Annotated in this window: 103 protein-coding genes and 1 pseudogene (2 of these 104 only partly in view); 67 read left to right on the top strand and 37 right to left on the bottom strand. The window is 64.4% G+C overall.

Annotated elements, in window-relative coordinates; genetic code table 11:
- The 5 genes from ACVW16_RS29095 to ACVW16_RS29115 all read left to right on the top strand — a co-directional run.
- Positions 1-615, top strand: partial view of a lipase family alpha/beta hydrolase gene (locus ACVW16_RS29095; protein WP_456705216.1) — the 3' portion only. 186 nt of this gene lie to the left of the window's left edge; only the last 615 of its 801 coding nucleotides appear in the window; the start codon falls outside the window, past its left edge; the stop codon is at positions 613-615.
- A gap of 47 nt (positions 616-662) precedes the next feature.
- Entirely contained in the window at positions 663-2,213 is a 1,551-nt protein-coding gene (locus ACVW16_RS29100; RefSeq protein ID WP_456738067.1) for a WS/DGAT/MGAT family O-acyltransferase, read from the top strand.
- Between the two features lie 22 nt (positions 2,214-2,235).
- On the top strand, positions 2,236-3,231 hold the full coding sequence (locus ACVW16_RS29105; RefSeq protein ID WP_456702449.1) for an alpha/beta fold hydrolase: 996 nt from the start codon (positions 2,236-2,238) through the stop codon (positions 3,229-3,231).
- 112 nt (positions 3,232-3,343) lie between these two features.
- Entirely contained in the window at positions 3,344-6,580 is a 3,237-nt protein-coding gene (locus ACVW16_RS29110; RefSeq protein ID WP_456802531.1) for a bifunctional cytochrome P450/NADPH--P450 reductase, read from the top strand.
- Positions 6,581-6,610: 30 nt separating this feature from the next.
- Positions 6,611-7,285: a spermidine synthase gene (locus ACVW16_RS29115; protein ID WP_456738068.1), complete on the top strand. Its 675-nt coding sequence runs from the start codon at positions 6,611-6,613 to the stop codon at positions 7,283-7,285.
- Here ACVW16_RS29115 and ACVW16_RS29120 read toward each other — a convergent pair.
- Both ACVW16_RS29120 and ACVW16_RS29125 read right to left on the bottom strand, forming a co-directional pair.
- On the bottom strand, positions 7,282-7,746 hold the full coding sequence (locus ACVW16_RS29120) for a nuclear transport factor 2 family protein (protein WP_456738069.1): 465 nt from the start codon (positions 7,744-7,746) through the stop codon (positions 7,282-7,284). The two genes, ACVW16_RS29115 and ACVW16_RS29120, sit on opposite strands and share 4 nt — an antisense overlap.
- A gap of 116 nt (positions 7,747-7,862) precedes the next feature.
- Positions 7,863-8,783 (bottom strand): alpha/beta fold hydrolase, encoded by a 921-nt coding sequence (locus ACVW16_RS29125; protein WP_456702453.1) that lies wholly within the window; start codon positions 8,781-8,783, stop codon positions 7,863-7,865.
- 171 nt (positions 8,784-8,954) lie between these two features.
- Between ACVW16_RS29125 and ACVW16_RS29130 the strand changes: the two genes are divergently transcribed.
- The 16 genes from ACVW16_RS29130 to ACVW16_RS29205 all read left to right on the top strand — a co-directional run bounded on the left by ACVW16_RS29130 (position 8,955) and on the right by ACVW16_RS29205 (position 23,039).
- The gene (locus tag ACVW16_RS29130) at positions 8,955-9,335 is read left to right on the top strand and encodes a hypothetical protein (RefSeq protein WP_456738070.1); all 381 of its coding nucleotides are present in this window, start codon (positions 8,955-8,957) and stop codon (positions 9,333-9,335) included.
- Positions 9,332-10,414, top strand: coding sequence for a PHA/PHB synthase family protein (locus ACVW16_RS29135; RefSeq protein ID WP_456738071.1), 1,083 nt, complete (start codon positions 9,332-9,334; stop codon positions 10,412-10,414). The genes ACVW16_RS29130 and ACVW16_RS29135 overlap by 4 nt, the downstream gene beginning before the upstream one ends.
- Positions 10,411-11,004, top strand: a complete 594-nt coding sequence (locus ACVW16_RS29140; protein WP_456738072.1) for an N-acetyltransferase family protein — start codon at positions 10,411-10,413, stop codon at positions 11,002-11,004. Before ACVW16_RS29135 ends, ACVW16_RS29140 begins: the two co-directional genes overlap by 4 nt.
- A 214-nt stretch (positions 11,005-11,218) precedes the next feature.
- On the top strand, positions 11,219-11,671 hold the full coding sequence (locus tag ACVW16_RS29145) for a phasin (RefSeq protein ID WP_456702457.1): 453 nt from the start codon (positions 11,219-11,221) through the stop codon (positions 11,669-11,671).
- Positions 11,672-11,836: 165 nt separating this feature from the next.
- Positions 11,837-13,123: a DUF445 domain-containing protein gene (locus ACVW16_RS29150; RefSeq protein ID WP_456738073.1), complete on the top strand. Its 1,287-nt coding sequence runs from the start codon at positions 11,837-11,839 to the stop codon at positions 13,121-13,123.
- Between the two features lie 187 nt (positions 13,124-13,310).
- Positions 13,311-14,081, top strand: a complete 771-nt coding sequence (locus tag ACVW16_RS29155) for an esterase/lipase family protein (RefSeq protein WP_456702459.1) — start codon at positions 13,311-13,313, stop codon at positions 14,079-14,081.
- A 222-nt stretch (positions 14,082-14,303) separates the two neighbouring features.
- Positions 14,304-15,170, top strand: a complete 867-nt coding sequence (gene paaX / locus ACVW16_RS29160) for a phenylacetic acid degradation operon negative regulatory protein PaaX (protein WP_456702460.1) — start codon at positions 14,304-14,306, stop codon at positions 15,168-15,170.
- A gap of 77 nt (positions 15,171-15,247) precedes the next feature.
- Positions 15,248-16,240 carry a 1,2-phenylacetyl-CoA epoxidase subunit PaaA gene (gene paaA, locus ACVW16_RS29165; RefSeq protein ID WP_456705217.1) on the top strand — a complete coding sequence of 331 codons (993 nt, stop codon included), beginning with the start codon at positions 15,248-15,250 and terminating at the stop codon, positions 16,238-16,240.
- 10 nt (positions 16,241-16,250) lie between these two features.
- Positions 16,251-16,538, top strand: a complete 288-nt coding sequence (paaB, locus tag ACVW16_RS29170) for a 1,2-phenylacetyl-CoA epoxidase subunit PaaB (RefSeq protein ID WP_008136594.1) — start codon at positions 16,251-16,253, stop codon at positions 16,536-16,538.
- Positions 16,538-17,314, top strand: coding sequence for a 1,2-phenylacetyl-CoA epoxidase subunit PaaC (gene paaC / locus ACVW16_RS29175; protein WP_456702461.1), 777 nt, complete (start codon positions 16,538-16,540; stop codon positions 17,312-17,314). Before paaB ends, paaC begins: the two co-directional genes overlap by 1 nt.
- Complete coding sequence (paaD, locus tag ACVW16_RS29180) at positions 17,308-17,811, top strand: 1,2-phenylacetyl-CoA epoxidase subunit PaaD (RefSeq protein WP_456702462.1); 504 nt, start codon at positions 17,308-17,310, stop codon at positions 17,809-17,811. The genes paaC and paaD overlap by 7 nt, the downstream gene beginning before the upstream one ends.
- Before the next feature lie 59 nt (positions 17,812-17,870).
- Positions 17,871-18,953, top strand: coding sequence for a 1,2-phenylacetyl-CoA epoxidase subunit PaaE (paaE, locus tag ACVW16_RS29185; protein WP_456738074.1), 1,083 nt, complete (start codon positions 17,871-17,873; stop codon positions 18,951-18,953).
- A gap of 55 nt (positions 18,954-19,008) precedes the next feature.
- Entirely contained in the window at positions 19,009-19,458 is a 450-nt protein-coding gene (gene paaI, locus ACVW16_RS29190) for a hydroxyphenylacetyl-CoA thioesterase PaaI (RefSeq protein ID WP_456702464.1), read from the top strand.
- Positions 19,459-19,486: 28 nt separating this feature from the next.
- Positions 19,487-20,818, top strand: coding sequence for a phenylacetate--CoA ligase PaaK (gene paaK / locus ACVW16_RS29195; protein WP_456738075.1), 1,332 nt, complete (start codon positions 19,487-19,489; stop codon positions 20,816-20,818).
- A 104-nt stretch (positions 20,819-20,922) separates the two neighbouring features.
- Positions 20,923-21,927, top strand: a complete 1,005-nt coding sequence (locus ACVW16_RS29200; RefSeq protein ID WP_456702466.1) for a quinone oxidoreductase family protein — start codon at positions 20,923-20,925, stop codon at positions 21,925-21,927.
- Between the two features lie 56 nt (positions 21,928-21,983).
- Positions 21,984-23,039 (top strand): YeeE/YedE family protein, encoded by a 1,056-nt coding sequence (locus tag ACVW16_RS29205; RefSeq protein WP_456738076.1) that lies wholly within the window; start codon positions 21,984-21,986, stop codon positions 23,037-23,039.
- Here the strand turns inward: ACVW16_RS29205 and ACVW16_RS29210 are convergent.
- The gene (locus ACVW16_RS29210) at positions 23,018-23,935 is read right to left on the bottom strand and encodes a DMT family transporter (RefSeq protein WP_456738077.1); all 918 of its coding nucleotides are present in this window, start codon (positions 23,933-23,935) and stop codon (positions 23,018-23,020) included. The two genes, ACVW16_RS29205 and ACVW16_RS29210, sit on opposite strands and share 22 nt — an antisense overlap.
- A 76-nt stretch (positions 23,936-24,011) precedes the next feature.
- On the opposite strand from ACVW16_RS29210, the gene pdxR reads away from it, so the two are divergent.
- Positions 24,012-25,466, top strand: a complete 1,455-nt coding sequence (gene pdxR / locus ACVW16_RS29215; protein ID WP_456738078.1) for a MocR-like pyridoxine biosynthesis transcription factor PdxR — start codon at positions 24,012-24,014, stop codon at positions 25,464-25,466.
- A gap of 4 nt (positions 25,467-25,470) precedes the next feature.
- Here the strand turns inward: pdxR and ACVW16_RS29220 are convergent, their stop codons facing one another.
- The 5 genes and pseudogenes from ACVW16_RS29220 to ACVW16_RS29240 all read right to left on the bottom strand — a co-directional run bounded on the left by ACVW16_RS29220 (position 25,471) and on the right by ACVW16_RS29240 (position 30,269).
- Positions 25,471-26,694 carry a bifunctional alpha/beta hydrolase/OsmC family protein gene (locus ACVW16_RS29220; RefSeq protein ID WP_456738079.1) on the bottom strand — a complete coding sequence of 408 codons (1,224 nt, stop codon included), beginning with the start codon at positions 26,692-26,694 and terminating at the stop codon, positions 25,471-25,473.
- A gap of 25 nt (positions 26,695-26,719) precedes the next feature.
- The gene (locus tag ACVW16_RS29225; RefSeq protein WP_456738080.1) at positions 26,720-27,379 is read right to left on the bottom strand and encodes a sulfite oxidase-like oxidoreductase; all 660 of its coding nucleotides are present in this window, start codon (positions 27,377-27,379) and stop codon (positions 26,720-26,722) included.
- 33 nt (positions 27,380-27,412) lie between these two features.
- On the bottom strand, positions 27,413-28,735 hold the full coding sequence (locus ACVW16_RS29230) for an MFS transporter (RefSeq protein WP_456702471.1): 1,323 nt from the start codon (positions 28,733-28,735) through the stop codon (positions 27,413-27,415).
- Between the two features lie 43 nt (positions 28,736-28,778).
- A pseudogene (locus ACVW16_RS29235) lies at positions 28,779-29,990 on the bottom strand (cytochrome P450); the annotation flags it as partial.
- Positions 29,991-30,059: 69 nt separating this feature from the next.
- Entirely contained in the window at positions 30,060-30,269 is a 210-nt protein-coding gene (locus tag ACVW16_RS29240; RefSeq protein WP_260375419.1) for a ferredoxin, read from the bottom strand.
- A 146-nt stretch (positions 30,270-30,415) separates the two neighbouring features.
- Between ACVW16_RS29240 and ACVW16_RS29245 the strand changes: the two genes are divergently transcribed.
- The gene (locus ACVW16_RS29245; protein ID WP_456702473.1) at positions 30,416-31,063 is read left to right on the top strand and encodes a TetR/AcrR family transcriptional regulator; all 648 of its coding nucleotides are present in this window, start codon (positions 30,416-30,418) and stop codon (positions 31,061-31,063) included.
- Here ACVW16_RS29245 and ACVW16_RS29250 read toward each other — a convergent pair.
- From ACVW16_RS29250 to ACVW16_RS29265, 4 genes are all read right to left on the bottom strand, one after another.
- Positions 31,060-31,710 (bottom strand): aspartate/glutamate racemase family protein, encoded by a 651-nt coding sequence (locus tag ACVW16_RS29250; RefSeq protein WP_456702474.1) that lies wholly within the window; start codon positions 31,708-31,710, stop codon positions 31,060-31,062. The two genes, ACVW16_RS29245 and ACVW16_RS29250, sit on opposite strands and share 4 nt — an antisense overlap.
- Before the next feature lie 126 nt (positions 31,711-31,836).
- Complete coding sequence (locus tag ACVW16_RS29255) at positions 31,837-32,850, bottom strand: amino acid ABC transporter substrate-binding protein (protein ID WP_456802532.1); 1,014 nt, start codon at positions 32,848-32,850, stop codon at positions 31,837-31,839.
- A 12-nt stretch (positions 32,851-32,862) separates the two neighbouring features.
- Complete coding sequence (locus ACVW16_RS29260; RefSeq protein ID WP_456738083.1) at positions 32,863-34,212, bottom strand: aspartate aminotransferase family protein; 1,350 nt, start codon at positions 34,210-34,212, stop codon at positions 32,863-32,865.
- 3 nt (positions 34,213-34,215) lie between these two features.
- Positions 34,216-35,088 carry a MurR/RpiR family transcriptional regulator gene (locus ACVW16_RS29265; RefSeq protein ID WP_456702477.1) on the bottom strand — a complete coding sequence of 291 codons (873 nt, stop codon included), beginning with the start codon at positions 35,086-35,088 and terminating at the stop codon, positions 34,216-34,218.
- Between the two features lie 85 nt (positions 35,089-35,173).
- Here ACVW16_RS29265 and ACVW16_RS29270 point away from each other — a divergent pair, with 85 nt between their 5' ends.
- Both ACVW16_RS29270 and ACVW16_RS29275 read left to right on the top strand, forming a co-directional pair.
- Positions 35,174-36,361: an amino acid ABC transporter permease gene (locus ACVW16_RS29270; RefSeq protein WP_456702478.1), complete on the top strand. Its 1,188-nt coding sequence runs from the start codon at positions 35,174-35,176 to the stop codon at positions 36,359-36,361.
- Between the two features lie 2 nt (positions 36,362-36,363).
- Entirely contained in the window at positions 36,364-37,470 is a 1,107-nt protein-coding gene (locus tag ACVW16_RS29275) for an amino acid ABC transporter permease (RefSeq protein WP_456738084.1), read from the top strand.
- A 26-nt stretch (positions 37,471-37,496) separates the two neighbouring features.
- On the opposite strand, the gene ACVW16_RS29280 is transcribed toward ACVW16_RS29275, so the two are convergent.
- Entirely contained in the window at positions 37,497-38,915 is a 1,419-nt protein-coding gene (locus tag ACVW16_RS29280; RefSeq protein ID WP_456738085.1) for an amidase, read from the bottom strand.
- Between the two features lie 42 nt (positions 38,916-38,957).
- Positions 38,958-39,734: an SDR family oxidoreductase gene (locus ACVW16_RS29285; protein ID WP_456738086.1), complete on the bottom strand. Its 777-nt coding sequence runs from the start codon at positions 39,732-39,734 to the stop codon at positions 38,958-38,960.
- A gap of 155 nt (positions 39,735-39,889) precedes the next feature.
- On the opposite strand from ACVW16_RS29285, the gene ACVW16_RS29290 reads away from it, so the two are divergent.
- Positions 39,890-40,963: a tartrate dehydrogenase gene (locus tag ACVW16_RS29290; RefSeq protein ID WP_456738484.1), complete on the top strand. Its 1,074-nt coding sequence runs from the start codon at positions 39,890-39,892 to the stop codon at positions 40,961-40,963.
- Between the two features lie 198 nt (positions 40,964-41,161).
- Here the strand turns inward: ACVW16_RS29290 and ACVW16_RS29295 are convergent, their stop codons facing one another.
- The 4 genes from ACVW16_RS29295 to ACVW16_RS29310 form a co-directional block, all read right to left on the bottom strand.
- Positions 41,162-42,235, bottom strand: coding sequence for a malate/lactate/ureidoglycolate dehydrogenase (locus tag ACVW16_RS29295; RefSeq protein WP_456738087.1), 1,074 nt, complete (start codon positions 42,233-42,235; stop codon positions 41,162-41,164).
- A 111-nt stretch (positions 42,236-42,346) separates the two neighbouring features.
- On the bottom strand, positions 42,347-43,258 hold the full coding sequence (locus tag ACVW16_RS29300) for an NAD(P)-dependent oxidoreductase (protein WP_456738088.1): 912 nt from the start codon (positions 43,256-43,258) through the stop codon (positions 42,347-42,349).
- A gap of 12 nt (positions 43,259-43,270) precedes the next feature.
- Positions 43,271-44,521 (bottom strand): allantoate amidohydrolase, encoded by a 1,251-nt coding sequence (locus ACVW16_RS29305; RefSeq protein ID WP_456738089.1) that lies wholly within the window; start codon positions 44,519-44,521, stop codon positions 43,271-43,273.
- A 32-nt stretch (positions 44,522-44,553) separates the two neighbouring features.
- The gene (locus tag ACVW16_RS29310; protein WP_456738090.1) at positions 44,554-45,471 is read right to left on the bottom strand and encodes a LysR family transcriptional regulator; all 918 of its coding nucleotides are present in this window, start codon (positions 45,469-45,471) and stop codon (positions 44,554-44,556) included.
- 119 nt (positions 45,472-45,590) lie between these two features.
- On the opposite strand from ACVW16_RS29310, the gene ACVW16_RS29315 reads away from it, so the two are divergent.
- The 6 genes from ACVW16_RS29315 to ACVW16_RS29340 all read left to right on the top strand — a co-directional run bounded on the left by ACVW16_RS29315 (position 45,591) and on the right by ACVW16_RS29340 (position 51,202).
- On the top strand, positions 45,591-46,406 hold the full coding sequence (locus ACVW16_RS29315) for a putative hydro-lyase (protein ID WP_456738485.1): 816 nt from the start codon (positions 45,591-45,593) through the stop codon (positions 46,404-46,406).
- Positions 46,407-46,495: 89 nt separating this feature from the next.
- The gene (locus ACVW16_RS29320) at positions 46,496-47,740 is read left to right on the top strand and encodes an ABC transporter substrate-binding protein (RefSeq protein ID WP_456738092.1); all 1,245 of its coding nucleotides are present in this window, start codon (positions 46,496-46,498) and stop codon (positions 47,738-47,740) included.
- Between the two features lie 184 nt (positions 47,741-47,924).
- Positions 47,925-48,803 carry a branched-chain amino acid ABC transporter permease gene (locus ACVW16_RS29325; protein WP_456702489.1) on the top strand — a complete coding sequence of 293 codons (879 nt, stop codon included), beginning with the start codon at positions 47,925-47,927 and terminating at the stop codon, positions 48,801-48,803.
- On the top strand, positions 48,803-49,786 hold the full coding sequence (locus ACVW16_RS29330; protein WP_456702490.1) for a branched-chain amino acid ABC transporter permease: 984 nt from the start codon (positions 48,803-48,805) through the stop codon (positions 49,784-49,786). Before ACVW16_RS29325 ends, ACVW16_RS29330 begins: the two co-directional genes overlap by 1 nt.
- Positions 49,783-50,514, top strand: coding sequence for an ABC transporter ATP-binding protein (locus tag ACVW16_RS29335; RefSeq protein ID WP_092229688.1), 732 nt, complete (start codon positions 49,783-49,785; stop codon positions 50,512-50,514). Before ACVW16_RS29330 ends, ACVW16_RS29335 begins: the two co-directional genes overlap by 4 nt.
- Positions 50,498-51,202, top strand: a complete 705-nt coding sequence (locus tag ACVW16_RS29340) for an ABC transporter ATP-binding protein (protein WP_456738093.1) — start codon at positions 50,498-50,500, stop codon at positions 51,200-51,202. Before ACVW16_RS29335 ends, ACVW16_RS29340 begins: the two co-directional genes overlap by 17 nt.
- A gap of 59 nt (positions 51,203-51,261) precedes the next feature.
- Here ACVW16_RS29340 and otnC read toward each other — a convergent pair whose 3' ends face one another.
- Complete coding sequence (gene otnC, locus ACVW16_RS29345) at positions 51,262-51,948, bottom strand: 3-oxo-tetronate 4-phosphate decarboxylase (RefSeq protein WP_456702492.1); 687 nt, start codon at positions 51,946-51,948, stop codon at positions 51,262-51,264.
- A gap of 105 nt (positions 51,949-52,053) precedes the next feature.
- On the opposite strand from otnC, the gene ltnD reads away from it, so the two are divergent.
- From ltnD to ACVW16_RS29370, 5 genes are all read left to right on the top strand, one after another.
- Positions 52,054-52,971, top strand: a complete 918-nt coding sequence (gene ltnD, locus ACVW16_RS29350; RefSeq protein ID WP_456702493.1) for an L-threonate dehydrogenase — start codon at positions 52,054-52,056, stop codon at positions 52,969-52,971.
- A gap of 12 nt (positions 52,972-52,983) precedes the next feature.
- Positions 52,984-53,766, top strand: coding sequence for a 2-oxo-tetronate isomerase (gene otnI / locus ACVW16_RS29355; RefSeq protein WP_456702494.1), 783 nt, complete (start codon positions 52,984-52,986; stop codon positions 53,764-53,766).
- Positions 53,763-55,040, top strand: a complete 1,278-nt coding sequence (otnK, locus tag ACVW16_RS29360) for a 3-oxo-tetronate kinase (RefSeq protein ID WP_456738094.1) — start codon at positions 53,763-53,765, stop codon at positions 55,038-55,040. Before otnI ends, otnK begins: the two co-directional genes overlap by 4 nt.
- Before the next feature lie 222 nt (positions 55,041-55,262).
- Positions 55,263-58,442, top strand: coding sequence for an efflux RND transporter permease subunit (locus ACVW16_RS29365; protein WP_456738095.1), 3,180 nt, complete (start codon positions 55,263-55,265; stop codon positions 58,440-58,442).
- Entirely contained in the window at positions 58,429-59,625 is a 1,197-nt protein-coding gene (locus ACVW16_RS29370) for an efflux RND transporter periplasmic adaptor subunit (RefSeq protein ID WP_456702497.1), read from the top strand. Before ACVW16_RS29365 ends, ACVW16_RS29370 begins: the two co-directional genes overlap by 14 nt.
- Before the next feature lie 146 nt (positions 59,626-59,771).
- On the opposite strand, the gene ACVW16_RS29375 is transcribed toward ACVW16_RS29370, so the two are convergent.
- A complete protein-coding gene (locus ACVW16_RS29375; RefSeq protein ID WP_456738487.1) occupies positions 59,772-61,289 on the bottom strand; it encodes an acetyl-CoA acetyltransferase in 1,518 nt (505 codons plus the stop codon).
- 107 nt (positions 61,290-61,396) lie between these two features.
- Positions 61,397-62,530 (bottom strand): nitronate monooxygenase, encoded by a 1,134-nt coding sequence (locus tag ACVW16_RS29380; protein WP_456738096.1) that lies wholly within the window; start codon positions 62,528-62,530, stop codon positions 61,397-61,399.
- Between the two features lie 292 nt (positions 62,531-62,822).
- Here ACVW16_RS29380 and yghU point away from each other — a divergent pair, with 292 nt between their 5' ends.
- Positions 62,823-63,695 (top strand): glutathione-dependent disulfide-bond oxidoreductase, encoded by an 873-nt coding sequence (gene yghU / locus ACVW16_RS29385; protein WP_456738097.1) that lies wholly within the window; start codon positions 62,823-62,825, stop codon positions 63,693-63,695.
- Positions 63,696-63,760: 65 nt separating this feature from the next.
- Here yghU and ACVW16_RS29390 read toward each other — a convergent pair whose 3' ends face one another.
- The 3 genes from ACVW16_RS29390 to ACVW16_RS29400 form a co-directional block, all read right to left on the bottom strand.
- Positions 63,761-65,038, bottom strand: coding sequence for an acyl-CoA dehydrogenase family protein (locus ACVW16_RS29390; protein WP_456738098.1), 1,278 nt, complete (start codon positions 65,036-65,038; stop codon positions 63,761-63,763).
- A gap of 293 nt (positions 65,039-65,331) precedes the next feature.
- The gene (locus tag ACVW16_RS29395; RefSeq protein WP_456702502.1) at positions 65,332-65,712 is read right to left on the bottom strand and encodes a VOC family protein; all 381 of its coding nucleotides are present in this window, start codon (positions 65,710-65,712) and stop codon (positions 65,332-65,334) included.
- 32 nt (positions 65,713-65,744) lie between these two features.
- Entirely contained in the window at positions 65,745-66,524 is a 780-nt protein-coding gene (locus tag ACVW16_RS29400) for an SDR family NAD(P)-dependent oxidoreductase (protein ID WP_456738099.1), read from the bottom strand.
- A 180-nt stretch (positions 66,525-66,704) separates the two neighbouring features.
- Between ACVW16_RS29400 and ACVW16_RS29405 the strand changes: the two genes are divergently transcribed.
- Genes ACVW16_RS29405 through ACVW16_RS29415 form a run of 3 tightly spaced genes read left to right on the top strand, consistent with a single transcriptional unit; the run spans position 66,705 to position 68,856 of the window.
- A complete protein-coding gene (locus ACVW16_RS29405) occupies positions 66,705-67,493 on the top strand; it encodes an enoyl-CoA hydratase/isomerase (RefSeq protein ID WP_456738100.1) in 789 nt (262 codons plus the stop codon).
- On the top strand, positions 67,490-68,476 hold the full coding sequence (locus ACVW16_RS29410; RefSeq protein WP_456738101.1) for a phosphotransferase family protein: 987 nt from the start codon (positions 67,490-67,492) through the stop codon (positions 68,474-68,476). The genes ACVW16_RS29405 and ACVW16_RS29410 overlap by 4 nt, the downstream gene beginning before the upstream one ends.
- Positions 68,477-68,478: 2 nt before the next feature.
- Positions 68,479-68,856: a DUF6285 domain-containing protein gene (locus ACVW16_RS29415; RefSeq protein WP_456738102.1), complete on the top strand. Its 378-nt coding sequence runs from the start codon at positions 68,479-68,481 to the stop codon at positions 68,854-68,856.
- 107 nt (positions 68,857-68,963) lie between these two features.
- Here the strand turns inward: ACVW16_RS29415 and ACVW16_RS29420 are convergent, their stop codons facing one another.
- The gene (locus tag ACVW16_RS29420) at positions 68,964-69,743 is read right to left on the bottom strand and encodes an enoyl-CoA hydratase-related protein (RefSeq protein ID WP_456802533.1); all 780 of its coding nucleotides are present in this window, start codon (positions 69,741-69,743) and stop codon (positions 68,964-68,966) included.
- A 214-nt stretch (positions 69,744-69,957) separates the two neighbouring features.
- On the opposite strand from ACVW16_RS29420, the gene ACVW16_RS29425 reads away from it, so the two are divergent.
- Positions 69,958-71,232 (top strand): acyl-CoA dehydrogenase family protein, encoded by a 1,275-nt coding sequence (locus tag ACVW16_RS29425; protein WP_456738104.1) that lies wholly within the window; start codon positions 69,958-69,960, stop codon positions 71,230-71,232.
- A gap of 118 nt (positions 71,233-71,350) precedes the next feature.
- Here the strand turns inward: ACVW16_RS29425 and ACVW16_RS29430 are convergent, their stop codons facing one another.
- Entirely contained in the window at positions 71,351-72,931 is a 1,581-nt protein-coding gene (locus tag ACVW16_RS29430) for a fatty acid--CoA ligase (protein ID WP_456738105.1), read from the bottom strand.
- Between the two features lie 113 nt (positions 72,932-73,044).
- Entirely contained in the window at positions 73,045-73,917 is an 873-nt protein-coding gene (locus ACVW16_RS29435) for an SDR family oxidoreductase (protein WP_456702510.1), read from the bottom strand.
- A 105-nt stretch (positions 73,918-74,022) separates the two neighbouring features.
- On the opposite strand from ACVW16_RS29435, the gene ACVW16_RS29440 reads away from it, so the two are divergent.
- The 3 genes from ACVW16_RS29440 (at position 74,023) to ACVW16_RS29450 (ending at position 77,005) form a co-directional block, all read left to right on the top strand.
- Positions 74,023-74,832 carry a crotonase/enoyl-CoA hydratase family protein gene (locus tag ACVW16_RS29440; RefSeq protein WP_456702511.1) on the top strand — a complete coding sequence of 270 codons (810 nt, stop codon included), beginning with the start codon at positions 74,023-74,025 and terminating at the stop codon, positions 74,830-74,832.
- A gap of 152 nt (positions 74,833-74,984) precedes the next feature.
- Positions 74,985-76,529 (top strand): acyl-CoA synthetase, encoded by a 1,545-nt coding sequence (locus ACVW16_RS29445; RefSeq protein WP_456738106.1) that lies wholly within the window; start codon positions 74,985-74,987, stop codon positions 76,527-76,529.
- 71 nt (positions 76,530-76,600) lie between these two features.
- Positions 76,601-77,005 (top strand): YccF domain-containing protein, encoded by a 405-nt coding sequence (locus ACVW16_RS29450; protein ID WP_456738107.1) that lies wholly within the window; start codon positions 76,601-76,603, stop codon positions 77,003-77,005.
- A 163-nt stretch (positions 77,006-77,168) separates the two neighbouring features.
- Here ACVW16_RS29450 and ACVW16_RS29455 read toward each other — a convergent pair whose 3' ends face one another.
- Positions 77,169-77,693: a Spy/CpxP family protein refolding chaperone gene (locus ACVW16_RS29455; RefSeq protein ID WP_456702514.1), complete on the bottom strand. Its 525-nt coding sequence runs from the start codon at positions 77,691-77,693 to the stop codon at positions 77,169-77,171.
- A 778-nt stretch (positions 77,694-78,471) separates the two neighbouring features.
- Here ACVW16_RS29455 and ppc point away from each other — a divergent pair.
- On the top strand, positions 78,472-81,264 hold the full coding sequence (gene ppc / locus ACVW16_RS29460) for a phosphoenolpyruvate carboxylase (protein WP_456738108.1): 2,793 nt from the start codon (positions 78,472-78,474) through the stop codon (positions 81,262-81,264).
- Between the two features lie 72 nt (positions 81,265-81,336).
- Here the strand turns inward: ppc and ACVW16_RS29465 are convergent, their stop codons facing one another.
- The 3 genes from ACVW16_RS29465 to ACVW16_RS29475 are packed head-to-tail and all read right to left on the bottom strand — an operon-like array spanning position 81,337 to position 83,814.
- Positions 81,337-82,251 (bottom strand): SDR family oxidoreductase, encoded by a 915-nt coding sequence (locus ACVW16_RS29465; protein WP_456702516.1) that lies wholly within the window; start codon positions 82,249-82,251, stop codon positions 81,337-81,339.
- A 6-nt stretch (positions 82,252-82,257) separates the two neighbouring features.
- A complete protein-coding gene (locus tag ACVW16_RS29470; protein WP_456738109.1) occupies positions 82,258-83,397 on the bottom strand; it encodes a thiolase C-terminal domain-containing protein in 1,140 nt (379 codons plus the stop codon).
- A 3-nt stretch (positions 83,398-83,400) separates the two neighbouring features.
- On the bottom strand, positions 83,401-83,814 hold the full coding sequence (locus tag ACVW16_RS29475) for a Zn-ribbon domain-containing OB-fold protein (RefSeq protein ID WP_456702518.1): 414 nt from the start codon (positions 83,812-83,814) through the stop codon (positions 83,401-83,403).
- A 207-nt stretch (positions 83,815-84,021) separates the two neighbouring features.
- Between ACVW16_RS29475 and ACVW16_RS29480 the strand changes: the two genes are divergently transcribed.
- The 9 genes from ACVW16_RS29480 to alkB all read left to right on the top strand — a co-directional run bounded on the left by ACVW16_RS29480 (position 84,022) and on the right by alkB (position 92,236).
- The gene (locus ACVW16_RS29480) at positions 84,022-85,269 is read left to right on the top strand and encodes an amino acid ABC transporter substrate-binding protein (RefSeq protein ID WP_456738110.1); all 1,248 of its coding nucleotides are present in this window, start codon (positions 84,022-84,024) and stop codon (positions 85,267-85,269) included.
- A 40-nt stretch (positions 85,270-85,309) separates the two neighbouring features.
- On the top strand, positions 85,310-86,236 hold the full coding sequence (locus tag ACVW16_RS29485) for a branched-chain amino acid ABC transporter permease (protein ID WP_456738111.1): 927 nt from the start codon (positions 85,310-85,312) through the stop codon (positions 86,234-86,236).
- Entirely contained in the window at positions 86,229-87,149 is a 921-nt protein-coding gene (locus ACVW16_RS29490) for a branched-chain amino acid ABC transporter permease (RefSeq protein WP_456702521.1), read from the top strand. The genes ACVW16_RS29485 and ACVW16_RS29490 overlap by 8 nt, the downstream gene beginning before the upstream one ends.
- A complete protein-coding gene (locus tag ACVW16_RS29495; RefSeq protein ID WP_456702522.1) occupies positions 87,139-87,870 on the top strand; it encodes an ABC transporter ATP-binding protein in 732 nt (243 codons plus the stop codon). The genes ACVW16_RS29490 and ACVW16_RS29495 overlap by 11 nt, the downstream gene beginning before the upstream one ends.
- Positions 87,860-88,579 (top strand): ABC transporter ATP-binding protein, encoded by a 720-nt coding sequence (locus ACVW16_RS29500; protein ID WP_456738112.1) that lies wholly within the window; start codon positions 87,860-87,862, stop codon positions 88,577-88,579. Before ACVW16_RS29495 ends, ACVW16_RS29500 begins: the two co-directional genes overlap by 11 nt.
- 42 nt (positions 88,580-88,621) lie before the next feature.
- A complete protein-coding gene (locus tag ACVW16_RS29505; RefSeq protein ID WP_456738113.1) occupies positions 88,622-89,971 on the top strand; it encodes an amidase in 1,350 nt (449 codons plus the stop codon).
- Positions 89,964-90,650, top strand: coding sequence for a DUF2848 domain-containing protein (locus tag ACVW16_RS29510; RefSeq protein ID WP_456738114.1), 687 nt, complete (start codon positions 89,964-89,966; stop codon positions 90,648-90,650). Before ACVW16_RS29505 ends, ACVW16_RS29510 begins: the two co-directional genes overlap by 8 nt.
- A 176-nt stretch (positions 90,651-90,826) precedes the next feature.
- Positions 90,827-91,573 carry a 2OG-Fe(II) oxygenase gene (locus tag ACVW16_RS29515; RefSeq protein ID WP_456738488.1) on the top strand — a complete coding sequence of 249 codons (747 nt, stop codon included), beginning with the start codon at positions 90,827-90,829 and terminating at the stop codon, positions 91,571-91,573.
- A gap of 9 nt (positions 91,574-91,582) precedes the next feature.
- Entirely contained in the window at positions 91,583-92,236 is a 654-nt protein-coding gene (gene alkB, locus ACVW16_RS29520) for a DNA oxidative demethylase AlkB (protein WP_456738116.1), read from the top strand.
- Between the two features lie 54 nt (positions 92,237-92,290).
- Here alkB and ACVW16_RS29525 read toward each other — a convergent pair whose 3' ends face one another.
- Genes ACVW16_RS29525 through hpaH form a run of 6 tightly spaced genes read right to left on the bottom strand, consistent with a single transcriptional unit; the run spans position 92,291 to position 98,590 of the window.
- Complete coding sequence (locus tag ACVW16_RS29525) at positions 92,291-93,916, bottom strand: thiamine pyrophosphate-dependent enzyme (protein ID WP_456702528.1); 1,626 nt, start codon at positions 93,914-93,916, stop codon at positions 92,291-92,293.
- Between the two features lie 19 nt (positions 93,917-93,935).
- Positions 93,936-94,805 (bottom strand): fumarylacetoacetate hydrolase family protein, encoded by an 870-nt coding sequence (locus ACVW16_RS29530; protein WP_456738117.1) that lies wholly within the window; start codon positions 94,803-94,805, stop codon positions 93,936-93,938.
- 3 nt (positions 94,806-94,808) lie between these two features.
- Positions 94,809-95,792, bottom strand: coding sequence for a 3,4-dihydroxyphenylacetate 2,3-dioxygenase (hpaD, locus tag ACVW16_RS29535; RefSeq protein WP_456738118.1), 984 nt, complete (start codon positions 95,790-95,792; stop codon positions 94,809-94,811).
- A 27-nt stretch (positions 95,793-95,819) separates the two neighbouring features.
- Positions 95,820-97,358, bottom strand: a complete 1,539-nt coding sequence (gene hpaE / locus ACVW16_RS29540; RefSeq protein WP_456738119.1) for a 5-carboxymethyl-2-hydroxymuconate semialdehyde dehydrogenase — start codon at positions 97,356-97,358, stop codon at positions 95,820-95,822.
- Positions 97,351-97,749, bottom strand: coding sequence for a 5-carboxymethyl-2-hydroxymuconate isomerase (locus ACVW16_RS29545; protein ID WP_456702532.1), 399 nt, complete (start codon positions 97,747-97,749; stop codon positions 97,351-97,353). Before ACVW16_RS29545 ends, hpaE begins: the two co-directional genes overlap by 8 nt.
- A 34-nt stretch (positions 97,750-97,783) precedes the next feature.
- The gene (gene hpaH / locus ACVW16_RS29550) at positions 97,784-98,590 is read right to left on the bottom strand and encodes a 2-oxo-hept-4-ene-1,7-dioate hydratase (protein ID WP_456702533.1); all 807 of its coding nucleotides are present in this window, start codon (positions 98,588-98,590) and stop codon (positions 97,784-97,786) included.
- Between the two features lie 113 nt (positions 98,591-98,703).
- Here hpaH and hpaR point away from each other — a divergent pair, with 113 nt between their 5' ends.
- The 12 genes from hpaR to ACVW16_RS29610 all read left to right on the top strand — a co-directional run.
- Positions 98,704-99,219 (top strand): homoprotocatechuate degradation operon regulator HpaR, encoded by a 516-nt coding sequence (gene hpaR / locus ACVW16_RS29555; protein WP_456702534.1) that lies wholly within the window; start codon positions 98,704-98,706, stop codon positions 99,217-99,219.
- A gap of 340 nt (positions 99,220-99,559) precedes the next feature.
- The gene (locus ACVW16_RS29560; protein WP_456702535.1) at positions 99,560-100,336 is read left to right on the top strand and encodes an HpcH/HpaI aldolase family protein; all 777 of its coding nucleotides are present in this window, start codon (positions 99,560-99,562) and stop codon (positions 100,334-100,336) included.
- Between the two features lie 94 nt (positions 100,337-100,430).
- A complete protein-coding gene (locus ACVW16_RS29565) occupies positions 100,431-101,954 on the top strand; it encodes a UxaA family hydrolase (RefSeq protein WP_456702536.1) in 1,524 nt (507 codons plus the stop codon).
- A 168-nt stretch (positions 101,955-102,122) separates the two neighbouring features.
- Positions 102,123-105,392, top strand: a complete 3,270-nt coding sequence (locus tag ACVW16_RS29570; RefSeq protein ID WP_456738120.1) for a transglutaminase family protein — start codon at positions 102,123-102,125, stop codon at positions 105,390-105,392.
- A gap of 27 nt (positions 105,393-105,419) precedes the next feature.
- Complete coding sequence (locus tag ACVW16_RS29575; RefSeq protein ID WP_456738121.1) at positions 105,420-107,942, top strand: circularly permuted type 2 ATP-grasp protein; 2,523 nt, start codon at positions 105,420-105,422, stop codon at positions 107,940-107,942.
- Positions 107,939-108,817 carry a transglutaminase family protein gene (locus ACVW16_RS29580; RefSeq protein WP_456738122.1) on the top strand — a complete coding sequence of 293 codons (879 nt, stop codon included), beginning with the start codon at positions 107,939-107,941 and terminating at the stop codon, positions 108,815-108,817. The genes ACVW16_RS29575 and ACVW16_RS29580 overlap by 4 nt, the downstream gene beginning before the upstream one ends.
- Before the next feature lie 160 nt (positions 108,818-108,977).
- Positions 108,978-109,304: a hypothetical protein gene (locus ACVW16_RS29585; protein WP_456738123.1), complete on the top strand. Its 327-nt coding sequence runs from the start codon at positions 108,978-108,980 to the stop codon at positions 109,302-109,304.
- 30 nt (positions 109,305-109,334) lie between these two features.
- Positions 109,335-109,652 carry a hypothetical protein gene (locus tag ACVW16_RS29590; protein ID WP_456738124.1) on the top strand — a complete coding sequence of 106 codons (318 nt, stop codon included), beginning with the start codon at positions 109,335-109,337 and terminating at the stop codon, positions 109,650-109,652.
- Positions 109,649-111,283: a tetratricopeptide repeat protein gene (locus tag ACVW16_RS29595; protein ID WP_456738125.1), complete on the top strand. Its 1,635-nt coding sequence runs from the start codon at positions 109,649-109,651 to the stop codon at positions 111,281-111,283. The genes ACVW16_RS29590 and ACVW16_RS29595 overlap by 4 nt, the downstream gene beginning before the upstream one ends.
- Before the next feature lie 308 nt (positions 111,284-111,591).
- Positions 111,592-112,419: an HD domain-containing protein gene (locus ACVW16_RS29600; protein WP_456702542.1), complete on the top strand. Its 828-nt coding sequence runs from the start codon at positions 111,592-111,594 to the stop codon at positions 112,417-112,419.
- Positions 112,420-112,458: 39 nt separating this feature from the next.
- A complete protein-coding gene (locus ACVW16_RS29605) occupies positions 112,459-113,355 on the top strand; it encodes an alpha/beta fold hydrolase (RefSeq protein ID WP_456702543.1) in 897 nt (298 codons plus the stop codon).
- A 79-nt stretch (positions 113,356-113,434) separates the two neighbouring features.
- On the top strand, positions 113,435-113,794 hold the 5' portion of the coding sequence (locus tag ACVW16_RS29610) for an FAD-dependent oxidoreductase (RefSeq protein WP_456738126.1). 1,158 nt of this gene lie beyond the right edge of the window; 360 of the gene's 1,518 nt are visible here — the first part of the coding sequence; it begins with the start codon at positions 113,435-113,437; its stop codon lies beyond the right edge, outside the window.

Here is a 113,794-nt window from a genome sequence, read left to right on the forward strand (position 1 = left end):
GATCTCTCGATGGCGCCGATGCGGCGCTATCTCGGCGAACTCGGCTATGAGCCCCACGCCTGGCGGATGGGCCGCAATCTCGGCGGATTGGCGCGGATGCGGGACGTCCTTCGCGCCCGCCTCGTCGAAATCCACGCGGCCAGTGGAAGGAAAGTCAGCCTGGTCGGATGGAGTCTCGGCGGCGTCTATGCCCGTGACCTCGCGCTCCATGCGCCGGACATGGTCCGGTCCGTGATCACGCTTGGCAGCCCCTTCGCCAATGACGTGCGGGCGACCAACGCGACCGCGCTCTACGAGGCATTGTCAGGCGAGCGGGTCGAGGATTTCGCCGAGCAGCGCGCAGCGATTGCCGGCGATCTCAACGTGCCCGCGACCTCGATCTATTCGCGCACGGACGGCGTCGTGAATTGGCGTACCTGCCTTCTGCACGCCTCCGATCGGGCCGAGAACATCGAGGTGCATTTGGCGAGCCATGTCGGGCTCGGGGTGAACCCGGCTGCGTTGTGGGCCGTTGCAGATCGCCTGGCTCAACCGGAGGGAGAGTTCTGGCCATTCGACCGGGCAGGGCCGTTTGCCATTGCATATGCCCCGCCAGAGCGGGCAGTATCGGCCTGACGAGAAGCGCCAGCAAAGGCGCCAGTCACACACAAGCGGAGGGAACTATGGCTGACGGTAAGAAGCTTTCGTCGCTGGATGCGTCGTTTCTCTATCTGGAAACGCCAGAGATGCCGATGCATGTCGGTAGCATGGCGATCTTTCGTCTGCCTGACGACTACAAGGGCGACTTCTTCGAAGACTTCAAGGCGATGATCGTCTCGCGGCTGCACATCGCGCCGATCCTGAAAGCGCGCCTCGAGAAGGCGCCGCTGGATATCGATCATCCGACCTGGGTCGAGGACGACCAGTTCGACATCGACCGTCACATCTTCCGCGCCAGCCTGCCGGCGCCGCGTGACCGCGCCACGCTCGAGCGCATCGTCGGCTGGATGCATGCCAAGCTCCTGAACCGCGCCCGCCCGCTCTGGGAGTTCTACGTGTTCGAGGGCATGAAGGACAATGAGGTCGGGCTCTATTCCAAGATGCATCATGCGGCCATCGATGGTGGCGCCGGTGTGGCCCTGACCAACATGATTTACGACATCTCGCCGATTCCGCGGAAGGTCGAGCCGCCGACCGGCGGATCGAAGCCGGGGCAGGAGCCGCGCGACATCGCCGCCAATCTGCTCGATTCCTATGCGCAGCTGTTCAACCAGCCACTCGATGCCGGCAAGGCCGCCCAGAACCTGCGACTGCCGCGCACCGGCAAGAGCGACATCGGTTCGATCCTGTTCGACAACGCGATGTATCAGATCGAAAGCGCGGTGCGCTTCGCCGGCAACATTCCGACCGTGGTCAAGAGCGTCTCCGACGTGCTCGGCAAGATCTCCGACCCGAAGTCGCGCGAGAGCCTAGCCAGCATGGTGTCGCCGCCGACCATGCTCAACAAGGCGATTTCGTCGGAGCGCAGCTTTGCCGGCGTGTCGATCTCGCTGTCGCGATCCAAGGCGCTGGCCAAGGCGGCGGGCGGCAAGCTCAATGACGTCGTGCTGGCGCTCGCCTCCGGCGTGGTCCGGCGCTATCTCCTGCAATACGGCACGCTGCCGGCGAAGTCGCTGACCGCCGCTGTGCCGATCTCGCTGCGCGAGGAGGGCAATACCGAAGCCAACAACCAGGTGTTCGGCATGATCTGTTCGATCGCGACCAATATCGAGGATCCCAAGGCGCGGCTCGAGGCCATCATCGCGCAGTCAACCAAGTCCAAGGAGATGTCGCATCCGCTGCGAGCCTTGATGCCGCAGGTCTCCAACATCTCGATGCTGGGCGCGCCGATCATCGTCCAGATCCTGGCACTGCTCTACAGCCGTTCGGACCTGTCGGACGTGCTGCCGCCTGCGGCCAACATCACCGTGTCCAACGTGCCGGGGCCAAGGCAGACGCTCTACGCCGCTGGCGCCGAGCTGCTGCACATTTTCCCGGTTTCGATCTCGACGCACGGACAGGCGCTCAACATCACCGTGCAGAGCTACCGCGACCAGCTCGATTTCGGCTTCATCGTAGGTGCCAACATCATTCCGCATGTGCAGGTGATGTGCGACATGCTGCCGGAGGAGTTTGCCGCGCTCGAAGCGGCCTACGCGCCGCCTGCGGCCGACATCAAGGGCGCAGCCGAATAAGTCGTTTGTCAGGAAGTTCGCAATGATTGAAATGCCGCCGCTGAGGTTCGCGCAGACGAACGGAATCCGCATGGGCTATTACGAGGCGGGTCCCGTCACCGACAAGCCGCCGGTGGTGCTGTGCCATGGCTGGCCGGAGCTCGCCTTCTCCTGGCGCCACCAGATCAAGGCGCTGAGCGAGGCCGGCATCCGTGTGATCGCGCCGGACCAGCGCGGCTACGGGGCGACCGATCGGCCCGAGCCGGTCGAGGCCTATGACATGGAGCACCTGACCGGCGATCTGGTCGGCCTGCTGGATCATCTCAGCATCGACAAGGCGATCTTCGTTGGCCACGATTGGGGTGGCTTCGTCGTCTGGCAGATGCCGCTGCGGCACCCCAACCGCGCGGCCGGCGTCGTCGGTGTCAACACGCCGCATTGGGACCGTTCGCCGATGGATCCGATCGCGCTGTTCCGCCAGCGCTTCGGCGACCAGATGTACATCGTCCAGTTCCAGGATCCCGCGCGCGAACCGGACAGGATTTTCGGCAGCCGTGTCGAGCAGACGTTCGACGCCTTCATGCGCAAGCCGCTGCCGCGGCCGGCAGAGAAATCAGGAGAGCCGCCGATCGCAGGCGTCGGCGCCTCGTCAAGGACCAATCTGGCGTTTCCCCAGATGATCGCGGCCTACGATGCCAAGGTCGATCCGCGGACGCCGATCCTGACGGCGGAGGAGAAGCAGGTGTTCGTCGACACGTTCACGAAAACCGGCTTCACCGGCGGCATCAATTGGTACCGCAATTTCACCCGCAACTGGGAGCGCTCGCAAGGGCTCGACCACCACATCACCGTGCCGTCGCTGATGATCATGGCCGAGAACGACGCGGTGCTGCCGCCGTCGGCGGCCGACGGCATGGAGGGGCTGGTGGCGGACCTCGAAAGATACCTGGTGAAGGATAGCGGCCATTGGACGCAGCAGGAGAAGCCGGAAGAAGTCAGCGCCGTCTTGATCGAATGGCGTAGAAGGCGGTTTGGCTAGTTGCGAGGAGCGAAGCGACGGATCAATCCAGGAAAGTGTCCACGGACGGATTTCTGGATTGCTTCGCTTCCCTCGCAAGGCGTTGAAGACCGAGGCAGGGGAAGCACTTTTAATGTCATCCAAGAACCGTCTGGATCCGATTCCGCAGCCGCCGACCAAGCCGGTGATCGGAAACATGCTGTCGCTGGATTCGGCCGCGCCTGTCCAGCATCTGACGAGGCTGGCCAAGGAGCTCGGGCCGATCTTCTGGCTCGACATGATGGGCTCACCGATCGTGGTCGTGTCCGGCCACGATCTCGTCGACGAGCTCTCCGACGAAAAGCGCTTCGACAAGACGGTGCGCGGGGCGCTGCGGCGTGTGCGTGCGGTCGGCGGCGATGGCCTGTTCACGGCGGACACCAAGGAGCCGAACTGGAGCAAGGCGCATAACATCCTGCTGCAGCCGTTCGGCAACCGCGCCATGCAGTCCTACCATCCGAGCATGGTCGACATCGCCGAGCAGCTCGTCCACAAATGGGAGCGGCTGAACGCCGACGACGAGATCGACGTCGTCCACGACATGACCGCGCTGACGCTGGACACGATCGGCCTCTGCGGCTTCGACTACCGCTTCAACTCGTTCTACCGGCGCGACTACCACCCCTTCGTCGAGTCACTGGTGCGTTCGCTCGAAACCATCATGATGACGCGCGGCCTGCCGTTCGAGCAGCTCTGGATGCAGAAGCGGCGTAAGACACTGGGCGAGGACGTCAACTTCATGAACAGGATGGTCGACGAGATCATCGCCGAGCGCCGCAAGAGCGCCGAAGCCATCGATCACAAGAAGGACATGCTGGCCGCGATGATGACCGGCGTCGACCGCTCGACCGGCGAGCAGCTGGACGATGTCAACATCCGTTACCAGATCAACACGTTCCTGATCGCGGGCCACGAGACCACCAGCGGCCTCCTATCCTGCACGCTCTATGCGTTGCTGAAGCACCCGGACATTCTCAAAAAGGCCTATGACGAGGTCGATCGCGTCTTGGGCCCCGACGTCAATGCGAAGCCGACCTACCAGCAGGTGACCGAGCTCACCTATGTCACGCAGATCCTGAAAGAGGCGCTGCGGCTGTGGCCACCTGCGCCGGCCTACGGCATCTCGCCGTTGAATGACGAAACCATCGGTGGCGGCAAGTACAGGCTCAGGAAGGGCACGTTCACCACGATCCTGGTAACCGCGCTGCATCGCGACCCCACCGTCTGGGGACCCAATCCCGATGCTTTCGATCCCGAGAACTTCAGCAAGGAAGCGGAGGCCAAGCGGCCGATCAACGCGTGGAAGCCATTCGGCAACGGCCAGCGCGCCTGCATCGGCCGCGGTTTCGCCATGCACGAAGCGGCGCTTGCACTCGGCATGATCCTCCAGCGCTTCAAGCTGATCGACCATCGGCGCTATCAGATGCACCTGAAGGAAACGCTGACGATGAAGCCGGAAGGCTTCAAGATCAAGGTGCGGCCGCGGGCGGATCGCGAGCGCGGCGCCTATGGCGGGCCTGTCGCGGCCGTGGCTGTTGCGCCGCGGGCGCCGCGTCGGCCGACCACGCGTCCCGGCCATAACACGCCGATGCTCGTCCTTTACGGCTCCAATCTGGGCACGGCCGAGGAACTCGCGACGCGCATGGCTGATCTTGCCGAGATCAACGGCTTTGCCGTGCATCTCGGACCGCTCGACGATTTCGTCGGCAAGCTGCCGCAGCAGGGCGGCGTGTTGATCATCTGCGCCTCCTACAATGGCGCGCCGCCTGACAATGCGACGCAATTCGTCAAGTGGCTCGGTGAAGATCTGCCGCAAGATGCCTTTGTCAATGTGCGCTACGCCGTGTTCGGCTGCGGCAACAGTGACTGGGCCGCGACCTATCAATCGGTGCCGCGCTTCATCGACGAGCAACTATCGAAGCGCGGCGCACGCGCGGTCTATCCGCGCGGTGAGGGCGATGCGCGCAGCGATCTCGACGGCCAGTTCCAGAAGTGGTTCCCGGCGGCGGCCCAGGTCGCGACCAGGGAATTCGGCATCGACTGGAACTTCACCCGCACCGCCGAAGACGATCCGCTCTACGCGATCGAGCCTGTCGCGGTCACTGCCGTCAATACCATCGTGGCCCAGGGCGGCGCTGTCGCGATGAAAGTGCTGGTCAATGACGAGCTTCAGAACAAGTCAGGCCCCAATCCATCGGAGCGCTCCACACGCCATATCGAGGTGCGGCTGCCGCTCAATATCAGCTACCGCGTCGGTGATCACTTGAGCGTCGTCCCGCGCAACGATCCGACACTGGTGGATTCCGTCGCCCGCCGCTTCGGCTTCCTGCCGGCCGATCAGATCAAGCTTCAGGTCGCCGAGGGCCGCCGCGCGCAATTGCCGGTCGGCGAAGCCGTGTCGGTCGGCAGGCTGCTCAGCGAGTTCGTCGAGCTGCAGCAGGTGGCGACGCGGAAGCAGATCCAGATCATGGCTGAGCACACCCGCTGCCCGGTCACCAAGCCGAAGCTGCTGGCTTTCGTTGGCGAAGAGCCTGAAATGCTCGAACGGTACCGTAGTGAGATCCTGGGCAAACGCAAATCGGTGTTCGACTTGCTGCTCGAGTATCCGGCCTGCGAATTGCCGTTCCACATCTATCTGGAAATGCTCTCGCTGCTGGCACCGCGCTACTATTCGATATCGTCTTCGCCGTCGGTCGACCCGGCACGTTGCAGCGTTACGGTTGGCGTGGTCGAGGGACCCGCCGCTTCCGGGTGCGGCGTCTATAAAGGCATCTGCTCGAATTACATCGCCAGCCGGCGCCCCGGCGATACGATGTACGCCACGGTGCGCGAGACCAAGGCCGGTTTCCGGCTGCCCGACGATTTATCAGTACCGATCATCATGATCGGCCCGGGCACGGGACTTGCGCCGTTCCGCGGCTTCCTCCAGGAGCGCGCCGCGCGCAAGGCGATGGGTGCCGGCCTTGGGCCGGCCATGCTGTTCTTCGGCTGCCGCCATCCCGACCAGGATTTTCTCTACGCGGACGAATTGAAGGCGCTCGCCGCAAGCGGCATCGCCGAGCTCTTCACCGCGTTCTCCCGCGCCGATGGGCCGAAGACCTATGTCCAGCACGTCCTCGCGGCCCAGAAGGACAAGGTCTGGCTGCTGATCGAGCAGGGCGCGATCATCTATGTCTGCGGCGACGGCGGCAAGATGGAGCCCGATGTGAAGGCGGCGCTGGTTGCGATCCATCGCGAAAAGAACGGCAGCGATGCGGCCGCAGCCACGCGCTGGATCGAGGAGATGGGCGCGAACAACCGCTATGTGCTGGACGTCTGGGCGGGAGGGTGACTGTTCTTCCGATCGTGCTAAAGCACTCCCATGATTCCCTGGGAAAAGATCGACACCGCCAAAATCCCCGGCTCCGACGAAGAGCTCCGCTTGATGCGGCGCGGCAAGGAGTTTTCGATCAAGCTCGGCACCAACGAGCTGATGAACAACCGTCTGTCGGGCTCCGAGGCCGCGCTTGCAACGCTGGCTGCGAAACAGATCGAGAAGGTCGCAAAACCGGCTGTCCTCATCGGCGGTCTCGGCATGGGTTTTACGCTGCGCGCGGCGCTTGCCGTGCTCGGAAGCAAAGCCCAGATCGTAGTCTCCGAGCTGGTGCCCGCGGTCGTCACCTGGGCGCGAGGCCCGATGGCGGAAGTTTTCGGCGACAGTCTCGATGACGCCAGGGTGAGCATCCGCGAGACCGACGTCGGCGAAGTGATCCGGGCCAAGAGCTCGGCGTTTGACGCCATCCTGCTCGATGTCGACAACGGGCCGGAAGGGCTGACCCGCAAGGGAAATGATGCGCTCTACAGTGCGAGCGGTTTGACGGCCGCGAAGGCGGCGCTGCGAGCCGGCGGCGTTCTTGCTGTCTGGTCGTCGGGACCCAACTCCGCCTTCACCAAGCGTCTTGGCCGTGCCGGCTTCGACGTCAACGAGGTCAATGTGCGCGCCACCGGCAGAGGCGGCGGCGCGCGCCACGTGATCTGGATCGCGAAGAAAAGCTAGAACATCGTGTTGTTGTTCGCCGGATTGTCCGGGATCGGCTGAACCACGTCCCAGTGCTCGACGATCTTGCCGTTCTCCAGCTTGAAGATGTCGACGATCGCATTGCCCTTGGTGCCGGGCTCGCGAACCGCGTTGACGTGCAGGATGACGTAGTCGCCGTCGACGAAAGAGCGCTTGATCTCGCTGTGCGAGTTCGGAAACTTTTCGCGCAGGAAGCCGATGAATTTTCGGAAACCCTCCGGTCCATCGGCCGCGTTCGGATTGTGCTGGACGTAACGGTCGCCGACATAGGCGAGGGCTGCGTCGACGTCTTTCTGATTGAGACCCTTCTCGTAGAAGGCCAGCACGGCGTTGCGATTGGCTTCCTCTTGCGCGCTACCCGCAAAAGCGGTGCCGCCGGCGAGGCAAAGCGTGAGGACCGAAACGGCGGCCATTGCGACCGACCGAGCGATGAGATGCATGGGAACTCCGAGAGGCATCGTAATCGAGGGAAGCCTCTATAGCTCCTGCATCGGCTCGCGTTAAGAGAGTAACCGGCAGTTCACATGGTCACCATGAGGAGACCGGCTGCGCCGATCTAGGCCGCCTTTGCAGCCGCTCCATGCGCGTGCTTGTCGATGGCGCCGATGATCTCGGGCCAGAACCGCATCGGCAGCGCGTGGCCCATGCCCTCGATCATCAGCAGCTTTGCGCCCGGAATCGACTCCGCTGTGTCCTTGCCGCCTTCGGGACGCACCAGCGGGTCGACAGTGCCGTGAATGACCAGTGTCGGCGTCGTCACGTGGTGCAGCCTTTCCTTGCGGCTGCCGGAGGCGAGCACGGCGCGGAGCTGGCGGCCGACGCCGGCCGGATTGAGCCCACGGGCGAAGACGCGTTCGGCACGATCAGGATCGAGCGCCTCTTCCTCCGGAAAGGAGCCGCCGCGCAGGATTTTCCAGGTTTGGCCGAAGCGGGTGATGAATTCTTCCTTGCTGCGCGGCGGCGGCGCCATCAGCATGGCGGCAGCCTCGCGCGTCGGTGGCGGCACGCGCGGATTGCCCGTGGTCGACATGATGGAGGTCAGCGAGCGCACGCGCTCGGGAAATGACAGCGTCACCTCCTGCGCGATCATGCCGCCCATGGACGCCCCGACGAGATGCGCCGACTTGATGCCGAGCGCATCCATCAGGCCGACCGTGTCCCTGGCCATGTCGATCAGCTTGTAGGGCGCGGCGACGGGAATCCTGAGCAAGCGCAGCTTCAGCAGCTCGAGCGGCGTCAGCCGCCTGCCGCCCGTGAGATGGCTCGACTTGCCGATATCGCGGTTGTCGAAACGGATCACGCGAAAGCCGTGCGTTGCAAGCTGCTCGCAGAACCCATCGTCCCAGTGGATCATCTGCGCCCCGAGCCCCATGATCAGCAGCAGCGGCTCGGCATTGTCGTTGCCGAAAATCTCATAGCAGATGTCGATGCCGTTGGCGCGGACGGTCTGTGGCGGCTGATGGGCGGAGGCGTTCACCGGCGTGCTCCCTTGGCTTCCAGGCGGGAATTGTATTGCATGGTTTGCCGCCGCAAAGAAGCCATGCGTGCGACATCGACCTGTCGCTTAGCCGTTGACCGGCCCGTCGCAACGGTGTGGTATGGAGACAAAAGAGGGGCGCAAGAAGCCCTCGTGACCTGGAGGACGCCGATGACCGACAAGATCACCGACCCCGTCGCCTTGTGGCAGAAGATGGTCGGCGAGATGGAGAAGGGGTTCAACTCGTTTGCCACCAAGGCGATGGAGACGCCCGAATTCTCGCAGGCCATGAATCGGGCTGGCGGCGCGGCTGCAGGTGCGCAGAAGCAATTCGGCGATCTCATGGAGAAGTATTTGCTCTCGATGAATCTGCCGAGCCGCGAGCAAATGACCGGCATCGCCGAGCGGCTTCAGTCGATCGAGGCGCAGCTCGGCGAGATCAGCTCGATGCTGAGCAAGATGTCGGCCAATTCCACGGGGTCGCCGAGCGATGCCGTGCCGCGGCCGCCGCGCACAAAGCGCCCGCCGTCCGAAAGCGGAGGGCCAAAATGAACGCGCCGACGGGAGTTGATTTCGCAGCAATCCCGGAGCGCATCCAGGCCGAGGTGCAGCGCGCCATCCAGCGCAGCATCAAGGGCGTCGAATATTTCTCGACCTCCGGCCCGACGCTCGGATCGACCCCAAAGGACGTGCTGCATTCGCGCGGCACGATGAGCCTCTATCACTACCGGCCAATGACGGACGAGATCTACCGGGTGCCCGTGCTGGTCGTGATGGCGACCACCAATCGCGGCTACATTCTCGATCTCGTGCCCGGCCAGAGCTTCATCGAGTTCCTCTTGAAGCGCGGCTACGACGTCTACATGCTGGACTGGAGCGCACCGCGGCCGGAGGAGAAGAGCCTGCGTATGGAGGACTACGTCCTCGACTTCATCCCGGATTGCGTCCGCCGCGTGCAGGCCGATTCCGGCGAGCAGGACGTCTCCCTCATCGGCTATTGCTTTGGCGGGGTGCTGTCGCTGCTCTACGGCTCGATCTTCCCGGAGGGGCCGATGAAAAATTTGATCTGCTTCACCACGCCGATCGACTTCCGCGAGATGAAGCTGTTCTCGAATTTCTCCGACCGCCGCTATTTCGACGTCGACCGCCTCGTCGACAGCGTCGGCAACGTGCCGCCGGAGATGATCCTGTCCTCGTTCGAGATGCTGCGTCCGGCGTCGCGCACGGTCAGCCAGATCCAGCTCTGGGAAAACATCTGGAACGACGAGTTCGTGAAGTCGTACCGGATGTTCGACCGCTGGGCGACCGACACGCTGCCGCTGGCGGGCGAGTATTTCCGCACCATCACCAAGGACCTGATGTGGGACAACAAGCTCTACAACGACACCATGTCGGTCGGTGGCCGTACGGCGAAGCTTGAGAACATCAAGGTGCCGATCCTGCATGCGGTCGCCGAGCACGATCACATCGTGCCCTATGACGCGGCAAAGCATCTGATCGCGAAGATCGGCTCCGCGGACAAGGAAGAGGTGATGCTGAAAGGCGGTCACGTCTCGCTGGTCGCAGGCGCCAACGCGGTCAAGCGGCTGTGGCCGAAACTGGATTCCTGGCTGGGGACAAGATCGACATGAGTGAGCAGCGTTCCTATCCACGCCACGTCAGAACCGACGCGGGCGACATCGAGATCCGCCTGATGTCGCCTATGGACGAAACTGCGGTGCTCGCCTTCGGCAAGGGCCTGCCGACCCATGATCTGTTGTTCCTGCCGCGCAACATCAGCGAGCCGAAGGTGCTGTCCGCCTGGGTCAAGGAGATCGAGCGCGGTGCGATTCAGAGTCTGCTTGCGGTGAAAGATGGCAGGGTGGTCGGCTGCGGCACCCTGGTGCGCGATCCTCACTCCTGGTCGCCCCATGTCGGCGAGATCCGCATGGTGGTCTCGCAGGACGTGCGCGGGAAGGGGGTGGGGAAGGCGCTGTCGCAGGAAACCTTTGCGCTCGCCCTCCGGGCGGGGCTGGAGAAGCTTTCGGTGCAGATGACGGTCGACCAGCAGGTGGCGATCGCACTGTTCGAGAGCCTCGGCTTCAAGGCCGAGGCCCTGTTGCGGGACCATGTCCGGGATGTCGGCGGCAAGACCCACGACATCGTCGTGCTCGGCCACAACATCGCGCAGGTCCAGGCCCAGATGGAGGCCTATGGGCTGCCAGACGCCGTCCAGCGCTAGGGGCCGATCGAAACCGGAAATCAACCCCATGCACAGAAGGCAGCGGACCAGGACGTCGGCAGATTGCCCCCAAATAAGGCTTTCACGATTTCGTGATATCGCGGTGCAGCATGAATATTGCATCGCACAATCAACTGTGCCATATAAGTTGTGCCCCGGGCCATTGAGGACGGGGTGAGCCCATAGCTCAACCCCTGAGGATGGAGAGAACCCCATGACCACCGAGACCAACTCCGCTTTCGACGGCTTCAAAGACGCTTTCAAGAACATCCAGAACCTGGAAGTTCCCGAGGCGGCCCGCGAATTCGTCAAGAAGACCGCCAACACCGCCAAGGACCGCGCCGCTGAAGTGTTCGCTGGCTCCGAGCGCGTGACCGCCGCCGTCGAGAACGCGGTGACGGAGTCCGTCACTGAAGCCGGCAAAATCAGCCGCAACATCCAGCAGGCGATCTACGAAGACGCCGAGGCCTTCTTCTCGGGCATCGACAAGCTCGCCTCCGCCAAGTCGGTCAGCGAAGCCGTCGAGATCCAGTCGAGCCTGCTCCGCACCCGCGGCGAAGTGTTCGTCTCGCGTGCCAAGGCGACCGCCGACTATCTCGGCAAGCTTGCTGCCAACGGTGCGAAGTCCGCTCAGGACAATTTTGCCAAGGTCTACAAGACCGCCTGATCTGGCAATCCGAGAGCAAACTGAAATTCGAGGCCCGCTTCGGCGGGCCTTTTGTTTTGCGCCGCCGCCGTCATTGCGAGCGAAGCGAACCAATCCAGTCTGTCTCCTTGGAGAGACTCTGGATTGCTTCGCTTCGCTCGCAATGACGAGTACTGTGATCGCGTGATGACTCCACCGGCCACCTTCTCCTTCGACACCCCTGGCGATGCCGAACGGGCGGCTGAGCTGCGCCGCGTGAAAGCGCTGGCGACGCTGGTGCTGGCCTCGACCTTGACGCTGTTCGTCGCCGCGAAATGGCTGCTGCCGGTGCATCCCGTGTTCGGCTTCATCGCGGCCTTCGCAGAGGCCGCCACGATCGGCGGCCTCGCCGACTGGTATGCCGTGGTCGCGCTGTTCAGGCGGCCGCTCGGCCTGCCGATCCCGCATACCGCGATCATCCAGAGCAACCAGGCCCGGATCGCCGACAAGCTCGGCGAATTCATCCAGGTCCATTTCCTCGAGGCAGGGCCGGTGGAGGCCAAGCTGAAGGAGATCGATTTCGGCTCTTTCGTCGCCGACTGGCTGCGCGACCGCAAGCGCAGCGACGACCTCGCGCGCTTTGTGCTGCGCCTGCTGCCGGAAGCGGTGTCCGCGACCGAAAGCTCCGGCCTGATGACCTTCATCATCCGCCGCATGTCCTCGCAGCTTCAGGCGATCGACCTCGCGCCGCTCGCCGCCGGCACGCTGCGCGGGTTTGTTGCCGAGGGGAGGCACCAGATCCTGTTCGACGATCTCCTGCGCGTGATGCACGAGACGTTGAATCAGAAAGAGACGATGGCGATGATCCGCGAGAAGGTGCGCGCGGAGTTGCCGACCCTGCTCAATCTCTACCGCGCCGACAAGTTTCTGGTGAACAAGATCGTCTCGTCCGCCACCGCCTTCTTCAATGAGGTGCGCAGCGATCCCCAGCATCCGTTCCGCGCCGAGTTCGACCGCATGGTGTTGAGCTTCGTCGACCGGCTCGGCACCGACCAGGCCTATGTCGACCGCATCGACGGCTTGAAGCGCGACCTGCTGGCGCGGCCCGAGCTTGCCGATCTCGCCCGGACCGTCTGGGCCAATACGCGCTCTTTCATCGAGCGCAGCGCGAGCGGCGAGACGCAGGTGCTGCAGCATCACCTCGCCGGCATGTTCGTTTCGGCGGGCGAAGCGCTCGCCGGCGATGCCGAGCTGCGCGGCGAGATCAACATGGGCCTGGTGACGGTGCTGCGCAGGTTCGTGGCCGACCAGAAGAGCGGCGTCTCGACCTTCATCTCCGACCAGGTGAAGGCGTGGGACATGGCGCAGCTGATTTCGCTGATCGAGATCAACATCGGGCGCGACCTGCAATACATCCGCTTCAACGGTTCGCTGATCGGCGGGCTGGCTGGTCTTGCGCTCTACTCCATCGAATTCCTGCTGCGATTGTTGTGACTTTTGCGTCACGGCCGTTAGCATTAACGCGCGGGCCTATTGTCGCTTCGCCTCTCGCGCGCTTGAATGTGTGGAACCGGCCGCCTAGCTGATTCATGTTGCGCTGCGGAACGATCAAGACGCCGGCGTGTTGGAGTTCATGCCCATTGCCGGCATCGCGGCCGGCGCCTGTTCAGGGGAACCATTGATGACCGCTACAGCCCAGACGCTGCGTCCGCCGTCCCGGACTCTGATGCTTCTCGAAGGACGTGCGATCCACGAGTTCGGCGCATTCCTCGGCGCGCTACCGCTGCTGAGCCTGGCGCCGCGTGGCGACGGGCATCCGGTGCTGGTGCTGCCTGGCCTCGTCGCCTCCGACGGATCCACGCGCGCGCTGCGAACCTTTCTGACCAGCAAGGGCTATGCGGTCAGCGGCTGGCGCCAGGGACGCAACTACGGCCTCCGCGAGGGCGTGCAGCATGCCATGGTCGATCTTGTCGAGGAGCTCAACGACAAGCATGGCCGCAAGATCAGCCTGGTAGGCTGGAGCCTCGGTGGCCTCTATGCGCGCCAGCTCGCCAAGATGATGCCCGAGCGCGTCCGCCAGGTGATCACGCTCGGCAGCCCCTTCGCAGGCAATCCCCATTCGACCAATGCCTGGCGCGTCTATGAATGGGTGAGCGGGCGGAAGTCCGACGAGGTCGATCCGCGCTTCGGCGGCGAGCTCGCCGCCCCGCCGCCGGTGCCGACCACGGCCATCTTCAGCCGCACCGACGGCGTCTGCGCCTGGCAGGGCTGCATGGAGAAGACCGGCGCACAGACCGAGAGCATCGAGGTCGAGAGCAGCCATTGCGGCATGGGTCATCACCCCGCCGTCGTCTACGCCGTAGCCGACCGCCTCGCGCAGAAGGAAGGCCAGTGGCGCCCGTTCGATCGCAGCGGCTGGCGCAGCCTGGTGTATCCCGATCCGCATCGGTGATCTCTCTTCTTCGCCTCTCCCGCTTGCGGGAGAGGCCGACACGCTCGCAGAGCGTGGCGGGTGAGGGTTGTTTCCTGTTGGGGATTGTCCCGTTGCGGAGACACCCTCCCAACCCTCTCCCGCAAGCGGGAGAGAGAGCCCAGTGCCGATGCCGCCGCATCGTGAGAGGCACCCGCCGCTCCCTCATTGTGGCGGCCGCACCAAACGCGCTATGCCTCGCCCATGGCGCATCCGCTCTCTCGCATCATCGATCAGCTCAAGCGTGAGCCGTCACGCACCGGCTCCATCGTCATCACCATGTTCGGCGATGCCATCGTGCCGCGCGGCGGGTCGGTGTGGCTCGGCACGTTGCTGGCGTTTTTCGAGGGCATCGATATCGATGGCAGCGTGGTGCGAACGGCGATGTCGCGCCTGGCTGCCGATGGCTGGCTGACGCGCGAAAAGGTCGGCCGCAACAGCTTTTACCGCCTCGCCGAGAAGGGCCGCGAGACATTCGAAGCGGCGACACGCCACATCTACGATCCGCCGCCGTCGAACTGGACCGGTCGCTTCGAGTTGCTGCTGATCGGCAATGGTGAAGACCGTGATGTCTCACGCGAGGCGCTGCGAAATGCCGGTTTCGGCAGCCCGCTGCCGGGCGTGTGGGTGGCACCATCAGGCGTGCCGGTGCCGGAGCAGGCCGCAGGGGCCATCCGTCTCGAGGTCTCGGCCGAGGATGACAATGGGCGTCGACTGCTCGGCGCGAGCTGGCCGCTGGGGCGCACCGCCGATGCTTATCTGAAATTCATGAAGACGTTCGAGCCGTTACGCGCCGCGATCGCGCGCGGCACGGATTTGTCCGAGGCCGATGCGTTCACCGCGCGCATTCTGCTGATCCACTATTACCGCCGCGTCGTGCTGCGCGATCCGCTGCTTCCCGAGAGCCTGCTGCCGGCGGATTGGCCGGGCAAGGCGGCCCGCGAACTCTGCGGCGAGATCTATCGGGCGCTGCTTGTCCCGTCCGAACAATGGCTTGATAGCCATGGAACCAATGAGAAGGGCGCGTTGCCGGCGGCGCGAAAGCTCCTGGAAAGGAGATTCGGCGCCTGATTTTTATGTTACAGAAATATCTTGCATGACTTAAATTCTGTTATATATTGCTTCCCAACGAGACGGGAGGAATGCGCATGTATACCCAGGCGCTGAACATGGCCGAGAGCGATGATCGCGGTCTCGAGGATGCGGCCAAGGCTGCGCAGTTCCAGGCCCGTATCGATGCCGAAGAGCGCATCGAGCCGAACGACTGGATGCCGGCGGCCTATCGCAAGACGCTCACCCGCCAGATCTCCCAGCACGCCCATTCCGAAATCGTCGGCATGCTGCCCGAAGGCAACTGGATCACGCGCGCGCCGACCCTGCGCCGCAAGGCCGCGCTGCTCGCCAAGGTGCAGGATGAGTGCGGCCACGGGCTCTATCTCTACGCCGCGGCCGAGACGCTCGGCACCTCGCGCGAGGAGCTCGTGGACGCCATGCTTGCGGGCAAGGCCAAATACTCCTCCATCTTCAACTATCCGACGCTGACCTGGGCCGACATCGGCACCATCGGCTGGCTGGTCGACGGCGCCGCGATCATGAACCAGATCCCGCTGTGCCGTTGCTCCTACGGCCCCTATGCGCGCGCGATGATCCGCGTCTGCAAGGAGGAATCGTTCCATCAGCGCCAGGGTTACGAGATCATGCTGACGCTGTGCCGCGGCTCGGACGAGCAGAAGGCGATGGCGCAGGATGCGCTGAACAGGTGGTGGTGGCCGGTTCTGATGATGTTCGGTCCGCCGGACGCCACGAGCCAGCACAGCGACACGTCGACGAAGTGGAAGATCAAGCGTTTCTCCAATGACGAACTCCGGCAGAAGTTCGTCGATGCCACGGTGCCGCAGGCGCAATATCTCGGCCTCACCATTCCCGATCCAGGCATGACCCAGGATGCCGAGGGCCACTGGCGCTACAGCGGGATCGACTGGACCGAGTTCAAGCAGGTGCTCGCCGGCAACGGCCCTTGCAATCGCGATCGCATGGCGGCGCGCCGCAAGGCGCACGATGAGGGCGCCTGGGTGCGCGAAGCCGCTGCCGCCTACGCCAGCAAGCGCGCACAGCGTCAGACCGCACAAGCCGCGGAATAAGGAGATCGATATGGCCACCCCGAATACGCCGCTGTGGGAAGTCTTCATTCGCAGCCGCAACGGGCTCGCGCACAAGCATGTCGGCTCGCTGCATGCGAGCGACGCCACCATGGCGCTGCAGGCTGCCCGCGACATTTACACCCGCCGCGGCGAGGGCCTGTCGATCTGGGTCGTGCCGTCAACCGCGATCACCGCCAGCGACCCCGCCGAGAAGGGCATGATGTTCGAGCCGGCGGAATCGAAGATCTACCGGCATCCGACGTTCTACGAGGTGCCGGAAGAAGTGGGGCATATGTGATGCCGGTTGCCAACATCGACGTCTCCGAAACACCGCTGGTGCTCTACGCGCTGCGCCGTGCCGATGACGCGCTGATCCTCGGTCACCGCCTGTCGGAATGGTGCGGGCATGCGCCGATGATGGAAGAGGACATGGCGCTCTCCAACATCGCCCTCGACCTGATCGGCCAGGCGCGCGAACTGTACACCTACGCCGCCAAGGCCGAAGGCGGGGACAACGACGAGGACAAGCTCGCGTATTTGCGCGATGTCAGGCAGTACCGCAATCTGCTGCTGGTCGAGCAGCCCAATGGCGACTTCGCCCAGACCCTGGTGCGGCAGTTCTTTTACTCCGCCTTCGCCGATCTTTACTGGCGCGCGATGATGAATTCGCGCGACGCGACGCTCGCGGCCATTGCTGCGAAGTCGGAGAAGGAGAGCGCCTATCATCTGCGTCATGCCTCGGAATGGATCATCCGCCTTGGCGATGGCACGGATGAGAGCCACGCGCGCGCTCAAGGCGCGATCGATCATCTCTGGGCCTTCACCGGCGAGATGTTTGCCGTCGACGACGGCGAGCGCGCCCTGATCGAGGCCGGCATTGCCGTCGATCCAGGCACGCTGCGCGGCCGTTGGATGACGACGCTGTCCGATGTCGTGAGCGAGGCAACCCTGACGCTGCCGCAGAACGACTGGATGCAGCAGGGCGGCCGTTCCGGCCGGCACAGCGAGCACCTGGGCCATCTGCTGTCGGAGTTGCAATCGATGCAGCGCACGTTTCCGGGGCAGACATGGTGACGGTGCTCGATCGCGACAGCGAGCTGCGCCGGCGAGCCTGGGATGCTGCGGCGGGCGTGGTCGATCCTGAGATCCCCGTGCTGACCATCGCCGATCTGGGCGTGCTCCGCGATGTCATTGTTGACGGCGACCATGCCGAGGTCGTGATCACGCCGACCTATTCGGGCTGCCCGGCGATGAACATGATCGCGCTCGAAATCGAGATCGCGCTGGAGCGCGCCGGCTTCCGTCGCCCGAAAGTACGCGCCGTGCTGTCGCCGGCCTGGACCACCGATTGGATGAGCGAGGAGGGCCGTCGGAAGCTGCGCGCCTACGGCATCGCACCGCCGCAGGCTTCAGGTTCGCGCCGCGCACTGTTTGGTGAGCAAGCCGTCGCGTGTCCGCAATGCGGCTCCGAGAAGACCGAGCTGTTGTCGGAATTCGGCTCGACCTCCTGCAAGGCGCTGTGGCGGTGCAAGTCCTGCCGCGAACCGTTCGACTACTTCAAGTGCCATTGAGGCGCACGATGCCAACCCGACCGCAATGACGGCTGTGGCTCAAATCTAGGGTATTCGAGATGTCTGCAGCCCCACCGCGCTTCCATCGCCTGGCCGTCAACGATCTCCGCCGCGAGGCGTCTGATGCCGTCTCGATGACCTTCGCCATCCCCGGCGAACTCGCGGGCGACTACGCCTTCACGCCCGGCCAGTATCTCACGCTCCGCACCATGCTCGATGGCGAAGAGGTGCGTCGCTCCTATTCGATCTGCTCCGGCCCCGATGATGGCGAAATCCGTATCGCGGTGAAGAAGGTCGACGGTGGCGCGTTCTCGAGCTGGGCGGCGGACGAGCTCAAACGCGGCGACGAACTCGATGTGATGACGCCGACCGGCCGCTTCGGCGTGCTCCCGCCTGATGATGCCGGACGCATCCATGTCGGCTTCGCCGCGGGCTCGGGCATCACGCCGATCCTGTCGATCGTCAAGGGCGTCTTGACGCGCGAGCCCGACAGCCGGTTCTTCCTGTTCTACGGCAACCGTACCACGGACAACATCATGTTCCTCGAGGCGCTCGAGGAGCTCAAGGACCGCTTCATCGACCGCCTCTCGATCTTCCACGTCATCTCCGGTGAGGAGCAGGACATTCCGATCCTGCATGGCCGGCTCGATGGCGACAAGGTGAGGGTGCTGCTGCGCTCGCTGGTACCGGCCGCAAGCGTCGATCACGTCTTCGTCTGTGGTCCCTCGGGCATGAGCGAAGACATCGAGGCGACCTGTCGCGATCTCGGCATCGCCGACGACCGCATTCACGTCGAACGCTTCGTCTCGGAGTTTGGCGGCAAGCCGCGGCCGAAGAAGGCCGTTGCGCCCGACGCGCCCCCGAAGGCGATCGCCTCCCTGATCATGGACGGCAAGCGCCGCGATGTTCCGGTCGCCGAGGACGAGGCGATCCTCGATGCCGCGCTGCGCGCCGGCGTCGATTTGCCCTTCGCCTGCAAAGGCGGCATGTGCTCGACCTGTCGCGCCAAGCTGGTCGAGGGCGAGGCGCCGATGGACCTCAACTATTCGCTGGAACCCTGGGAGCTGAAGGCCGGATTCGTCCTCACGTGCCAGGCCAAGCCATCGTCCCAGCGCGTCGTGGTCGACTACGACCACGTTTGACAGTGTTGACCATCAGGCAGAACATCATGTGCAAGCAATTCGCCGGGAGAAGCGCGTGAACGTCAAAGCCGCCCTGTCGCCTGAGGATGTTGCCCGCGCCTGCGCTGAGGCGATGTGGGCGGAGGACGATGCCTCCAAGGGACTTGGAATGGAGATCGTCGAGATCGGTCCGGGCTTTGCGACGCTCGCCATGACGGTGCGGCCCGACATGGTCAACGGCCAACGCATCGCCCATGGCGGCTTCATCTTCACGCTCGCCGACTCCGCTTTCGCCTTTGCCTGCAACTCGCACAACGATCGCGTTGTTGCGGCGCAGGGCCAGATCAGCTTCATCAAACCTGGCAAGCTCGGCGACCGCCTGGTGGCGAAGGCGCGCGAGGTCACGCGCGGCGGTCGGTCCGGCATCTATGACGTGCGCGTCACGGCCGGCGATACCGTCGTTGCTGAATTCCGCGGGCATTCGCGTGTCGTTCCCGGCACATGGCTGCCGCAGCAAGACAAATGACAGAACGAACCGATGTGGGGAAACGAGAATGGCTCTGACCAGGCGCAAGGAAGGTGGTAACACCTATCGTGCCGAGATGGATGCGCAGGAGCGCGCGTCGCGCGACGAGATCATGGCGCTGCAGAAGCAGCGGCTGGCCTGGTCGCTCCAGCACGCCTACGACAACGTCGCGCATTATCGCACGGCCTTCGACAAGGCGGGCGTGCATCCAGCCGATTTTCACGAGCTCTCCGATCTCGCGAAGTTTCCGTTCACGGTGAAGACGGATCTGCGCGATAACTATCCCTTCAACATGTTCGCCGTACCGCGCGAAAAGCTGGTGCGCGTGCACGCCTCTTCGGGAACGACGGGAAAGCCGATCGTGGTCGGCTATACGCAACGCGACATCGACACCTGGTCGGAGGTGATGGCGCGCTCCATCCGTGCTGCCGGCGGCCGCACCGGCATGATCATCCACAATGCCTACGGCTACGGTCTCTTCACCGGCGGGCTCGGCGTCCATTACGGCGCCGAAAAGCTCGGCTGCACGGTGGTGCCAATCTCCGGCGGTATGACCGAGCGGCAGGTGCAGCTCATCAACGACTTCAGGCCTGATATCATCACGGTGACGCCGAGCTACATGCTTGCGATCCTCGACGAGTTCAAGCGCCAGAAGCTCGATCCGCGCCAATGCTCGCTCAGGGTCGGCATCTTCGGGGCCGAGCCCTGGACCAATGCGATGCGCAGCGAGATCGAGGACGCCTTCGACATGGATGCCACCGACATCTACGGCCTCTCCGAGGTGATCGGGCCGGGCGTCGCGCAGGAATGCATCGAGACCAAGGATGGGCTGCACATCTGGGAGGACCATTTCTATCCTGAAGTGATCGACCCGGTAACGGGTGCGGTGCTGCCGGATGGCGAACAAGGCGAACTGGTCTTCACCTCGCTGACCAAGGAAGCGTTCCCGGTGATTCGTTACCGCACCCGTGACCTGACGCGGCTGCTGCCGGGCACGGCGCGCCCCGGCATGCGGCGCATGGAGAAGGTGACGGGCCGCTCGGACGACATGATCATCTTGCGCGGCGTCAACTTGTTTCCGACCCAGATCGAAGAGGTGCTGCTCGCGACCGACTGGTGTGGTGGACACTTCATCCTCGAACTGACCCGCGAAGGCCGCATGGACGAGCTGACCATCATCGCCGAGGCGCGACCCGAAAGCTGGGACGGCCGTGGTCTGATCGACCATGCCGACCGGATCTCGACCCATATCAAGAACACGATCGGCATCAGCTCGAGGGTGCAGGTGGTTGCGCCCGCCACGCTGGAACGCTCGCTCGGCAAGGCCAAGCGCCTCTATGACAAGCGGCCCAAGGACTGACTTGACGGACTGACTTGACGGACTGACTTGACGGACTGACTTGACCGATTGACTCGACCGCCTCCAGAGGCGACAAGGCCCGCGAGAAATCGCGGGTCTTTTTCATGTCGCCATCCGATAGCAAAACCGTCGAAGCGCGTTGCGTGCGCCTCAATGCCAAGGCAGAGAGCGCCGCGGCGGTTACGCCCGTGGTCGAGCAACATAGGCTGAGCCGTGGCCCGAACGACCTGCTGATCGAGGTGAAGGCGGCCGCGGTCAATCCGTCCGACGTCAAGGCCGCTACCGGCCTGATGCCCTATGCGGTGTTCCCGCGCACACCTGGCCGTGACTATGCCGGCATGGTGATCGATGGCCCGGCCGGCACGATGGGCCGTGAGGTGTTCGGCTCTTCCGGCGATCTCGGCATCCGCCGCGATGGCAGCCATGCCAGCCATCTCGTGGTCGAGGCGGATGCGGCGGTGGAGAAGCCGAAGGCGCTGTCGTGGGAAGAAGCTGCCGGCATCGGCGTGCCCTTCGTCACCGCGATGGAGGGCTTTCGCCGTGCCGGCGTGCCGAAGAGTGGCGAGACGGTTCTCGTGTTCGGGGTCAATGGCAAGGTCGGTCAGGCCGCGGTGCAGATCGCAACCTGGCACGGCGCACGCGTCATCGGCGTGGTGCGCAAGTCCGAAGCCTATGAAGGCCACGGCAATGCGCCGATCGAGGTGATCGACGCCTCTGCGGTCGACGTCGCCGCGCGCGTGCGCGAATTGACCGGCGGCAAGGGCGCCGACATCGTCTTCAATACCGTCGGCGATCCCTACTTCCAGGCTGCGCACAAGTCGCTCGCGTTGCGCGGCCGTCAGATCCTGATCGCCGCGATCGACCGCATCGTGCAGTTCAACATCCTCGAATTCTATCGCGGGCAACACACCTATGTCGGCATCGACACGCTTGGACTGTCCTCGGCTGCGACCGGCGCGGTGCTGCGTGAGCTCGGCCCCGGCTTTGCGAGCGGTCACCTGAAGCCGTTCCCGATCAGGGCGAATGCGATCTACCCATTGCAGCGGGCGAAGGAGGCTTATGCCGCCGTTGCCGGGTCGTCGCGCGATAGGGTAATCATGCGGCCATGAAGCTCGTCATTGCGCTCGCAATGACGGGAGAATGGCGAGAGGTCTGAGAACGATCAATGGAATCCACCCATCCCGTCATCCTCGCCGGCTTCGTTATCGGCCTCGTCTATGGCTCCGTCGGCCTGCTCAGCGGCTTCTGCCTGATGAGCAGCATGCGCGACTGGTTGGCGGAGGGAGACGGGCGGCTGGTCCGGTCTTATGCGTTGGCGATTGCGGTGGCGATTGCGGCGAGCCAGTTCCTCGCCGGCGCCGGCATGGTCGATCTCGGCAAGTCGATCTACCTGCAACAGACCTTTTCGCTGCCTGTGCTGTTCCTCGGTGGCCTGCTGTTTGGTTATGGCATGGTGCTGTCGAACGGTTGCGGCTCGCGGGCGCTGGTGCTGCTGGGCCGCGGCAATCTCCGCTCGTTCGTCGTCGTGACCGTGCTTGCCATTGCCGCGCAGATGACGCTCAAGGGCCTGATCGCGCCGGCTCGCATTGCGCTGGTTCAGGCTTCGCAAACAACTGTGAACGTCAATTCGTTGCCCTCAGTGCTGGCGACGCTCGGTCTCGCTGAGGGGGCTTCGCGAGCTTTGGCCGCAGCCGTGATCGCCTTCGCGCTGATCCTGTTTGCCTTCGCGCATACGGCGTTCCGCCGCTCTCCGGGCCAGATCGCGGCCGGGGTCATTGTCGGTCTGCTCGTCGCCGGCGGATGGTACGTGACCGGCTATGTCGGCGCCGACGATTTCAATCCCGTCCCGGTCACCTCGCTCACCTTCATCGCGCCGATCGCCGATAGCCTGCAATACGCCATGCTCTCGACCGGCCTGACGCTGAACTTTGGCATCGCGACGGTTGGTGGCGTTCTTGCCGGCAGCCTCGTCACTGCGCTCGTCACTGGCCGCTTCAGGCTCGAAGGCTATTCGTCGCCGCGCCACATGCTGCGCTCGGCCGGCGGCGCCGTGCTCATGGGCATCGGCGGCGTGATGGCGTTTGGCTGCTCGATCGGGCAGGGACTCACCGGCGTGTCGACGCTCGCGCTGGGCTCCTTAGTTGCGGTCGCCGGCATCGTGCTCGGCACCGCGGCAGGTCTGCGCGGCAGCTTGCGCGTTCAACCGCTCGCGGTCGCCTGACGGCGCAGCAGCCGGTCGCCCAGCGTCGCCAGGCCGATGCCGGTGACGATCAGTGCCGCGGCGGTGACGAGGCTCCTGTCGATCGGCTCGCCCAGCAGGATCGCCGCGCTGGCAATACCGACGAGCGGCGTCGCGGTGGTGCCAAGCGCCGTGGTCAGCGCCGAGATGTTCTTGTTGACCATCGACATCGCCCAATAAGCGAGCGCAGTCCCGATCAGGCCGGAATACAGGAACAGCAGGACAAGCTTCCACGACCATGCCGCATGCGGCAGGCCATCCACGACCATAGCTGACACTGTCAGCACGATCGTCGCCACGAGCACCTGCCAGATCAGGAGCTGGAGCGGGGATGCGATCCAGCGGTGCGCGCGGATATAGATGATGTTCGCAGCCCAGGAGATCGCGGCCAGAATGACCATGCCGGCACCGAGCACGACGTTGCTGTTGGTCCAGTCGATCGACGCCGGGTTGAGGATCACGGCAAGCCCGATCAATCCCAACAGGGCGCCGGCAAGCTTCGCCAGGGTCAGCGTATCCTTTCCGAGCAGAGGCGTCGCGATCGCGACCCAGAGCGGCGTGGTGTAGCCGAGCACGACGGCCTTGCTCGCGGGCAGGAAGCGCACACCGGCCGCAACCAGCACGGAGAATATCGTCATGTGCAGCAACGCGACGCTGAGCACCACCGGAATATCGCGCCGCTCCGGGATCACCAGATTGTTGCTCAATCCGAGGATCACGAACAGTCCAGCCAGGGCGATCCAGCTGCGGATCGCCGAGGTCCACAGCGGCGGAAGGAATTGAACGATCTGCTTCGTCATCGACCAGTTCACGCCCCAGGCCAGCACGACGATGAGAAACAGGCCGATCGCCGCACGGGGTGACAGGGAAGAGTTCATCGCAAAATCCTTGAAGCAGTCCGGTCCGGTGGATAGCATCTCGCCTGGCACCCGAAAAAGTGCCAGATCGGAGAAGATGAAGGTGCCAGTTTCGGAGAGCATGATCGCCGGCCTGGTCGAACTCGACCGGGCTGATGAAGAGGGGTTGGTGGCGCAATTGACCGGCCAGCTCCGAAGGCTGATTGCGGCCGGGCGCCTCGCCAAAGGCAGCGCGCTGCCGTCGAGCCGCCGGTTTGCGAGCGAGCTTGGCGTCTCCCGCAACACCGTGACTTATGCATTCGAGCAGCTTGCCGCTGAAGGGTATCTCGAGGCGTCGCACGGACGTCGTCCCGTGGTGACAGTCGATGGCGGTGAGCGCTTTGCAGCGGCGCGCGGGGGCGGCTCGAGCCTCCGTCCCGGCAAAGTGCCGCTGTCACCCTGGGCATCGAAGCTCACGCAGACCGACTGGCCGATGTCCTACCAGGCGCCGCTCAAGCCGCTACGTCCGGGGCATGGCGATGCGCGCGAGTTTCCGAACGAGGTCTGGGCGCGCTGCCTGCGCCGCAGCGCCGTGCGCGCTGCCAGACGAGAGCTTGGCCCGGTCAACCGAATGCGCCTGCGTGAAGCGCTGGCGCATTATCTGGCGGCCAGCAGAGGCGTTCGCGCCACAGTGGACCAGATCATGATCCTGCCGAGTGCGCAGGCCGCACTGACGCTGATCGCGGCCGTGCTCATCACGCCAGGCGATGAGGTCTGGGTCGAGGATCCCGGCTATCCCGGTGCCGCAGCCGCCTTCCGTGCGTCGGGCGCGCGGGTGACCGGCATCGGGCTCGACGAGCAGGGCATGCAGCGAATGCCGGGAATGACGGCGCCCAAGCTCATCTTCGTGACGCCCTCGCACCAGCATCCGACCGGGCGGTTGATGTCGCTGGCGCGCCGGAGCGAGTTCCTGAGGTCGAGCAGGCCCGGCAAGACATGGATCATCGAGGACGACTACGATGGCGAATTCCATTATGACAGCCGTCCGGTGCCGGCCCTGCAGGGACTCGATGTCCACGGCCGCGTGTTCTACGTCGGCACGTTCTCGAAGGCGATGACGTCGGATATCCGGCTTGGTTATCTCGTCGCGCCGCCGGCGCTGGTCAGTGCCCTGGAGATTGCGCAGCGGCACATCGGGTTGATCGCGTCCAGCCACATTCAGGAGGCGCTCGCCGAGTTCGTTGCCGACGGGCATTTCCTCGCGCATCTGCGCCGGATGCGCCGGCTCTATCGCCTCAGGCGCGATCATCTCGTCGCGGGGCTGGAGCGCCATCTCGGCGAGGTGCTCTCGATCGAGGTGCCCTCGGGCGGTATCCAGCTCGTCGCGCGTCTCAGGCGTGGTCGCGCCGATCAAGCGGTGGTCAGGCGGTTGGTCGATGCAGGCGTCGAAACCCGGGCACTATCCAGTCTGGCGCTGGGACGGCCGCGTGATCATGGCCTGCTGCTCGGCTTTGCGGCCTGGCGCGAGAGCGAGATCAGCGCGGCGCTGCGGACGATGGCGTCGTGCTTGTAGCGCGCTAGTCCACGGCCCTGGTCACGATGCGGATCTCCGAGGTCAGGGTCCGGTGCACCGGACACTTGTCGGCGATCTCCATCAGCTTGTTGCGTTGCTCGGCATCGAGCGCGCCGTCGATCGCGATATCGCGCTCGATCTGGTCGAGCATGCCGTCCCGCGTCTCGCACTCCGCGCAGTCCTTGGCGTAGATTTTCGAATGCTTCAGCGTGACGGTGACGCGATCGAGCGGCAGCGATTTGCGGTCCGCATAAAGGCGCATGGTCATGGAGGTGCAGGCGCCGAGGCCGGCAAGCAGGAAATCATAGGGCCCTGGACCCGCATCCTCGCCGCCGGCAGCCACCGGCTCGTCCGCCACGAGATGATGAGGTCCGACCGTGATGATCTGGTTGAACTTGCTTTTGCGGGTCTCCCGCACCACCACCTTGCGAGGTTCTTCCGGAAGATCCACCGCTTTGACCGGATTTGCGATGTCGATGTAGCGGCTCGCCCAGGCAACGATCACGTCCGCGGCGTAGAGCGCATCGGCGGGTTTCGTCAGGAGATGATCGGCGTGATCGAGCGAGACGAAGCTCTTGGGGTGCTTCGCCGCAACGAAGATCCTGGTGGCATTATCGATGCCCACGGTATCGTCGACTGGAGATTGCATGATCAGCAGTGCTTTATGGAGATCGGTGACGTCCTTCATCAGCGCGTGCTCGACGATGTCGTCGAGGAATTCGCGCTTGATCCGGAACGGGCGACCTGCGAGCGAGACGTCGACCTCGCCCCGTGTGCGGATGTCGTCGAGATGCCCGCTGAACAGGCCGGTGACGTGCGCGGGATCGGACGGTGCGGCGATCGTCACGACTGCCCTCGCCTCCGGAATCTTTCCCGCGGCTGCCAGGATCGCGGCGCCGCCAAGGCTGTGACCGATCAGGATCGACGGCGCGTTGCGGGTCGCACGCAGATGATCGGCGGCGCGCACGAGGTCGGCGACATTCGAGGAGAATGTCGAATTGGCAAAATCACCTTCACTCGAGCCTAAACCCGTGAAGTCGAAACGCAGCACCGCGATGCCCCTGGCGGCAAGCGCGACCGAGATGCGCTTGGCTGCCAGCGTGTCCTTGCCGCAGGTGAAACAGTGCGCGAACAGCGCATAGGCCGCGGGCTCGCCGTCCGGCAGTTCCAGCGCGGCCGCGAGCTGATGGCCCGCTTCGCCGGTGAATTGAAAGCGTTCCGTCGGCATGGGCCTTCCCCGTGTTTGCTTGAACCTAATCGCTCGAGTAGCGCTGTTCGGCCCAGGGATCGCCGCGGTTATGGTAGCCGCGGACTTCCCAGAAGCCCGGTGCGTCGTCGGTCACGAATTCGATCGCCTGGAGCCACTTCGCGCTCTTCCAGAAATAGAGATGCGGCACGACGAGCCTGACAGGGCCGCCATGCTCGTCCGACAGCTTCTGGCCGGACCAGCTATGGGCAAGCAGCGCGTCCTCGGCAGCGAAATCCTCCAGCGCGAGGTTGGTGGTGTAGCCGTCATAGCAATGCAGCACGACGAAGCGCGCATCGTCGCGCGGCCGACAGGTCGCCAGCAGCTCGCGCGTGGCGAGCCCCTCCCATTCATTGTCGTAGCGCGACCATGTCGTGACGCAATGGATGTCGGAGGTGAAGTGATCCTGCTTCTGCTCGGCAAACTCGGCAAAAGTCCAGAACAAAGGCTGCTCGATCGCGCCGTAGACGTCGAGCCGCCAGCGCTCGCGCGAGACCGGCGGCAGGACACCGAGATCGAGCACCGGCCAGTCTTTTGTCAGATGCTGGCCGGGCGGTAGCCGCTGGTCCTCGGGTCGGGTGATCCTGCCGGTGAGGAAGCGGCCCTGGCGCGCCCATTTCTCCTTGGTGCGCGTCAGCTTGCTGTCGGATGGCGTCTCGTCGGCCATATTCAACTCGTGAATGGGCTACTCGTGAACGGGCTATTCGTGGCGGTGCATCGCGGAGGCGTGCTTGGTGTCCCGCATGGTGGAATAGATGATCAGCGACAGGAAGATGATTCCGGCGAGATAGTAGTAGAACCACTGCTCGTGTCCCATGGTCTTGAAATAGAGCGCGATCGCAGGCGCCGTGCCGCCGAAGAGCGAGACGGTGATCGCATAGGGCAAACCGACGCCGAGAGCGCGGACATTGGTCGGGAACAGCTCTGCCTTCACCACCGCGTTGATGGAGGTGTAGCCGGCAACGAACAGCCAGGCGCAGCAGATCAGGATGAACGCTGTGAATGGCGACTTGGTCTCTTTCAGCGTCATCAGCAGCGGTACGGTTGCTAGCGTGCCGGCGACGCCGAAGAAGATCAAGAGCGGCTTGCGGCCGATCTTGTCGGAGATCGCGCCGTAGACAGGTTGCAGGATGGTCGCGAAGATCAGCGTGCCGAAGATCACGAAGGTGGTCTGGTCCTCGGTCAGGCCGACCGAGAGCTTGACGAAGGTCTGCATGTAGGTGGTGAAGGTGTAGAACGCCGCGGTGCCGCCGGCGGTCAGGCCGACCACGAGCAACAGCTCGCGCGGATAACGCAACAGATTGGTGAGGGAGCCCGTCGGCTTCACGACCTTCTTGGCTTCCTCGAACGCCTCGGTCTCATGCAGGCCGCGCCGCATCACGGCTGCGAATATCGCGAGCGCCGCGCCGATCGCGAACGGGATGCGCCAGCCCCAGGCCTTCAGCTCCTCGGGCGTGAGGAAGACCTTTTGCAGGAGCAGCAGCACGATGATCGCGGTGAGCTGGCCGCCGATCAGCGTGACGTACTGGAAGCTCGAATAAAAGCCGCGATGCCTGGGATCGGCGACCTCGCTGAGATACGTGGCGCTGGCGCCGTATTCGCCGCCGAGGCTGAGGCCCTCGATGACGCGGGCGAGCGCCAGGATCACCGGCGCGGCAAAGCCGATCGTTGCATAGGTCGGCGTCAGCGCGATGATCAGCGAGCCGAAGCACATGAACACCACTGACAATGTCAGCGAGATGCGTCGGCCGAAATGGTCGGCGAGGTAGCCGAAGAACCAGCCGCCCAGCGGTCGCATCAGGAAGGTTGCGGCGAAGACCACGGCGGCGTTCAATTGCTGCACCACGGGATCGTTGCCGGGGAAGAAGGCCGGGGCGAAATACAGCGCGAACGCCGTATAGGCGTAGAAGTCGTACCACTCGACGAGATTGCCGATCGAGCCGATGAAGATCGCCTTGATCCGCCGCTTGGCGTCGGCAATGTCGATATGGTCGGAGGCCGGTTGGGTGGCTAGCTCTGTCACGTCCGGCCTCTCTGCGTTGGTCCCGGGAAAGGCCTACATCGCCTTTACCCAGCAGAAATGGCAACTGGCGGGGGCCTCGCACGGTACCCTGCGACCAGGTCACCGTGCCTGCCGGATCAAGCCGGAAATCCGGGATCCGCTTCAGCCATTCCTCCAACGCGACCTGCATCTCCATCCGCGCGAGGTTGGAACCGACGCAGCGGTGGATGCCGAGGCCGAAGGCGGCATGGCGGTTCTCGCGGCGATCGATCACGACCTTGTCGGCATCCGGAAACATTTTTGGGTCCCGGTTGGCGGCCGGGAAGGACAGCAGCACCATGTTGCCTGCCTTGACCGGACAGCCTGACACCGTGGTGTCCTTGACCACTTCGCGGGCCATCGTCACCGGCGAATAGGCGCGCAGCAGCTCCTCCACGGCGGTGGGAATCAGTTCCGGCTCGGCGATCAGCCGCTCGCGGTCTACAGGCGTGCGGGCGAGATGCCACAGCGAGGAGCCGATCGCGCTCCAGGTGGTGTCGATGCCGGCGATCAGGAGCAGCCGTAGCGAGCCCAGCACATGCGACTCTTCCAGCGGCTGGCCATCCCGGTCCTTGGCATTCATCAGATAAGAGATGAGATCGTCGGTCGGCTTCGATCTGCGCTCCTCGATATGGGCCCTGAAATAGTCGCTCATCTCCTGCACGGCCTGCAGCAGCATGTTCTCGTCCTTGATGCCGAGCTCCAGGATCATGTGGATCCAGTTGATGAAGAGGTCGCTGTCGCTCTCGGGAATGCCGAGCATGTGCGCGATGGCCTGAACCGGGATGTATTTGCTATAGCGCGCGGCGGCGTCGACCTTGCCATCGGCGATGAAGCCGTCGATCAGCTCGTTGCAGATCGCGCGCATCCGCGGTTCCAGTTTCTTCATCGCGTCCGGCGTGAAAGGCGGCAGCAGCAATTGCTTGGCCGGTTTGTGCACGGGCGGATCGGAAGTGATCGGCGGCGCCGCGTTTCGCGCGATTTCGGGCCGGACGTTGCGGACGATGATGCGGCGCGACGAAAAATGCTCGGTGTCGTTGGCGATTTCGCGCACCGCTTCATAGGTCGTCGGCATATAGCAGCCGAGAAAGCGCCCGGTATGCACGACCGGGCTCGCGGCGCGCAGCTCCTCCCAGATCGGGAAGGGATCGTCGGTCCATTGCGGGTCGGTGTGGTCGAAATCGTTGACCCAGTCGGTCACGGGCGGATGGGCGGCAGGCTGGCTGACGTCGGACATCTCTAGAATCCCTCCGAATTCCTTGGGGCTGGTGTTCGGTGAAGGCACGCGAGGACGCGGGCAGCCGCGCTACTCCTCGATCACATCGATCGCGATTTCCGGGCAGTTGGATTTGGCAAGCCAGGCCTTGTCTTCGAGCCCTGGCGGAACCGTGCCGTCTCCGGCCTCGTGGGCATTGCCGTATTCATCGAGCTCGAACAATTCAGGCGCCAGCGCCTTGCAGCGGGCGTGGCCTTGGCATTTGTCGGGATCGACGCGAACTTTCAGTCGCTCTGCCATTGCGGCTTCCTCGGTCGTATGCGCGTGGCCCGAAGGGCGGCGCATTCCTCTTCTCTGCGGCATTTGCCGTCTGTTTTAAGTTATATGCTATTACATTATCGACAGGCTTTCCCTGTCAAGTGCAAACTTATAGGCTCCGCCGTAACATGCGGTCACATCTCGCTCGTAAGCCCGAGAACACCTACCACCACGGCGATCTCCGCGACGCCCTGATCAAGGCCGCATTGCGCGAGGCGGAGCAGGGCGGGGCGGAAGCGATCAGCATCAAAGCGCTGGCAAAGCAGCTCGGAGTCTCGCAGCCGGCGCCGTACCGTCATTTCGCCGATCGCGAGGCACTGCTTGCCGCGGTGACCGCGGAGGCGTTCCGGCAGTTCACCGCGATGCTGCGCGACGCAATGGCGAAGCCGTCGAAGCAATCGAAACTGTCGCGATTGGCGCAGGCGACGCTCGACTTCGGTCTGCGTCGCAACGGCGTCTACCGCTTGATGTTTGCGTCCCGCACCGTGTCCTGCGCGGCCAAGGGCAGCGAGCTGCATGAGGCGACGCGCGAGACGTTCGCGCTCGTGATTGAAGCTCTGGAAGCGCCGGCGGTCGCCTATTTGCGCGAACGGCAGGCACTCAAGATCTGGGCGGCGCTGCACGGCGTGGTGATGCTGGCCGAGCAGGGCCTGTTCACCGGCGAGGCGGCGCATGCCTCGCGCGAGGAATTGGTCGAGGATTTTGTGAACGAGACGAAGGCTGCTCTCGCAGTCGCGATCAAGCACGCGCGGCGTCAGAAAAAGGCCGGCGCCTAGGCCTTCGCTTTCAGCAGCTTCATCAGCTTCTCGACCGCGCTGTCCGGCGTCGTCACGACCGGGCGGCCGGTGGCCTCCGCGACCAGCGGCGCTGATGATGCGATGCTGAACTGGGCCAGCGCAATGACGTCGCAATCGCGCAGGTCTTTTGACGCCTCGACAATCAGCCGGTCATGCGTGGCGCGGTCGCCGCGGTCGAGCGCCGCCAGCGCGCCCTCGGCGAGCTTCGGCACGATCTGGACGGAGGCCGGAAACTCAGGCGGCATCGACGCCAGCGTCGGCGGGAAGGTCGAGAGCAGGCCGATCCTTTTGCCCATCGTCACGGCACGTTCGATCATCGCCTCGTTCGGTTTCAGCACCGGCATCGGCGCATGCGCCCGCGCAACGGCCTCGATGCAGGGGCCGAAGGCCGAGCATGTGAAGAGGATGCCATTCGCTCCGGTCGCTGCGGCATAGTCACCGAGCGCGAGGAAGCGATCGGTCATGGCATCGTCGAGCTTGCCGTCGCGGGCCAGATCGGCCGAGAGGCTGTCGTCAAGCAGGTTCATCAGCCGCGCCTCCGGCCACGCCCGTGCGAACGCCGCCTCGATCGGGGCGATCGAATGCTTGAGGGCGTGGATCAGGGCGATGCGAGGGGACGTCGTCATTGAAGGTGATTACCTGACCGGTCTCGTGCCCCGGACGCAGCGCAATGCGAAGTCTTGCGCTGCAGAGGGGCACCTTGTGGCCGCTGGTCCGGGCTTTGCGCATCCGCGCGTCGGACACGGAGACGTTTACTTGAACGGAATGGCGTACATCAAGCCGCCCTTGCTCCAGAGGCCATTGAGGCCGCGCTCGAGCTTGAGCGGGCTCGCCTTGCCGACATTGCGCTCATAGATCTCGCCGTAATTGCCGGTCGCCTTGATTGCCGTGACCAGCCATTCGTTGTCGAGGCCAAGCCGGGAGCCGAGATCGCCGGAAGCGCCGAGCAGACGCTGGATCGCGGGTGTCTGCGACTTCGCCGTCTCGTCGACATTGGCCTGGGTGACGCCGAGCTCTTCGGCCTCGATCAGGCCGTAATGCAGCCAGGTGATGATATCGCTCCAGACCTCGTCGCCGTTGCGGGTGAAGGGGCCGAGCGGCTCCTTGCTGATGGTCTGCGGCAGCACGACGTAATCGGCCGGGTTCGGCGCCGCGGTGGCGACGGCACCGGCGAGCGCGGACGCGTCCTGCGTCATGGCATCGCAGCGGCCGCCGAAGAAGGTCTGGTACATGGTATCGACGCGGTCGAACACCAGCGGCTTCCAGTCGATGCCGTTGGCGCGGCCGTAATCGCCGAGCGTGACTTCGTGCGTGGTGCCCTGCGCGACGCAGACGGTCGCGCCCTTGAGGTCCTTCAGCTCCTTCACGCCGAGGTCCTTCTTCACGACAAAGCCCTGGCCATCATAGAAGTTGATCGGACCCTGGCGCAGGCCCAGCGTCACGCCGCGCAGGTATGTCTGCGTGGAGTTGCGGTAGAGCACGTCGATCTCGCCCGATTGCAGCGCCGTGAAGCGGTTCTGCGCGGTCAGCGAGACGTAGCGCACCTTGTCCGGATCCCCCAACACGCCGGCCGCGAGGGCGCGGCAGTAATCGACGTCGAGGCCCTTGTAGTTGCCTTGTGAATCCGGCGCCGAGAAACCGGCAAAGCCGGCGCTGACGCCGCATACCAGCGTGCCGCGGCTCTTGACCTGATCGAGCGTCGCCGCTGACGCGATCACGGTCGATGCCGCGAGCGCGCCGGCTGCAATAACCAGTTTCCTCATCATGCTACTCTCCCCTCAGTGATTGACACGACCCAACACGATGTCGACGGCCGTGCCGAGCTTGTCGACGATCCGATCGATCTCGTCTGCCGACGCGATATAGGGCGGTGCCAGCAGCACATGGTCGCCGCGGACGCCGTCCGCGGTGCCCCCGCCGGGATAGCAGCCGAGCCCAATGGCAAAGGCCTCCGCCTTGATCTTCTGGTTCAACTTGAGCGCCGGATCGAACGAAGCACGGGTGGCGCGGTCGGCGACCAGCTCGATCGCCCAGAACAGGCCGCGGCCCCTGATGTCTCCCACATGGCGGTGATTGCCGAAGCGCTCGGTGAGCCGTCGCTCGAGCAACTTGCCGTGCTTCTTCACTTGCTCAAGCAGCTTGTCCTCCCGGATCACGTCCTGCACGGCGAGCGCAGCTGCGCAGGCCAGGGGATGTGCGAGATAAGTGTGGCCGTGCTGGAAGGCGCCGGAGCCAGAGCGGATGGTATCGATGATCTCTCTGCTCGCGAGCATCGCGCCGATCGGTTGATAGCCGCCGCCGAGCCCCTTGGCGATCGCCTGGATATCGGGCGCGACGCCCTCCTGCTCCCAGGCATGCATCGTGCCGGTGCGGCCCATGCCGCACATGACCTCGTCGAGGATGAGCAGCGCACCATGCCGGTCGCAGATCTCGCGCACCGCCTTGAAGTAACCATCGGGCGCGGTCACGGCGCCGGCCGTGGCGCCAACGACTGGCTCGGCGAGGAACGCCGCAACGGTGTCTGGGCCGAGACGCTGGAACTCGGCCTCCAGCTCCGCGGCCAGCCGCGCCGCGAACTGCGTATCGGATTCACCGTCGTGCTTCTCGTGATAGGCAAAGGCGGGCGTTACATGGCTGAAGGCGGCCGAGAGCAGCGGCGCATAGGGCGCGCGGCGCCAGGCGTTGCCGCCGGCGGCGAGCGCGCCGAGCGTGTTGCCGTGATAGCTCTGCCGCCGCGCGATGAAATGCTGCCGTTGCGGCTCTCCGCGCTCGAGGAAATATTGCCGCGCCAGCTTGATGCTGGCTTCGATCGCTTCCGATCCGCCGCTGACGAAATAGGCGTAGGCGAGCCCGCCGGGCTCATGACCGACCAGCGTCTCGGCCAGCGCCTCGGCCGGCTCCGAGGAGAAGAAGGCGGTGTGCGCATAAGCGAGCGTCGAGGCCTGCTTCGCCATGGCCGCGATCACGCGGGGATGCTGATGGCCGAGACAGGAGACCGCCGCGCCACCGGAAGCGTCGATCACGCGGCGTCCGTCCTCGGCAAAGAGATAGATTCCTTCGCCGCCGATAGCCCTGGGGGGCGTCTCACGCAACGAGCGATGCAGCACGCGGCTGGTGCGGGTGCTCATGGATCAACCTTTCTCTGAGACGTAGGTGGAGGCTGCGGCGAGCCGTGCCTCGGTGTCCTCCAAGCGCTTCTTGGCGGCTGCGCCGCCGAGCGAGAACGCGACCGCGGCAAGCGACTGCGCGATCGCGAGCGCGCCGGTGAGGCTGGGAAAGAAGCCGGGCGAGGAGGCCGCCTCGAACAGCAACACGTGCTCGGCGCCTTCGGCCATGGGCGCGGCAACGCTGTCAGCGATCGCGATCAGCCTCGCGCCGGCACGATAGGCGGCCTGTGCGACCCGGACGCTGGCATTGGTATAGGGGGTAAAGCCGATGACGATCACGGCCTCGCCGGGACGGAACGAGCCGAGATCGAGATCGTCAGGGCCGGAGGCGCCGACGATCTGCACCTGTTCGGGGCGAAACAGCCGGAGCTCGTAATTGAGCAATTCCGCGACGCTGCGACAGCTCCGATAGCCGGTGATCCAGATCCGTTTTGCATGATGCAGCGCACGAGCCGCGTCCGCAATCGCGTGGGCGGAGATGCGCGGCAGGCCGGCGGCTTCGGCCTCGAGCTTGTCGGTGACGAGCGCGACATCGGAATTCGGACCGTGACGACGATCCTTGGCGCGGAGCGAGAAGGGTGAGATCTGCGACGGCCGTCGTGCCTCGGTCAGCGCGGCCCGCAATTCGTCCCAGCCGGAATAGCCGATCGCCTTGGCCAAGCGCGTGAACGCGGCCGGATCGGCGCCGGCTTCCGCCGCGAGATCCCGCATCGACCGCGTGGTGGCGTCGTAATCGTTGGCCGCGACGAAGCGCCCGACCTCCCGCAAGCGCAGGGGCAGCGATGGCAACGCAATGCGCAGTTCGCTCAAAGGCGAGGATTTCGCTGACACGGCCATGAAACATTTGTTGCACGATTTAAGGATTGGTGCAACAGTTGACGTGCGCCGCCAAAATCGCTGTTTCAGGAAGGATTTTTGTGCCGTGACATCAGACGATCCGAGGCCGCCGCCGCGCCGCAGCTTTTTCGGCGCGCTCGGGCCGAATGAATTGAAGGGCCTGTTCTGGCAGGTGCTGGTGGTCGGCATCGCCGTCGCGGTCATCGTTTTCCTGTGGTCCAACACCGTCACCAATCTCTCGGCCCGTCGCATCACCACCGGCTTCGCCTTCCTTGGCCGCGAGGCGGGGATGCCGATTGCCGACAGCCTGCTCGCGTACAATCCCAGAGACAGCTACCTCTGGGCCTTCGTCGTCGGCGTCGCCAACACGCTGCGTGTCGCCGTGATCGGTATCGTGCTTGCGACCATTCTGGGCACGCTGATCGGAATTTCCCGGCTCTCGGCCAACTGGCTGCTGTCGCGGCTCGCCGCCGTCTACGTGGAAGTGCTGCGCGACATCCCGCTGCTGCTGCAGCTGCTGTTCTGGTACGTGCTGATGCAGGCGCTGCCGGCGGCGCGTGCGGCGTGGCGGCCTGTCGAGGGGGTGTTCCTCTCCAATCGCGGCTTGATCCTGCCGGCGATCCCGGTTGGCTCGCCGCAACTCCGGGTCCTCGGCGCGGCCGTGCTGGGCTCCGTCGCGTTTTATGTCGTTCGGCGCCGGCTGCTTGCGCAGCAGATGCGCGATGGCAGGCCCCGGCCGGCCTGGCCCTTTGCGCTCGGCTTCATTGTCGCGCTGCCGGCGGCGGTGTCGCTGCTGCTCGGCGTGTCCTGGACAATCGAATGGCCGCAGCTGCGCGGCTTCAACTTCGTCGGCGGGCTTACGCTCGCGCCGGAATACTTCGCACTGCTGATCGCGCTCGTGACCTACACCTCGGCCTTCATCGCCGAGATCGTGCGCAGCGGCATTCAATCCGTACCGCGCGGGCAGTGGGATGCCGCCAGCGCGCTCGGCCTGCGCCGCAGCTTCATGCTGCGGCAGATCATCCTGCCGCAGGCTTTGCGGGTGATCGTGCCGCCGATGACGAGCCAGTATCTCAATCTGACCAAGAACTCCTCGCTCGCGGTCGCGATCGGCTACCAGGACGTGGTGTCGATCGCCAACACCACGCTGAACCAGACCGGGCAGGCGATCGAGGCGATCACGCTGATCATGGCTGTCTTCCTCACCATCAGCCTTGGCATCAGCTTCTTCATGAACTGGTACAATGCGCGCATCGCGCTGGCGGAGCGCTGAGCATGAGCGCGATCGCTGACATCCCCGACGTGCCGCGTGCCGCCCGACGCCCGCAGATCGGCAATCCGGTGCTGCGCTGGTTGCGCGCCAATCTGTTCTCGTCGATTCCGAACGGCATCCTCACGGTCGTTCTGCTGGCGGTGCTGGCCAAAGGCGTGATCAGCTTCGTGCGGTGGGGCATTGCCAACGCGGTCTGGCTCACGCCCGGCAATGATTCCAGCGCCTGCAAGGCCGTGCGCGGTCTCGGCGCCTGCTGGGCCATCATCCCGGAGAAATACCGCTTCATCCTGTTCGGGACCTATCCGTTCGACGAGCAATGGCGGCCCGGGCTGTCGGTGCTGCTGTTCATCGCGTTGTACTTTCTCTCAACCCGCCGCGCGCTATGGCGGCGCGAGCTCGGTTACGTCTGGGTCGGTGCGCTCGCTCTGATCAGCGTGCTGATGTGGGGCGGCGTGTTCGGGCTCTCCTTTGTCTCGCAGGACCGCTGGGGTGGCTTGCCCGTGACGCTGATCCTGGCGACATCAGGGCTGGCATTTGGTTTCCCCCTCGGCATCCTGGTTGCACTCGGCCGGCGCTCAAAGCTGCCGGCGATCCGCTCGCTCTCGGTGCTGTATGTCGAGCTGATCCGCGGCGTGCCGCTGGTCAGCCTGCTGTTCATGGCGAGCGTGATGTTCCCGTTGTTCATGCCGGCCGGATTCAACATCGACAAGCTGCTGCGCGCGCAGATCGCGATCATCCTGTTCGCCGGCGCTTATCTGGCGGAAGTGATCCGCGGCGGACTCCAGGCCGTGCCGCGTGGGCAATATGAGGCCGCCGATGCGCTGGGGCTGTCTTATTGGCGCAAGCACCGGCTGGTCGTGCTCCCGCAGGCGATCCGCCACGTCATCCCACCGCTGGTCAACACCTTCATTGCCTTCTTCAAGGACACCAGCCTCGTGTTGATCATCGGCATCTTCGACCTTCTGACGACAGCCAAGACCGCGATCATCGATCCGGCCTGGCAGCAGTTTTCGGTCGAAGTCTATATCTTCGTGGCCGCCATCTATTTCGTCTTCTGCTTCGCGATGTCGCGCTACAGCCGGAGCCTGGAGGCGACGCTCGCGAGGTGAGCGCGCGCGTCCGGACCCGAGAGCAGTTACGTCTTCACCGGCGGATCGATCGGCGTCGTGCCGCGCAGACCCAAAATGTCCTCCAGCACTTTCGCGCCGGCGATCACCTGCGCGTCCGCGCGTGGCGCGCCGACGACCTGCACGCCGACCGGCAGGCCGGAAGCCGTGAAGCCGCAGGGCAGCGAAAGCGACGGGCAACAGGCCAGCGTGATGGCGTAGACGATTCCGAGCCATTCGACGTAGTTCTCGAACCTCTTGCCGGCACATTCCGCGACATAGCGGTTCTCGATCGGGAACGGCGGCACGATCGTCGTTGGCGTCAACAGCAGATCATACGTCTTGAAGAACTCGATCGCGCGCGCGGTCATGCCGACGCGCTGGGCTTCGGCGCGTGCGAGCTGCTCGACCGTGAGCTTGAGGCCTTCCTCGATATTCCAGATCACCTCGGGCTTGAGCAGGTCGCGCCTGGTGCGCAGCAGATTGGCCTTGGTGATCGCGAAATCGAAGGCCCGCAGCACGTGGAAGCATTCATGCGCCTCGCGCCAGTCCGGATGTGCCTCCTCGACGATCGCGCCGGCCTCTGCGAAACGTTCGGCCGCCTTGCGGGTGATCGCTTTGACCTCAGGATCGACGGGGGTGATGCCGAGATCGGGTGAATAGGCGATGCGCTTCGGCTTCCTGCCCGACTGCGCCGCGGACAGGAACGAGGTGGTCGGCGCCGGCAGCGACAGCGGATCGTCCGCATAGTCGCCGCTCATGGCATCGAGCAGCAGCGCAAGGTCCTCGACGTTGCGTGCCATCGGGCCGACGACGCCGAGATTGCGGTCGATGCCCGATTTGGGCGTATGGGCGACCCGGCCGATGCTCGGCCGCATGCCGACGATTCCGCAGAAGGCGGCGGGACTGCGCAGGGAGCCGCCCATGTCGGAGCCCTGTGCGAGCCAGGCCATGCCGGTCGCAAGCGCCACCGCCGCGCCACCGGAGGAGCCGGCCGCCGACTTCGAAATATCCCAGGGATTGAGCGTCGCGCCGAACACTTCGTTGAAGGTGTTGGCGCCGGCGCCGAATTCCGGCGTGTTGGATTTGGCGTAGACGACCGCGCCATTGGCTTCGAGGTTCTCGACCATGAGGTCGGATGTCGCGGAAACGTTGTCTTTGAAGATCGGCGAGCCCTGCGTATTCAGCACGCCGGCGACATCGGTCAGGTCCTTGATCGGCACCGGCAGGCCGGCGAGCAACCCCCGGGCACCTGCCGGCTTCCGCATCAGCGCCTTGGCGCTGTCGCGCGCGCGATCGAAGCACAGCGTCGGCAGTGCGTTGACCTTGCCATCGACCTCCGTGACACGCTTCTCCACCACGTCAAGCAGTTCAAGCGGGGAGACGTCGCCGGAACGCAAGATGTCGACGACAGTGCAGGCGGTTTCGCGGATCAGGTCCTGAGACAACTATTTTACTCCTAAGCGGCGCTTGGTTCGCAGCAACACAATCTAACCCCAGCCGGCACTGATGCCCCCGTCCACCGTGTAGATCACGCCCGACGTGTAACCAGCACGATCCGACGCGAGGAAAGCCATGAGGTCGCCGATCTCGCGCGCATGCGCGGGGCGGCCGAGCGGCAGGCCTTTCTGGAATTCCTTGTAGCGGTTCTCGTCGCCGAACTGGTGCTTGGCCCGCGTCTTCAGCAGCGTGACGTGACGGTCGGTGCCGACGGGACCGGGGTTGATGCCGACCACGCGGATGTTGTCGGCGAGGCTCTTGCCGCCGAGCGCGCGGGTGAAAGCCATCAACGCGGCGTTGCCGGTGCTGCCGCAGATGTAATTCGCGTCGAACTTTTCGCCGGCGGCACCAATGTCGTTGACGATGACGCCGCCGCCCTTCGCTTTCATCTGCGCGTAAATCTGCCGCGTGAGGTTGATGTAGCCGAACACTTTCAATTCCCACGCGTGCCGCCAGGTCGTCTCGTCGATCTTGTCGATCGAGCCGCCGGGGATGTCGCCGGCATTGTTGACGAGCACGTCGATGTCGGAGGCTTCCCTGGCGAGCCGCGCGAGGTCATCGACCTCGCGCAAATCAACGACGGTGGTCGTCGCGTCGATCTGGTGCGCCGAGCGCAGACGGTCGGCCAGCGCCTCGAGCTGGTCGCCGCTGCGGGCGGCGAGCAAGAGGTTTGCGCCTTCCTCGGCAAACGCCTCGGCGGCGGCGGCGCCAATGCCCTTGGACGCGCCTGTGATCAGGACGCGCTTGCCACGCAGATGCAGATCCATGAGGGCTACTCGCAGGATGGGACCAGAATGAAATCAGTAGGCGCTCGGTTACGCCATGGTCAACATTGCAGTGCAGCGTTGCACTGCTGCCGACTTTGGTCCATTGCAGTGCAATCAAACGGCGGCGGCTGCCGGACCAACCAAGGATGTTCTCGATGAGCAAGAAACAGTACCGGATCGCGGTCATTCCCGGTGACGGCATCGGCAAGGAAGTGGTGCCGGAAGGCATGCGCGTTTTGGAGGCGGCGGCGAAGAAGCACGGGGTGTCCCTGCATTTCGATCATTTCGACTTCTCGTCCTGGGACTATTACGAGAAGCACGGCCAGATGATGCCGGACGATTGGAAGGAGAGAATCGGCAAGCACGATGCGATCTATTTCGGCGCGGTCGGCTGGCCCGCGAAAATTCCGGACCACGTCTCGCTGTGGGGCTCGCTGATCAAGTTCCGCCGCGAGTTCGACCAGTATGTGAATTTGCGCCCGGTGCGCCTGATGCCCGGCGTGCCGTCGCCGCTGGCGAACCGCAAGCCCGGCGACATCGATTTCTGGGTGGTGCGCGAGAACACCGAAGGTGAATATTCCTCGGTCGGCGGCCGCATGTTCCCCGACACCGACCGCGAATTCGTCACGCAGCAGACGGTGATGACCCGCACCGGTGTCGACCGCATCCTGAAATTCGCGTTCGAGCTCGCCCAGTCGCGGCCGAAGAAGCATTTGACCTCGGCGACGAAGTCGAACGGCATCTCCATCACCATGCCCTATTGGGACGAGCGCGTGGAGGCGATGGCGAAGACGTTTCCGGGCGTGAAGTGGGACAAGTACCACATCGATATTCTCACCGCGAACTTCGTGTTGCATCCCGACTGGTTCGATGTCGTCGTCGGCTCCAATCTGTTCGGTGACATCCTCTCCGACCTCGGCCCGGCCTGCACCGGTACGATCGGCATTGCGCCGTCGGGCAATATCAATCCCGAAGGGAATTTCCCGTCGGTGTTCGAGCCGGTGCACGGCTCTGCCCCCGACATTGCAGGGCAGGGCATCGCCAACCCGATCGGCGCGATCTGGTCGGGCGCGATGATGCTCGATCATCTCGGCGAGAAGGAAGCCGGCAGGTCGATCGTCGAAGCGATCGAGCGCACGCTCGCTGAGCGCACGCTGCGCACCAGGGATCTCGGCGGCAACGCCGACACCACGGCTTGCGGCAGGGCGGTGGTGGATATGGTGGATTAAGTGCATCTTTCACCCTCTCCCCTTGTGGGAAAGGGCGGCTCGCCGCGATAGCGGCGAGACGGGTGAGGGGTCTCTCTCGGCGCAGACAGACCTCTCGATCGAGAAGCTATTCGTTGTCGAGAGAACCCCTCATCCGGCGCTTCGCGCCACCTTCTCCCTCACGGGGAGAAGGGAAGAGGAGCGCCGCTGGCTTTCCGTTCACCCCGCGATCTCTTCGATCGTCGCCTGGTCCAGCCCGAACTTCTTTCCAGCTTCCAGAATTTCCTGCCAGGTCGTCGGGTCGACCGGAATGCCTTCGGCAAGGCGCTTCGTCTTGGTCTCGCGCTCGGGTTCGCCGGCGATCTTCACCTTGTCGACGCCGGGGCCGGGCGGCGAGCCGGTGTGCCAGGCAACAAAACTCTCGACTTCGCGCGCGAGGTTCTCGCCCGTGCCGAGCTTGTCCGGATCGATGACGATCGAGAGCATGCCGTTGAGGACGTTGTACTTGCCGTCGGACGGGCCCTTGACCACCTGTCCGCCGGAGAGTGCTCCGCCGAGGATTTCGCACACCAGCGCAAGCCCGGAACCCTTGTGCTCGCCGAACGGCAGGATGGCACCGTGCGGCGGAATGACGGTGTAGCGTGGATTGACGGTGGGCTTGCCTTCATTGTCGATGATGGTGCCGGGCTCGAGCTCGACGCCCTTGTTGTGGGCGACTCGGGTCTTGCCCTGCGCGATCCTGCTGGTGGCGAAGTCGAGCACGATCGGCTCCTTGCCCCGGCGCGGGATGCCGACGCAGAACGGGTTGGTGCCGTGGCGCGCATCGCTGCCGCCCCAGGGCGCCACGATCGGGCGCGAGATCACGTTGACGAAGTGGATCGAGACGAGGCCCTGGTCGATGCATTGCTCGGCCCAATGGCCGATGCGGCCGATATGGTGCGCGTTCGAAAGGCCGACGAGGCACACGCCGTTGCGCTTGGCGCGCTCGGCCGCCAACACCATCGCTTCGTGGCCGATCACCTGGCCATAGCCGGTGAGGCCATCGAGGGTGAGAAGCGGGCCGGTGTCGAGCACGATCCTGACGTGCTGGTTCACCGCGAGGCCGCCATTGACGACGCTCTGGACATAGCGCGGGATCATGCCGACGCCATGGGAGTCATGTCCTTTGAGATTGGCCTCGACGAGATTGGTAGACACGAGCTCGGCCTCGCGGTCCGTCGAACCGCCCGCTTTGACGATGGCGCGGACAACGTCGGTGAGCGGCTCTGCCTTGATGATGCGATAGTCGGCCATTGTTGTTGCTCTTCTTGTCCTCTTACGATGGCGGGGAGCGTAGGGTGCGTTAGGCGAAGCCGTAACCCACCTCTTCTGTCTCCGCCGAAACAGACAGTGGTGGGTTACGCCCTACGAATTCACGATCCGGCGACAATGAACCCATGCCGCCTCAATCAGGTTTTCGCTGGCTTCCGGCGTGCGGAAGGCGGAATGCGCCGACAGCGTCACGTTCGGAATCCTGGTCAGCGGATGGTCTGCCGGCAGCGGCTCGATGTTGAAGACGTCAAGGCCGGCATGGCGGATGTGGCCTGATTTCAGCGCGTCGATCATGGCCTGCTCGTCGACGATGGCGCCGCGTGCGGTGTTGATGAAAACGACGCCCGGCTTCATTTTCGCGATTGTTTCGCGGGTGATCATGCCGCGCGTCTCGTCGTTGAGCAGCAGATGCAACGAAACCACGTCGCTCTTCGCCAGCAATGTGTCGAGATCAGTGAATTCGACGCCCGGATGGCTCTTCGGCGAGCGGTTCCAGGCGATCACCTTCATGCCGCTGCCGGATGCGATGCGCGCGACCTCGGCGGCGATGCCGCCGAAGCCGATCAGGCCGAGCGTCTTGCCGGTGAGCTGCATGCCGTCCTCGCGCAGCCAGTTCCCGGTGCGCATCTCGCGGTCCATCATGGCGATGACGCGGGCCGAGGCCCACATCAGCGCAATCGCGGATTCGGCCACCGCCGTGTCGCCATAGCCCTTGATCAGATGCACGGAAATGCCGAGCTCTGCGAGCTCCTCCGGATTCATGTAGCTGCGCGCGCCGGTGCCGAGGAACACCACGTGCTTGAGGCCCGTGCACTTCCTGGCGATTTCGGTCGGCAGCGCGGTGTGGTCGACGATCGCGATCTCCGCACCGTCGAGAATCTCAGGATATTGCTCGGGCTTGATGTCAGGGTCCCTGTGGATCCGCACCTTGGGATCGCCTGGCTTCTCCAGCCTTTCCATGATCGCGGCGAGCGCTTCGTTGGCGTCGACGAAAACTCCGCGCATGTCTGTCTCCAATCAGGATACGACGCCGGCGATCGCCAGCACGGTGTGCATCAGCACGTTGGTTCCCGCGGCGCAGTCGCCCTGCTTCGCATCCTCCAGCTCGTTATGGCTGATGCCGTCCTTGCAGGGCACGAACACCATGGCGGCCGGCATGATGGTGTTGAGATTGCAGGCGTCGTGGCCGGCCCCGGAGGTGATGCGACGGGAGGAGTAGCCGAGCGTCTTCGCGGCGTTCTCGACGGCTGCGATCAGCTTGGGATCGAAATGCGTCGGCGGCTTGCGCCACACGAGATCGATGTTGACGTCGACCTTGCGGCGTGCGGCGATCTCGGCGATGGCCGCGCGCAGGTCGCGATCGAGTGCATCCATGATCGCGCCGTCCGCGCTGCGGCAATCCATCGTGAAGGCGATCTCGCCGGGAATGACATTGCGCGAGGGATTTGCGATCACGACCTCGCCGATGGTGCCGACCGCGTTCGGCCCGTGCGTCCTGGCGATGGCTTCCATCGCCAGGACGATCTCGGACAACGTCGCCAGCGCATCGCGCCGCAGCGGCATCGGGGTCGAGCCCGCATGGCTTTCGAAGCCGGAAATCTTTCCGTCGTACCACAGCACGCCCTGACCGGAATCGACAACGCCGATGGTCTTGCCCTCGGCCTCCAGGATCGGGCCTTGCTCAATGTGGAGTTCGACAAAACAGCCGAGCTTCTGGAAGCCGACCGGCTTGTCGCCGCGATAGCCGATGCTGTCCAGCGCCTGGCCGACGGAGGTGCCCTCGATGTCCTTGCGCGAGAGGATGTCGTCGGTGGTGAAATCGCCGACGTAAGCGGCGGAGGCCATCATCGCCGGCGCGAAGCGCGAGCCTTCCTCGTTGGTCCAGTTGACGATGCAGATCGGCGCTTCGGTCTCGATGCCGGCGTCGTTGAGTGTGCGGATCACTTCGAGCGCGCCGAGCGTTCCCAGAATGCCATCATACTTGCCGCCGGTCGGCTGGGTGTCGAGATGCGAGCCGATGCCGACGGGCAGCTTCGACATGTCCCGGCCCTTGCGCAGGGCGAATTGCGAGCCGAGCGCGTCGGTGTGCACTTCGAGGCCGGCGTCCTCGCAGGCCTTGCGGAACCAGTCGCGAACCTGCTTGTCTTCGCTGCTCAGCGTCAGCCGCCGCACGCCGCCTTTGGCCGTCGCGCCGAATTGCGCGGTCTCGTGGATGGATCCCCAGAGGCGGGCGGAATCGATTTGCAGGTTGCTCGCGGCTCGGCTCATGCGGTCGTTCTCTCTCTTGTCCGGCGCCTTTTTCAATGACGCGCCAGCGCGGGCGCGTCAACCGCGAGGCTGCTCTGCGCAATCCGACAGGCAAGCTCGGCGACGCGCTCCACCGCCACGACATCAGGCGAGGCCAGCCAGCTTGCGGTGAATGTCAGTGGCGCAATTTCCAGATCGGTGTCGAGCAATTGCAGCCGTCCGTCGGCGAGTTCTTTCTCGACGATGGCGTCGGGGATCACGGCGATGCCGAGTCCTTCCACCGCCATGTGGATCACGGTCGCAAGGGATGCGGAAGCGTGCAGCCGGATCGGCGGCAAGTCCGGCCGGTCGAATACCTCGCGCACGACCTCGTAAGGCCTGGTCTTGCGCGGAAAGGTGATGATCGGAAACCGCGCGAGATCCGCCGGCGTTACAGGACCGTGGCCGAGCCCGAGAGACGGGCTGGCGAGAAAGCCGATCGGATAATCGGCGAGCAGGCGGTTGTGCACGCCCGAGGCCGACAGCGGTCCGACCACGAAGGCCAACTCGATCTCCTGCGCGAGCAGGCGCGCGGTGAGGTTCGGTGTGATGTCGACCTCGATCTCCAGCGACAGGTTCGGATAGACCTCGTTCATGCCCTTCACCAGTTGCGGCAGCCAGGTGTGCACGATGGTCTCGGCGACGCCGAGGCGCATGACGCCGCGCATCGCCGAGCGATCGCCGATCTCGGCCATCATCTGAGCGCGCAGGCCGATCAGCTTCTCGGCATAGACCATCATCTGCCGGCCGCTCGGAGTGGGAGAGGCCACGCGATGATCGCGGTTCAGGAGCTTCACACCCATCTCGCGCTCGAGCTGGGCGATGCGCTGGGAGATCGCCGGTTGGGTCGTATTGAGCCGCGCGGCGGCGCCACGGAAGCTGCCGAGCTTCACGACCCAAAGGAATGTTTCGATCGATCTGAAGTCCAGCATTGGAAGGATTTTCCCGATCGATAAAACAACTTTATCGATATCGATTAAAAAGGACGATTAGACTTTATAGTATGCTTGATGTTGGCTAGGCTTGTCGAGTTCATAGGCAGGTCGATCGCATGACTGTTTTTGTGGCAGCGCAGCAAAGTGAAACGGCCGACACACTCCCGAGTCGCCGGGCGCGGCTCGCCTATCGCGGTGGCGAGGTTGGTTCCACCGCGGGGGTGGCTCCGGGCTTCGTCCAGGGCAATCTGGCGATCCTGCCGGCGGACTACGCCAGCGCCTTCCACCGCTTCTGCCAGCTCAATCCGAAGCCGTGCCCGATCATCGGCATGTCCGATGTCGGGAGCCCGCACATCCCTGCGCTCGGGGCCGATCTCGACATTCGCACCGATGTGCCACGCTACCGCGTCTGGCGCGACGGCGAAGTCGTCGATGAGCCGACCGACGTGAGGAAGCACTGGCGCGACGACCTCGTCACCTTCGTGCTCGGCTGCTCGTTCTCATTCGAGGAGGCGTTGCTGGAGGAGGGCATGCCGATCCGTCACATCGAGCAGAACGTGCGTGTGCCGATGTACCGCACCAACATTGCCTGCGGCGCTTCAGGACCATTTGCCGGCCCCATGGTCGTCTCGATGCGTCCGTTCAAGCCGGCCGATGCGATCCGCGCGGTGCAGATCACCTCGCGCTATCCCGCCGTTCACGGCGCGCCCGTGCATCTCGGCCACCCGCATCTGATCGGCATCAAGGACATCGCCAAGCCCGACTATGGTGATCCCGTGGCTGTCGGCGATGACGAGATCCCGGTATTCTGGGCCTGCGGCGTGACGCCGCAATCAGTGATCAACGCCGCCAAGGTACCATTCGCAATCACGCATTCGCCCGGCCTCATGCTGGTGACGGATCTGAAGAACAGGAACATGGCCGTGATTTAGCAGGCAGTGTTTGCTGCTTCTTCGGGCTTTACGCTCTCGATCAATCGCTTCATTCGATACGCGCAAAATACGCAACAGGGGACTCTGCCATGACGATCTCTCGCCGCGACGTTCTGCTCGGTGCCACCGCCACTGCTGCGCTGGTGCCGATTGCCGCAAGAGCCCAGACCTCTGAAGTCGTGATCGGCGTGATCTATCCTTTCTCCGGCGGCAGCGCGCAGCAGGGCGTCGATGCCCAGAAGGCCTACGAAACCGCGCTCGAGGTCATCAACAAGGACAGTGATTTCGATCTGCCGCTGGCGAAGGGCGAGGGCCTGCCGGGCCTCGGCGGCGCCAAGGTTCGTCTCGTGTTCGCCGATCACCAGGCCGATCCGCAGAAGGGCCGTGCGGAAGCCGAGCGCCTGATCACGCAGGAGAAGGTCTGCGCCATCATCGGCACCTATCAGAGCGCCGTCGCGGTCACCGTCAGCCAGATCTGCGAGCGCTACCAGATCCCGTTCGTCTCGGCCGATAATTCCTCGCCCAGCCTGCATCGCCGCGGTCTCAAATATTACTTCCGCGCCGCGCCGCATGACGAGATGTACTCGGCCGCGATGTTCGACTTCTTCGACGCCATGAAGAAGAAGGGGACCAAGATCGAGACGCTGTCGCTGTTCCACGAGGACACCATCTTCGGAACCGACTCCGGCAACGCCCAAGCCAAGATCGCCGGCGAGCGCGGCTACAAGATCGTCTCCGACATCAAGTACCGCGCCAACTCGCCGTCGCTATCGGCCGAGGTGCAGCAGCTCAAGACCGCCAACGCCGACGTGTTGATGCCCTCGAGCTACACCACCGACGGCATTCTTCTGGTCAAGACCATGGCCGAACTCGGCTATAAGCCAAACGCGATCGTGGCGCAGGATGCCGGCTTCTCCGAGAAGGCGCTCTATGACGCCGTCGGCGACAAGCTCGAAGGCGTGATCTCGCGCGGCACGTTCTCGCTTGACCTCGCCCAGAAGCGCCCGATGGTCGGCAAGGTCAACGACATGTTCAAGGCGAAGTCGGGCAAGGATTTGAACGACCTCACCTCGCGTCAGTTCATGGGCCTGATCATCCTCGCTGATGCGATCAACCGCGCCAAGTCGACCGACGGCGAGAAGATCCGCGATGCGCTGGCTGCGACCGACATTCCGGGCGAGCAGACCATCATGCCGTGGAAGCGCGTGAAGTTCGACGAGATGGGCCAGAACAACGACGCCGACCCGGTACTGCTGCAATATGTCGGCGGCAAGTTCGTCACCATCTTCCCGCCGCAGGCCGCGATCGCGGAGGCGATCTGGCCGATGAGGTAAGCGGAACAGTGACCGCGCACCTTGGCGGCCAGTCGAGCTGCCTCATTGCGCCGTCATTGCGAGCGAAGCGAAGCAATCCAGAAATATATCCGCGCGGACACTCTGGATTGCTTCGTCGCATCCGCGCAATGACGGAGGAGGTAGCTTCGGCTCTCATTCTGAGCGCATCTCGGGGGACGAACATTTGACAGCCCAAGCCATTATCCAGAGTCTCGCAAGCGGCCTGCTGATGGGCCTGCTCTACGGACTGATCGCGGTCGGTCTCGCGTTGATCTTCGGCCTGATGGACGTCGTCAACTTCGCCCATGGCGAGTTCCTGATGATCGCGATGTACGTGTCTTTCTTCCTGTTCACGTTCTTCGCCATTGATCCCTTGCTGTCGGCGCCGCTGGTTGCGGCTGCGCTCTTCGTGCTCGGCGCCGTGGTCTATCTGCTGGTCGTGCGCTTCGCGATGCGGGCCAAGGCCAATGCCGGCATGGTGCAGATCTTCTCCACCTTCGGCCTTGCGATCGTGATGCGCGGGCTGGCGCAGTTCTTCTTCACGCCGGATTACCGCAGCATTCCGCAGTCGTGGCTCGGCGGCAAGACGATCTCGGTCGCCGGCATCTTCCTGCCCGAGCCGCAGCTGATGGGCGCGCTGGTCTCGATTTTGGCCTTTGCCGGGCTCTACTTCTTCATCAATCGCACCGATTTCGGTCGCGCCCTTGAGGCCACGCGTGAAGATCCCGGCGCGGTGGCGCTCGTCGGCATCGACAAGAATCGCGTGTTCGCGCTCGGCTGGGGGCTCGGTGCCGCGCTGGTCGGCCTTGCCGGAGCGATCATGGCAAGCTTCTTCTATATCTACCCCGATGTCGGCGCGTCCTTTGCACTGATCGCCTATGTCACGGTGGCGTTGGGCGGATTCGGCAGCGTGTTCGGTGCTTTTGCCGGGGGCATCGTCGTGGGTCTCGTCGAAGCGACCACGGCGCTGGTGCTGCCGCCTTCGCTGAAGTCGGTCGGCATCTATGCCGTTTACCTTCTCGTCGTATTCATCCGGCCGCGCGGCCTGTTCGGGCAGATGTGATGGACAAGCATTTTGCCGCGCGGCGCCGCCGCGACCTCCTCATCGCCGCGGTCCTGGCCGGGCTCGCAGCGCTCGCGCCGTTGTTCGTCAAGGACGTGTACATCCAGAACATCCTGATCCTGACCCTGATGTATGCGGCGTTGTCGCAGAGCTGGAATATCCTGTCCGGCTATTGCGGGCAGATCTCGCTGGGGCACGCGCTCTATTTCGGCATCGGCGCCTACGCCACCGAGTTGCTGTACACGAAGTTCGGCGTGCTGCCGTGGTTCGGCATGCTCGCCGGCGGCGTCATTGCGGCGGTCATCGCGATGGGGCTGGGCTATCCCTTTTTCCGCCTGCGCGGCCATTACTTCGTGATCGCGACCATCGTCATCGCCGAGATCGGGCTGCTGCTGTTCCAGAACTGGGAATGGGCGGGGGCTGCGATGGGCATCACCATTCCCGTACGTGGCGACAGCTGGCTGAAATTCCAGTTCATGCGCAGCAAGCTGCCGTATTTCTATTTTGCACTGGCGCTGTGCTGCCTCGCCTGGTTCGTCACCTGGTGGCTGGAGGACTCCAAATGGGGCTTTTGGTGGCGCGCGGTGAAGGACAATCCGGAAGCGGCTGAGAGCCTGGGTGTCGTCGTCTTCAACTCCAAGATGGGCGCGGCTGCCGTGTCCGCGTTCCTCGTGGCCATCGGCGGAGCCTTCTACGCGCAGTTCCTCGCCTACATCGACCCTGAAAGCGTGATGGGCTTCCAGTTCTCGCTGCTGATGGCGCTGCCGGCCGTGCTCGGCGGCATCGGCACCCTCTGGGGGCCGGTGTTGGGGGCCGCCATCCTGATCCCGATGACGGAGCTGACGCGATCCTACATCGGCGGCTCCGGCCGCGGCGTCGATCTCATCGTCTATGGCGCGCTGATCGTGGCCATCTCGCTGGCTCTGCCGCAGGGGCTCGTGAGCCTGTTCTCCCGCTCGAAAGCGAAAGGGGCCACGCGATGACCGCGCTACTCGAAACCCGCGGCGTCTGGCAGCGCTTTGGCGGCCTCGTTGCCAACAGCGACGTCTCGATCTCGGTCGGCCGCGGCGAGATCGTTGGCCTGATCGGCCCCAACGGCGCCGGAAAATCGACGCTGTTCAATCTCATCGCCGGTGTGTTGCCGCCGACGCAGGGATCAATCTGGTTCGACGGCGAGGACGTCACGAGACTGCCGGCAGCCGAGCGCTGCCAGCGTGGCGTCGGCCGCACGTTCCAGGTGGTCAAGAGCTTTGAGACGATGACAGTGATCGACAACGTCATCGTCGGTGCGCTCGTGCGCAACACCGTGATGCGCGAAGCCCGCCGCAAGGCGCATGAGGTGCTGGAGTTCACCGGCCTTGCCGCGCGCGCCGACGTGCTTGCGAGCGATCTCGTGCCCGCCGAGAAGCGTCGCCTCGAAGTGGCCCGTGCGCTCGCGACCGAACCGAAGCTGCTGCTGCTCGACGAAGTCCTCACCGGCCTGACGCCGACCGAGGCGCAGACCGGCGTGGCACTGGTGCGCAAGGTGCGCGATGCCGGCATCACGGTTCTGATGGTCGAGCATGTCATGGAGATCGTGATGCCGCTGGTCGATCGCGCCATCGTGCTCGACCTCGGCAAGGTGCTGGTCGAGGGAAAGCCCGCCGACGTCGTCCGCGATCCCAAGGTGATCAAGGCATATCTGGGAGATCGTCATGCTGTCGGTGCATGAAGTCACGACGGCCTATCAGGGCCTGGTCGCGATCTCCGCGGTCAGTATCGAGGTCACCAAGGGCGAGATCGTTTGTGTCGCCGGCGCCAACGGGGCCGGCAAGTCGACGCTGCTCAAATCGATCGCCGGCGCCGAGCGTCCGCGCTCGGGCACCGTGACCTTCGACGGCAAGCGGCTCAACGGCATGGCGCAGCACCACATCACCGCCAGCGGCATCGCCTATGTGCCGGAGAATCGCCGCCTGTTCCCGCGCCTGTCGGTGCGCGACAATCTTCGCCTCGGCAGCTATCTCTATCGCGCAGACGCGGACCGCGAGGGGCCGCTCGATCTCGTTTTCAGGCTGTTCCCGCGCCTGTCCGAACGTCTCGATCAGCGCGCCGAGACGCTCTCAGGCGGTGAGCAGCAGATGCTCGCGATCGGCCGCGCGCTGATGACGCGCCCGAGGCTGTTGATGCTGGATGAGCCCTCGCAGGGCATCATGCCGAAGCTCGTCGATGAGATTTTTCAGGCGGTGAAGCTGATCCGGGACTCCGGCATGACCGTGCTGATCGTCGAGCAGCGCATGGCCGAGTGTCTGGAGATCGCCGACCGCGCATATATCCTGCAAACCGGTCGTGTGCTGATGCAGGGACCATCGGCAGAGATCAAGGGCAATCCCGACGTGCGCAAGGCGTATCTGGGGCTGTAGCTAGACGCGAGCTGCCTCCGTCATGGCTTCGCTGCGCTCGCAACGAGGAGGGAGCCGGGCTAATGCTCGTGTCCATGCTCCGGCAGCGCCACTCCGAACACTTTCACCAGATCCGCCACCTGCTCCGGCGACAGATAACGTGGGTTCGTCCCGCGCAACAGCAGATACAGCTTCGCCGTCTCCTCGAGCTCCTCGGTCGCGAACACGGCCGCTTCCAGCGTGTCACCGGCGACGACCGGACCGTGATTGGCGAGCAGCACCGATGAATATCTGCCGGCGAGCCCCTTGATGGCATCGGCGACCGCAGGATCGCCGGGGCGGTAATACGGCACGAGTGCGGTGGCGCCGCACTTCATCAAATAATAGGCCGTCATCGGCGGCAGCGCGGCGCGCGGGTCGATCTCGGGCAGCATCGAGAGCGCGACCGAGTGTGTCGAATGCAGATGTACGATCGCCCGCGCGCTTGCGCGCGTGTCGTAGAGCGCGGTGTGGAGCGGAACTTCCTTGGTCGGCGCATCGCCCGAAACCAGCCGGCCCTGCTCATCCAGTCGTGACAGCTTGGCGGGATCGAGGAATCCGAGCGAGGCGTTGGTCGGCGTCACCAGCCAGCCGCCGCCATCCAGGCGGACGCTGATATTGCCTGAAGAGCCCGGGGTCAGCCCGCGCTCGAACAGGGACCGTCCGAACCGGCAGATGTCCTCGCGCAGCCTTGTCTCGTTGCTCGTTTCAGTTCTCATGGCCGTCATGCCTGTTTGTCTCACGCTTTGGCAGCGCGGCCAAGGCGTGTTATTCGAGGTCACGAGCCGCCGCAAAGGCCGGCTTGTCGGGAAACGTTCGCAAGGGTTAGTTGCATGTCTGCCTCCACGTCACAAAACCAGCGCATCGCGGTCATCGGGCTCGGCTCGATGGGATATGGCATGGCGACCTCGCTGAAGCGCGCCGGCCACGCCGTCACGGGCTGCGACGTTTCGGCCGATGCGGTCGCGCGTTTCGTGAAGGATGGCGGCGCCGGCGCGACAACGCCGGCCGAGGCGGCCAAGGGCGCCGACATCGTGGTCAGCGTCGTCGTCAATGCCGCCCAGACCGAAGCAATCCTGTTCGGCCGGGATGGTATCGCGGAGACCCTGCCGAAGGATGGCGTCTTCATCTCCTCCGCCACCATGGATCCCGACGTGGCGCGGCGCCTCGCCAAGCAGCTCGAGGCGACCGGCCGGCATTACCTGGATGCGCCGATCTCCGGCGGCGCGCAGCGCGCCGCGCAGGGTGAGCTGACAATTCTCGCCTCCGGCAGCGCTGCTGCCTTCGCCAAAGCGCGTCCGGCGCTCGATGCGATGGCCGCGAAACTTTACGAGCTCGGCGATGCCGCGGGCCAGGGCGCTGCGTTCAAGATGATCAACCAGCTGCTGGCCGGCGTGCACATCGCGGCTGCCAGTGAAGCGATGGCGTTCGCGGCCAAGCAGGGCCTCGATATCCGCAAGGTTTACGAGGTGATCACCGCGTCCGCCGGCAATTCCTGGATGTTCGAGAACCGCATGCCGCACGTACTCGAGGGCGATTACACGCCGCGCAGTGCGGTCGAAATTTTCGTGAAGGATCTCGGCATCATCCAGGACATGGCGCGCAGCGCCAGATTTCCGGTTCCCGTCTCGGCCGCAGCGCTGCAGATGTTCCTGATGACATCGGCCGCCGGCATGGGGCGCGACGACGACGCCTCGGTGGCGCGGATGTATGCGCAGGTCACCGGTGTGAAGCTTCCCGGCGACAGGTAAAGAGGATCTCCAATGCCCCGTTTCGCCGCCAATCTCTCGATGATGTTCACCGAGGTGCCGTTCCTCGATCGCTTCGATGCCGCCGCACAGGCCGGCTTCACCGCGGTCGAATATCTGTTTCCCTATGAGCATCCGGTCGAAGCTGTCGGCGAGCGGCTCAAGCGCAACGGCCTGACCCAGGCATTGTTCAATCTGCCGCCAGGCGACTGGGACGCCGGCGAGAAAGGCTTCGCTTCGTTGCCGGCGCGCTTCAACGATCTCAAGGCGAGCCTGGAGACGGCTCTGCCTTATGCCAAAGCCACCGGCGTGAAGCGGCTGCATTTGATGGCGGGCATCGCCAACCGTAACGAGCGCGTTGCGATCGAGGCCTTCTACAAATCGGTGGCCTGGGCCGCGGAGTTCTTTGCGCCGCATGGCATCGACATCGTGCTGGAGCCGATCAACGCGCGCAATGTGCCGGGTTACTTCCTCAACGATTTCGGCTTCGCGCGCGATTTGATCCAGGAGCTGCGGCTGCCGAACCTGAAGCTGCAGTTCGACATCTATCACTGCGGGATCATCCATGGCGACGTCACGATGCGGCTGCGCGAGATGATGCCGATCATCGGCCACATCCAGGTCGCCAGCATTCCCTCGCGCAACGAGCCTGATGGCGAGGAGCTGAACTATCCGTTCCTGTTCGCAGAGCTCGACCGGCTCGGCTATGCCGGCTTCGTCGGCTGCGAATACAATCCGCGCGGCAAGACCACCGATGGTCTCGCCTGGTTCAGGCCCTATGCGGGAGTGAAGCCATGACCCTTGCGTTGGGCTGCATCGCCGACGACTATACCGGCGCCTCCGATCTCGCCAACACGCTGACGCGCGCCGGCCTCCGCACGGTGCAGACCATCGGCGTGCCCGCCGACGATCTGAAGCTGCCCGAGGTCGATGCCGTCGTGGTGTCGCTGAAGAGCCGGTCGATCGAGCCGGCGCTCGCGGTGTCGCGCTCGCGTGCGGCACAAAAATGGCTGCGCGGTCGCGGAGCGAGCCATGTGTTGTTCAAGATCTGCTCGACCTTCGATTCCACCGATGCGGGCAATATCGGGCCGGTGATGGACGCGCTGCGCGCAGATTGCGGCGAGGCCGTCGTGCTGGTGACGCCAGCTTTTCCCGAGACGGGCCGAACCGTCTATCAGGGTAATCTCTTCGTCGGCGCCGTGCCGCTGAACGAGAGCCCGCTGAAAGACCATCCGCTCAATCCGATGCACGATTCCAACCTGGTGCGCGTGCTGGCGCGCCAGAGCAAGACGCCGATCGGTCTCGTCGAGCTCGCGACCCTCACGCGTGGCGCGGAGGCCGTGCGGACCCGGCTTGCTGAATTGTCAGGCAAGGGCATCGGCGCTGCGATCATCGATGCCGTGTTCGACCGTGACCTCGAGACCATCGGCCTTGTCGCCGCCGAGCACCGGCTGTCGGTCGGCGCCTCCGGCATCGGCCTTGGGCTGGCGCGAGCGCTGGTGTCCAGCGGCAAGGTCAAGTCGGCCGCCACAGCCGGCGAGCAGGGGGCCGCCGCCGGCGGAGCCGTGGCATGTCTCGCCGGAAGCTGCTCGCAGGCCACCCTGCAGCAGATCGCCAACGCCGAACGCGTCATGCCGGTGCTCCGTCTCGAGCCTGACCGTATTCTTGCGGGCGGGCATGAGGCGCAGCGCGCGCTGGACTGGGCGAAGGAGCGCTTGGCTCAGGGCCCCGTGCTGATTGCATCGAGCGCCACGCCTCAGGCCGTCGCGGCGGTCCAGGCGCGCCACGGCCGCGACGCAGCCGGTCACGCCATCGAGCAGGCGATGGCGGATCTTGCAGAAGGCCTTGTGAGGTCGGGCGTACGACGCTTGGTCGTCGCCGGCGGGGAGACATCTGGCGCCGTCGTCGACCGGTTGAGAATTCCTGGATTTCTCGTGGGGGTGGAAATCGCGGCGGGCGTACCCGTTTTGCGCGCAGTCGGCGCCGATGCAGGCAGCATGTTGCTTGCGTTAAAGTCCGGAAATTTCGGCGGTCCGGAGTTTTTCTCCGATGCGCTTAGGCTCATGCGTTGAGGGCGGGCCTTCTCAGGCGCCTGTTCATCACTTGGGTTCCATACCCGCAATAGGTTGCGTGGCCGCATAGCTGCGATGTCGATTTCGCACCGCGGTAGCACGGAAGTGAATGCAGGCAGGCTGGCAGAGATTGGCGTTTCCGGCGGCGCTCGGGTAAAGGGAAAAAGGGATCCCCGTGGGGGCGGATCCCACATCCTTGCTCGACCCGGAATTGCCTGGCGCATGATTGCTCTGGTCCGTATTGCCCTGAGCCGGCCCTACACGTTTGTCGTGCTCGCGCTGCTGCTTCTGATCATCGGACCGCTGGCGGCGCTGCGCACGCCGACCGATATCTTTCCGGACATCCGGATTCCCGTGATCGGTGTGGTCTGGCAATACACCGGCCTGCCGCCCGATCAGATGTCCGGCCGCATCACCACGCCGTTCCAGCGCGCGCTGACCACGACCGTCAACGACATCGAGCACATCACCGCCAATTCCTATAACGGCTTTGGCATCATCAAGATCTTCTTCCAGCCCAATGTCGACATCCGCACCGCCAACGCGCAGGTCACGGCGATCTCGCAGACGCTGATCAAGCAGATGCCGCCGGGCGCGACTCCGCCGCTGATCCTGAACTACTCCGCCTCGACCGTGCCGATCATCCAGGTGGCGCTGTCGGGCGACGGACTCACCGAGCAGAACCTCGCCGATATCGGCATCAACAATCTGCGCACGCCACTGGTCACCGTGCCGGGCGCCGCGATCCCGTACCCGTTCGGCGGCAAGCAGCGCCAGATCCAGATCGATCTCGACCCGACCGCGCTGCAGGCCCGCGGGCTATCCGGCCAGGATGTCGCCAATGCGCTCGCAGCCCAGAACCTGATCACGCCGGTCGGTACCCAGAAGATCGGCAGCTTCGAGTACAACATCCAGCTCAACAACTCGCCGCTGAAGATCGACGAGCTCGGCAATCTACCGATCAAAACCGTCAACGGTGCGATGGTCTATGTCCGTGACGTCGCCACGGTGCGCGACGGCAATCCGCCGCAGACCAACATCGTCCATGTCGACGGCAACCGCTCGGTGCTGATGATGGTGCTGAAGGCGGGCGCGACCTCGACGCTTGATATCATCGCCGGCATCAAGCAGAAGGTGATCGACGTCAAGGATCAGCTGCCGGACGCGCTGAAGATCGGCTTCATCGGCGACCAGTCGGTGTTCGTGCGCGGTGCGATCGAGGGCGTCGCCTTCGAAGGCGTGATTGCGGCGCTGCTCACCAGCGTCATGATCCTGCTTTTCCTCGGCAGCTGGCGCTCGACACTCATCATCGCGGTCTCGATCCCGCTGTCTGTGCTGGGTGCCATCGTCATGCTGTCGGCGATCGGCGAGACGCTGAACATCATGACGCTCGGCGGATTAGCGCTCGCGGTCGGCATCCTCGTCGACGACGCAACGGTGACCATCGAGAACATCAATTACCATCTCGAGCAGGGCAAGCCGGTCGAGCAGTCGATCCTGGACGGCGCCAACCAGATCGTGACGCCGGCCTTCGTCTCGCTGCTCTGTATCTGCATCGTGTTCGTGCCGATGTTCTTCCTTACCGGTGTCGCGCGCTTCCTGTTCGTGCCGATGGCGGAAGCCGTGATGTTCGCGATGATCTGGTCATTCATCCTGTCGCGCACGCTGGTGCCGACCATGGCGAACTATCTGCTGCAAGCGCACGTTCATCATGGGGGCGAACCGCCGAAGTCGCGCAATCCCCTGGTCTGGTTCCAGCGCGGTTTCGAGGCGCGGTTCGAGCGCATCCGCGGCGGTTACCGTGGCCTGCTGGGCATGGCGCTGGCCCATCGCGCGGTGTTCGTGATCGGATTCCTCTGCGTGGTCGGTGCGTCTTTCGCGCTGGTGCCGTTCCTTGGGCGCAATTTCTTCCCCGCCGTCGATGCCGGCAACATCCTGATGCATGTCCGGACCCAGGTCGGCACCCGAGTCGAGGAGACGGCCAATCAGCTCGCGGATGTGCAGAAGGCGATCCGCAAGCTGATTCCGGGCGAGATCGAGACGCTGACCGACAACATCGGCATGCCGATCTCCGGCATCAACATGACCTACAACAACACCGGCGTGATCGGTCCGCAGGACGGCGATATCCAGATCAAGCTCAGGGAAGGCCACAAGCCGACCGAAGAGCACGTGAAGGTGCTGCGCGAGCAGCTGCCACGGCTGTTCCCGGGCGTCAGCTTCGCCTTCCTGCCGGCTGACATCGTCAGCCAGATCCTGAATTTCGGCGCGCCGGCGCCGATCGACCTGCAGGTCCGCGGCGCCAATCTCGAAGGTAATTTTGCCTACGCCAACAAGCTGCTCGCCAAGGTTCGCCGGATCCCGGGCGTTGCCGATGCACGCATCCAGCAATCGCCGAATCTGCCGACCTTCAACATCGACGTCGATCGCACCCGCGCGCAATATGTCGGCCTGACCGAGCGCGACGTCACCAACAGTCTCGTCGTCAATCTCGCAGGCTCCTCGCAGGTCGCGCCGACCTACTACCTCAACCCTGATAACGGCGTGTCCTATTCGATCGTGATGCAGACGCCGCAATATCAGATCGATTCGCTCAGCGCGTTGCAGACGCTGCCGATCACCGCGGCCGGCGCGTCGCAGTCGCCGATCCTCGGCGGTATCGCCGACATCAAGCGTGCGACCTCGAGCGCGGTCGTCTCGCAATACGACATCCAATCGATGGTGCAGATCTTTGCGACCACCTCGGGGCGCGATCTCGGCGCGGTCGCCGCTGATATTCGCCGGGTGATCGCCGACACCGCCAAGGAGGTGCCGAAGGGCTCGTCCGTGGTGCTGCTCGGCCAGGTGCAGACCATGAACAGCGCTTTCACGGGCCTGTTGTTCGGCCTGCTTGGCGCCGTCGTGCTGATCTATTTCCTGATCGTCGTCAACTTCCAGTCCTGGTCCGATCCGTTCGTGATCATCACTGCGCTGCCCGCTGCGCTCGCCGGCATCGTCTGGATGCTGTTCACGACTCAGACAACGCTGTCGGTGCCCGCGTTGACAGGCGCCATCATGTGTATGGGCGTGGCCACCGCCAACAGTGTGCTGGTGATCTCGTTCGCCCGCGAGCGCTATGAGGAGCTCGGTGACCCGATCGCGGCCGCGCTGGAAGCCGGCTTCGTCCGGTTCCGGCCCGTGCTGATGACCGCGCTCGCCATGATCATCGGCATGGCGCCGATGGCGTTGGGGCTGGGCGAGGGCGGCGAGCAGAATGCACCACTTGGCCGCGCGGTCATCGGCGGCCTGATCTTTGCGACTTTCGCCACGCTCATGTTTGTTCCCGTGGTGTTCAGTATGGTACACAAGAAGCAAGGCGCCAAAGCCGCCGCCCCATTGGAGACTCCGCATGTCGCCCACTGAAACTCGCTCCCCGGTGTCGCACCGGAAACTGGGCATTTTCAGCGTAGTGGCGCTGATTGCGGCAGGCCTCGTGGTCGGCACCGGTATCCGGGCCCGCGAGGACCAGGACTCCAAGCTGAAGGAATGGACCGACGACCAGGCCGTTCCCAGCGTTGCAGTGACCTTGCCCAATGCCAAGGCGCTCAATTCCACCATCGACCTGCCGGGCCGGCTCGAGGCCTATTCCCGTGCCCCGATCTTCGCCCGTGTCTCCGGCTATCTCAAAAGCTGGAGCGCCGACATCGGCGCCCGCGTCAAGGCCGGGCAGGTGATCGCCGAGATCGAGGCGCCCGACCTCGACCAGCAGCTCTTGCAGGCCCGCGCCGACCTCGCCAGCCTGCAGGCCAGCGCCAGGCTCTCGGAGGCCACGCTGAACCGGCGCAAGACCCTGGTCGCCTCCAACTTCGTCTCCGCGCAGGAGATCGACGAGCGCAGCGCCGATCTCTCCAACAAGAACGCCGCGGTCAAGTCCGGGCAGGCCAATGTCGAGCGGCTCGAAGCCTTGGCGGGCTACAAGAAGATCACGGTGCCGTTCGACGGTGTGGTGACCTCGCGTGACACCGATGTCGGCGCGCTGATCAATGCCGGCGGCGGCTCGGGACCGGCGATGTTCGTGGTGTCCGACATCACCAAGCTGCGCGTCTACGTCAACGTGCCCCAGAACTACGTGCCGGCGATCAAGATCGGCGCCAAGGCTACCATCTCGCTGCCGGAATATCCGAACCGGACATTCCTGGCGACGGTGGAGGCCTCCTCGCAGGCCGTGGACGTGGCGTCAGGCACCACGCGGATGCAGCTCGGCCTCGACAATTCGAGCGGAGAGCTGATGCCCGGTGGCTACGCCAGCGTGAAGCTGAGCCTCCAGCGCGATTCCGCGCCGCTCAGCATTCCCGCCAGCGCCCTGATCTTCAACGGCAGCGGCCTGCGTGTCGCAACCGTCGCTGCTGACGACAAGGTCAAGTTCAAGACGGTGACCATCGCCCGCGATCTCGGCAAGGAGATTGAGCTGGCCTCGGGCATAGCGCCGGATGACCGCGTCATCACGGCCCCGCCGGATGGCCTGTCCGACGGCGATCCGGTGCGTGTGGTCGGTGCGGGCGGCAAGCCAGCCACGGCGTCGGAGAAGCAGGCGCCGAAGGGCTGAGGTCTCGTGCTCCGGACGCTACGCAGCACGTAGTCGTGCGCTGCTGAGCCGGGGCCGATCTCCCTTTGCGGAAGCGTGTAGCCTTCTGGGTCCCGGCTCTGCGGAGCCGCATTGCATGCCGCATCACGTCCGTGACACGAGAGCGATCACGCCACCCGCCACCCCGGCACGCCGTCCGCTGCCATCGTAATCTCGCCGAGCGAGCCTACGGGCGTGCGATCCATGTTGAGCAGGTGGGCCAGCGTCGCGCTCTCGCCCGCCGGAATCCGCGCCAGCGTACGCCGGTCATCTTCGGTGCGCAGCATCACCACGCCGTGCTCGACATCGCCGCCACGGCCATAGAGCACCGTAAAGCTCTCGACCTTGCCCCGGCCTGAGGCCTCCGTGACGAACTCCGGCACGGCGCGCTTGTTGCGATCGGCCTCTGCCTGCACGCTCGTCTCTTGCGCCAGCACGTCGCGGGGCTGCATCTTCGTCAGCACCAAAGCATGGTGCTTGGTAACAAAACCGCCCTGACCGTAGAGCAGGCCGAGCTTTGCGCCCCCGCGCACACGCCGCACCATCGCGCACGCTGCATGGGTCATGTAGGTGTTGAGCGGCGCGCCAAAGAACGTGAGGCCGCCGTTCACGGTCGGCTGCACATCGATGCCGAGGCCCAGCGTCCGGCGCGCCATCTTTGGTACGCAAGGGAAGCAGCTGTAGAGCTCGATCGCGTCGAATTTTTTGCCATCGCCGCCGGCGAGATCCATCACCGTCTTCAGCACGGCGTTCTGCGGATGGCTTTCGTAGAACTGGTCGCGCAACAGATAATCGCGCGGCTCCTCCGCCGAGGCGCCGCCGAGCGGATAGACCAGCTTGTCTTCGGCGATACCGAGTGCGCGCGCTTTGGCAAGGCTGGTGAGCAGCAGCGCGCCGCCCATGTTGACGCTGGGATTGGCGACCATCAGCTTGTTGTAGGGCCAGGCGATCAGCCGGTTGTCCGCGGTCGGTGTCGTGATCTCGTCCGGCGCATAGCGCCGCTTCAGCCAGGCGTTGGGATTTTGCGCGGCGACTTCGGAATAGCGCGACCACAGCGTTCCCGATTCCGCCATCGCCTCACGCGGCGTCTGGCCCCAATGCGCGGAGGAGGCCGCCTCGTAGAACGGATAGACCGTGACCGGGCGGAACACGCCGAGTCTCACGGCGAGCGGCTTCTGAAACGCCGCGCCGCGCTTGGGCTCCGGAACATCACGCGCGAACGGCGTCCATGGCAGCTTGACGCCGGCACGATCGGCTTTCGTCGCCGTTGATTGCGCCTCGGCGCCGCACACCGCCGCGACCGCGCATTCGCCGCGTGCGATGCGCTTTGCGGCTTCATGAATGAAGCGGATCGGGCTCTCGCCGCCGACCGGCCCGTAATGGCAATGTGCCGGCGAGACGCCGAGCCGCTGCGCCAAGAGCTTCTCCGGATCGCGATAGCGCCAGCTCAGAAAGTTGACGACGTCGAGCGATTGCACCTCGCTGAGCAGCTTTGCGCCGGCGTCAGCCTCGGCGCGCCGCAAGGCCTGTTCGAGCAGGTCAAGCGGCTCCAGGCCCTCCGTGATCTCCTTGGGGCGGTCGACGATCTCGCCGATGCCGACGATGACGGGAATGCGGTGTTCTGGAATGGTGGTCTTGTCGGTCATGGCCTCAATTCACGTCCTAGTTGTTTCGTCATTGCGAACGAAGCGAAGCAATCCAGAAATGTATCCGCGCAGCTAGTCCGGATTGCTTCGCTTCGCTCGCAACGGGACTATTCCGCCACCAGCGCATTCATGTGCTCGACGGCTTCGGCGAATTCTTCCTTGAACTCCTGCACCACGGCGCCGGCCGATTTCACGCTGTCGATCAGGCCGACCCCCTGGCCGACAAAATAGCTGACGAGGTCGCGCGCCTTGGCGTTGCCGGCCGCCGCGGCGCGGTCGATCGAGCTGAAGGCGTCACGGCTGATGATGCTCTGCAGCGGCATTGGCAGCGCGCCCGGACTTTCCGGCGCACGGTCCCAAGCATCAGTCCAGACTGAACGGAGCTGCCGTGCCGGCTTGCCGGTGCGGCCCTTCGAGCGGATCGCATCCCGCGAGGACGCTGCAATCATCTTCTCGCGAAAGATCTCGGAGGTCTCGGACTCGACGGTCGCCAGCCACACCGAGCCGGTCCAGGCGCCGGCGGCGCCCATCGCCATGCAGGCCGCCATCTGCCGGCCCGTCATGATGCCGCCGGCCGCCAGCACCGGCACATCGCGGATCGGCTTGATGGCCTTGATCACTTCCGGCACCAGCACCATCGTCGAGACCTCGCCGCAATGGCCGCCGGCCTCTGTACCCTGCACGACAAGGATATCGACACCGGCCGCGACCTGGCGCAGCGCATGCTCCTTGGCGCCGACGAGCGCTGCGACCGGCACGTTGTGCGTCCTGCCCATCTCGATCATGGCCTTGGGCGGCACGCCGAGCGCATTGGCGATGAGCCGGATCGGATGATTGAAGGAGATTTTGAGCAGCTCCAGCGCGGTCTCCGCGTCGAACGGTTGCGGCTGGTTGTCGTCCACATCGGTCCTGGTGAGCTCGATATCGTACTTCTTCAGGAGATCGCTGGTGTATTTGCGGTGCTCCGCCGGCACGCGCGCCTCGAGACTCCTCCAGGTGACGTTCTTCTGGCCTGATGTCGAGATGTTTTCCGGGATCAGCACGTCGATGCCATAGGGCTTGCCGTCGACATGGTCGTCGATCCATTTCAGTTCGCGCTCGAGCGTGTCAGGCGTGTGCGCGGTCGCACCGAGTACACCGAATCCGCCGGCGCGGCTGACGGCCGCAACGACATCGCGGCAATGGCTGAAGGCGAGCAGCGGGAACTCGATGCCCAGCATGTCGCAGATCGGCGATTTCATGGTTCTCTCCCCGCAGCCTTCGCGTTTCTCTTCTCGTTTTGCCTTCAGAGCGCCGTTCTGCGCCAGCCCTTCGTTACCCGTGATGCCACGCCGGATTTGGGCGAGCATCTTGCGCGCAGGCGTTGCGTCCTGGACAACCATGGGGCGGATCATCAGCAGCGCAGGCTGGTGACAGGCTGGACTGCATGACACGGGCCTGAGGCCCGCGCCGGACGCAGAGCGGCCAGGGCTTGCCATCCGCCATACGCAGGCTAATTAATGCACGCGCATCTTTCCGCCGGAGCCCCTTTGCATGACCGACGCCCCTTACGTGCCGCCCAAGGTCTGGACCTGGAACAAGGAGAATGGCGGTCAGTTCGCCAGCATCAACCGCCCGATCGCCGGCGCCACCCATGACAAGGAACTGCCGGTCGGCAGGCACCCCTTGCAGCTTTATTCGCTGGCGACGCCGAACGGGGTGAAAGTCACGGTGATGCTGGAGGAGCTGCTGGCGCTGGGCCACAAGGGCGCCGAATACGACGCCTGGCTGATCAAGATCGGCAACGGCGAGCAGTTCGGCAGCGGCTTTGTCGAGATCAACCCGAACTCGAAAATTCCGGCGCTGATGGACCGTTCCGGCCCCGAACCTGTCAGGATTTTCGAATCCGGCTCGATCCTGTTCTACCTTGCCGAAAAATTCGGTGCTTTCCTGCCGAAGGAGATCAAGGCCCGCACCGAGGCGATGTCCTGGCTGTTCTGGCAGATGGGGAGCGCCCCTTATCTCGGTGGCGGTTTCGGTCATTTCTACGCCTACGCGCCGTTCAAGATCGAATACGCCATCGATCGCTTCGCGATGGAGGTCAAGCGCCAGCTCGACGTGCTCGACCGGCGCCTCGCCGACAACGAATATCTCGCGGGCAAGGACTATACGATCGCCGACATGGCGGTGTGGCCATGGTACGGCGCCCTTGCCAAGGGGCTGGTCTATGGCGCCGGTGAATTCCTCTCCGTGCAGGACTACAAGAACGTGCAGCGCTGGACCGACCAGATCGCCAAGCGTCCAGCGGTGAAACGTGGCCGCATGGTCAACCGCGTCTCCGGCGATCCCGCCAGCCAGTTGCACGAGCGCCACGACGCCAGCGATTTCGAGACGAAGACACAGGACAAGATCGCGCCGGCGACGTAGCGCGGTGCTTTCTTTCGCGTCTCCCCGCGCGCCCTCCGCAGGCGGGGAGACGGGGAAGAAGGCGACTACGCCATGCTCAGCTCGTGGCGGCCGACGACCATCCAGTGCACCTCGTCCGGACCGTCGGCGAAGCGCAGGTGACGGACGTCCTGATACATTTCGGCCAGCGGGGTCCAGTGCGAGATGCCGGTGGCGCCGTGCATCTGGATCGACTGGTCGATGATCTTGCAGGCGCGCTCCGGCACCATGGCCTTGACCATGGAGACCCAGACGCGGGCTTCCTTGTTGCCGAGGACGTCCATCGCCTTGGCGGCCTTCAGCACCATCAGCCGCATCGCCTCGATCTCGCAGCGGGCTTGCGCGATGATCTGCATGTTGCCGCCGAGATGGGCGATCTTCTTGCCGAAGGCCTCGCGCGTGAGGCCTCGCTGCACCATCAAATCCAGCGCCTTCTCGGCCTTGCCGATGGTACGCATGCAATGGTGGATGCGACCCGGGCCGAGGCGGAGTTGCGAGATCTCGAAGCCGCGGCCTTCGCCGAGCAGCATATTCTCCTTCGGCACGCGCACATTGTTGAAGCGCATGTGCATGTGGCCGCGAGGGGCGTGGTCCTGGCCGAATACATACATGGGCCCGAGCACCTCGACGCCGGGCGTGTCGCGCGGCACCAGGATCTGCGACTGCTGCTTGCTCGGCGCCGCGTCCGGATTGGTCTTCACCATCACGATGAGGATCTTGCAGCGCGGATCGCCGACGCCCGAGATGTAATATTTCTCGCCGTTGATGACCCATTCGTCGCCGACGAGCTTCGCCGTCGTCGAAATGTTCTTGGCGTCGGAGGAGGCGACGTTCGGCTCGGTCATGACATAGGCCGAGCGGATCTCGCCGTTCATCAGCGGCTTCAGCCACTTCTCCTTCTGCTCCTTGGTGCCGACGCGCTCCAGCACCTCCATGTTGCCGGTGTCGGGCGCCGAGCAGTTCATGGTCTCGGATGCCAGCGGGCTCTTGCCGAGCTCGGCGGCGATATAGGCGTAGTCGAGGTTTTTCAGGCCCTGGCCGGTCTCGTCATCGGGCAGGAAGAAATTCCAGAGACCTTCCTTCTTGGCCTTGTTCTTGGCGACCTCGAGCACTTCGAGCTGCTTCGGCGTAAAGCTCCAGCGATCCTGCTTGCCTTCGCCGGCCTTGGCGAATTCGATCGACATCGGCTCGACGGTCTCGCGGATGAATTTCCTGACGTGGTCGTAGAGCGGGCGGACCTGATCCGACATGCGGAGGTCGTTGAGCTCGTCGCCGGGATTGAGCGTGTAGTTGGTCGTGCGGGGAATGTAGGTGTGCTTTGTCATTGTTCCTCCCGGGGGCGCTGAGATCGTGTTGGCCGGGAGAATAGTCGCCGCGCCGCGAAAGTGCGAGCGCGTATTTTTTTACGCGAGGCCATGCCACGCGATGGAATATCGCGAGGGCGTTTGAAATGTTGTTTGAATGGTGGTGGCAGGCGCACCCCGCACACTGCGCTGTCATCGCCCGGCGAAGACCGGGCGATCCAGTATTCCGGAGACAGTGGTAGTCGAATCGAGAAGCCGCGGCGTGCTGGATGCCCCGCCTTCGCGGGGCATGACAGCGGCGGATTTGGCGGAAATCAGTTCGGTATCCGATGCATTGCGCAGATCTTGTTGCCGTCGAGATCGCGCAAATATGCGAGATAGAGCTTGATCCCCGCACTCTCGCGGATGCCCGGCGGATTTTCGATCGGCGTTCCGCCGGCTGCCACGCCGGCGGCGTGCCACCTGTCGACCTGCTCAGGCGAGTTGGCGGCAAAGCCGATCGTGCCGCCATTCGCGCATGTCGCCGGCTCGCCGTTGATCGGCTTGGTCACCGAGAATGTGCCGGTCTTGGTGAAGTAGAAGATGCGGTGGCCGTCAACCCGCGCCGGCCGCACTTCGAGCGTGCTGAGCAGGCTGTCGTAGAATGACTTGGCCTTGTCGAGGTCGTTGGTGCCGATCATGATGTGCGAGAACATGGTTCTTCCTCCCCCAATTCAGCTTTTGTGGTTCAAAACGCCGTATAGCCGCCGTCGATCACGAACGTATCCGCGGTGTGATACGATGACGCCTTGCTCATCAGATACACCGCGATGCCGCCGAAATCGCTGGCCTCGCCGAAACGGCGCATCGGGATCCGCGGCATCACATTGGCTACGAATTTTTCGTTGGCCATGATGCCGGCGGTCATGTCGCTCTTGATCCAGCCGGGCAGGATCGCGTTTGCGGTGACGCCGTGACGCGCCAGCTCGACGCCGAGCGCGCGAACCAACGCATTGATGGCGGCTTTGGTCGCGGCATAATGCTCGTTGCGCGCAGTGCCGAAGATCGAGGCGAGGCTCGATGTCGCGACCAGCCGGCCGAAGGGGTCGCCCGCATTGGCGCGGTCGGTCATGTGTTTTGCGGCGGCCTGGAACGCGTGGAACACGCCGTCGAGATTGGTCGCAAACATCGTGCGCCATTCTTCCTCTGTGCGCTCGATGAAGGAGCGCCTGCCACCACCACCGATACCGGCATTGGCGAAGCACCCGTCGACCCGACCGAAAATGTCGAGGGTCGCCTTCATCGCGGCATTGACCGACGCAGGATCGGTGACGTCGCAGATGCGGCTGTCGACCTTGCCCGATAGTCCTGCGAGGCTCGCGGCAGCAGACTTGTTCTTGTCGGCATTGCGGCCCCAGATCGAGACGTTGCAGCCCTGGCCCGCCAGCGCCTGTGCGATGCCGAGCCCGATCCCGCCATTGCCGCCGGTGATCACGGCGACGCGTCCGGTAAGGTCGAAGAGGTTCATGGCGCGTTTCCTGTATTTGGCAAGACAACTGGGCATGCGGAGCATCAGCCGCTGCGCGCAAGATTGCTTGCCATGCTCCGATCACCATGGACAAGACCGCGCCAAAAATCAAATATGCACTCCGGCAAAACCAAATTCCGGTCTGCGAAACACGGCGCGGCCGCAACCGACGAGGAAACGATGCAGTTCAAACACGTCACGCTCGAATTCGATGGTTCGGTCGCGATCCTGAAGCTCGACCATCAGGAGGTGATGAACGCGGTCTCCATGGACATGCTGGGCGGTCTCGCCGAGGCGCTCGATACGATTGAAGAGAAGAAGGACGATGTGCGCTGCGTCGTGCTCACGGGCGCCGGCCGTGCGTTCTGCACCGGCGCGAATCTGCAAGGGCGCAACAACCAGTCGAAAAAGACCAAGGCCGGCCTGACGCTCGAGACCGGCTTTCATCCATTCCTGCGTCGCGTCCGCAACCTGCATTGCCCGATCGTGACGGCTGTCAACGGCCCGGCCGCCGGCGCCGGCATGAGCTTCGCGCTGCTCGGCGACATGGTCTTGTGCGCACGCTCGTCCTATTTCCTGCAGGCCTTCCGCCGCATCGGCCTCGTGCCGGATTGCGGTTCGACCTGGATCTTGCCGCGCCTGATCGGCAAGGCGCGCTCGGTCGAGCTGTCGCTGATGGGCGAGCGCCTGCCGGCCGAGAAGGCGCTGGAATGGGGCCTCGTCAACCGCGTCTACGATGACGGAGTGCTAATGGAGGAGGCGATCAAGCTTGCGCGTGATCTCGCCAGTGGACCCACGGTGGCGCTGTCGCTGATCCGCAAGCTCTATTGGGACAGCCCGGAAAATTCCTTCGAGGACCAGCTCAATCTCGAATTCCAGTGCCAGCTGCGCGCCGGCGATACGCAGGACTTTCGCGAGGGCGTCGGCGCGTTCCTGGAAAAGCGGCCCGCGAAGTTCAAGGGCAAATGATCGAGGCGGAGCTTACCCGCAGCGTGCAGCGCTGGTGTCCCGGTGCGACCGGCGTCGCCGACGCCGCAAGGCTGTCGGGCGGCGCCAGTCAGGAGACATGGCGCTTCGATATCGTGCATCCCGGCGGACCTATCGGCGCGATCCTGCGCCGCTCGCCCAAGGGATATGGCGCGGCGCCGACGCGCGCGGCTGGGCTCGCCGCCGAGGCCCAGTTGATGCAGCTGGCCTTCGAGGCGGGCGTGCCGTCGCCGCGCGTGATGCATGTGCTGGCGCCGGAGGAGGATCTCGGCACGGGTTTCATCATGCAGCGGGTCGAGGGTGAGACCATCGCACGCAAGATTCTTCGCGACGATGCGTTCGCGGCGGCGAGGCCGCTGCTGGCGCGGCAGATCGGTGGTGTGCTCGCTTGCCTGCACAAACTGCCACAGGACAAATTGCCCGAACTGCGCAGCCGGTCTGCGACCCAGGAAATCTCCGAGTTCGATCGCGACTATCGCAGCCTGAATTGGCCAAAGCCCGTGTTTGAGCTGGCGTTGCGCTGGCTGCGCGTCCACGATCCCGGCCCCTCGGCCGATACGACTTTGGTGCATGGCGATTTCCGCAACGGCAATCTCATCATCGGCGCCGAGGGGTTGCGCGCCGTGCTCGACTGGGAGCTCGCCCATCTCGGCGATCCCATGGAGGATCTCGGCTGGGTCTGCGTTAACTCCTGGCGTTTCGGCGAGATCGACAAGCCGGTTGGCGGCTTTGGCTCCCGCGAAGAGCTGTTCGCCGGCTACGAGGCGGCGGGCGGCAAGGTCGATCCGTCGCGTGTGAAATTCTGGGAAGTGATGGGCACGCTGCGCTGGGGCATCATGTGCGGCGGCATGATGCAGCGGTTTCGCGAAGGGCCCGACCATTCCATGGAGCGCGCCATGATCGGCCGCCGCGCGTCGGAGACCGAGATCGATCTGCTGCGGCTGCTCGCGCCGCGGGGAGGTTAGGGATGCAGGACGAACCGACACCGATCGAGCTGACCAAGGCGGTCGCCGATTTCCTCCGCAACGACATCACGCCGCTGATCTCGGGCCATCAGGCCTTCAAGCTGCGTGTTGCCATCAACATCCTCGACCTCGTGACGCGGCAGTTGACGCTGGAGGCGCAGAGCGACGCGAGGGAAGTGGAGCGCCTGCGCGCGCTGCTCGGCACAGAGGGTGCGGTGACAGAGCTCAATCGCACGCTTGCGGAGCGCATCGCCAAGGGCGAGCTTGATCTCGCGACGCCCGGACTCGCTGAGCATCTATGGGCAACGACGATGGACAAGCTCGCGGTCGACCAGCCGAACTACGCGTCGTACAAGCGGGAGCTGGGGCGAGGTGGATAGCTTTCCCCGTCATTGCGAGCGCAGCAACCAATCCAGAGTCGTGTCCATGGAGGTGGTCTGGATTGCTTCGTCGCAAGGGCTCCTCGCAATGACGGTGGCGAGACCTTCTACTTCCCCACCCATTTCGGCGGCCGCTTTTCGGAGAACGCCTTCGGGCCTTCGATGTAGTCCTGCGAGGCCACCATCGCCTTCACTGCGGGATATTCCCGCTGCTCCTCGATCGCCTGCTCCAGCGACACGCCGAGCCCCTTCTGGATCGCCTGCTTGGATGCCCGGATCGACATCGGCGAGTTCCTGGTGATCATCTCGGCCCAGCGCAGTGCGCCTGCGAGCGCCTCGCCCTGCGGCACCACCTCGTTGACGAAACCGAGCTCTTTTCCCTCCGCCGCGCTGACGTGGCGCGCGGTGAGGATCATGCCCATGGCGCGTTTCAGTCCGATCTGCCGCGGCAGCCGGTGCAGGCCGCCGGCCAGCGCGGCAAGGCCGACGCGCGGCTCGGGCAGCGCGAAGGTCGCATTCTCCGAGGCGATGATCAGGTCGCAGGCGAGCGCGATCTCGAAACCGCCGCCCATGGCGACGCCGTTCACCGCGGCGATGATCGGCTTGTCGCAGTCGAAGCGCGCAGTGAGGCCGGCGAAGCCGCCTTTGTCCCAGCCGCGCTTGCCGCCCGCCGCCTGCCACTTCAGATCGTTGCCGGCGCAGAACGCCTTGTCGCCGGCGCCGGTGACGACCGCGACCCATTGCGCAGGGTCCGCGGCGAAATCGTCGAACACCTTGTTGAGCTCGAAATGTGCGTCGATGTGCAGCGCGTTGTAGACCTCGGATCGCGACAGCGTGACGATCGTGATCGGTCCCTTGCGTTCCACCTTCGAGAATTTCAGATCCATCGCGCGCTCCCGCAGCTTCTCGTGAAGGAATATCGGCGTGGGATACTAACGCCCGTCACCGCGGCAACACCATCGAATTGCGCGGGTGCGCCTTGCACCTGCTTCAGGCCTCGGCTTGCTTGACTTGAACGTGCTCTTCTCACCTTAATCGTGCGAAGCAAAATCGCGCCAGCGCCTTAACGCAAAACGACAAAATCAATCCGGGAGAGAACCTGTGGATTTCTCATTGCCTGCCGATCTCGTCGCCTATCTGGGAGAGCTCGACCGTTTCATCGAACGGGAGATCAAGCCGCTGGAAGAGGCGGACGACAACATCCGCTTCTTCGACCATCGCCGCGAGTGGGCGCGCACCGATTTCGAGAATGGCGGTCTGCCGCGTCACGAGTGGGAGGCGCTGCTGCGCAAGGCCAAGGATCTTGCGGATACGGCCGGCCATCTTCGCTTTCCGGTGCCGAAGCAATATGGTGGCAGGGACGGCTCCAACCTCTGGATGGCGGTGATCCGCGAGCACTTTGCCGCGAAGGGCCTCGGCCTGCACAACGACCTCCAGAACGAGCACTCCATCGTCGGCAACTTCCCCGTCGTCACCATGCTGGACCGCTATGGAAGCGACGACCAGAAGGCGATGATCGACGGCTCGATCAAGGGCAAGTACCGCATCACCTTCGGCCTCACCGAGCCGCATCACGGCTCCGATGCCACCCACATGGAAACGCGCGCGGTGCCGGCTGTCAGAGACAACGTCAAGGGCTGGATCATCAACGGCGAGAAGATGTGGACGACGGGCATGCATGTCGCCACGCATTGCGCGCTGTTCGCACGCACGTCAGGCAATGACGGCGATGCCCGCGGCATCACCTGCTTCCTGGTGCCGGCCAAAAGCCACGGCGTGAAGGTCGAAGAGTATATGTGGACCTTCAACATGCCGACCGACCATCCGCGCGTGAGCTTTACGGATGTGTTCGTGCCCGAGGATGCGCAGTTCGGCGAAGTCGGCCGGGGCCTGTCACTGGCACAGTGTTTCGTCCACCAGAACCGCATCCGCCAGGCCGCGAGCTCGCTGGGCGCAGCGGTCTACTGCATCAACGAGAGCGTCAAGTACGCGCGCGAACGAAAGCCGTTCGGCAAAGCTCTCGCCGAGAACCAGGCAATCCAGTTCCCGCTGGTCGAACTCGCCACGCAAGCGGAGATGCTGCGCTTGTTGATCCGCAAGACCGCCTGGGAGATGGACCAACTCGACGAGGAGCAGATCGAGCGCACGCTCTCCGACCGCGTCTCGATGTGCAATTACTGGGCAAACCGCCTCTGCTGCGAATCCGCCGACCGCGCCATGCAGGTTCACGGCGGCATGGGCTACTCACGCCACAAGCCGTTCGAGCACATTTATCGGCACCACCGCCGCTACCGGATCACGGAAGGCAGCGAAGAGATCCAGATGCGCAAGGTGGCGGGGTTCCTGTTCGGGTATATGGGGCCGGGGAAGCATTGAGGCGGCCACCGCTCTCGTAGGGTGGCATTAGTCGAAGGCGTAATCCACCACTTCCGCCACCGTGAAAGAAAAGAGGTGGGTTACGCCTCCGGCTAACCCACCCTACGGCACCGGCGTCTCAATTCACTCGTCGATCCTTCCCCGCCCAATACGGCTCACGCAACTGCCGCCGCAAGATCTTGCCTGACGGATTGCGCGGCAATGCCGGCAAGAACTCCACGCTCTTCGGCGTCTTGAACCCTGCAATACGTTCGCGGGTGAAGTTGATGATGTCGCTGGCGGCCGCCTCTTTGCCCGGCTTCATCACCACGACTGCCTTCACGGCTTCGCCCCATTTCTCGTCGGGGACGCCGATCACGGCGGCTTCGGCGATATCAGGGTGATCGCACAGCGCGCTCTCGACCTCGGCGGGATAGATGTTCTCGCCGCCGGAGATGATCATATCCTTGATGCGGTCGTGGATGTAGAGATAGCCGTCTTCGTCCATGTAACCGGCATCGCCCGTGCGCAGCCAGCCGTCGCTGCGGAGCGTCGAAGCGGTCGCCTCCGGCAGGTTCCAGTAGCCGGCCATGTTCGAGCCCGAGCGCGTCGCGATCTCGCCGACCTGGCGAGGCGGCAACGGCTTGCCGTCGGCATCGAGGATGGCGATCTCGACGCCCGGTAGCGCCTTGCCGGCCGAGCGCATCCGCTCCAGCCCCTCAACGTGATCCTCCGGCGGCAGCGCGACGATGGTGCCGGTGGTCTCGGTCATGCCGTACATCTGCACGAAGCCGCATTTGAAGACCTCGATGCATTCCTTCAGCAGCGCCGCCGGAATCGGTGAGGCGCCATACAGCATGTATTTCAGCCTGGAGAAATCGACGGTCTTGGCGCGCGGTTGCCGCACCACGAACTGCATCGCTGCCGGCACCATGAACAGTTTTGTGATGCCCGACTGCTCGAAGAAATCCAGTACCTTGGAGGGATCGAACTCGCGCGCGATCACGCCGCGGGCGCCGTGATAGAGTCCCATCACGCCCCAGCCGGAGCCGCCGATATGGAAGATCGGCATCGCCACCAGCGACACGTCGTCGGTCGACCACCGGTTCCACTCCGGCTTGTCCTCCGCATTGCCCGTCTGCACCAGGTTGAGGAAGTTCGCATGGCTCAGCATCGCGCCCTTCGGCTTGCCCGTCGTGCCCGACGTGTAGAGCTGGATCGCGATGTCCTTGGTGTCGATCGACACCTTGGGATCCTTGCCGCTCTGTGCCTCGCGCCACGCGGTAAAATCCTGCCATTCCGCTGCGCCGCCTTCGGTGGTGATGACCGTGCGCACGCCCGGAAGCTGATCCCTGATCTGGCGAATTTGCGTGATGAACTCCGGCCCGACGAACAGCACAGGTGCGTTGCAATCGGCGACGATAAAGGCGACCTCGGGGCCTGCGAGCCGCCAGTTCACCGGCGCCATCACCACGCCCGCCTTCATCGCGCCCATCAGCAGCTCGAAATAGAGATCGCTGTTCTTGCCGAGATAGGCGATGCGGTCGCCCTTTTTCACGCCCGTCGCGAGAAGCGCGTTCGCGACCTTGTTGGTGTTGACGTCGAACTCGGCAAAGCTGGTGACGCGGCCCTCGAACTCGTAGGCGATGGCATCGCCGCGGCTCATCGCGCGCTCGCGCACCATGTCGGCGAGGTCAGCCAGTTTCGGTGATGCGGACATGTTTCTCCCATGGCGATTTGTTTTAGGCTTGGGAGTGTGACGTCATCTGCAGGTGAAGACAAGGTGCGGAAGCTCTCTCAGCACGTCGTCCCGGCCTTCGCCGGACGACGTGGTCACCCGCGCTTCGCCCGGTCCTTCTCGTTCTGCGCCATGATGCTTTCGCGCGCGGTTTTCCAATCGTCGTCGCCCCAGTCGCGGAGCTGGTAGAAATTGCCGCCCATGGCGAGCGCCTGCGCGCCGTCCATGGCGATGGTCTCGCCATTGATCCAGTCGCAGCCGCCGGAGATCAGGAATGTAGCCAGGTTCTGCAGCTCCTCCATGCTGCCGACGCGGCCCATCGGATTCATCGCCTTGGTGCGCGCGCCGGCCTCGTCGCCGGGCTTGATCCGCTTGCTCATGCCTTCGGTCGGGATCTCGCCCGGCGCGATCGTGTTGAGCCGGATGCCGTAGCGGCCCCATTCGGTCGCGAGCGACATCGTCATGGCGTGGATCGCCGACTTGCTCATCGCCGACGGCACCACGTAAGGCGAGCCGTTGCGCACCCAGGTCACGGTGATCGACACCACGTTGCCGGGTTGCTTCAGCGCGATCCAGCGCTTGCCGACCGCATGCGTCACATAGAACGTGCCGTGCATGACGATGTTGGCGACCGCGTCGAAGCCGCGCGGCGAGAGCTCTTCCGTGCGCGAGATGAAATTGCCGGCGGCATTGTTGACGAGATCGGTCAGCGGCGCGTCCCGAAAGATGGTCTCGACCATCTCCTCGACCGCGAGCGCGTTGCGGATGTCGACGCCGTGGCTGGTGACGCGGCCGCCGTACTGATCCATCAGCTCGATTGCGGTCTCGTCGCAGACGATCTTGCGCCGGCCGCAGATGTGCACCTCTGCGCCGAGCTGGAGGAAGCGTGCCGCCATCGATTTGCCCAGGCCGGTCCCGCCGCCGGTCACGAGAATGCGCCGCCCAGCCAGAAGATTTTCCTTGAACATGGCTGTTTCTCCCGTACGGATTGTCAGTTAATTGGTCGATTGACTAAATCCGGCCGTCGGCTTTCTGTAAAGCGGCACCGAACAAGAACAGGGGAGATTTCATCCATGGAAGAGCGCGTTTCGATCTCGATCTCGGAAGGCGTCGCCGACGTGCGCCTGGTGCGCGCGGATAAGATGAATGCGCTCGATCAGGCCATGTTTGAGGCTCTGGTTGCGGCAACCGAGCGGCTTTCGACGGAAAAAGGCCTGCGCGCCGTCGTGCTCTCGGGCGAGGGGCGCGCGTTCTGCGCCGGTCTCGACATGGGGCGTTTTGCCGCCATGAAGGAGAAGGGCGGCAACGGAATTCCGGGTGGCGAAAATCGCGATCTCACCAAGCGCACGCACGGCCAGGCGAACTTTCCGCAAGCCGCGGTATGGGGATGGCGCCAGCTTCCGGTTCCCGTGATCGCCGCCGTGCACGGCGTTGCCTTCGGCGGAGGCTTTCAGCTCTCGCTCGGCGCCGACATGCGTTTTGTCGCACCCGATGCGCGAATGTCGATCATGGAAATCAAATGGGGCCTCGTGCCTGACATGGCGGGCACGCCGATCCTGGCCTCGCTGGTGCGCGACGATATCCTGCGCGATCTCACCTACAGCGGTCGCATCTTCTCCGCGCAGGAGGCGATGAACTACGGCCTTGCTACGCGCATCTGCGATGACCCACGGGCTGTAGCCCTCGAGGTCGCGCGCGAGATCGCGGAAAAAAGCCCCGATGCAATCCGGGCGGCGAAGCGGCTGCTCAACAACCTGTCGGTCGATCCCGGTCCCGCGCTGCTCGCTGAATCCGTCGAGCAACAGAAGCTGATCGGCAGTGCGAACCAGACCGAAGCGGTGCGCTCCAATCTCGAGAAGCGCGCGGCGAAGTATGTGGATTAACCTCCCGTCATTCCGGGGCGATGCGCAGCATCGAGCCCGGAATCCATAATCACGATCGGGAGTATGGATTGCGGGCCTGCGCCCTCGCGCATCCCGGAATGACGAGCGTGGTAGTAACGACAGTTTAACCGACGAAAGATCGGACAACAAAAATGAGCGAAACGTCCAAATTCCTCGGCATCGTCTCCGGCGACCGCCGCCGTTCCCACGCCGAGGTCGCCGAACGCGCCGATCGGATCGCATCGGGTCTTGCCGAAATCGGCGTCAGCCAAGGCGATTGCGTCTGCATGCTGATGCGCAACGACATTGCGTTCCTGGAGGCCGCCTATGCCGCCATGCGGCTCGGTGCCTACGGCGTTCCGATCAACTGGCATTTCAAGCCGGAGGAGATCAACTACATCCTCAATGACACCGGCACGTCGGTGCTGATCGGACACGCCGACATGCTGCACGCCTTGCGCGATGCGATTCCGAAGGGCATGACCGTGCTCAGCGTGCCGACGCCGCTGGAGATCCTCTCCAGCTACAAGATCGATCCGGATCATTTGAAGACGCCAGATTTTGCGATCGAGTTTGAGACATGGCTCGCGCAATTCCACCCCTATGACGGCCCGGTCGTGGCGCAGCCCATGAACATGATCTATACGTCGGGGACGACAGGCCACCCCAAAGGCGTGCGCCGCAACGTACCGACGCCGGAGCAGCAGGCCGCCGGCGAGCGCATGCGCGCAATGATCTATGGGCTGAAGCCCGGCGCCCGTGCGATCCTGCCGGGCCCGCTCTATCATTCGGCACCGAACTCGTTCGGCATTCGCGCAGGCAAGCTCGGCGGTGTCCTGGTCCTGATGCCGCGTTTCGAAGCCGAAGAGTTCCTGCAACTGATCGAGCGATACGCAATCGACACCATCTTCATGGTGCCGACCATGTTCATCCGCCTGATGAAGCTGCCGGAGGAGGTGCGCAAGGCATACGACGTCTCCTCACTCCGCCACATCATTCATGCCGCAGCGCCTTGTCCGGCCGACGTCAAGCGCGCCATGATCGAATGGTGGGGCCCGGTGATCTACGAATTCTACGGCTCGACCGAATCCAGCGCCGTCACCTTCGCAACCTCGGACGACGCGCTGAAGAAGCCGGGCACGGTCGGCAAGGTCTCTCCCGGCGCAGAGCTGCGCTTCATCGGCGATGACGGCCGCGTGCTCGGCGTCGGCGGAATCGGCGAGATCTATTCGCGAATGCCTGCCATGGCCGACTTCACCTATCACAACAAGCCGGAGAAGCGCGCCGAGATCGACCGCGATGGCTTCATCACATCAGGCGACGTCGGCTATATCGACGAAGACGGCTACGTCTTCATCTGCGACCGCAAGCGCGACATGGTGATCTCGGGCGGCGTCAACATCTATCCGGCTGAGATCGAGTCCGTGCTGCATGCCACACCAGGCGTGCATGATTGCGCCGTGTTCGGCATCCCGGACGCCGAGTTCGGCGAAGCGCTGATGGCGGTGGTCGAGCCGCAACCAGGGGTTACGCTGGATGCCGCGGGGATCCGTGCGCGGCTGAAGAGCTCGCTCGCCGACTACAAGGTGCCGAAGCATATCGAGATCCGCACCGGACTGCCGCGCGAAGACTCCGGAAAGATCTTCAAGCGCCGCCTGCGCGATCCCTATTGGGAGCAGGCGGGGCGAAAAATTTGAGGACGTTCTCGTCTTCGCAGTGGCGGATTTCGCGGGTATATAGACGGGATCATTGACCTCCGGATGATCACATGTCCCCGGTTTCCATCCTGCTCAACATCATCTGGATTCTCGTTGGCGGTGCCTGGATGGCATTCGGCTGGCTGGTGGCGTCGGTCACCATGGCGATCACCATCATCGGCCTGCCCTGGGCGCGGGCGGCGTTCAACATCGCCATTTACACGCTGTTGCCGTTCGGCTCGCGGGCGGTCAACCGCGAGGAGGTCACCGGCATGAGCGATATCGGCACCGGTGCCCTCGGGGTGATCGGCAACATCATCTGGTTCGTGCTGGCCGGCTGGTGGCTGGCGCTTGGCCATCTCCTTACGGCCGTCCTCTTTGCGATCACCATTATCGGCCTTCCCTTCGCCTGGGCCCATCTGAAGCTCGCCGGCATCGCGCTCTGGCCGATCGGCAAGGTGATCGTGCCGGCGTGAGGCGCGGATCGGTGCACGTCGACCCAGGGCAGCGGAGCGGAAGTCGCCCGCGTCGGGTGCCTCGTCGGCTTGCGACCCCGAAGCTGACATCGCCCCGCTGCTGCATTCCCGTCGATGCACACGCGGCAAACTGAATTCGGTCTAGAAGAGAGACGGCTTTGCTTCAGTCCTCGTCCTCAGCGAGCGCACGACGCCGTTCCACGGCGTCGCTCATGTCGTGAAGTACAAGGACCGCGAGGGCCGCCATGCGCTGCCTCTGTTCGGAGTTGAACGTTTTGTAGAGCGGCTGCCACGCCTCGGCGAGTTTATCCAAATCGGCCGATCGTTGAGCCAATGCTTCCGATCGGCGCTGCAAAAAGGCGATGGGGTCACGGTTGCGCATCACTTCGACAGAATTTTGGTCGGCCCGCCTGCCCACTGTTTCTCCGATTTTTGCAAGACGTGCCTTCCGATCCTCCGATCTCGCACGAATGGCGCTCTCCACAGGGGGCCAAAGCTTTTCCTGGTCAGGTGTCAGTTGCAGCGCGGCCTTGACCAGATCAATCCTCATCTCCGCCAGGTTATTCCGATCTGCCGCATTCAACCGTTCCGGTGATGCGGGAGCAGAGGTCTGCGCGTTTTGCGCGAGGGCAATCGGGGATGCAGTGAGGAAAATTGCAGTTGTTCCAGCCACTACGATCTTCAACATCGATGATCTCCCTGGGTCAGTGGCCCCCAACAGCAAGCCGCAAAATGAGCACGTTCCGATCGGTTCACTTGATTCATGTCAAAGGATCGATAGAACTTTCCGGCGCATCTCCGACCCGCGCAAAGCAATCTGAGCGTTTCCGGCCCGCAAGTTCGTATGATCGGTTGAGCTCTTGCGAAACCCCTCACTCCATCCGCGATGACGAAGCTCGATGGCAGGGCGTAAGCGAACCATCAAACCCGCTGCCGATGACGAAGCACCATGGGTTTCGCAGGGCTCAACCCGTCCTGCGCGTACCCGCGGCGGCGGAGGCCCGCAGCCTTGGGTGCACACCAAATCCCTCGCGTTGCCCGACAGGCAAAACACGCCCCATGGAGGTCAATGGACGGGCATGTAAATCTTCTGATTGATCGAAATCGTCGTTTCGGTAAATCGCAACCATTCCGGCACGTCAAAGGGACGTTTCGCGATCGTCGTGCAGCGCTCCCGGGGGAGAGCGCGGCATAAGCCGGATGTCCCGGCGTCACCTGTGGCCACCCCGCGTGCGTTCCTCGCGTGCGGACCCTGGGTGCCAGCCGGCGCCCGGCCTTCCCTGCGCCCCAGCAGAGCTTCGGGCGCGCGCCGCGAGAGCGATAACGTGTGTCTGCGCCGGTCGGCAATTGTCTCTTGACCGGCGAACGTTGCCGCGTCGCCCCCAACTTCATCTTGCACTGCGGTAGAAAAATATCGCACACTCCGGACCGAGGAGCCATTGGGAGCTCTAAAAGGGGAGCGAGCCTTGTCCCTCCAGACCGTGCCATCTGACGCTGCCGATGTACGACCGAACCGGCCTGAGGATGTTCAGGCGCTGGAGGCGGATGCCCGCCTGCGCGACGACATTCGCCTGCTCGGACGCATCCTGGGCGATACGGTGCGCGACCAGGAGGGGGCGGATGTGTTCGATTTGGTCGAGCGCATCCGACAGACCTCGATTCGGTTCCACCGCGACGAGGACCGAGTGGCCCGCCGCGAGCTCGAGCAGATACTCGACAGCATGTCGACGTCGGAGACGGTGCGGATCGTCCGCGCTTTCAGCTATTTTTCCCACCTCGCCAACATCGCCGAGGACCAGAACAACATCCGACAGATGCGTGCCCGCAGCGCCACCAACGGCTCCGGTGTCCTGGCGTCGACTTTAGCCAATGCCAAGGCCGCGGGTATCGGTGCGGATACGTTGCGCAGCTTCTTCAAGAGCGCGCTCGTCAGCCCGGTGCTGACCGCGCATCCGACCGAAGTCCGCCGCAAGAGCACGATGGACCGCGAGATGGAGATCGCCGCGTTGCTCGACCGCCGCGAGCGCGTCGCCTTGACTGCGGATGAGGCCGCCGCCAGCGACGAGCAGCTTCGCCGCGAGGTGCTGACGCTGTGGCAGACAAATCTGCTGCGCCGGACCAAGCTCACCGTGCTCGACGAGGTCGCCAATGGCCTGTCGTTCTACGATTATACCTTCCTTCGCGAGGTGCCGCGGCTGGTCAACGCGCTTGAAGACCGGCTGGAGGAGGGCGGCGAGCACGCCGCGGGCGAGCTCGCCTCTTTCCTGCGCATGGGCAGCTGGATCGGCGGCGATCGCGACGGCAATCCCTTCGTTACCGCCGACGTGATGCGCGGCACGCTACGGCTTCAGTCGAGCCGGGTGATGCAGTTTTATCTGAACGAGCTGCACGTGCTCGGCTCGGAACTGTCGATTGCGGCCCATCTCGCCGACGTCTCCGGGGAGCTGCGGAACCTGGCGGAGCGCTCGCCCGATACCTCGCCGCACCGGAGCGGCGAGCCCTATCGCCTCGCGGTATCAGGAATCTATGCGCGCCTGACCGCCACGGCCGAAAAGCTCGAGGTCGAGATCACCCGCCGCCCCGTCGGCAAGGGCGCGCCCTATGGCAGCGTCAAGGAGTTGCAGGCGGACCTGGATGTGCTGCACCGCTCGCTGATCTCGAACAACGCCCGCGTCATTGCGCGCGGCCGGCTGCGGTTGCTGCGCCGCGCGGTGGATTGTTTCGGCTTCCATCTGGCGCGGCTCGACATCCGCCAGAATTCGGCCGTGCACGAACGAACCATCGCCGAGCTGATTGACGCCGCCAATCCCGGCATGTCCTATCTTGCGCTCGGCGAGGATGCTCGCATCTCGCTGCTCACCAACGAACTGCGCTCGACGCGTGCGTTGGTCTCGCCGTTCGTCAAATACAGCGACGAGACCATGGGCGAGCTCAACGTCTTCCATGCCGCCGCGGAAGCGCATGCGATGTTCGGCTCGGATGCCATTCCCCAATGCATCATCTCGATGTGCAAGAGCATGTCGGACATGCTCGAAGTGGCGGTGCTGCTGAAGGAGGTCGGCCTCGTCCATCCCTCAGGGCGGAGCGCCATCAACATCGTGCCGCTGTTCGAGACCATCGAGGATTTGCAGGCGTCATCAGGCATCATGGACCGCATGCTGTCGCTGCATGATTACCGCCGCCTCGTCGACAGCCGCGGCAGCGTGCAGGAAGTCATGCTCGGCTATTCCGACTCGAACAAGGATGGCGGCTTCGTCACCTCGGGTTGGGAACTCTACAAGGCCGAGATCGGCCTCGTCGACGTGTTCGAGCGTCACCACGTGCGGCTGCGTCTTTTCCACGGCCGCGGCGGTTCGGTCGGCCGCGGCGGAGGGCCGAGCTACGATGCCATCGTCGCGCAGCCGGGCGGGGCGGTAAACGGCCAGATCCGAATCACCGAGCAGGGCGAGATCATCTCGTCGAAATATTCCAACGCGGAAGTCGGCCGCAACAATCTCGAAATCCTGGCGGCCGCGACACTGGATGCCAGTCTGCTCCAGCCGCGCCAGAGCGCGCCGCGTCGCGAATATCTGACGGCGATGGACGAGCTGTCGAACCTCGCTTTCAAGGCTTATCGCGGCCTCGTCTACGAGACCGACGGGTTTGTCGAATATTTCTGGGCTTCGACCGTGATCAACGAGATCGCGACGCTCAACATCGGCAGCCGTCCGGCCTCCCGCAAGAAGACGCGCGCGATCGAGGACCTTCGCGCGATCCCCTGGGTGTTCTCCTGGGCGCAGTGCCGCCTGATGCTGCCGGGCTGGTATGGCTTCGGCAGCGCGGTCGAGCAATGGATCGCGGAGCATCCGCAACAGGGCATGCCGTTCCTGAAAGAGCTCTACAAGGAATGGCCGTTCTTCCGCATGCTGCTGTCGAACATGGACATGGTGCTTGCGAAAAGCTCGATTGCGATCGCCTCGCGCTATGCCGAGCTGGTGCCGGACGAGGCGCTGCGCGAAAAGATCTTCGGCCGCATCCGCAGGGAATGGCATTCCTGCATCGAGGCATTGCTCGACATCATGGGGCAGGACCGGCTGCTGCAGGGCAATCCGTTGCTCGAGCGCTCCGTGCGCCACCGTTTTCCCTATCTCGACCCGCTCAACCACGTGCAGGTCGAGCTCTTGCGGGAGCACCGCGCGCAGAACCCGGACGAGCAGGTGCTGCGCGGGATTCAGCTCACGATCAACGGCATATCGGCAGGCTTGCGGAATACGGGGTAAGGAGCGAGTTTGCGAATGGCGAGCAGCGAATAGAACCCTGTTCGCCATTCGCTGCTCACTATTCGCGCAACCTCAAACCGGATCCCAGGGGAAGATATCCGCCGAGCGATCCAGCTTGTAGAACGAGCCCTTCAGCGCCGGCATACCATGTTCCGCGATCGTCTGCGGCGTCCAGCCTTCGCTACGATGCACCGAGCGCAGCGGACGGTTCTGGCTGAACAGGAACAGTTCGTTCATGCGCGCACCGAAGATCTGCCCGGAGACATCCTTGGCGGCATCGGAGAGCAGGTAGGCGCAGATCGGCGCGATCTTTTCGGGTCCCATCTGCTTGATCTTCTCGACCCGCGCCTTCTCCGCCTCGGTCTCGGTCGGGATGGTGCCGATCATACGGGTCCAGGCGAACGGCGAGACGCAGTTCGAGCGCACGTTGAAGCGGCCCATGTCGAGCGCAATCGACTTGGACAGGCCGATGATGCCGAGCTTGGCGGCGGCGTAATTGGCCTGACCGAAATTGCCGATCAGACCGGAGGTCGAGGTGAAGTGCACGAAGGAGCCGCTCTCCTGCTCGCGGAAGATACGCGCGGCGGCATGGCTGACATAGAACGAGCCCATCAGATGCACCTTGATGACGGCCTCGAACGCTTCCACGCTCATCTTGTGAAAGATCATGTCGCGCAGGATGCCGGCATTGTTGACGACGCCGTCGAGCCGGCCGAAATGATCGGTCGCGGTCTTCACGATCTTGCTGGCGGGCACGGCTTCCGCCACCGACTCGAAGTTGGGCACTGCGACGCCGCCGCGCTTCTTGATCTCCTCGACCACCTCCTCGGCAGGTGTCGCGCTCGAGCCGGCGCCGTCGGCGGCGCCCCCGGGATCGTTGACGACGACCTTGGCGCCCTCAGCCGCACAGAGCAGCGCGATCTCGCGGCCGATGCCCCGGCCTGCGCCGGTGACGATGATGACCTTGTCCTGCAGTGATTTGCTCATGTGGGGTTACCTCTCGTTCGTGAACACGATCGTGCCTGATGCGGCGAACATGCCGCCAACGCCGTGGCACACCGAAATCTTCGCGCCAGGGACCTGCGCCGGCGCGATGCCGCGCATCTGGCGCACGCTCTCCTGGAGCGCGTACATGCCGTACATGCCGGAATGCATGTAGCTCAATCCGCCGCCATTGGTGTTGAGCGGAAGCTCAGCTCCCGGCCGCGTGTTGCCATCCGCGATGAATCTGCCCGTCTCCTCGTATGGCATGAAGCCGAGATCGCCGAGGCCGAACAACGGCAGATGTGCAAAAGCGTCGTAGATCATGAGGTGATCGACGTCGCTGTGCGCGATGCCGGCCTCCTTGAAGGCGAGCGGCCCTGCAGTCTTGAACGCACGCGAGGAGTTGAACGTCTCCATCTGGCTCACCATCGGCGTTTCCACGCTCTCGCCGGTGCCCATGATGTAGACGGGCTTGCGAGGAAAATCCTTGGCACGGTCGGCCGAGGTCAGGATCAGCGCGCCGCCGCCGTCAGTGACGAGGCAGCACTGCAGCAGGCGGAACGGATAGGCGATCATGCGCGAGTTGAGGACGTCGGCGACCGTGATCGGGTCCTTCATCGTCGCGCGCGGATTTCTCGCGGCCCATTCACGCTGCACCACCGCGACCGAGGCAAGCTGCTCATGGGTGATGCCGTAGGTCTTCATGAAACGCAGCACGGGGATCGGGAACATGCTGGGCGGCCCGTAGACACCGTAGGGGGCCTCGAACTGGCCCTGCAGGCTGTCGGCCGGGATCGAGCGTGGCGCCTTGCCGATCATCGACTTGCCGCTCTCGGCATGCGTGATCAGCACGGTCTTGCACAGGCCGGCCTCGATCGCCGCAGCCGCATGGCGAACGTGCAGCATGAAGGAGCAGCCGCCGACAGAAGTGCCGTCCACCCAGGTCGGCTTGATGCCGAGATAGTGGCAGACCTGCTGCGGCGTCTCGACGGCTGTGGCGAAACCGTCGATGTCCGACAGCTTCAACCCGGCATCGGCGACGGCGTTGAGCGCCGCGTCCGCGTGAAGCTGGAGCTGCGACATGTTGGGGATCACGCCGAGCTCGGTGGTCTCGGCCGCACCGACGACGGCAACCTGGTTCTTGCGCATGATCTAGCCCTTCGCCGGACGGAACACGGGGAGCGTGATCTTGTCGTCGAGCGCCTCGAAGGCGACCTCGAGCTTCATGTCGAGCTCGAGTGCCTCAGGCGTCTGCGGACAGTCGATGATGTTGCTCATCATGCGCGGCCCCTCGGCGAGCTCGACCACGGCGATCGCGTAAGGCGGCGTGAAGCCGGGTGCGGCGGGGCGATGGTTGATCACGTAGCTGTAGAGGAAACCCTTGCCGCTGGCCTGGAAGACGGAGACCTTGCGCGAAGCGCAGGACGGGCAGAACGGACGCGGCGGGAAATAGACATGCGCGCAGGCGTCGCAGCGTTGCAGGCGCAATTCGCCGGCTTTCGTGCCCTCCCAGAAATGCTGGGTTTCCGGCGTCGGTTTCGGTCGCGCGCGCTGCGGTTCGGCCATCTCGGCAGCTCCTCCCAAAGGCGAAAGCCTGATGCTCGCCCCGTTTCAATCTTGATGCGCCAATTGACTGTCGCGCGTCAACGGTCCAGCACTGAGATCTGCAAGCCATGTATTCCACCATGCGCACAATTGCGGTTGGCATGCTTGTGTGTCAGTAGGGCCGCACGGTACATTGATGCCGAGACAAGAAGAGATCGGGAGGATTCCATGTTGAGAACACTGGGCGTTGCGCTGATTGCAGGTCTGACCTTCGCTGCGTCGGCCCTTGCTGCGGACGCGCCGGCCGAGATCAAGATCGGCACGCTTTACGCGTCGAGCGGGCGCTATGCCTCCATCTCGATGCCTGTTCACTACGGACTGAAGCTGTGGGCCGACCAGAAGAACGCCGAGGGCGGCGTGTTTGTGAAGGCGTTCGACAAGAAGATCCCGATCAAGCTCGTTGCCTATGACGACCAGAGCAACACGGCGACCGCGGCCACGTTGTATAATCAGCTGATCACCCAGGATAAGGTTGATCTTCTGGTCGCCGATTCCGGCTCGGTGCTGACCGCGCCTGCGGTTGCGATTGCCCGCGACCACAAGATGTTCCTGTTCAATCAGACCGGCACCGGCGCCAGCTTCTTCTCCAAGGACAATCCGTACATCGCCTTGATGGCCGATCCGGTGTCGACCATCTGGCCGAAGCCCGTCGCCGATTTCGTTTCGCATGATGGGCCCGGCCTCGGCATCAAGAAGATCGCGATTCTCTACGCGACCAACGAGTTCACGGGCACGCAGGCGAATGCCTTCCGCAAATTCGTCAAGGACTCGGGCGCGCCGATCGAGATCGTCTACGATCAGGGCGTTCCGACCGAGACGACCAACTACACCGTCATCATCAACAACATCGCCAATACGAATCCGGATGCGGTGATTCACTTCGGCTATGCGCCGAACGACATCGCGTTCCTTCGCAACGTCCAGGACGTCGGCGTCAACTTCAAGATGCTGTTCTCTATCTATGCGGGTCTGGAGACGGAGCTGCTCGAAAAGAACGTCGGCGAGAAGGGCCTCGAGCACGTCTTCACCTACGTCCCGCCGCAGGAGCTGAAATATCCGGTGAACTTCGGGATGAACATGGACGAGTACAAGGCGGCCTGGGACAAGAAATATACCGACGGCAAGGTCGAGTTCGGCTTCAACTCGGTCGCCGGATATACGACGGCTCTGGTGATCGAAAAGACCCTGTCGGTCGCGACCAGCCTCGATCAGCTGGAGCTGCGCAAAGCCGCCTTCAGCCTGTCCAATCAGCTGAAGACGCTGGACGGGACCTTCGCGCTCGACGAGATGGGCGGCCAGATCGGCGAACTCACGCCGCTCGGCCAGCTCGAGCTTGGCGATCACGGCCACATCAAGTTCATCTCGATCTATCCTCACGAGACGGCGACCGGAAAGCCGGTCTATCCGCGGCCATGACGGACAAACCTGCTGCGCGAAACCCGGGAGCCGGCTTGCGATGTTGACCTACGCGTTGGTCGCCGGCGTGCTGTTCGGGCTGTATTTCAGCCTGGTCGGTATGGGACTCAATCTCGTCTTCGGCGTCATGCGCATCGTCAATCTTGCGCATGGCGACGTGTTGATGCTCGGCGCCTTCGTGGCGCTGGGCGTCGTCACCCTGGCGGGGATAGACCCGCTGTTCGCGGTGCCGCTGGCATTCGTCTTGTTTCTGCTGGTCGGCACGCTGCTCTATTGGGTGCTGGTGCCGCGCCTGCAGGGATCCGCAAATCCGGAAATGCTGTCGATCATCCTGTTTTTCGGCCTCTCGCAGGTGGTCGAAGCCATCACCACGATCTTCGCAGGCACTAGCGAGCGCTCGATCCAGAGCCGGCTGCTCGGCACGGTTTTCTCGACCATCCAGGCGCAGCTGTTCGGCGGCAAGCCTGGGCCGAGCGGCCCCGTTCGCATCCTCGGTCAGGGGTTTCCTGCGCCCTGGGTGATCGCGGCGGCAACCAGCCTGGTCGCGATCGGCCTTGTCTACGTTTATCTCTATCGCACGCGGCTCGGCACTTTGACGCGCGCCGTGATGTCGCGACGCGACGAGGCGCTGGCCTCGGGCATCGACGTCGATCGCGTCTCGGCCGCGGCCTTCGGAATCGGACTTGGGCTTGCTGCGGTTGCGGGCGTGTTTGCGCCGTTCATGTTCGGTTCGATCACGCCGGCTTTCGGTGCTGACGCGACCGTGACGTCGTTTGCGATCGTCGTGCTGGGCTCGCTCGGCAATCCGCTCGGCACTGCGCTTGGTGGCGTCGTCTACGGCGTCTGCTACATGATGGTGCAGACCTATCTCAGCTCGTGGGCCGACCTTCTGCCCTACGTGCTGCTGATTCTGATCCTCTTGCTACGTCCGAGCGGCCTGCTTGGAAGGCGGGTGCGCGTTGCCTAGTGCCGTCAAGCATGTGCTGCTCATCCTGGTGCCGTTGATCGCCGCGTTCGCGATCCTGCCGGGCCTCTACCAGAATCATCTGCTGCTGTTCAATTTCGTCACGTTCCTGATCCTCGCGCAGGGCGTCAACATCATCTACGGCTTCACCGGCTATCTACCCTTCGGCTACGTCGGCTTCTTCGGGGCCGGTGCTTACGGATTTGCGGTGCTGGTGATGCACTACCAGTCGCCGGCGATCGTGGCGGTGCTGGCGTCGGGGCTGGTCGCCGTCCTGCTCGGCCTCTTGCTGACGCCATTGCTGCGGCTGTCCGGTGCCTATTTCGCCATTGCCAATCTCGCTGCGTCACTGGCCGTGCTGCATCTTGTCGCCAACCCCGCATTGGAGGGCATCACCAAGGGGCCGTACGGCGTGTCGCTGACGGGCACGTTCAACCCGACATACGCCTACTATGCGGCCCTGGTCGTGCTGGCGCTGACGGTGGGCGGCGTCGTCTTCCTGAAGAACTCGAGCTTCGGGCTGGCATTGCAGGCCGTCCGCGAAGACGCGGTGAGCGCGTCGATGTCCGGGGTCAACGTCGTCAAGATGCGTATCGCCGCATGGCTCGCGTCGGCTCTGGTGGCGGGGCTCGCGGGCGGCATTTATGCCTGGTACGTCTCCGTGTTTTATCCCGACAACGTCTTCAGCGGCGATTTCAGCATCTTCGCGATCGTCTTCGCGCTGTTCGGCGGTGTTGCGACGATCTCCGGTCCGATCATCGGCGTCTTGATCCTGTACGGCGTCTACAACCTGATCGGGTTCACGACCCCGCAATATTTCCAGCTCATCTACGGTCTCCTCATCATGGGGTTGGTGTTGTTCCTGCCGGCGGGCCTGGTCTCGCTGGCGACGCGGAGGGGCTGGAATGTCCCCTGATACGAAACCCATTCTCAGCGTCCGCAAGCTGGTGAAACGCTTTGGCGGCTTCGTCGCACTCGACGGCTTGAGCTTTCATGCCGCGCCAGGTGAAGTGTTGGGGCTGGTCGGTCCGAACGGGTCGGGAAAGACTACGGCCATCAACGTGATATCAGGCCTCTACGCACCTGATGGCGGAGACGTCGTGTTCGACGACGTCTCCATCGGCGGCACTGCGTCCCACAAACTTGTCCATCGCGGTATCAACCGGACTTTCCAGGTGCCGAAGCCGTTCATGTCGCTGACCGTACGCGAGAACGTCAGGGTGGCCTTGGCCTACGGGCACATCGGAGGAACGCCGCCGGGGCTCGACGCGCTGCTTGACGAATATCGGCTGGCCGCCGTCGCGGATCGGCCGGCCGCCGATCTCAACAGCGCGCAGCAGAAGATGCTGGATCTGGTTCGCGCGTTGGCCACGCGACCACGCCTGCTGCTGCTCGACGAGCTCGCAGCCGGGCTCAATCCCGCCGAGCTCGACTGGATTGCCGAGCGGATCAAGCAGCTTGCCGCAAGCGGCATGTCGATCATCGTCGTCGAGCATCTGATGGGGTTCATCGAGCACATCACCGATCGGGTCATCGTTCTCAATGCCGGCAAGGAGATCTTCGAAGGCAAGCTCGCTGCGGCCGTGAAGGAACCGCAGGTGATCGAGGTGTTTTTGGGAGGCGAGCATGCCGCCTGACTCAACGCCTCTTCTTCACGCAGAAGGCGTCGATGCGGGCTACGGCACCATGCAGGTGCTGTGGGGCGTCGATCTCGATGTCAAAGCGGGCGAGACGGTGCTGCTGCTCGGCGCCAATGGTGCCGGCAAGACCACGTTCCTGAAATCGCTGGTCGGCCTGGTCGAGGCCCGTCACGGCAGCATCGCGCTGGCCGGGCAGAATATCGCGCATATGCGCTCCAGTGACCGCATGAAGCTCGGCATGACCTACATGTCGGAGCTCGCGGTGTTTCCCGACCTGTCGATCGAGGAGAATATCCTGGTCGGGGCTCAGGCGCTGGGACATGCCAATCCCCGCCGGCGACTCGACGAGCTCTACGGTCTGTTTCCTGTGCTGCGCGACAAGCGTCGCGACGCGGCCTCCAGCCTGTCGGGCGGACAGCGCAAGATGCTCGGGATCGCCAAGGCGCTCGCGGCCGAGCCGAAGCTTCTCGTCATGGACGAGCCCTCGGCCGGGCTGTCGCCCCTGTTCGTCAAGGAGGTCATCCGCATTCTGAACGGCCTGCAGGGGCGCGGCATCGCGCTTTTGATCGCCGAGCAGAATATCGGTTTCCTTGAGGTGGCAACGCGCGTATTTGTTCTGGAAGGCGGGCGCATTCGCTTCTCCGGCAGCGTTGCCGAGATGACCGACAACGAGGCGCTGCGGCGCGCCTATTTTGGATTGAAATAGCGCGGCGACGTTGTGGCCGCGCCCGACGCAGGCGAACCAGACATGCCGAATGCCCCGACCCTCGCTACATTGGCCGACGACCTCGAAAGCGGCCGTACCACCTCGCGCAAGCTGGTCGAGGCCTGCATCGCCAGGATCGCCGATCCGGCCGGCGAGGGGCAGCGCACCTTCATCCATGTCGACAAGGATGCTGCGCTCGCGACGGCCGATGCGATGGATGCCCTGCGCAAGGCCAAGGCCGCGCCGTCGCGCTATGCCGGTATCCCGGTCTCGATCAAGGATCTGTTCGACATCAAGGGCCAGGTGACCCGCGCCGGGTCCCGCGCGCTCGACGATTCCCCGCCGGCCGAGCAGGACGCCGCCACGGTGGCGCGGTTGCGCAAGGCCGGCTTCGTCGTGATCGGCCGCACCAACATGACCGAGTTCGCCTATTCCGGCATCGGCATCAATCCGCACTATGGCACACCCAAAGGCGCCTGGAACCGGGCCGAGGGCCACGTGCCCGGTGGCTCGTCCTCCGGCGCCGCCGTCTCCGTGCTGGATGGCATGGCGCACGGCGCGCTCGGCACCGACACCGGCGGCTCCTGCCGCATTCCCGCCGCCTATAACGGCATCGTCGGCTACAAGCCGACGCAGCGCCGCGTGCCGCTGGACGGTTCCGTGCCGCTGTCGTTCTCGCTCGACAGCATAGGACCCCTGGCGCGATCGGTCAGCTGCTGCGCCATTCTCGATGCGGTGCTCGCGAACGAGGCGATCACAGCGTTGAAGCCGCGCCCGGTGAAGGGAATGCGGCTGGCGGTGCCGACCACCATCGCGCTCGAGGATCTCGATTCAGCGGTTTCCGAGACGTTCGAGCGCGCGCTGAAGTCGCTCGCCGATCACGGCGCCATCATCGAGCGGATCGAGATGCCGGAGTTCCACGACATCGGCCCGATGAACGCCAAGGGCGGCTTTGCGGCCTCCGAAAGCTTCGCCTGGCATCGCTACCTCATCACCTCCAAGGGCGACGTCTACGACCCCCGCGTGTCCGTGCGCATCATGCGCGGCGAGGCGCAGAGCGCGGCCGACTACATCGATCTCCTCAACGAGCGCCGCTCGTTGATTGCGCGGGTCAACGCCCGCATCGCAGTCTTTGACGGGCTGGTGCTGCCGACCACCGCCAACACTCCGCCGAAGATCGCTGATCTCGCCGACGACAAGGCCTTCACCACCCAAAACATGCGCGCGCTGCGCAATTGCACCCTGATCAACATGATCGACGGCTGCGCCATCTCGCTGCCGGCGCATCGCGAGGGCGAGGTGCCCGTCGGCCTGATGCTTGCAGGCGCGGGTGGCTCCGATCGCCGCATCTTGGAGCTGGCTGCGGGCATGGAGGCCGTCATCCGTGTTTGACCTCACTTTCACCGTCGACGCGGAGGATACCACCACGCCGCTGACGCTGGCGATCGATCAGATGGTCATCGCCGGCTGGACCGGCCGCGATCCCGTTGCGCGCGACAAGCACATCGCCGAGCTGCAGGAGATGGGTATCGCCCCGCCGGCCTCCACCCCGATCTACTACCGCGCCTCGGCGCGGCGGCTGACCCAGGAAGACAGCATCGAATGCACCGGCGGAGACTCCTCCGGCGAGGTCGAGTTCGTGCTGATCGGCTGGCAGGGGCGCATCTTCGTCGGGTGCGGTTCCGACCACACCGACCGCAAGGTCGAGGCCTACAGCGTGACTGTCTCCAAGCAGATGTGCGACAAGCCGATTGCCTCGACGCTCTGGGAGCTCGAGGACGTCATCGGCCATTGGGACAAGATGATCCTGCGCTCCTACGCCACGATCAACGGCGAGCGCGTGCTCTACCAGGAGGGCACGCTGGACGCGATGCTGCCGGTCGCCGACCTGATCGCGCGAGGCTTCGAGGGCGGAAAATTCCCCGACGGCTGCGCCATGTTCGGCGGCACCTTCGCCGCCAAGGGCGGCATCCGCCCGGCCGAGCGCTTCGATTTCGAGCTCGAGGATCCCGTGCTGAAGAGGACGATCAGGCATGGCTACGACGTGGTGACGCTGCCGGTGAGGGGCTGATCTCTCTCCGCCGTGGTGGCGCGCGCCGCAGCTCTCTCCTCCGTCATTGCGCGCGAAGCGATCCAGACCGGTTCCGCGGTGGGACTCCGGATTGCTTCGCTCCGCTCGCGATGACGGAGAGGGACTCATCGGAAATCGGGTGGCGGAGCGAACGTCCGGCTGCGAAGGTGATTGCCATGACAATGACCGCACGTAAATCAGCTCAACTTTCGCTTCCTGACCTCGCCTCCCATGTCGAGGCCCTCGACTGGCCCCAAATCGCCGCCGAACTCGATTCCCACGGCTGCGCCGTGTTGAAGGGCCTGCTCACGCCCGACCAGTGCCGCGCCATCTCCGCCCTCTATCCCGACGACGAGCACTTCCGCAGCCGCATCGTCATGGGGCGCCACGGTTTTGGCCGCGGAGAATACAAATACTTCTCCTATCCGCTGCCCGATATCATCGCCCAACTGCGCCCGGCGCTCTACGCACATCTGCAAGGCGTCGCTAACAGCTGGAATGAGGCAATGGGGATCGACATCCGCTATCCCACGGCGCATGCGACCTTCCTGAAGCGCTGCCACGAGGCGGGGCAGCCGCGGCCGACGCCGCTGCTGCTGCAATACGAGGCTGGCGACTACAATTGCCTGCATCAGGATCTCTATGGCGAGCACGTGTTCCCGCTTCAGGTCGCGATTCTCCTGTCCGAGCCCGGCCGCGATTTCACCGGCGGCGAGTTCGTCCTGACCGAGCAGCGCCCGCGCATGCAGTCGCGCGCCGAGGTGGTTCCGCTGGCACAGGGCGATGCGGTTGCTTTCGCTGTGCATCACCGTCCGGTGCAGGGGACGCGCGGCACATATCGCGTTAATCTGCGCCATGGCGTCAGCCGGATCAGGTCCGGTCAGCGCCACACGCTGGGTGTGATCTTTCACGATGCCAAATGAGCGCCGCGATTGACGGCTGATCTGTTCGATAGCGTTGCCGAGGCCCAGCCGTCGCGCGAGGAAATCGCCGTCGGCGCCGTGCTGCTGCGCGGCTTCGTCAGGCCGATCGAAAGCGAGCTGATCGAAGCAGTGCGCGCCATCGTGGCGCAGTCGCCGTTCCGCCGCATGACGACGCCCGGCGGCTACCAGATGTCGGTCGCCATGACCAATTGCGGCGAGCGCGGCTGGATCACCGATCACACCGGCTATCGCTATGATCCCATCGATCCGCGCACCGGCGCGCCGTGGCCGGCGATGCCGCAAGTGCTGCGCGATCTCGCCCGCCGCGCCGCGGAGCAGGGTGGCTTCCAAAGCTTTGCGCCCGATGCCTGCCTGGTCAATCGCTACGAGCCCGGCACGCGGCTGTCGCTGCATCAGGACAAGGACGAGCTGGATTTCTCGGCACCGATCGTCTCGGTCTCGCTCGGCCTGCCCGCGACCTTCCTGTTCGGCGGCCTGGCGCGCGCCGACAAGCCGCGCCGTTTTCGGCTTGTTCATGGTGACGTCGTGGTCTGGGGCGGGCCTAGCAGGCTCGCCTTTCACGGCGTGGCGCCGCTCGCGGCGGGCGAGCACCCGCTGCTCGGGCGCATCAGGATCAATCTGACGTTCCGCCGGACGCGCTGATTTCCGGCTCCCGCGAGGGGAGAAGGGAAGAGTTCCGGAAAGCCGATGTCTCGTCTACGGCTTCGGCGGGTGAATGAACGCCCACGGGCTGACTTCCGAATCTCTCGTCACCTCGACCGAGATCAGATAGGGGCCGCCATGCGCGAGCGCCTTCTCCATCGCCGCCTTGAACTGATCCGGCGCGGTGACGCGCGCGGAGGCGACACCAAAGGATTCCGCCAACTTCACGAAGTCGGGATTGACCAGATCCGACGCCACCACGCGGCCGTCGAAGCGTTCGCGCTGGTCGCGGCGGACATTGCCATAGGCGTTGTTGTTGAACACCAGCGTCACCACGCCGATGTTGAACTGCACGGCGGTGGCGAGTTCCTGCACGCCGAACATGAAGCCGCCATCGCCGGTGATCGCCACCACGGGCTTGTCAGGATTGGCGACCTTGGCGCCGAGCGCGGTCGGGAAGCCGGAGCCGAGCGTGCCCTGATAGCCCGAGGTGATGAAGGTACGCGGCTGGTAGATCGGAAAGCCGTACCAGGAGGCGAAGCCGAACTGGGACAATTCGTCTGTGACGATTGCGCTCGCCGGCAGAACCTCACGCAAAATGTTGAGATAAGCCATCTGCGGCTGGACGCGCTGGATCTCTGCCAGCGCGGCCGCACTGGCCTCGCGGATCGCGGCGCGGCGGCTCGACGCCTTGCTGTAGCCCGCCTTGCTGACGGCGGCGGCGAGATCGGCGGTTGCGGCCTTGGCGTCAGCGACGATCGCGGTGTTCGACGGGTAGCGCCGCATCTCGACGGGATCGATGTCGATGCGGATGCTCTTGAGGCCGTCGGGCTGGTATGGCCAGCGCGACATGGTCGGCAACTCCAGCCGCGTGCCGATGCCGATCATCAGGTCCGTCTTCGGCCACAGCTTGTAGGCGGCGGCCATGGTCAGGCCAAGCTCGTGCGCATTGGAGACGATGCCGCGGCCGCTGCGGAAGGCGACCACGGGTGCATCGATCATTTCGGCCAGCTCGAGGATTTCCTCGCGCGCCTCGATCGCGCCGCTGCCGACGAAGATCATCGGCGCCTTGCTGCCTTTGATGAGCGCGGCGGCCTGCTTGATCATGTCAGGGTCGGGTTGCGGCGCGGGCAGTGGCTCCAGCACCTGCGCTGCGGCGGTGTCGGCGCGCTGCGTAAAAATGTCCCAGGGCATCTCGACCGAGGCGGGGCCGCGCCGGCCTGAGGTCATCTCCTGGAAGGCTCGTGCCACGGTGGTCGGCGCGTTAGCCGGATGTTCGATACGGTCAGCCCATTTCACATAGCTGCGCAAGGTGGCGAGCTGATCCGGCATCTCGTGCAGATGGCCGCGCCCCTTGCCGAGAAATTGCGTCGGCACCTGGCCGGTGACGCACAGCACCGGCTCGTTGCAGCCGAAGGCGGTGAGCAGCGCCGCGCTCGCATTGAGCACGCCGGGGCCGGGCACCACGCTGAATACACCTGGCTTGCCGCTCGAACGGGCATAGCCGAACGCCATGTAGCCGCAGGCCTGCTCGTGCCGCGCGCCGATGACCTTGAGCCGGGCTTGGTGGAAGGCGTCGAACAGGCCGTAGACCTGTGCGCCGGGCAGGCCGAACACGGTGTCGACACCGTGGGCGACGAGCCCGCTTACGATCGCTTCGCCGCCGGTGAGGGTGGTCATTGCATCATTCCAATCTTGTTCAGGCTTCGTCGACGACACCGTTGCGCAAGATGCCGATGCCTTCCGCGGCGACCTCGATCAAATCTCCGGGCTTCAGATAGCGCGGCGGATCGAACCGCGCACCGGCGCCGGTCGGCGTGCCCGTGACGATGATGTCGCCGGGCACGAGCGTCGCGAAGGTCGAGATATAGCTGATGAGATAGCGGAACGGAAACATCAGCCGGCTGGTGCGGTCGTCCTGCCTCAGCTCGCCGTTGACATGCGTGGTCAGGCGGATATCGGCAAGCTGGGCTTCCCTGGTGTAAGGCACCAGCCATGGCCCGAGGCTGCCGCTGGAATCGAAATTCTTGCCCTGCGTGACGTTGAATTTGGCGTGGCGCAGCCAGTCGCGCACCGAGCCTTCGTTGCAGAGCGTCAGTGCGGCGATGTGATCGAGCGCGGCGCTTCCCTTGATGTGCCGGCCCTCCTTGCCGATCACCAGCACGATCTCGCCCTCGTAGTCGAGCTGCGCCGAAGCGTGCGGACGCACCAGTGGCGTGTCGTGGCCGACGAATGAGCGTGGCCCCCGCATGAACATGCTCGGATATTTCGGCGCGTCCTGGCCGTCCTTGTACTCGGCATTGCGGTCAGGATAGTTGACGCCGATGCAGATGATCTTTTCCGGTGCGGGCACCGGCGGCAGCCAGGTGATCTCGCTGAGCGCGTGAACCGGCGTGCGGCCGGCGGCTTCCTCGGCAAGGCTCACCAGCTTGCCGGCCGCGATGATCTCGCGCAGCGTCGGATAGTCTTTCGCATAGCGCGCCGAGAGATCGACAATGCCGCCCTCCAAGACGGCGCCGTAACGGGTTTCACCCTTGACCGAGTAGGTGGCGAGGCGAGGGAGTTTCATGGCTCAATCCGCCACCAGCACGTCGGCCACGAATTTCGGCTCGCGCACGGCCTGGCCCGGGAACGGCGAGCCCTGCTCGAACCAGGAGCGCGGCGCCGGCGCGCCCCACAGCGTCTGGCGGCGCGGATCGCGCAGCGACCAGCGCAGCGGTTCGTGGTCGTGATCTCCGGTAAAGTAATCGCTGGTGTAGAGCTCCAGCCGATGTCCATCAGGATCGCGGACGTAAAGGAAGAATGCGTTCGAGATGCCGTGACGGCCGGGGCCGCGCTCGATGTTCTTGACGAAACCTGCGGAGGCCATGACGTCGCAGAGATGGATGATGTTCATCGCTGTCGGCGTCCAGTAGGCGAAATGATGCAGCCGCGGGCCCTTGCCGTTGGTGATCGCAAAATCGTGGACATTGCCCTTGCGATGCATCCAGGCCGCCGCGATGCGGCCATTCGGTCCGTCCTCTTCGGCGTATTCGGTGAGGCGGAAGCCGAGCCGCGCGTAGAACTCGACGGTGTCCTGCACCTCGGCCGCAAATACGTTGAAATGATCGAGCCGCTGCGGGTGGCATCCCCGGTAGAGATCGAAGCGGCGCAGCAGATGCGGTCGGCGCTCCATCGCCGCATAGAGCTCGATCTCGAAGCCGAAGGGGTCGGTGAATTGCAGCGTGCGGCCCTGGAACGGCTGATCGACGAAAGCGTAGCCAAGACCGTTCTCGGAGAGAAACTTTGCCGCCTTGTCGAGATCGCCGTCATTGCCGACCTTGAAGCCGAGCCGGTTACAGGCCGGCACCGCCGCCTTGCGCAGCACCAGCGAGTGGTGCTGATGCTCTTCGGCCGCGCGCAGGTAAACGACGTCATCGTCGGAATCCTCGACATGCAGGCCGACGACCGTCTCGTAGAACGCGCGGCTCAACTTCAGGTCGGTGACGCCGAGCACGACGTGGCTGGAGCGGATGATGTTGAACGGCGGCTCGAAGATATGTTGCGGTACGGGCATTTGCGTTTCCCCTCGGAGCGACGAGCGTCAGAGTCCCAGTTTCTGGATCTTGTGCGTGCCCCGCGCCAGCGAGACATGCTTGGTCTCCATGTAGAAGTCGAACGAGTAGTCGCCGCCGTCGCGGCCGATGCCCGAGGCCTTCATGCCGCCGAACGGCGTCGGCAGATGGCGGACGTTTTCCGAGTTCAGCCAGATCATGCCGGCCTCCAGCGCGTCGGCGACGCGCAGCGCGCGGCCGACATTGTCGGTCCAGACATAGCCGGTGAGACCATAACGGATGTCGTTGGCGATCTCGATCGCTTCTGCTTCGTCCTTGAAGGGCAGCACGGTCAGGAAGGGGCCGAACACCTCCTCCTGTGCCACGCGCATCTTGCCGTGCGCACCTGTGACCAGCGTCGGCTCGACATAGTGGCCGCCGCCCGGGCCGTCATAGGCCTTGCCGCCGACCGCGATGGTGGCGCCATCCTGGCGCGCGACGTCGAAGTAGGAGCAGACCTTTGCCAGATGCCTCTCGTGGATCAAGGGCCCGATCTCGGTCGCGGGATCCAGGGGATGGCCGACCTTCAGCGCCTTTACGCGCGCCGTCAGCTTCGCCACGAATTTTTCGGCGATGGTCTGCTGGACCAGCAGCCGGCTCGAGGAGGTGCAGCGCTCGCCATTGAGCGAGTAGATCATGAACACGACGGCATCGAGCGCGCGGTCGAGATCGGCATCGTCGAACACGATCACCGGGTTCTTGCCGCCGAGCTCGAAATGAACGCGTTTCAGGGTCGGCGCGCCCTGGACCATGATGGCGGAGCCCGTCGCGCTCTCGCCGACGAAGCCGATCGCCTTGATGGCGGGATGTTCGGTCAGCGCCTTGCCGGCTTCTTCGCCGAAGCCGTGCACGGTGTTGAGCACACCGTCGGGCACGCCGGCGTCCTTGGCGAGCTTTGCCAGAACAGCGGCCGTCACCGGCGACCATTCGGCCGGCTTGTGCACCACCGTGCAGCCGGCTGCGAGCGCGGGAGCGATCTTCCAGGTTGAGAGCATGAACGGCGTGTTCCAGGGCGTGATCACGCCGACCGGGCCGATCGGGACGCGCGTCGAAATGTTCCAATGCTCGTCGCTCGGCGTACTGAGGCCATCGCGCGCCTCGGCGCATTTGTCGGCGAAGAAGCGGAAATTCTCGGCCGCCCGAATCGCGGCCTTGGCCATGAAGCGATAGGCCTGCCCGGTGTCGATGCATTCGAGCACGGCGATGTCTTCGGCGTTGTCCTCGATCGCGTCCGCGACGCGATGCAGCAGCTTCTTCCGCATCGCGGGGCCCATGTCCCGCCAGGATTTGAACGCGAGCGCGGCGGCGGTGGCCGCGCGATCGATATCCTCGGCGTTGCCCCGGGCGACGCTCGCGAGCGTTGCACCATCCACCGGCGATTTCGTCTCGAACCTCTCGCCCGAGATCGACGGGACGATCTTGCCGTCGATCATGTGATCGATCCCGTCCGCCTGCAGCTTCTTCAGCAGCGGCGCTGCGCGGTCGCGATTGGCCTGGAACATGTCGGCTTTGGGTGTTGGCTTATCCATGGGCTGTCTCCACTTTCAGGGCGTCGTGGATGTTGTTGCGCTTCCAGCTGGTGTCCTTGTCGTTGATCTGCATGTCGAACGACAGGGCGAACTTGCCGGCGGTGAAGACAGGATCAAGATGCTTCGAGAGCGCCTGGAAGACGTGCTCACCCGCTTTCTGGCGAGTCGGAAGATCGCGCCCCTCGCCGATGCGCAGCACCATGTCCAGGAAACCGTAGTCCTGCCCGGCGTCGGCGATCGCATAATGCTCGCATTTGATGGCGCGGACGCGGATGCCGCCGAGCGGGAAGATGCCCGTCTCGACCGCGGCCTTGCGCACGACTTCGCAGACGGCGCCGATGTCGAGGCGGCTGTCGAGATTGGCCGAATATTCGATCGTAAAATGCGGCATGGCGGTTTCATTCCCCGTGTCGTCTTATTGCTTTCTAAGCGAAGTAGCAGCTGACCGAGCCGTAGGCGCCATAATCGGCTTGAATTGTGTCGCCCCTGCGGGTCTCGATCGGACGGATGAAGGAGCCGGCGAGCACGATCTGGCCGGGCTCCAGCGCAAGCCCGAGCGGCGCGATCTTATTCGCGAGCCAGGCCACCGATGTGGCGGGATGGTTGAGCACGCCGGCCGCAAGGCCGGTCTCTTCCAGCTGACCGTTCTTGAAGCAGAGCGCACCGATCCAGCGCAGGTCCGCCTGCAGCGGCCGGATCGGCCGGCCGCCGAGCACGATGCCGGCATTCGCGGCATTGTCTGCGATGGTATCATGGATCTTGCGCGTGGCTTTGGTGTTGGGGTCGACGCGCTCGATGCGCGTGTCCAGGATCTCGAGCGCCGGCACCACGAAGTCGGTGGCGTTGAGCACATCGAACATGGTGCAATCGGGTCCTTCGAGCCGCTTGCTCATGACGAAGGCAAGCTCAGCCTCGACGCGGGTGGCGATGAAGCGCTCGCTCGGGACGAGGCCGCCATCGGCGAAGAACATGTCGTCGAGCAGCACGCCGGAGTCAGGCTCGTTGATGTCAAGCGCGCTCTGCATCGCCTTCGAGGTCAGGCCGATCTTGTGGCCTTTGACGCGGCGTCCCTCGGCAACCTTGATATCGACCCACGCCTTCTGAATCGCGTAGGCATCGGCGATGGTGATGTAAGGGAAGTCCTGCGAGAGCTGCCGGATCTGCACGCGGGTCTTTTCCGCCTGGTGCAGACGGTTCGCCGAAGCCTGGATATCGTCTTTGGAAAGCGCCATTGATGATCGACCTATGTCGCGGTGCCGGGAGATGCTTAACATGTTAAGTGAATGGGTCAAACACAATTTGAACTTTGCTGCACTGCAAACGTTTCGCGGTCTGAAAGGGCGTCATGGTGAAAAGACCCGCTGACCCCGCCAACGGCGACGCATCTGCGGCGCGACAAGTGCCGATGCGCGATTTCTCGCGCTCGCTGCCGATGTCCTTGCTCAGGGCACGCGAAGCGGTGATGCGGCAATTTCGTCCCAATCTGCGCGAGCACGGTCTGACCGAGCAGCAGTGGCGCATCCTGCGCGCGCTCGCCGCCATCGAGGCCGCCGAGGTGACGGAACTTGCGCGTACCGCGTTTCTCCTCGGGCCGAGCCTGTCGCGGATCCTGCGCGATCTCGAGGCGCGCAATCTGATCGAGCGCAGGACGGCAAAGACGGATCAGCGCCGCAGCATGGTCTCGATCTCCAGGGAAGGCGTCAAGCTGATGGCGTCGGTCGCGCCGTCCTCCGAGGCGATCTATGCCGAAATCACGCAGCGTTTTGGCGCGCGCAAGCTCGCCGAGTTGCAGGAGATGCTTGGAGAGCTCGAAGAAAGTCTGGCGGGACTAGGCGGCGACGGGACTGGTGCCGAGGAGTGAAAGCGCATACGCGCGGCCGGGCGACGCCAGCCAAGGACATCGCCGGTGTTTTTCGGTCAAAGGCGCTGATTCCCCGCAATCCCGAGTAGAAAAAACCCCGATAGACCGCACCAGGGCAGCATTCTCTTGCCGGACGGCACCGGGGCGGCGATAGTGACCGCACCTCGCGAGGCCGTCAGCTAAAGCGCGACCGCATAGGTCTTGCGTCATTGCGAGCGTAGCGCGGCGGCCCGGTTCGCGGTAACAGCGAGATCGTGCTGTGGCGGCGCCCAGTGCGGGACGAAGGTCCAATAACACCGTCCAAGAACACGGTCCCAAACGAACGAAGAAGGAAGGCAACGTGGCGAATAAGGTCAAGGAAATCTGGAAGTCGGGCAAGGCCGTCGTCAATGCGTGGCTGGCTATACCCTCCGGCTTCTCGGCTGAGATGATCGCGCAATGCGGCTTCGACAGCGTCACGGTCGACATGCAGCATGGCGTGCAGGATTATCTGTCGATGGTGCAGTGCTTCCAGGCCATGGACAAGCATCCCGTGACCCCGATGGTCCGCGTGCCCTGGAACGAGCCCGGCATCATCGGCAAGGTTCTCGACGGCGGCGCCTATGGCGTGATCTGCCCGATGGTCAACACGGCCCAGGAAGCCAGGAACCTCGTTTCCTATTCCAAATATCCGCCGCAGGGCGTCCGCTCAAACGGCCCGATCCGCGCCGGCATGTACGGCACCGCAGGCTCTTATCAGAAGACCGCGAACGCCGACACCATCCTGCTGCCGATGATGGAGACGAAGACGGCTGTCGAGAACATGGAAGCGATCTTCGACGTCGAGGGCATCGACGGCGTCTATATCGGGCCGTCCGATCTCGGTTTCTCCTACGGCCTCGAGCCGAAGCTCGATCGCACCGAGCCCGAGATCCTCGCGATCTACGAGAAGATCATTAGGGAGTGCGGCAAGCGCGGCCTCAATGCGGGCATCCATTGCAGCGGCGCCGAAGGTGCTGCGCGAGCCATCAACATGGGTTTCAAGCTGGTGACGCTCTCAAACGAGGTTGGCCTGATGACCACCTACGCCAAGATGCAGGTCAACGCGACCCGCAAGGATTCGGCCGGCAAGGCCTAGGAAACTTGCGAATGGCGAATGGGGAGTAGCGAATAGCGCTACTCCCCTTTTCCATTCGGAACTCGCCACTCACTATTCGCCCAAGGAGACTCCCATGACCATCAGCCCCGTCATCCGCCTCCATCCCGATGATGGCGTGCTGATTGCGCGCGCGAGCCTGCCGCCGGGGACGGTCGTCGCCGACGGCGTGACCACTGTCGAGCGCATTCCCTCCGGCCACAAGGTTGCGATCAAGCCGTTCGCCGTCGGCGAGCCTGTCATCCGCTACGGCCAGATCATCGGCTTTGCGACCGCGCCCATCGCGCCGGGCCAGCACGTGCATGTGCAGAACATCGGCATGGGCGATTTCGCCAAGGACTATGCCTATTGCGCCGACGTCAAGCCGACGCCGAACTTCGACCTGCCGGCGACCTTCGAGGGCATCCGCCGTCCTGACGGCCGCGTCGCCACGCGCAATTACATCGGCATCCTCACCTCCGTGAATTGCAGCGCGCATGTCGCGGGCCTCGTCGCCGACGTCTTCAAGAAGAATCCCTTCACCGGCGACAATCCGCTGGCCGAATTCCCCAACGTCGACGGCGTGGTCGCGCTGACCCACAAGACCGGCTGCGGCATGACGCAGAACGAGCCGCTCGCGCTGCTCCGCCGCACGCTCGGCGGCTATGCGCGGCACGTCAATTTCTCCCACGTCATCGTGCTCGGCCTCGGTTGCGAGGTGAACCAGATCGGCGGGCTGATGGAAGAGCAGAAGCTCGCCGGCCGCCTGCGCGCGATGGACATCCAGGAGGTCGGCGGCACCCGCAAGACGGTGGAAGCCGGCATCGCCTTCGTGCGCGAGGCGCTCGCCGACTCCAATAAGGTGAAGCGCGAGCCCGTGCCGGTGAGCGAGCTCACCGTGGCGCTGCAATGCGGCGGTTCGGACGGTTATTCCGGCGTGTCGGCCAATCCGGCGCTGGGTGCGGCGAGCGATCTCATCGTGCGTCACGGCGGTACCGTCATTCTGTCGGAAACGCCGGAGACCTACGGCGCCGAGCATCTCTTGACGCGCCGCGCGGTCAGCCGCGAGGTCGGCGAGAAGCTCGTCGATCTGATGCGCTGGTGGGACGAATACACTGAGCGCGAAGGCGCCGAGATGAACGCCAATCCGAGCCCCGGCAACAAGGCCGGCGGTCTCACCACCATCCTGGAGAAGTCGCTCGGCGCGATGGCGAAGGCGGGCACCACCAATCTCGTCGACGTGCTGCGCTACGCCGAGCCGGTGACCAAGCGCGGCTTCGTGTTCATGGACACGCCCGGCTACGATCCGGTCGCCGCAACCGGCCAGGTCGCCGGCGGCGCCAATCTCGTCTGCTTCACCACCGGCCGCGGCAGCGTGTTCGGCTGCAAGCCGGCGCCCTCGATCAAGCTTGCCACCAACACGCCCATGTACAAGCGCATGGAAGAGGACATGGACGTCAATTGCGGCACCATCCTCGAGGGCGAGGAGACCGTCCAGGAGTGCGGCCAGCGCATCTTCGATCTCATCCTGAAGACCGCCTCGGGACAGCGGACCAAGAGCGAAAGCTTCGATTTCGGCGGCGCCGAGTTCGCGCCCTGGGTGTTAGGGGCGACCATGTGAGAGGGGCGAATGGCCAACAGGGAGTAGCGAATAGAGCAAGTCTTCGGCAATTCGCCGTGCGCTACTCACCACTCGCCCGTGCCGTAGGCACGCACTGCCCGTTGTTAGTGCTTGATCGAGGTCACATCAGGTGTTCTGCTCAAAAAAGCTGCTGGAGCACCGCACCCCGTGTCGATCTACGTCGCACTGCATCACGTCACGCACTACAAATACGACCGCCCGATCGATCTGGGACCGCAAACCATACGCCTGCGGCCGGCGCCGCACACGCGGACGCCAATCCTGAGCTATTCGCTCAAGGTCACGCCATCAAATCATTTCGTGAACTGGCAGCAGGATCCGCAAGGTAACTGGCTCGCCCGCTACGTCTTCCCGGAAAAGACCACCGAGCTGAAATTCGAGGTCGACTTCACGGCGCAGATGACGACGGTCAATCCGTTCGATTTCTTCGTCGAGCCCTACGCCGACAGCTTTCCGTTCGAATATCCCCGGGATCTCAAGAGCGAGCTGGCGCCGTATCTCGAGACCATCAAGCCCGATCCAGCGTTCGCCAAATATCTGGCCTCGATTCCGCGCGAGGCGCCGAACACGGTCAACTTCCTGGTCGAGCTCAATCGCGAACTGCAGAAGAAGATCAACTACATCATCCGCATGGAGCCTGGCGTGCAGACGCCGGAGGAGACGCTGACCTCCTGCGCCGGATCATGCCGCGACTCCGCCTGGCTGTTGATCCAGACCTTCCGTCATCTCGGTCTCGCCGCCCGTTTCGTCTCCGGCTATCTGGTCCAGATCCGCCCCGACATCGACCCGATCGAGGGACCGCCCGAGGTCGAGAACGACTTCACCGATCTGCACGCCTGGGCCGAGGTTTACCTGCCCGGCGCGGGCTGGATCGGCTTCGATGCGACATCAGGCATGTTGGCAGGCGAGGGGCACATCCCCGTTGCCGCCACGCCGCATTATCGCTCTGCCGCGCCAATCTCCGGCGCTGCCAGTTTTGCCGAAGTCGAGTTCGCCTTCGACATGAGCGTGCGACGTATCCGCGAGGCGCCGCGCATCACAAAACCGTTCTCCGACGAGTCGTGGGCGCGACTCAACGATCTCGGCGAGCAGGTCGATGGCGATCTCGCGGCGCAAGACGTGCGGCTCACCATGGGCGGCGAGCCGACTTTCGTGTCCGTGGATGATCTCGAAGCGGCGGAATGGAACACGGAAGCTGTGGGCCCGACCAAGCGCGCCCTTGGCGACGAACTGATCCGCCGCCTGCGCACGCGCTTTGCGCCGGGCGGTCTGCTGCATTACGGGCAGGGCAAGTGGTATCCGGGCGAGAGCCTGCCGCGCTGGGCCTTCGGCCTCTACTGGCGCAAGGACGGCGCGCCGATCTGGAAGAATGCCGACCTGATCGCGAAGATCGAAAATCCCAGGCGGGCCCAGACCGAGGACGCCGAGGATTTCATGGAAGGTATGGCCGCGCGTCTGGGGCTCGATCCCGGCTACATCATCCCGGCCTACGAGGACACGGTCTACTGGCTTCAGAAGGAAGCCGAGCTTCCGCTCAATGTCGATCCCTCCAACTCGCAATTGTCCGATCCCGAAGCGCGTGCGCGCATGGCGCGGGTGTTCAATCAGGGCCTCCGCGCGCCACGCGGCTTCGTGCTGCCCGTGCAGCGCTGGAATGCGCCGCCGCGCTGGCGCAGCGAGCGCTGGCAACTCCGGCGCGGTCACCTGTTCCTGTCGCCGGGCGATTCCCCGCTCGGTCTGCGCCTGCCGATCGGCTCGCTCGGCTACGTGCCGCCCAATCAATATCCCTATGTCGTCGAGCAGGACCCGATGGAGGCGCGCGGCAAGCTTCCGGTGTTCACGCTCCCCGAGCGCCCGAAAGCGCCGCCGCGGGTCGCGCCCGAGCAGCTCAACACGTCGATTCCCGTCCGGACCGCGCTGTCCATCGAGCTTCGCGACGGCGTGATCTGCGCGTTCATGCCACCGGTCGAGCGCATCGAGGATTATCTCGAACTGGTCGCGGCGGTCGAGGCCACCGCCGAGGAGATGCGGCTCCAGGTCCATGTCGAAGGCTATGCCCCGCCATTCGATCCGCGCATCGAGGTGATCAAGGTGACGCCCGACCCTGGTGTCATCGAGGTCAACATCCAGCCGGCGCAGAGCTGGCGCGAGGCGGTCGAGATCACCTCCGGCCTCTACGAGGACGCCGGCAAGGTGCGTCTCGGCGCCAATCGCTTCCTCGTCGACGGCCGCCATACCGGCACCGGCGGCGGCAATCACGTCGTGATCGGCGGCTCGAGCCCGCAGGATTCGCCGTTCCTGCGCCGCCCCGATCTGCTGAAGAGCCTCGTGCTGTACTGGCAGCGGCATCCGTCGCTGTCCTATTTCTTCTCCGGCCTCTTCATCGGCCCGACCAGCCAGGCGCCGCGCATCGACGAAGCTCGCCATGACAGCATCTACGAGCTCGAGATCGCGCTCTCGCATGTGCCGCCGCCGGGCTATCAGGCGCCGCTATGGCTGGTGGACCGGCTGTTCCGGCATCTGCTCGTCGACATCACCGGTAACACCCATCGCGCCGAGATCTGCATCGACAAGCTCTATTCGCCTGACGGTCCCACCGGGCGGCTCGGCCTCGTCGAATTCCGCGCGCTCGAAATGCCGCCGGACCCGCGCATGTCGCTGGCGCAGCAACTCTTGATCCGCGCGCTGATCGCAAAATTCTGGCGCGAGCCGCAACAAGGCAAGTTCGTGCGCTGGGGCACCGCGCTGCATGATCGCTTCATGTTGCCACATTTCATCTGGGAAGATTTCCAGAACGTGCTCTCCGAACTCAAGACATCAGGTTATCCGTTCGAGCCGGAATGGTATCTGGCCCAGCTCGAATTTCGCTTTCCCGCCTTTGGCCGCATCCACCATGGTGGCGTGACGCTGGAATTGCGCCAGGCCCTGGAGCCCTGGCATGTGCTCGGCGAGGAAGGGGCGGCCGGCGGCACCGTGCGCTACGTCGATAGCTCGGTCGAGCGGCTTCAGGTCAAGGCGGAGGGTTTTGTGGAGGGCCGCCACGTCGTGGCCTGCAACGGCCGCCGCCTGCCGATGACCTCGACCGGCCGCTCAGGCGAGGCCGTGGCGGGCGTCCGCTTCAAGGCCTGGCAGCCGGCCTCCGGCCTGCATCCGACCATCCCGGTCCACGCGCCCCTGACGTTCGACCTGATCGACACCTGGAACGGCCGCTCGCTCGGCGGCTGCGTCTACCACGTTGCCCATCCCGGCGGTCGCAACTACGACACCAAGCCCGTCAACACGTACGAGGCCGAGGCGCGGCGGCTGGCGCGCTTCCAGGACCACGGCCATACGCCCGGCCCGATGCAGCCGCCGCCCGAGGAACGCACAAATGAATTTCCGCTGACCCTCGACTTGCGGACACCGCTCCTGCAATGAGTATGGGGGTGGGGCAGGGAGAGGCGCATGGGCGAGGGCGCGGCCGAACAGGACAAGGCGGGTCAGGCACAAGGACAGCGTGAAGGCCAGCGCCGCCTTGCGCAGTGGGTCCGCGATTACAGCCGCCTGCCCGGCATTCCCGACGAATTTCTCGGGCCTGACGGCGCCCCGCGCGCGGTCTGGAGCCGGTTCTTCGATGCTTTCGGCACGCTCGCGCCCGACGAGGTCGAGCGGCGCTTCGGCATGGCCGATCGTCACCTGCGGGAGGCGGGCGTCACCTACCGCGCGCCAGGCGACAGCGCCGACCGGCCCTGGGCGATCAGCCATCTGCCCCTGCTGATTGACGAAGCCGACTGGACGCAGCTCTCTGCCGGCATCACCCAGCGGGCCGAGCTCTTGGAGCTCGTGCTGCGCGACATCTATGGAGAGGGGCGGCTGGTGGCGGAAGGCGCGCTGCCCGCGGGCGCGATCGCCGGCAGCCCCGAATTCCTCCGGCCCGTCTGCGGCGTGCCGCCGCCCGGCGGGCGTTATCTCTCGCTCTATGCCGCCGATGTCGGCCGCGGCCCTGATGGCCGCTGGTGGGTGCTCGGCGATCGCACGCAGGCGCCGTCAGGCGCGGGCTACGCGCTGGAGAACCGCCTGGTTCTCTCGCGCGCCTTCTCCGATCTCTACAAGTCGATGAACGTGCCGCGCGTCGCGCCGTTCTTCGAGGCGTTTCGCGATTCACTTCGCGCGCGCGCGGATCGCGACGAGCCGCGCATCGGCGTGCTCACGCCCGGCAGTTTCAGCGAGACCTATTTCGAGCACGCGACGTTGGCGCGCTATCTCGGCTTCCTGCTGGTCGAGGGTGACGATCTCGCCGTGAGCGACAATCGCATCCACATCCGTACCGTCGCAGGGTTGAAGCGGCTGGACGTCCTCCTTCGCCGCGTCGACTCCAATTCGCTCGATCCGCTCGAGCTCGATGCCTCCTCGCATCTCGGCGTGCCCGGCCTGATCGACGTGCTGCGCAAGGACGGCGTCGTCGTCGCCAACATGCCGGGCTCGGGCGTCCTGGAGGCGAGGGCGCTGCTCGGCTTCCTGCCGGCGCTCAGCCGTCGCCTGCTCGGCGAAGAGCTGAAGATGCCGCACATCGCGACCTGGTGGTGCGGCCAGAAATCGGCGCGCGACGAGGTGTTGTCCCGGCTCGACGAGGTCGCGATCGAAGGCGCTTATCGGCGCGGCGTGCCCGGCTTCGATACGAGCGGCCCGGTGCTGGCGAGCGAGCTCGACGCGGCCGGACACCGGCGCCTGATCGATGCCATCAGCGCGCGCGGTATGGATTATGTCGGCCAGGAGGTGGTGCGGCTCTCCACCATGCCGGTCTGGGAGCAGGGCCAGCTCACGCCACGCCCCTTCGTGCTGCGCGTGTTTGCCGCCGCGACGCCCGACGGCTGGGCGATCATGCCCGGCGGTTTCTGCCGGATCGCCGAGCGGCCGGATGCACGTGCGGTGTCGATGGGCGACGGCGCGCGCGCTGCCGACGTCTGGGTGGTCTCGGACAAGAAGGTGGCGACCGCGTCCCTGCTGCCGGCGACCGACAAGGTGCGCATCCGCCGGATCGCCGGCGTGTTGCCGAGCCGGGCCGCCGACAATCTGTTCTGGCTCGGCCGCTATCTCGAGCGTGCGGAGGCAACCTTGCGTCTCGTGCGCGCCCTGGGCTCGCCGAGCGGCCCCAACAAGGGCACCTCCGCCTCGCTGCAATCGGCCGAGCGCATCCAGCGCCTGCTGGTGACCTGGGGCGCGATCTCGCAGACCTCGCGCGCCGCACCGGGGCGGATCGTCGCCGAAGCGTTGCAGAGCGAGGCGCGGTTCGGCTCGGCACTGTCGCTGGTACGCGCGGCATTGCGCACGGCGACCTCCTTGCGCGAGCGGCTGTCGCCCGATGCCTGGCAGGTCATCACCGAGATGGCCGAGCGCCTTGCCTACGAGGTCGAGGACGACGACAGCGTGCTGAGCGCGGCCGAGTTGACCTTGCAGGAGCTTGCGAGCTTCGCGGGCCTCGCACAGGAGAACATGAACCGCGCCGCCGGTTGGCGCTTCCTCGATATCGGCCGCCGCACCGAGCGCGCCATCAACACCACGCGTTTTGCCCGGCAGTTTGCTTATGACGAGGCCTGCGACGAGGATCTCGACATCCTGCTGACACTGGTGGATTCCCAGATCACCTATCGCTCGCGCTATTTGCTGGCGCCCATCCTGGCGCCGGTTCGCGACCTCGCGGTGCTCGACAGCTACAATCCGCGCTCGGTCGCATTCCAGGTCGCGACCCTGAACGAGCACATCGCGGCATTGCCGAGCCTGAAGGAGCACGGTCTGATCGAAAAGCCGCAGCGGCTCGCGGTGGCGGTGCAGGCGATGCTGGCCACTGCCGAGGCCGAGAAGCTCGAGGCCAAGACGCTGTTCGCGCTGGAGCAGGATCTACTCAGCCTCGCCGAGGCGATCGGGCTGCATTATTTCCCGCACGGCCCGAATGCGAGCCGGCCGGAAAAGCTGACGGGGCTGGCGTGATCTACGACATCAGGCATGTCACCACTTACGAGTATGAGAGCCCGGTCAGCTTCGCGCGCTGCACGCTGCGGCTCGAGCCGAAGAGCGGTCACGGTCAGGACTTGATCTCGTACAAGCTCGAGATCCGTCCGCGTCCGTCCGAGCGCCATGTCCGCCGCGACTTCTTCGGCTCGCTGACGGAGAGCGTGGTGATCGAGGCTGCGCATCGCAATTTGCGCATCGATTCACGTTCTCGTGTCTGCGTTGCGCGCAAGCCGCCGGCGCGCGATGCCGTCAGCCCGTCCTGGGAGAGCATCCGGGACGTCGCGTTTGAGGCGACCAGCCTCGGGCCGGCCTCGCCGGTCGGCTATGTCTTTGCGAGCCCGCTGGTGCCGGTGCTGCGTCCCGTCAGTGCCTATGCCGCCGAGAGCTTTGCGCCCGGTGTCGGCATCCTCGTCGGCGCCGTCAATCTCATGCATCGGATCCGCACGGAGTTTCGCTACGACCCCAAGGCCACGGTGATCTCGACGCCGCTCCACGAAGTGTTCGACAAGCGTCACGGCGTCTGCCAGGATTTTGCGCACGTCATGATCGCAGGACTTCGCGGGCTCGGCCTGCCGGCGGCCTATGTCAGCGGCTATCTGCGCACCATTCCGCCGCCGGGCCAGCCGCGTTTGCAGGGCGCCGACGCGACCCATGCCTGGGTGTCGCTGTGGTGCGGCGCCGATCTCGGCTGGATCGATTTCGATCCGACCAACGATCTCCTGGTCGCCAATGACCACATCACGCTGGCGGTCGGCCGGGACTTCTCCGATGTGTCGCCGGTCGACGGCATCATCGTCGGCTCGCCCAAACAGAAGCTCGGCGTCGCCGTGGACGTGTTGCTGGTGGAGTGAACGTGGTTTCACCGCTCCCGTTTTGTGAACGAATGCGTACAGCTGAGGGAAATTTGTTTCTCCGTGTTTCCTGGATGTGCCGAACGCAGGTTCATTAACACGCTATTAACGCTGCCCCGCGACATATTGGCTCACTTTCAACGATGCTGAAGCCGAACCCATGGTCGAGGGACTTGCATTGCTGACGGACGCCGCCGAGCAGGTGGCACTGTCGCGGATCTTGCGCAGCTTCAGGCCGAACCTGACGATCTGGCCGGCCTCGAGCATCGCGGAGCTTCGCAAGATCGACGCCGCGGCCCTTCGCGATTCCCGATTGGTCGCCTTTGCTTCCGGCGTCATCGTGCAATCGGACCTGCTCGCGCGCTTCGGCCATGGCGCCTTCAATTTTCATCCGGGGCCGCCGAGCTATCCGGGCTGGGCCCCGGCCCATTTCGCGCTCTATGACCGCGCAGACAGCTTCGGCGTGACCTTTCACGCCATGGCGTAGCGGGTCGATTCCGGTACGATCCTCGACGTCGTGTCGTTTCCGATTCCGCCGGCCAGCACCCTCATGGGGCTCGGCGAGCTCGCTTATGCGCACCTGCTGCAACTGTTCGAAATATGGGCCGAGCCGCTGGCGCGCGAGACCGCACTGACGCCGCGCTGTGCGCTGCCGTGGAGCGGCCGCACCAACACCCGCCGCAGATACAAGGACGCCTGCGACATCCCGCTGGATATTTCCCGGGACGAATTGCAGCACCGCATGCGCGCCTTCGGCGGCAATCATTACGGGATCGCGCCGGCGATCAATCTGCACGGTGTCATTTTCACGGCGTCATCTTCGGAGAGCGCATGACGTCAGTGTCGATGGCTCATGAGCTGCCGCCCACCGGCTCGCCGGGCATGGCCGAGCTGCTGCGCGCCGGGCGCGAGCACTACCGGCGCGGCGAGATCAAGCCCGCGATTGCTGCGTTTCAGGCCGGGCTCGCGCTGGCGGCGACGGTGTCGATCGGCGTCGCGGTCGACGGCGGCGCCGACTTGCATGCAGCACTCGCCAATGCCTTCATGCTCTGCGACGATATCGGCTCCGCCGCCGAGAACTACAAGGCGGCCTTGCGCATCGCGCCGCATCTCGTTGCCTGCTGGTGCAACCTCGGCATCGTACACCAGCGCGGCGGCCGGACGCAGGACGCGATCTCGCTTTACCTGGAAGCGCTGCGGCGCAATCCAGGCCATCGCCCTTCGCGCACGAATCTGGTCCAGGCACTGGTGACGACGCGGCAGTTCGGAATCGCGAAAACGCTTCTGCTCGAATTGCTCGAGGAGACGCCCGAGGATGCCGATCTGCGCAGCCAGCTCGGCAAGCTCTGCTTCGAGCTCGGCGAGACCGGCGAGGCGGTGGCACAGTTCGAGCGAGCGGTCGCGCTCGCGCCCGAACAGGCCCAGAATTTCTACTGGGTCGGAGCGATCCGTCAGGCGCGCGGCGAGTTGGAGGCGGCACGGGCCGCTTACGCCCACGCCGCACACGTGCATCCGATCCTGCGCCGGCAAGCAACTCAATCGCCGCCGGCGTTTCGGGCGCTGGCCTTGTTTGCGCCCTTCGTCGGCAACACGCCGGTCGAATTTCTCTTCAAGGACTGCGCCTACCAGACCAATATCCTGTCGCTGTTATCAGGTAGCCAGCCGGATATCGCGCTGTTGGCGCGCGAGGCTGATGTCGTCATCAATCTCCTCTCCGACGCCGATCAGGGCGCTGAACTGCTTCCTCTCGCCATCACGATCGCGCGAAGCCTCGGAAAACCCGTCGTCAACGATCCCGCAAAAATCCAGAATACCACGCGCGATGCCACGGCGCTGGCACTCGCAGACGTCGCAGGCTGCCGCGTGCCACGCACCATCCGGGTCGCGGCCGGCAAGGAGCTTGCGGGCGGGCTCGAGCTCGTCTTCCCGGTGCTGGCGCGTCAGGCCGGCATGCATGGCGGCGACGTTTTCGAGAAGCTCGATGACGCCGCGGTGCTGACCGCGTTTCTCGCGGCTCATGCCGACCATGATCGCTACGTGATCGACTATATCGACTATCGCTCCGCCGACGGCTTCTTCCGCAAGTACAGGTTCTTGTTCGTCGGCAATGAGATCCTGCCCTATCATCTCGCTGTTGGAGACCACTGGAAGCTTCATCGGGATGCGACCGAGATGGGCCATCACACCTGGATGCAGGACGAGGAGGAGCAATTTCTTCGCGCGCCCGAGCAGATCTTCGGCCCGTCCCATTATCAGGCGTTGCGAGTCATTCGCGATTGCATCGGCCTCGATTATTTCGGCATCGATTGCGGGCTCGACACGAACGACCATCTCGTCGTGTTCGAGGTCAACGCCTCCATGCTCGTGCACGACCAGAATCCGGAATTTCCTTACAAGGACCGGTACATCCACAGGATCAAGCTCGCTTTCGACGGGATGCTCGCGCGCTTGGCGCGAGGGAATTGACGCTGTGGCCCGCTGCGCGGTGGCGGCGTCCTGGTCCGGCCGCGGCAGAGTCCCGGCTCTTCTCGCAAGGTGAACGGCCGGCCAATGGCCGGGCCGGGGAGGTCCTCGCATGGCATGGCCGTGGGGTGCGTCGGACTGTGTCCGCAACCGTGATGCTGCGCGGCGGGCAGGATCATATTTGCGTATTTTTGCTCGGGCATTTGGTCAGCCGCCCCAGATTGGGCTATGCTCGGCCTGCGTCGAAGGCGACAATTGGACGAGAGGTCGGGAGTTGGCGTGGGACACCACCGACAGACGGGGCTGCATCCATGATGACGTTACCGAGACTGGCGGCTGAGACCCTGGAGAAGATGCTGGGTTCGTTCATGCGTCGCAGGTACGACGAATCCTCCGCCAGGGTGCTGGAAGGCTCGACGCGAACCGCGATGGAATGTATCGGCAACAGCGACGCGCTGTACCACAACATCGAACACACCATGCTGGTGACGCTGGCCGCTCAGGCCATTCTGACCGGACGCAATCTCCATGCCCACCTTGCGGCGGAGGATTACCTCCATATCCTCATCGCCTGCCTTGCTCACGATATCGGCTACGTCCGCGGTTTGTTTCCTGAGGATGACGAAGACGGCTTCATCATCGATGAGGCCGGGACCAAGGTGTCGCTGCCGCGGGGGGCCTCGGATGCGAGCCTGATGATGTATCACGTCGATCGCTCGAAGCTCTTTGTGCGGCGCCGGCTGCCGCCGATCGGCGGCATCGACTCCGAGCGCGTCGCCCGCGCCATCGAAGGGACGCGCTTCCCGGCGCGCCAGGGCCAGGAATACGACGACGAGGCCTCGATCCTGCGCGCCGCCGACTTCATCGGGCAGCTCGGCGATCCCAACTATCTGCGCAAGGCCAACGCACTCTATTACGAGTTCGAGGAGGTCGGCATGAACCGCCAACTCGGCTATGACTCGCCCGCGGACATCGTGAACCGCTATCCGCAATTCTACTGGAACAGCGTCGCACCGCACATCCAGACCGAGATCGGCTATCTCAACAAGACCGAGATCGGCCGGCAGTGGATCGCCAATCTCTACAGCAACGTCTTCCGCGCCGAGCGCCACATCACTTTGTCCGGTCCGCAGAAATAACGGCGCTCTTGTGGCCCGCATGAGCGGGAGGTATCCGCCATGCAGCAGAAATCCATCACCACGGACATCCTCGATATCGCCTATCTCGATTACGGCGCACCGGATGGCTGGCCCTGCATCATGGGGCACGGCTTTCCCTATGACGTGAACGCCTATGCCGAGACCGCGCCGCTGATCGCGCAAGCCGGCGCGCGGGTGCTGGTGCCGTGGCTGCGCGGCTACGGCCCGACGCGCTTTCGCTTCGCGGAGACGCCGCGCTCAGGTGAGCAGGCGGCGCTTGGCGCCGATCTCCTGGCCTTCATGGATGCGCTTCGCATCGATCGTGCAGTTGTCGGCGGTTACGACTGGGGCGGGCGCGCGGCCTGCGTGATCTCGGTGCTGCATCCCGAGCGCGTCGTCGGGCTCGTTACCGGCAATTCCTACAACATCCAGAACATTGCCCGTTCGATGGAGCCGGCCTCGCCGACGGAGGAGGCGGCGCTGTGGTACCAATATCTGTTCCACAATGAGCGCGGCCGCCGCGCGCTGCAGCAAAATCGCCGCGGTTTCGCCCGCCAGCTGTGGGCGATGTGGTCGCCGACATGGCAATTCGACGACGCCACATTCGAGAAGAGCGCGGTGTCGTTCGACAATCCGGATTTCGTCGACGTCGTGATTCACTCCTATCGCCACCGCTATGCGCTGGTCGAAGGCGATCCCGCCTATGGGGCGATCGAGGCGAAGCTCGCTGCGCAGCCGCCGGTCCGCGTTCCCACGATCGCCATCGACGGCGACAGCGACGGCGTCAATCCCGGAACTGCGCATCACGCGCGCAAGTTTGAAGGCGTCTTCGAGCGGCGGGTCTTCGCAGGCGCCGGTCACAATCTGCCGCAGGAGCGGCCGGCCGAATGGGCGCAGGCCGTGCTGGATGTCCGGAAAGCCGCCGCCAGATCCTGATTTTCGCAATTGCGGGAACTTTTCGTCGCGGGCGCCGTCCAAATCCTGAGCTGCGTGTTGCGCTGCCGGGGAGATGACCATGACCGAGGACCAGAAGCCAAGCGGGCCGGACCTGACCAAGGGCGTTGGGCTTTCCGATTTCAAGGACGGCAAATTGCTTGGCCATGTCGGTGAGGAAGACGTCCTCCTGGTCCAAGCCGGCAGCGAGATCTTCGCGATCGAGCCGTCCTGCAGCCATTACCATGGACCGCTCGCCGAAGGGCTTGTGGTCGGCGACACCATCCGCTGTCCCTGGCATCACGCCTGCTTCTCCTTGCGGTCGGGCGAGGCCACGCGTCCGCCGGCGCTGAACGCGTTGGCAGTATGGGACGTCACGCGCGATCACGACAGGATCATCGTCCAGCGCAAGCGTGCGGGGACGTCGACCGTTCATTGCGGC

Source organism: Bradyrhizobium sp. USDA 4474, from assembly GCF_054057515.1.

What these genes read in the sequence shown, in the direction of transcription:
- ACVW16_RS29100 (WP_456738067.1), top strand. Translation starts at nt 663, where the DNA reads ATGGCTGACGGTAAGAAGCTTTCGTCGCTGGATGCGTCGTTTCTCTAT.
- ACVW16_RS29105 (WP_456702449.1), top strand. Translation starts at nt 2,236, where the DNA reads ATGATTGAAATGCCGCCGCTGAGGTTCGCGCAGACGAACGGAATCCGC.
- ACVW16_RS29110 (WP_456802531.1), top strand. Translation starts at nt 3,344, where the DNA reads ATGTCATCCAAGAACCGTCTGGATCCGATTCCGCAGCCGCCGACCAAG.
- ACVW16_RS29115 (WP_456738068.1), top strand. Translation starts at nt 6,611, where the DNA reads ATGATTCCCTGGGAAAAGATCGACACCGCCAAAATCCCCGGCTCCGAC.
- ACVW16_RS29120 (WP_456738069.1), bottom strand. Translation starts at nt 7,746, where the DNA reads ATGCATCTCATCGCTCGGTCGGTCGCAATGGCCGCCGTTTCGGTCCTC.
- ACVW16_RS29130 (WP_456738070.1), top strand. Translation starts at nt 8,955, where the DNA reads ATGACCGACAAGATCACCGACCCCGTCGCCTTGTGGCAGAAGATGGTC.
- ACVW16_RS29135 (WP_456738071.1), top strand. Translation starts at nt 9,332, where the DNA reads ATGAACGCGCCGACGGGAGTTGATTTCGCAGCAATCCCGGAGCGCATC.
- ACVW16_RS29140 (WP_456738072.1), top strand. Translation starts at nt 10,411, where the DNA reads ATGAGTGAGCAGCGTTCCTATCCACGCCACGTCAGAACCGACGCGGGC.
- ACVW16_RS29145 (WP_456702457.1), top strand. Translation starts at nt 11,219, where the DNA reads ATGACCACCGAGACCAACTCCGCTTTCGACGGCTTCAAAGACGCTTTC.
- ACVW16_RS29150 (WP_456738073.1), top strand. Translation starts at nt 11,837, where the DNA reads ATGACTCCACCGGCCACCTTCTCCTTCGACACCCCTGGCGATGCCGAA.
- ACVW16_RS29155 (WP_456702459.1), top strand. Translation starts at nt 13,311, where the DNA reads ATGACCGCTACAGCCCAGACGCTGCGTCCGCCGTCCCGGACTCTGATG.
- paaX (WP_456702460.1), top strand. Translation starts at nt 14,304, where the DNA reads ATGGCGCATCCGCTCTCTCGCATCATCGATCAGCTCAAGCGTGAGCCG.
- paaA (WP_456705217.1), top strand. Translation starts at nt 15,248, where the DNA reads ATGTATACCCAGGCGCTGAACATGGCCGAGAGCGATGATCGCGGTCTC.
- paaB (WP_008136594.1), top strand. Translation starts at nt 16,251, where the DNA reads ATGGCCACCCCGAATACGCCGCTGTGGGAAGTCTTCATTCGCAGCCGC.
- paaC (WP_456702461.1), top strand. Translation starts at nt 16,538, where the DNA reads ATGCCGGTTGCCAACATCGACGTCTCCGAAACACCGCTGGTGCTCTAC.
- paaD (WP_456702462.1), top strand. Translation starts at nt 17,308, where the DNA reads ATGGTGACGGTGCTCGATCGCGACAGCGAGCTGCGCCGGCGAGCCTGG.
- paaE (WP_456738074.1), top strand. Translation starts at nt 17,871, where the DNA reads ATGTCTGCAGCCCCACCGCGCTTCCATCGCCTGGCCGTCAACGATCTC.
- paaK (WP_456738075.1), top strand. Translation starts at nt 19,487, where the DNA reads ATGGCTCTGACCAGGCGCAAGGAAGGTGGTAACACCTATCGTGCCGAG.
- ACVW16_RS29200 (WP_456702466.1), top strand. Translation starts at nt 20,923, where the DNA reads ATGTCGCCATCCGATAGCAAAACCGTCGAAGCGCGTTGCGTGCGCCTC.
- ACVW16_RS29205 (WP_456738076.1), top strand. Translation starts at nt 21,984, where the DNA reads ATGGAATCCACCCATCCCGTCATCCTCGCCGGCTTCGTTATCGGCCTC.
- ACVW16_RS29210 (WP_456738077.1), bottom strand. Translation starts at nt 23,935, where the DNA reads ATGAACTCTTCCCTGTCACCCCGTGCGGCGATCGGCCTGTTTCTCATC.
- pdxR (WP_456738078.1), top strand. Translation starts at nt 24,012, where the DNA reads ATGAAGGTGCCAGTTTCGGAGAGCATGATCGCCGGCCTGGTCGAACTC.
- ACVW16_RS29220 (WP_456738079.1), bottom strand. Translation starts at nt 26,694, where the DNA reads ATGCCGACGGAACGCTTTCAATTCACCGGCGAAGCGGGCCATCAGCTC.
- ACVW16_RS29225 (WP_456738080.1), bottom strand. Translation starts at nt 27,379, where the DNA reads ATGGCCGACGAGACGCCATCCGACAGCAAGCTGACGCGCACCAAGGAG.
- ACVW16_RS29240 (WP_260375419.1), bottom strand. Translation starts at nt 30,269, where the DNA reads ATGGCAGAGCGACTGAAAGTTCGCGTCGATCCCGACAAATGCCAAGGC.
- ACVW16_RS29245 (WP_456702473.1), top strand. Translation starts at nt 30,416, where the DNA reads ATGCGGTCACATCTCGCTCGTAAGCCCGAGAACACCTACCACCACGGC.
- ACVW16_RS29250 (WP_456702474.1), bottom strand. Translation starts at nt 31,710, where the DNA reads ATGACGACGTCCCCTCGCATCGCCCTGATCCACGCCCTCAAGCATTCG.
- ACVW16_RS29255 (WP_456802532.1), bottom strand. Translation starts at nt 32,850, where the DNA reads ATGATGAGGAAACTGGTTATTGCAGCCGGCGCGCTCGCGGCATCGACC.
- ACVW16_RS29260 (WP_456738083.1), bottom strand. Translation starts at nt 34,212, where the DNA reads ATGAGCACCCGCACCAGCCGCGTGCTGCATCGCTCGTTGCGTGAGACG.
- ACVW16_RS29265 (WP_456702477.1), bottom strand. Translation starts at nt 35,088, where the DNA reads ATGGCCGTGTCAGCGAAATCCTCGCCTTTGAGCGAACTGCGCATTGCG.
- ACVW16_RS29275 (WP_456738084.1), top strand. Translation starts at nt 36,364, where the DNA reads ATGAGCGCGATCGCTGACATCCCCGACGTGCCGCGTGCCGCCCGACGC.
- ACVW16_RS29285 (WP_456738086.1), bottom strand. Translation starts at nt 39,734, where the DNA reads ATGGATCTGCATCTGCGTGGCAAGCGCGTCCTGATCACAGGCGCGTCC.
- ACVW16_RS29290 (WP_456738484.1), top strand. Translation starts at nt 39,890, where the DNA reads ATGAGCAAGAAACAGTACCGGATCGCGGTCATTCCCGGTGACGGCATC.
- ACVW16_RS29295 (WP_456738087.1), bottom strand. Translation starts at nt 42,235, where the DNA reads ATGGCCGACTATCGCATCATCAAGGCAGAGCCGCTCACCGACGTTGTC.
- ACVW16_RS29300 (WP_456738088.1), bottom strand. Translation starts at nt 43,258, where the DNA reads ATGCGCGGAGTTTTCGTCGACGCCAACGAAGCGCTCGCCGCGATCATG.
- ACVW16_RS29305 (WP_456738089.1), bottom strand. Translation starts at nt 44,521, where the DNA reads ATGAGCCGAGCCGCGAGCAACCTGCAAATCGATTCCGCCCGCCTCTGG.
- ACVW16_RS29310 (WP_456738090.1), bottom strand. Translation starts at nt 45,471, where the DNA reads ATGCTGGACTTCAGATCGATCGAAACATTCCTTTGGGTCGTGAAGCTC.
- ACVW16_RS29315 (WP_456738485.1), top strand. Translation starts at nt 45,591, where the DNA reads ATGACTGTTTTTGTGGCAGCGCAGCAAAGTGAAACGGCCGACACACTC.
- ACVW16_RS29320 (WP_456738092.1), top strand. Translation starts at nt 46,496, where the DNA reads ATGACGATCTCTCGCCGCGACGTTCTGCTCGGTGCCACCGCCACTGCT.
- ACVW16_RS29330 (WP_456702490.1), top strand. Translation starts at nt 48,803, where the DNA reads ATGGACAAGCATTTTGCCGCGCGGCGCCGCCGCGACCTCCTCATCGCC.
- ACVW16_RS29335 (WP_092229688.1), top strand. Translation starts at nt 49,783, where the DNA reads ATGACCGCGCTACTCGAAACCCGCGGCGTCTGGCAGCGCTTTGGCGGC.
- ACVW16_RS29340 (WP_456738093.1), top strand. Translation starts at nt 50,498, where the DNA reads ATGCTGTCGGTGCATGAAGTCACGACGGCCTATCAGGGCCTGGTCGCG.
- otnC (WP_456702492.1), bottom strand. Translation starts at nt 51,948, where the DNA reads ATGACGGCCATGAGAACTGAAACGAGCAACGAGACAAGGCTGCGCGAG.
- ltnD (WP_456702493.1), top strand. Translation starts at nt 52,054, where the DNA reads ATGTCTGCCTCCACGTCACAAAACCAGCGCATCGCGGTCATCGGGCTC.
- otnI (WP_456702494.1), top strand. Translation starts at nt 52,984, where the DNA reads ATGCCCCGTTTCGCCGCCAATCTCTCGATGATGTTCACCGAGGTGCCG.
- otnK (WP_456738094.1), top strand. Translation starts at nt 53,763, where the DNA reads ATGACCCTTGCGTTGGGCTGCATCGCCGACGACTATACCGGCGCCTCC.
- ACVW16_RS29365 (WP_456738095.1), top strand. Translation starts at nt 55,263, where the DNA reads ATGATTGCTCTGGTCCGTATTGCCCTGAGCCGGCCCTACACGTTTGTC.
- ACVW16_RS29370 (WP_456702497.1), top strand. Translation starts at nt 58,429, where the DNA reads ATGTCGCCCACTGAAACTCGCTCCCCGGTGTCGCACCGGAAACTGGGC.
- ACVW16_RS29375 (WP_456738487.1), bottom strand. Translation starts at nt 61,289, where the DNA reads ATGACCGACAAGACCACCATTCCAGAACACCGCATTCCCGTCATCGTC.
- ACVW16_RS29380 (WP_456738096.1), bottom strand. Translation starts at nt 62,530, where the DNA reads ATGAAATCGCCGATCTGCGACATGCTGGGCATCGAGTTCCCGCTGCTC.
- yghU (WP_456738097.1), top strand. Translation starts at nt 62,823, where the DNA reads ATGACCGACGCCCCTTACGTGCCGCCCAAGGTCTGGACCTGGAACAAG.
- ACVW16_RS29390 (WP_456738098.1), bottom strand. Translation starts at nt 65,038, where the DNA reads ATGACAAAGCACACCTACATTCCCCGCACGACCAACTACACGCTCAAT.
- ACVW16_RS29395 (WP_456702502.1), bottom strand. Translation starts at nt 65,712, where the DNA reads ATGTTCTCGCACATCATGATCGGCACCAACGACCTCGACAAGGCCAAG.
- ACVW16_RS29400 (WP_456738099.1), bottom strand. Translation starts at nt 66,524, where the DNA reads ATGAACCTCTTCGACCTTACCGGACGCGTCGCCGTGATCACCGGCGGC.
- ACVW16_RS29405 (WP_456738100.1), top strand. Translation starts at nt 66,705, where the DNA reads ATGCAGTTCAAACACGTCACGCTCGAATTCGATGGTTCGGTCGCGATC.
- ACVW16_RS29410 (WP_456738101.1), top strand. Translation starts at nt 67,490, where the DNA reads ATGATCGAGGCGGAGCTTACCCGCAGCGTGCAGCGCTGGTGTCCCGGT.
- ACVW16_RS29415 (WP_456738102.1), top strand. Translation starts at nt 68,479, where the DNA reads ATGCAGGACGAACCGACACCGATCGAGCTGACCAAGGCGGTCGCCGAT.
- ACVW16_RS29420 (WP_456802533.1), bottom strand. Translation starts at nt 69,743, where the DNA reads ATGGATCTGAAATTCTCGAAGGTGGAACGCAAGGGACCGATCACGATC.
- ACVW16_RS29430 (WP_456738105.1), bottom strand. Translation starts at nt 72,931, where the DNA reads ATGTCCGCATCACCGAAACTGGCTGACCTCGCCGACATGGTGCGCGAG.
- ACVW16_RS29435 (WP_456702510.1), bottom strand. Translation starts at nt 73,917, where the DNA reads ATGTTCAAGGAAAATCTTCTGGCTGGGCGGCGCATTCTCGTGACCGGC.
- ACVW16_RS29440 (WP_456702511.1), top strand. Translation starts at nt 74,023, where the DNA reads ATGGAAGAGCGCGTTTCGATCTCGATCTCGGAAGGCGTCGCCGACGTG.
- ACVW16_RS29445 (WP_456738106.1), top strand. Translation starts at nt 74,985, where the DNA reads ATGAGCGAAACGTCCAAATTCCTCGGCATCGTCTCCGGCGACCGCCGC.
- ACVW16_RS29450 (WP_456738107.1), top strand. Translation starts at nt 76,601, where the DNA reads ATGTCCCCGGTTTCCATCCTGCTCAACATCATCTGGATTCTCGTTGGC.
- ACVW16_RS29455 (WP_456702514.1), bottom strand. Translation starts at nt 77,693, where the DNA reads ATGTTGAAGATCGTAGTGGCTGGAACAACTGCAATTTTCCTCACTGCA.
- ACVW16_RS29465 (WP_456702516.1), bottom strand. Translation starts at nt 82,251, where the DNA reads ATGAGCAAATCACTGCAGGACAAGGTCATCATCGTCACCGGCGCAGGC.
- ACVW16_RS29470 (WP_456738109.1), bottom strand. Translation starts at nt 83,397, where the DNA reads ATGCGCAAGAACCAGGTTGCCGTCGTCGGTGCGGCCGAGACCACCGAG.
- ACVW16_RS29475 (WP_456702518.1), bottom strand. Translation starts at nt 83,814, where the DNA reads ATGGCCGAACCGCAGCGCGCGCGACCGAAACCGACGCCGGAAACCCAG.
- ACVW16_RS29480 (WP_456738110.1), top strand. Translation starts at nt 84,022, where the DNA reads ATGTTGAGAACACTGGGCGTTGCGCTGATTGCAGGTCTGACCTTCGCT.
- ACVW16_RS29485 (WP_456738111.1), top strand. Translation starts at nt 85,310, where the DNA reads ATGTTGACCTACGCGTTGGTCGCCGGCGTGCTGTTCGGGCTGTATTTC.
- ACVW16_RS29495 (WP_456702522.1), top strand. Translation starts at nt 87,139, where the DNA reads ATGTCCCCTGATACGAAACCCATTCTCAGCGTCCGCAAGCTGGTGAAA.
- ACVW16_RS29500 (WP_456738112.1), top strand. Translation starts at nt 87,860, where the DNA reads ATGCCGCCTGACTCAACGCCTCTTCTTCACGCAGAAGGCGTCGATGCG.
- ACVW16_RS29505 (WP_456738113.1), top strand. Translation starts at nt 88,622, where the DNA reads ATGCCGAATGCCCCGACCCTCGCTACATTGGCCGACGACCTCGAAAGC.
- ACVW16_RS29515 (WP_456738488.1), top strand. Translation starts at nt 90,827, where the DNA reads ATGACAATGACCGCACGTAAATCAGCTCAACTTTCGCTTCCTGACCTC.
- ACVW16_RS29525 (WP_456702528.1), bottom strand. Translation starts at nt 93,916, where the DNA reads ATGACCACCCTCACCGGCGGCGAAGCGATCGTAAGCGGGCTCGTCGCC.
- ACVW16_RS29530 (WP_456738117.1), bottom strand. Translation starts at nt 94,805, where the DNA reads ATGAAACTCCCTCGCCTCGCCACCTACTCGGTCAAGGGTGAAACCCGT.
- hpaD (WP_456738118.1), bottom strand. Translation starts at nt 95,792, where the DNA reads ATGCCCGTACCGCAACATATCTTCGAGCCGCCGTTCAACATCATCCGC.
- hpaE (WP_456738119.1), bottom strand. Translation starts at nt 97,358, where the DNA reads ATGGATAAGCCAACACCCAAAGCCGACATGTTCCAGGCCAATCGCGAC.
- ACVW16_RS29545 (WP_456702532.1), bottom strand. Translation starts at nt 97,749, where the DNA reads ATGCCGCATTTTACGATCGAATATTCGGCCAATCTCGACAGCCGCCTC.
- hpaH (WP_456702533.1), bottom strand. Translation starts at nt 98,590, where the DNA reads ATGGCGCTTTCCAAAGACGATATCCAGGCTTCGGCGAACCGTCTGCAC.
- hpaR (WP_456702534.1), top strand. Translation starts at nt 98,704, where the DNA reads ATGGTGAAAAGACCCGCTGACCCCGCCAACGGCGACGCATCTGCGGCG.
- ACVW16_RS29565 (WP_456702536.1), top strand. Translation starts at nt 100,431, where the DNA reads ATGACCATCAGCCCCGTCATCCGCCTCCATCCCGATGATGGCGTGCTG.
- ACVW16_RS29575 (WP_456738121.1), top strand. Translation starts at nt 105,420, where the DNA reads ATGGGCGAGGGCGCGGCCGAACAGGACAAGGCGGGTCAGGCACAAGGA.
- ACVW16_RS29585 (WP_456738123.1), top strand. Translation starts at nt 108,978, where the DNA reads ATGGTCGAGGGACTTGCATTGCTGACGGACGCCGCCGAGCAGGTGGCA.
- ACVW16_RS29595 (WP_456738125.1), top strand. Translation starts at nt 109,649, where the DNA reads ATGACGTCAGTGTCGATGGCTCATGAGCTGCCGCCCACCGGCTCGCCG.
- ACVW16_RS29600 (WP_456702542.1), top strand. Translation starts at nt 111,592, where the DNA reads ATGATGACGTTACCGAGACTGGCGGCTGAGACCCTGGAGAAGATGCTG.
- ACVW16_RS29605 (WP_456702543.1), top strand. Translation starts at nt 112,459, where the DNA reads ATGCAGCAGAAATCCATCACCACGGACATCCTCGATATCGCCTATCTC.